A 98,328-nucleotide genomic window follows, 5' to 3' on the forward strand; every position below is an offset into this window, starting at 1 on the left:
CGTTCTCATGGCGGACTGAGTACCAAGGTCCACGCGCTCGTCGATCAAGACGGCCTGCCGATCCGTCTCCTCATCTCGGAGGGAAAGGCATCCGACAAGACATTCGCCCCGCAACTGATCGAAGGGCTGGCGCCAGCAAAGGCGCTTGTTGCCGACAAAGGCTATGACAGCTGGCCGTTCGCCGCCCTTGTTGCCGAGACAGGCGGGTGCGCCCACATCCCGACGCGCCGGCACGTAAAGGCAAAGAGATTTGTCGCACCAGATCTCTATCGCGAGCGAAACCGTATCGAGCGCTTCTTCTGCAAACTCAAGCAGTTCCGCAGGGCCGCCACCCGCTTCGACAAGCTTGGTCGAAACTTCCTGGCAACCCTCACCCTCGCGTCCCTAAGGATTTGGCTGCGACACGTTGAGTCCACGCCCTAGGATCCATTCCGTGACCGCAATCGAAGCGCGCGGCGGGGCAGAATTCTGCACCGTTTCAACGCCTTAACGTCACGGCATGGATCCTATGGTCTGCGCCGCGTCGCTTCGCTCCTTGCTTCGCCATAGGATGACGACGCGACGGGCGTTTCGGCTAACCTTCAGCGATGCGGCTGGTCAACAGAGTTCAGTTCCGCCCATGCCGGGCCGCGTCCGGCCCTCAACCGGGCGTGGCTTCGATCGTAACCCTGTTGGGGTAGAACGCGCCGTGATCGCGAATCTCGGCCATTTCGTCGAAGGGCTGCTCATAGGCCCACATCGCGTCCTTGCCGGTTTCGCCGGCCGGCCGCACGCTCCAGTAGCTGGCGTCACCCTTGTAGGGGCAGTGCGTCGACAGAGCGGTTTTGCCAAGCTGGGTGAAATCGATGTCTTCGAAGGGGATATAGAAATGCTGGGGGTAGGGCGGTTCGGACAGAAGCTTCGCCCGCGTCGATGAGGCGATAACCGTATTGCCGGCACGCACGACCACGGTGCCGCGATAGGGTTCGACAGTGATGACCTTGCCGGGATTGCTCTGGAAGCCGGGGGCGGGGTTGGCGATCTGGTCCATGCGGGGGTTCTCCTTGTCCGATTGGGAGCACGGGGATTGCTTCCCACGTTCTTAAGTGTGTCCGGAGAACCAGTTGCGCAAGGCCATCGTGACTGGCCAGGCGTGCCTGGTCGGTCGTTGAACGATCACGTATGCGAGAACGTCAGGCCGCGGTCTTGAACACATCCATCAGGCCGGCATAGGCGGCAGCAATGCCAGCCACCGGGTTGGTGCTTCTTGACGTGGTCTCGACCTTCAGCGCGCCGCCGCCGGTCGGCAAAGTGAGCAGCAGGAACTGGCGATTGCCGCCATCGCCGATCGATGCGGCAGCGACATGCTGGCCTTCGCCTTCGTTCTGGACGCACATTTTGAACAGCAGCGTGCCGCCGACCGCCTCGAGGGCGCCGCCGACCACCTCGACAAATTCGTCTTCGGAAACCTTTTTGGCCTCCGGCACCAGATCGGCCAGACTTGCGGCCAGCGTATCTTCAAGCTCTTTGTCGTCGAGCTGAATGTCATCCAACTGCACGTCGTCCACCTGCACGTCTTCGGCCTGGCTGTCGTCCAACGGCCTGTCGTCGAGCTGCGCGTCCATGCGAACCTCTTTCAGTCGCCTATCGCACCCCTTGCCCCGTTAACGAACGTTAACACCGACGATGGCCGGATTGTGGCGGTTTTCCCAGGGATTCGATCACTGCTTGCTTCAGCCGTTAACGGTTGGAGACTTGATGACTGGACAATCTGTCCGTTCGTCTCACAATGGAACAAAAAATCGGCGGCAACGACATACCAATGGGAGGAACCGGATGCTCGGACTGATGCAGGAATGGCCGCTGCTCTGCCACAAGCTGATCGACAATGCCGAGCGGCAACACGGGACGCGAGAGATCGTGTCGCGCTCGATCGAAGGTCCGATCGTTCGCACCACCTATGCCGAGATTCATCGCCGCGCGCTGAAGGTTGCCCAAAGGCTCGAACGCGACGGTTTTGTGCTCGGCGACCGCATCGCGACGCTCGCCTGGAACACGGCGCGCCACATCGAGGCCTGGTACGGCATCATGGGCATCGGCGCCATCTACCACACGCTGAACCCGCGTTTGTTTCCCGAGCAGATCGTCTGGATCATGAACAATGCCGAGGACAGAGCGATCTTCGTCGACCTGACCTTCGTGCCGCTGCTGGAAAAGATTGCCGGCGCGGTCAAATCGCTGAAAAAGGTGATCGTGCTGACCGACAAAGCGCATATGCCTGAGACGACGCTGCCGAATGTGGTCCCCTATGAGGACTGGCTGAACGAGGCCGATGGCGACTTCGCCTGGAAGGTTTTCAGTGAAAACACCGCCGCCGGCATGTGCTACACCTCCGGCACGACGGGCGATCCCAAGGGCGTGCTCTACAGCCACCGTTCGAACGTGCTGCATGCCATGATCGCCGCCATGCCCGACGCCATGGGCATCTCCGCGCGGGATACGATCCTCCCCGTCGTGCCGATGTTCCATGCCAATGCCTGGGGCCTTGGCCAGAGCGCGCCGATGATCGGCGCCAAGCTGGTCATGCCCGGCTGCAAGATGGACGGCGCCTCGATCTACGAAGTGCTCGACACCGAGAAGGTGACCTTCAGCGCCGCCGTGCCGACAGTGTGGATGATGCTGCTGCAGCATCTGGAAGAGACCGGCAAGAAGCTTCCGCATCTGAGCAAAGTCGTCATCGGCGGCTCGTCCTGTCCGCGCGCGATCACGAAGAAATTCCAGGACAATTACGATGTCGAGGTCATCCACGCCTGGGGCATGACCGAAATGTCGCCGCTCGGCACGCTGTGCACCATGAAACCGCAATATCAGGAGCTCGAGGGCGAAGCGCGGCTCGATGTCCAGGGCAAGCAGGGCTACCCGCCCTTCGGCGTCGAGATGAAGGTGACGGATGACGACGACAAGGAACTGCCCTGGGACGGCAAGACCTTCGGCCGGCTGAAGGTGCGCGGTCCGGCCATCGCCCGCGCCTATTATGGCGGCGTCGGCTCCGAGCAGTTCGACAAGGACGGCTGGTTCGATACCGGCGATGTCGCCCATATCGATCCGGGCGGCTACATGCAGATCACCGACCGCGCCAAGGATGTCATCAAGTCGGGCGGCGAGTGGATCTCGACCATCGACCTGGAAAACCTCGCCGTCGGCCATCCCGACGTCGCCGAGGCCGCGGCCATCGGCGTCCATCATTCGAAATGGGGCGAGCGGCCCTTGCTGGTCGTGGTCGCCAAGCCGGGCAAGGAGCCGAGCAAGGCCGACATCCTGGCCTTCATGGAGGGCAAGGTGGCGAAGTGGTGGATGCCCGACGACATCGCCTTCATCGGTGAAATCCCGCATACCGCCACCGGCAAGATCCAGAAGACCACCTTGCGCAAGCAGTTCAGCGACTACCGCCTGCCGACGGATTGATTTTTTTGGGCGGCACACCCTCGCCGAAACGTTGGAGCATGTCGCCCAAAAGTGCGAAGCGGTTTTGGGACAACGACATGCGTGGAAACAACGAGCAAGGGATGTTCAATTTGAGCGTGCTTTGCTCTAGAGCAATTCCAGGAAAAGTGCGCAGCGGTTTTCCGTCCGGAATTGCGCGCGAAAAAGAAGAGCTGGAACGGTTCAACGGTTCCATCAACCGTTGAACCGTTCTAAGCCTCTGTGCGGGTTGGGGCGGTGCTGAAGACAATGGAAATTGACGAGCGGCAGACATCGAAGGCGGCCGGCTGGTCGCGGCGCACGGGTGCTTTTGCCCTGGTGCTGCTGCTGACCGTGCTGGCCGGCCATCATTTCGAACTGGTCGAAACGCCGGCCTTCCTGTGGGTGCTGGCGATCGTCGCATTGCTTGCCGCGTTCGCCTTGCTGTTTGCCGGCCTCGCTTTGTCCAGGCTGTGGCATTTCGGCGACCGCGGCGGCCGCGACCTCTCGGTCGGCGCCTTGCTGGCGCTGCTGGTGCTGACGCCCTTCGGCATCGCTGCCTATTGGGCGGCCACCACGCCGCCGCTCAGGGATATTTCGACCGATCTCGACAATCCGCCGGTGCTCGATACCAACGACCGCACCAAGGACATGAACGTGCTCGCGCCGCCAACCGCGGGCGAGGCGCGCTTGCAGGCCGATGCCTATCCGCTGGTCACCGGGCACAGCTACAATCTGCCGTTCGAAACCGTCGTCGACGCCGTCGAAACCGTGCTCGACCGCCGCGACTGGCAGCTTACCGCACCTTATCCGGTGACAGACGGTCAGGACGAGGTGACGATATCGGCCGTGGCCCGGAGCTTCGTCGTCGGCCTGCCCGCCGACGTTGCGATCCGGGTGAGCAATGATGGCGACACGATCGTCGTCGACATGCGCTCGGCCTCCCGCTACGGCCGCTATGACCTCGGCGACAATGCGTCGCGTATCGTTGGGTTCCTTGCCGAACTTGATCAGGAGGTGGCGGGCCAGGTGGGTGCTGCGCCGGCTGAGTGAGGGTTGGCGCCAAGCCACTGCTAGGGGTGGGCGCGGGCGCCGCTTGCGCTAGCGGCGCCCGGTGATCTCGGCATCCAACGCGCGCGTCAATGCCGCCTCGGCCGGCGCGTAACCCGCCGTGACCAGACTGACGAACTACCAGCTGGGGCGTTTGGATGATGCACGCCAACCGTCAACGATAGGCCCTTATCCCATGGCATCGATAAAACTTTAGGCTGTTCATAAATAATCCGTCGATTCAGATTCAACAATAGGGACAGGGTCACCCGATGCGGTTCAGTATCACGTATTATGAATAAAGAGAAAGGTCGTATGAATGAGAAAGAAAGGAATATTAGCGATAGCTATCGGACCTCCAATGCTGATTGTGGCTATTGGTATAGCATCTTGGTATTCGGGTGAGATAAATGGTTACTGTAGAAAAACCAAAGTTCTTGCCTCTGACGCAGAGCTGGTTGAAAGTGCGCTGGTTCTTGAGGCTCGACAGCCAGAGTTTCCCTATGCAATTTCAAGCCCAGCAGTTGCAAGCGAGTACCTAAAAAATAATCCCGACTGCTGCAAGGTAGAGCGATGGGATCATCCGCTGATGACGAATCCATTTTTAGCAGCGCTGAGTGGGCAACGTGGGTTTGCTGTCAGTTTGGTTTATCCAAGAAAACATCCTGATTTGGATGGGGCGCATCAAGAGACTATAAATATATTAAATGGCTGCGGTGCGTCAATCGACAGATACTCAATGTCTAAGAGATGATAGTAAAAGTGCGTAATATAGCCTACAATACAAAACTTGGAGCTTTTCCGGGTTGGTGTCGTTGTGGTTTTACGAGCTATCATCGTTGGGTTCCTCGCCGAATTGGACCAGGAGGTCGCGGGGCAGGCGGGCGCCGCGCCGGCGGAGTGACATCCAGAGCACCGGACAGCCAATCGGAATCGCTTGGCGCCGCAACAATGCGGCTCGAGTCTGCGCACAGACTATTCGCCGGAGTCGAATTCACCCTTTAACAAGAAGGTCTCCACCGGCCCGGCCGGATTGATGATCCGGCGCTCCAGAACCTCGATAAGTTTGCGTCCGACACCGGCCATGTCTACAAAATGAACCTCAATCTTCGCCGGCAGGAAGCGTGCAAGCCGCGTGCTGTCACGAGTGACGATGTGGACGTCACGGCCAGGCTCAAGACCCCGCTTGCCGAGAGCGTGTAACGCTCCCAGAAGGCCCAGTTCGTTGGCACATGCCAGGCCCGTCGGCGGATCTGACGATGCCAGCAGGCGATCGAACCAGGCCGCACTCGATTCCATGGTGAACATGCCGTGACCGATCAGCGATTGGTCGATTGCAATACCGGCCTCGGCCATTGCCCTTCCGTATCCGGAAAGACGCATGGCGCTCGCCTGGTCCTTCGGAACGAGAAGTTGCAGCGCAATGCGTCGACAGCCCTTGTCCATGAGCCGTCGGGTCGCCTCGTAGGCAATCTGTTCATTGTCGATATCGACATAAGGATAGGCGGTATCCAGGTCGGTTCTTCCAAACGCGACGAACGGCATGCGTTCATGCAGTAGCAGCTTGACGCGCGGATCAGCCGACACCATTCGGGTGATGATCAGTCCGTCTGAGCTGCGCGCCTGAAGCTGTCGCTGCACACTCTCGACGGGATCGTCGTCGGGCGTGGTCGAATAGATGGACAGACTATAACCCGCTTGCCGCGCCGCCAGCGTCATGCCTTCGATTAGAGGAAGCTTCAACAGATCGGAAAGGTAGTCGCGCGTCTCCATCGGCAGCACTGCCGTCAACGTCTGGGTTCGTCCGGTTTTCAGCGCGCGACCATGATGGTTTGGGACATAGCCGAGCCGCTTCGCCGCCTCCTTGACCCGGGCTATGGTCGAAGGCAGCACTTCCGGCCCATCTTTCAGAGCGCGGGACACCGTGGTCACCGAGAGGGAAAGTTCCGCCGCGATCTGTTTTAGATTGGCCATATCGCCCGACTTCATTTGCGAGAGCGCCGGCTGATCTTGCTGGGCATCGCAACGTTACCGGATTCGAACCGAGGGTCAAATCCAGGCGCGGCGAACCAAGCGAACCTGCCTGGCGCCAGCTTGACTCGCGGATTGTTTTCGGCAATCGTAACGTTACGATTAACAAAAAAGCCGGTCTTATCGGCATTTTTCTGAATCCGGAGGAGCAGAAACCATGTCCCGTTTACTACGCATTTCCCTGGCAGCGATCGCGGTCTCGGTTGCCTTGCCCGCCTATGCCCAGACAGTCACCATCACCACCGCGGGCGGCGACTATGGCAACGCCATAAAGGAGGCCATGTGGGCCCCCGCTGCAAAAGAGCTAGGCTATGATGTCCGTGAGGAGACGCAAAGCGACGGCCTGGCCGCGCTGAAGATGCAGGTGACTTCGGGTGCGGTTACCACCGACATCATCCATCTCGGCTCGCCGGAAGGCGCGCAGGCGGCCGCACAGTCGCTGCTGGAGCCGCTCGACTACAAGATCATCGATCCCAACTCCGTGCCGGCCGGCGCAAAGTCCGACTACTGCTATCCGTTCGACTCCTATGGCACCGTCATGTCGTGGAACACCAAGACCTATGGCGAGAATTCGCCGAAGACCTGGGCCGAGTTCTGGGATGTTGCCAAATTTCCGGGCCGTCGCGCCCTGCGCGCCAATGCGCAGGACCTGATTGAAATCGCGCTGCTCTCCGATGGCGTGGCGCCGGCGGACGTCTATCCCGTGCTCAGCACGCCGGACGGCCTGGAGCGCGCTATCAAGCGGCTTGAGGCGATCAAACCGAATGTCTCGGTGTGGTGGACCTCGGGAGCTCAGTCGGCGCAGTTGCTGAAAGACGGCGAGGCGGATTTGCTCGTTACCTGGAATGGACGAGCCCAGACCGTGAAGGCGGATGGCGGCGCGGCCGACTACACGTTCAAGGGTTCCGTCATCGGCACGGACTGCCTTGGCGTGCCGAAGGGAGCGCCTAACAAGGAAGCGGCCATGAAGCTCATCGCGGCGATGACACAGCCAGCACGCGTGGCGAAGCTGACCGACTTCATTGCATACGGCCCGGTCAACCCTGCCGCATATGAGGGCGGCCTTATCCCGAAAGACCGCCTGAAGACCCTGGCGACCGCTCCTGAAAACGCTGGCACCTCCGTGTACTCGAATGCCGACTGGTGGCTCAAGAACGGCGAGGCCGCTCAAAAGGCCTTCGATGAGATGATGGCCCGCTGAGTCTCAGCCAGAAGGCTGGAGCACATGATGAAGTCGCTCCCGATCACCATCGACAGCGTGCGCAAGACCTACGGATCTTACGTCGCGCTGGATGATGTCTCGCTCGACATTCAGGCTGGCGAATTCCTCACGCTGCTGGGGCCGTCCGGGTCGGGCAAGACCACGCTGCTTATGGCTCTGGCCGGTTTTGTCCGGCCCGATTCTGGTAAACTCCTGTTGGGTGATCGCGACATTACTCGCCTGGCCCCCAACAAGCGGGACATCGGCATAGTGTTCCAGAACTACGCCCTTTTTCCCCACATGAACGTTCTGGCAAATGTCGAGTATCCGTTGGTGCTGCGCAAGACGCCGAAAGCGGAGGCCCGTCAGCGGGCGCTTGATACCTTGGCCCGCGTGAAGCTGGAGGGTCTGGCGGAGCGCAACATCGCAGCATTGTCCGGCGGCCAGCGCCAGCGGGTGGCGTTGGCGCGGGCGATCGTCTTCGAGCCACGCGTGATGCTGATGGACGAGCCGTTGTCGGCGCTCGACAAGAACCTGCGCGAGACCATGCAGTACGAGATCCGGCGTCTGCACGACGGTCTGGGGATCACCACGATTTATGTGACGCATGACCAGCGCGAAGCACTGATCATGTCAGACCGGGTCGCGGTGATGAATTCCGGCCGCATTCAGCAGATCGATACGCCACAGCGGATCTATGATCGTCCATCCACCCGCTTCGTCGCGGAGTTCATGGGTGAGGCCAACATTGTGGCCCCGGGCGCGGTGCGCAGAATAGACGGCGCCGATCCGTCAAGCGAAGCTCTGATGATCCGCGCGGAAAGCTTCCATCTTGATGCGAAGCCCGCCGGGCGAGACGGGGTGGCGCTCGAGGGAACGCTGCGCGCCAAGGCGTTTCGCGGCGAGAACTGGCTTTTGACGCTGGCGCTTGACGGCGAGCAAGAGATTCTTGTCTGCATTCCAGCGGCGCTGGCCAGTGGCTGCGCAGAGCTTCACACCGGTCAGCGGGTGACCGCATACGCGCCGGCAGCGAAAGTTCACGCGATACCGGGAGCAGGAGCGTGACCGTCATCGCCGATCCTGCGCTGGCGGCAGACGCACGACGCGAGAGGCGGTTCTTCCTCTCGCTTTCGCTGCCCGCGCTTTTCATCGTCGGATTGGCGGCGATCCTGCCCATCGTCTGGATCATCCGGCAATCCTTCCTGACCACCGGGGGCGCATACACCGTCGGCAATTACGAGAAGGTGCTATCGAGCGGACTGACATGGTCGGCGCTCATCACAACGCTTGAACTGTCCCTGGGCACGCTGGCGATCTGCATTCTTCTCGGTACCCCCCTGGCGCTCGCCCTGGCCAGCGCCAGACCGAGGGTGGCCAATTTGCTGATGGCCTTCGTCATGCTGCCGTTGTGGACTTCCATTCTGGTGCGTACCTATGGCTGGCTCGTGCTCTTGCGGCGCGATGGCCTGATCAACGCGGCTTTGACGGGTTCGGGCCTGGCAGCGGAGCCATTGCCGCTGGTCTACAACTTCACGGGAACGCTCATCGGCATGGTTCACTACATGCTGCCGCTCTTCCTGCTGCCCGTTTATGCCGCGATGCGCGATATCGACGCAAACCTCGTCCGCGCGTCGGCGAGCATGGGCGCAACGCTCGGGCAAACGATCCGCACCGTCATTCTGCCGCTTTCGGCCGGCGGCATCTTCTCGGGCTCGATCATCGTCTTCATCTACACCATAGGGTTCTTCATCACGCCGGCGGTGCTTGGCGGCGGCAAGGTAAATCCTCTCTCCATCCGGATAGAGCGCACGCTGTCGACCTTTCAGGATTGGGGGTCGGCAAGTGTCCTGGGTATTCTGCTCCTCGTTCTCATGGCGTTGGTGGGTGTGATGTTCCTGGCTGCACGGCGGCTGATTGCCGGGGTCGGTGCAGCCCATGCTTGAAGCCTATCCAGACAACAGGCTGGCCCGCATCCTCCTGTGGAGCTTCTGCGCGCTCGTAATGGCGTTCCTGATACTGCCGACGCTCGTCGTCGTCCCGCTCTCCTTTTCAGCGTCCAATCTTCTCGAGTTCCCGCCGCGCGCATACTCGTTGCGCTGGTACGAGGCTTTCTTCAGTTCGGCGACATGGATGGCCGCACTCAGGACGAGCCTGATCCTTGGCACATTGACGGCGATGATCGCAGTGCCCCTGGGGCTGCTGACCTGCATCTCGATGAACAGGCTCGGCGGAAAGGCCGCCATGGCCATTCAGGGCGTTCTGCTCACCCCGTCCATCGTGCCGGGCATCCTGCTGGCGATCGGTCTGTTCTTTGTTCTGGCGGCGCAACGTCTGGTCGGAACGCTGTTCGGTGTCCTGGTCGGACATGCGGTGCTGGCCATTCCGGTCACGTGCATTGTGCTGTTGCCCGCTCTGGCCCGCTTTGACTGGAACCAAGTTCAGGCGGCACGTAGCCTCGGCGCAAACTGGGCGAGAGCCATTGGCGGAATAATTGTCCCACAGCTTCGGATCAGCCTGTTGTCGGCCACGCTGATGGCCTTCCTGACTTCGCTCGACGAGTCCGTCATTTCGATCTTCGTAGCCAGCGGTCAAAACAGCACGTTGCCGAAGCTTATGTTCCTGTCGCTGCGCGATCAGATCGATCCGACCATTGCGGCGATCTCGACATTATGGACGGTCATCGTCGTGGCCGTAGTCCTGATCGTGACCCTTCGCCAAAAATCCTGACCGAGACTGGAAACATGCCCACAGATCATAACGCAGCCGGTGCTCCGGCGGATCAATCAACGGACATACCTCAGGTAGGGTTGGCCATCATCACCGGCTCGGCAAACTGGGGGCTTGCCTTCCCGGAAGATGTCGAATTCGAGGGCGTGCGCACCTTGCGGCGGGACATGAGTTTCGAAACGCCTTTCGGTCGCACCGACAACTGGAAGCTGCTCGAGTTCGATGCGTCGATTACCGCTGAAGGCAAAGCGAAACGTGCCTTGTGCATGTATTCGCACGGCAATCCCCGCGACCATATCGACCATTCCTACCATCGCCGCGCGTTCTGGGTATTGATGAAGGCGGGTGTACGGCAAGTGCTGTCCTGCTCGACCATCGGCGCCGTCAACAAGGCGATAAAGCCCGGCGACATGGTGGTGAATGCCGATATCATCGAACTGACGCAGACCCCGTTTTCACTGCTTCCCGGCCGCCAGAGCTTCGATTGCTCGGGCAAGCAGATCGTCTGCCCAAGATGTGCGGCAGTTCTGGTCGAAACCGCCCGCCATTATTGGCCGGCCGAATGCCGCGTTCATGGCATCGAACAGCAGCTGGTCGCTGCCCACTGTTATGGGCCGCGGCTGACCACCCCGGCCGAAGCCCTGGCGTTTCGAAACATGGGGGCGGATGTGCTCAACCATTCGATCGCCCCAGAGGCGACCTTGTCGCGCGAGATCGGTGCATGCTTCGTGCCCTTGGCATTCGTAACCGCCGGATTCAACGACTATATGGACCGCAATCGCCAGAAATTGCTGCAGGATGACGTGTTGCCGAGTCTCTCTATGACAGCCTCGCGGGTCGCGCTGGAGACCGCGGCACGACTTCCGGTCAATCCGGAATGCTCTTGCCACGGTTTGAAATCGCCTCAACCGGAAGAACGTTCCAGCCGTTTCTAGCCAACCGGCACAAAAACGCCGTCGATGGCCGGATCCCCCTCGGTGCTGACCAGGCCGCGTGCCACCAGATCCTCGAGATGGGCAAGCACTGACAGGCCGGCAGCACCGTGCAGGCGCGGGTCGGTGTCCCTGTAGATCGCCTTGACCATGTCCGGGATCGTCCGGTCGCCGCCCCGGATCCGCTCCAGGATCGCGCGTTCGCGCATCTTGCGGTGGGTTTTGAGCCCGCGCATGAAGCTGCGCGGCGCGCTCACCGGGCCGCCATGGCCGGGCAGCAGCAGGCGGTCTCCGCGCGCGATCAATCTGTCGAGCGAGGCCATGTAGTCGGCCATCGCCCCGTCCGGCGGCGCCACGATCGAGGTCGCCCACGCCATCACATGATCGGCTGGAAACAGGATGCCGGTGCCTTCTAGCGCAAATGCCGCGTGATTGGCGGTATGGCCCGGCGTCAGCACGGTTCGGATCGCCCAGCCGTCACCCTCGATCAGCGTATCGTCGGGCAGCGCGATGTCCGGGACGAAAGCCGTGTCGGCGCTGGCGTCGAGCGGGTTGATCTCGCCGATCCGCAACGGCCGTGCCGGGCGATGCGGGCCCTCGGCCAGCACCGGAGCTCCAGTATGCGCTTTCAGCCGGGCGGCCAGCGGAGAATGGTCGCGATGCGTGTGGCTGACGAAAATGTGGCTGACCGGCCGGTTTGCGATCACCTCGAGCAGCGTCTGGAAATGCGCATCGTCGTCCGGACCCGGGTCGATCACCGCCAGCGTGCCGCGGCCAATGACGTAGCTGTTGGTGCCGTGAAAGGTGAACGGACCGGGGTTTTTGGCGGTGACGCGCTGTACGGCCGGCGCAACGGTGACGCCTTGGCCATAGGCAGGATCGAAGCTGGTGTCGAATTTGAGCGCCATGGCGGTGTCGTTGAGCTCAGGTCAAGGGGACGGCAAAAGCGATTGCCGCATAGCACGGAAGCCAATATAGGAAAAAGCGAGGCCGCCATCTGCGGCAATCCGGATTGGGGAAGACCATGGCACTTGCAACGACGATGCGCCCGCTTGTTTCTCTCGCTTTGCCTCAGGAGGGGGCGCTGCGCCTTGCAACCCAGCTTTTGCTGGCGATCGCCGGAACGCTGCTTTTGACCCTGTCGGCCAAGACGAAAGTCGTGCTCGGGCCGGTCGACATTTCGATGCAGACGCTGGCCGTGTTGCTGATCGCCACCGCATTTGGCCTGCGGCTTGGCGTCGCTACCTTGCTTCTCTACATGGCCGAAGGCGCCATGGGCTTCCCGGTCTTCCAGAGCACGCCTGAAAAGGGCATCGGCATCGCCTATATGCTCGGCGGCACCGGTGGTTATCTCGCCGGCTTCGTCGTCATGGCGGCCATTGTCGGCTGGGCCGCCGATCGCGGCTGGGACCGCAACCCGATCAAGCTGTTCAACGCCATGCTGGTCGCCGAAATCGTCATGATGGCCATGGGCTTTGCCTGGCTGGCCACCCTCATCGGCTTGGAAAAGTCGTGGCAGTTCGGCGTCCTGCCGTTCATCGTCGGCGACCTGATCAAGGTTGCGCTCGCCGCCAGCCTGGTGCCGGCGGTATGGTCGCTGCTGCCGAAGCAACCCTGAAACCTGACAACAGAATGAGCCGGCGGGTCCAAGGCCCGCCGGCTTTTTGTTGTCACGCGTCCACCAGCCGGTGGCGGAAATAGGCGACGGTTTCCTTCAACCCGTCTTCGAGGCCGACTTTCGGCTCCCAGCCCAGCGATTTTCTTGCTAGCGAAATGTCCGGGCATCGCTGCCTGGGGTCATCCTGCGGCAACGGCCTGAATTCCAGCCTGGAGCGGCGGCCGACGATGCCGAGCACGAGTTCGGCAAGTTCCAGCATCGTCGATTCGATGGGATTGCCGACATTGACCGGACCGGTGAACTCTGCCGGCGTTCCCATCAACAGCACCATGGCTTCGGTGAGGTCGTCGACATAGCAGAAGCTGCGTGTCTGGCTGCCCGTGCCGTAGATCGTCAGCGGCTCGCCCCTTATGGCCTGGACGATGAAATTGCTGACCACGCGCCCGTCATCGGGGTGCATGCGCGGACCGTAGGTGTTGAAGATGCGCATCACCTTGATCTCGAGCTGGACCTGGCGCCAATAATCGAAGAACAGCGTCTCGGCGCAGCGCTTGCCTTCGTCGTAACAGCTGCGGATGCCGACCGGGTTCACCCGCCCCCAATAATCTTCCGGCTGCGGATGGATGTCGGGGTCGCCATAAACTTCCGAAGTCGACGCCTGCAGGATTTTCGCTCCGCGGCGGGTGGCGAGATCGAGCATGTTGATCGCGCCAATCACGCTGGTCCTTGTCGTCTGGATCGGGTCGCGCTGGTAATGAATGGGCGCTGCCGGGCAAGCGAGATTGTAGATGCCGTCGACGTCGGCATCGAACGGCAGCGTGACGTCGTGACGCATCAGTTCAAACAGCGGATTTTGGGAGAGGTGGCGGACATTGTCCAATGATCCGGTCAGGAAATTGTCGGTGGCGACGACATGGTGCCCGAGGCCGACAAGTCGGTCGCACAAATGCGATCCGAGAAAGCCGGCGCCACCGGTCACGAGCAATCTGGCCATGGTATTCCCTTCCCGGGTGCTGGCAGAATGACGAAATTGCACCGAGACGCCGTCTGTCGCTGTGTAACACTGGACAGCTATTTGCCCAATCGCGATACCCCGGTTGTCTGCGCTTCCAAGAGAAGTCCTGTCGCGACCAGACGGAGCTTTGCGAACGCCCTAAGACGCGTCGCGTTGAAACGGATTCAGGCGACGCGCTTTAAGTCTTTGTTTGTATGCATGTCGTTGCCCTAAAACCGGGGCCACTTTTGGGGCGACATGCGTTAGCGGCGGTGGTCGGCATGTCGAAGTATGCAAGTTGATGCCCCCCTTGCCGGAGGCTCTGGAACACAGGCATCTAATCCGATGATGGCGACCATGCGGGACTGGTTCACCGGCTCCTGCAGAAGCAAGGCTGCCTTTCAGCGTCGGTTGCTGTCGAGACGATGATAGAGCTCGACGTAAGACTTCCCCATTCTGTCGGCGGTAAAAAGACGAGCGTACCGATCACGCGCGGCTTTCCCCCATTTCTCCGCTTCGGCCGGCGAGGCGATCAGCCGGTTGATCGCCTCGGCAAGACGGTCCGGATCCGAAGGCGGAACGATCAGCCCGGTCTTGCCGGCTTCGTTCACATAGCTTGTGCCCGTTCCGAGTTCGCACGAAATCATCGGCTTGCCGCACATCGCTGCCTCTACCAGCGAAAGCCCGTAGGCCTCCGACCGTTGGTTCGAAGGGAAAACGAACCCGAGGCAGTTGTGGAGCAGCGCCATCTTGCGCGGCTCGGTCACCTCGCCAAGAAAGATCACATTGTCACGGCGCAGTGTCTCGGCCTGGAGCTTGAGTTGCCGTTCAATCGGCCCGGATCCGGCGATGACAATCTTACATCGCACCTGGTCGGCAGCCTGGATCAGGATATCCAGTCCCTTGTAGTAGCGCAGGACACCGACGAACAGCACGAACGGTTCCGTGATCATCGCTCGGCACCAGTCGTTGTCGGCTTCGGTTGGCGCAGGATAGGCGTCTTCCTCGATGCCAATGGGAATGACTTTCGACTTTGCCTTGAATGCCCTGAGAACCGGGCTCGATTCCAGATAGTCCGGCGATGTCGCCACGATCGCATCGACATCCCCGAGGAAGCGCGTCATCAGCGGTCGGTAAAAGGGCAGGATGAGCTTCTGCTTGACGATGTCGGAATGATAGGTGACGAGCGTCGGCTTGCCGTGACCGGAATGAAAATGGACTAAGTCCATGAGCGGCCATGGAAAATGACAATGGATCAGGTCGGCTGTCTTCGCTAGCGCGGCGAATTTCCGGAAAACGTCGCGTGAGAATCCGGTCGACGCTATCTCGAAATCCAGTTTGGCTTTTCGGGCCACATGTCCGTCAAAGTCTTGCGTGGCCTCGTCGGGAGTTCGGCTCAGCGACAGCACTTCCGTTTCGATGCCATGGCGGGCCGTGCTCTGGGCGATGGCGTGGATCGTCCGCTCCACGCCGCCGAAGGAATCTGGCCAATAGGTCTTGAAGAAGTGCAGGACTTTCAAGCGGAGGTCTTTCGTCTTTGCCCGATGGCCTGCTCGAAGATGTCGAGCATGCCCTTGGCGTGGTTTTCCCAGGTGAAACGCGCCGCGTTGCCGCGTGCGCCGGCCGCGATCTTCTGGCGCAATTGCGCATCGACGCAAAGCTGATCGAACGCGTCGGCAATCGCCTCGGGGTCGCCCGGGTCGACAAGCATGGCGCTATCGCCCGCGACTTCCGGCATCGACGATGTGTTCGATGTCAGCACTGGCTTGCCGAAAGATTGCGCCTCGACGATCGGAAAGCCGAAACCTTCATAGAGCGACGGCATCGCCAGGAACAGGCAGTTGGAGTAGAGCGTGGCAAGCATCGCGTCGTCGACGAAGCCGGTGAAGACGACATTGTTCTCGAGCCTGCCAAGCCGCACCTCGTCGACCAGGCTGGTCTGCTTCCAGCCGCTGCCGCCGACCATGACCAGATCGCAATGCAGCCGCGTGCTTGCCGGCAACAGGCCATAGGCCTTTATCAGATTGCGCAGGTTCTTTCTGGGCTCGAGCGTGCCGACGAAAAGCGCGTAGGGCCGGGTTATGCCGAGCGGCTCCAGGCTTGAAAAACCGCCCGGAGCGGGCAGGGGGGACGTGCCGGGGGCGATCGTTCTGACCGGCGATCGCAACCACGGAAACTCTGTCTTCACTGCGATTGCCGTGGCACTCGAATCCGCCACCACGATATCGGCTTTTCGCAATGCGGGCTTCATCAACAGGCGCTCGCCCAGCCAGGTCCGGGTGCGCATGGTTTCCGGCGCGTGCAGCCAGACAAGATCGTGGATTGTGACCACCCGCGCGATCCGATCGTCCAGAATGAGGGGCAGGCGATGGGAGGGACCCCACAAAACCTCCACTTCGTCGCGCGCGGCCCAGGAAGGCAGCACGGCTTGTCCCCACAGCGCGCGCGCAGGCAGCGGCTTGAAGCTGCCCGTTCGCAAGGCTACGTCGCGCGGGAGCTCATAGTTGGCGTTGATCTCAGCGGGAGCGTAGACACGCACCTCGGCGCCGAGCGCCGAAAGTGCTTTGATCGACTTGTGGACGAACCTGCCGATCCCGTCGGTGGCTGATCCCAGGTTCCTGCCGTCGATACCGATTTTCAATCTTTTCTCCGGAAATGAACTGAACGAAGGATTCCGGACACTTGCACCGGTAAGGGAAGCGCGCTCCGTCCGCAGCGTGTTGCGAGACTAGCCCTGACATAGACCTCGCCAATTCGATACACGAAACTAGAAAGGCAGTCTCGCGTGGGGAAACCGCTTGCGCCTCAGCCGGATGATGGTAGATGCACGGTTATCCCAACCTTCCATTCGAGAGCGAACTTCTGCCAAAACTGATTATCCAGATTCCTTGCTATAACGAAGCCGAAACACTGGCGATAGCGCTAAGCGATCTGCCGCGGACCGTCACAGGTTTCGACAGCGTGGAATGGCTGGTCATCGACGACGGCAGCAGCGACGAAACCGTCAGGGTCGCCGAGGAAAACGGCGTAGATCATATCGTACGCCATACAAGCAATCGCGGTCTTGCCTACGCCTTCATGACCGGCATCGAAACCTGCCTCGCACGAGGCGCCGATGTCATCGTCAACACCGATGCCGACAACCAGTATCATGCCGGTGACCTTCCGGCCCTCACCAGGCCGGTCCTGGAGGGGCGCGCGGACATGGTTATCGGCGCCCGGCCGATATCGGAGATTGAGCACTTCTCGCTGGTGAAGAAGCTGTTGCAGAAGATTGGCAGTTGGGTGGTTCGCGTCAGCAGCGGCACTGATGTGCAGGACGCACCAAGCGGATTTCGCGCGATCTCGCGCAACGCGGCCCAGCGCCTGATCGTGTTCAACAACTACACCTACACGCTCGAAACCATCATCCAGGCCGGCCGCAAGAACATGCGCGTGGTCTCGGTGCCGATCCGCGTCAACGGTGATTTGCGGCCATCGAGGCTGGTCAAGAGCATTCCTTCCTACCTCAAGCGCTCGATCTTCACCATCGTGCGCATCTTCGTCATCTACCAGCCGGCACGGTTCTTCGGCATGGTGGCGGCGGTCCTGTTCGGCCTCGGCTTTCTGATAGGCCTGCGCTTCCTCTATTTTTATCTCACCGGGACTGGCGGCGGTCACATACAGTCGGTGATCCTGGCCGGCGTGCTGATGACGATGGGCTTTCAGTCGCTCCTCGTTGCCTTCCTGGCCGACGTGATAGCGGCCAACCGCAAGCTGCTCGAAGACATCCGCTATACGCAGCGTACGCAGGGGGAGGCTGGCAGTACCGCTTCCGTCCGGCCAGGCAGGAAAACGGGATAGGTCGATGAAAGTAGCCGGCGGCCAAGCAGAGGACGGTATTGTCATAGGCAACACCTATGACAAATACGGCACGCGAAACCCGATCGCCCGCCGGATGGTCGCAGGCTTCGACGGCGCGTTGTCCGACCTTGTGGCAAAGGTGAGCCCCTCCAGCATCCACGAGGTCGGATGTGGAGAGGGCTATTGGGTCATGCGTTGGCTTGGCGAGGACATCGATGCGCGCGGCACTGATTTTTCCACGCAGATTATCGGCATGGCAAAGGAGAACGCCCGCGGGCGCGGCATGGATCCCGGACGTTTCGAGGTGCGCAGCATTTATGAAGTGACGCCGGAACGCGATAGCGCCGATCTCATTGTCTGTTGCGAGGTGATGGAGCATCTCGAGGAGCCGGAAAAGGCGCTGGAGGGACTGCAGCGCATTGTACGTGCAGATCTCATTTTGAGCGTACCCCGAGAACCGCTTTGGCGTGTGCTCAACCTGGCGCGCGGGAAGTATGTTTCGGCGCTGGGAAACACGCCGGGTCATCTGCAGCACTGGTCCCAGCGCGGCATCGTCTCGCTGGCATCGCAGTTCTTCGATGTGACGGAGATCCGGTCGCCGCTGCCGTGGACCATGCTGCATTGCAAGTCGAAGAAGGGGCGCTGACGATGGCGCTCGGCCCGAGCGCCAGGACCTGGCTCAATCGGAGCGGAGCCCTGCTGGGATTGGCGAGCGTCGTTTTCGTGGGGATCAGGCTCCACAGCTACGCCGGCGAGATCGATTTTCATCAGGTTGGGGCTGGCGGCTTTGCCGCAATAGCCGCCTTGGCCGCCCTGTACGGAGTCTCTAACCTGCTGCTGGTTCTCGGCTGGCAGCGGCTCCTGCATCATCTTGGTGTGCCGGTCTCTCGGTCTTGGGCGATCCACGCCTATGCAGTTTCGCAACTTGCCAAATATGTCCCCGGCAATATTTTCCAGTTCGCGGGGCGGCAAGCCATTGGCGTGGCGGCGGGCATCGGCAATGGGCCGCTAGCCAAATCGACTGCTTATGAACTCGCCATCCTCATCGTTGGTGGAGCTCTCTTTTCACCGCTTCTGTTGTCGCTGATCGTGGCCGGCACTCCGGACTGGCTCGGCTGGATTTCTTTCGCTGCGATAGTGGCGGTCGCGCTTTGGTTGGCCGCCATTAGAGGCGCGGACTTCGCCACGGCCGCTATTTCCTATCTCGCTTTTCTGGCATTTTCCGGTCTGGTTTTTGCGGCTGCTTATGATCTCGCTGGCGGTTCCGGCGATTTTGCACTCTATCCCGCAATCGCCGGCGCTTATGTGCTGGCGTGGCTCGTTGGACTCATAACCCCAGGCGCACCAGCAGGAATTGGCGTCAGGGAAGCGGTTCTGCTCTTTCTGCTCGCAGGGTTCAGTTCCGGCCCCATCATTCTTCTGGCGGTGGTGATCGGGCGGACGATCACCGTCCTGGGCGATCTTCTCTTTTTTGCTGGCGGGCAGATCGCCGGTCGGTGGTTGCGCCGCCGGGATCGATAAGGCCACCATGGCGGGCCAATCGTCTTGATTCTGCAGATGATGTCGTGCTTAGACGTACCATGAATACATCCGAATATCGGCCAGACATTGACGGGCTTCGCACAGTCGCGGTGCTGTCCGTAATTTTGTTTCATATTGACGTTTGGCCGTTCAAAGGCGGTTTTGTTGGTGTCGATGTATTCTTCGTAATCAGTGGTTATCTGATCACGAGAATCGTTGCTGAGAGCGAAAGAATCGGGAGGTTGTCATACCTCGACTTTTACGCCAGACGCGCGAGGAGACTGCTGCCGGCACTTCTGGCAACCATCGTCGTCACGTTTGTCATCGGAACCGCGTTGCTTCTACCCGAGGACTTGTCTCGGCTTTCAGGGTCGACGGTCGCGGCGATGGTGGCGGGCACCAACATCTTTTACTGGAACGAAAGCGGTTATTTCGATGTCGGATCGACGTTGAAGCCGCTCCTGCACACTTGGTCGCTGGCCGTCGAAATTCAATTCTATCTCGTCTGGCCGGCGTTCATTGTCTTTCTGGCTAAGCGAAAGATGATGTCGGTTGGGATATCGGCTGCGGCGGCTGGGAGTTTTGTGGCCTGTATCTATGTGATGACCGTCGCGCCAACCATGGCGTTCTATTTCACCCCGTTCCGCGTATTCGAATTTGCCATCGGTGGCTTGGTCACCGTTGCCCCTCGGATCAAATCCAAATTGCTGACGGAGAGCGCCTACGCTGTCGGGCTTGCGGCGGTTCTTTGGTGCGTCGTCAGCTACACCAACCTGACGCCCTTCCCGGGCTGGACGGCACTTCTACCCTGTGCCGGCACAGCCCTGGCGATCTACGCAGGAAATGCCCATTGGTCTGTTTTGCTGCGCGCCAAGCCTTTCGTCTGGATCGGGCGCATCAGCTATTCGCTATATCTCGTGCATTGGCCGCTGATCGTGTTCGCCCGATATGACGCGCAAAAGCCGATTACAGGATCGGAACAAATCGCCCTTATCGCATGCACTTTCGGCCTCGCCATTCTGTCTTTCTACATAATCGAGGCCCCGTTCCGAAAGAAAACGCGCCGAGCGTCGTATGTGGTCGCAGCCATGGTCGCCGCGATCATCTCCTTGACCGCAGGCCAGAGCTGGGCGACCGGCTGGCCGTGGCGATTTTCAGAAAGCACACTCGCTCTCTATACACCTGATCAAACTGCCCTTGCGAAATATGTATGGGCGAACCACGTGCAGAGATCGATTGCCGAGGACTTCAAATCCTCAAAGGTACGGGTTCTGATCGTCGGAGACTCCCAAGCAGCGGATCTTACAAACATATTTGTTGAGGCCGGCGAAGAGCGCACGGCAGAGATCATCACCAGAACCGTGTACACCGAATGCGGGATCCCGTATCTCCCACCAAAGGCCGCAAAGCAGTTTGTGACGGCAACGAACTTCATGACGATGAAAGACAAATCGTTCGTTGCGCCGTGCTTGTCCCTGCAGGAGCGGCTTATCGCTTCCAAGGCTCTCGCGTCGGCGGATTATGTGGTGATCGGCTACTTCTGGCGTGATTTCGCCCTGCCTTACGTTGACAGCATGATCGCCGCGATCAAGCAGCGCACACACGCAAGAATCGTGATTGTAGGCGCCAAGGCGTTCTCTTCCACCCCTGCACAAATGGCGCGTCAGAATGGCGGCCTTTTCGGTTTGGAGCAGTATGCCTATGCGCATCGTGACCAGAAGGCCATGCAGGCTAACGACTACCTGAAGAGCAGAGGCGAGTCGTTCCTAGACCTCATGCGGGTCGTCTGTCCTCGCAACGGCTTCTGCAACGTCGTATCGAGTGCGGGCAAGCCCCTTTATTTCGAGGTTACCCACTTGACCCAGGAAGGGGCTCGATTCATGTCTAAACCCACGACAAGCGCTTTTTATCAATCGATCGGCAAGAGCACGACCATTGCGCAGCCATAGTGTTGCGCCCGATCGCCCGCCACGTGTTGCCACTTCGTTTGCAGTTAAGAAAAGACCGCTCAATGTCGGCCTGCGATTTTGTTGTGCTAGGCGTTTGCGCCATTTAGGGAGAAGACATGCTCAAAGCCGCTGCGCTCAAAATACCGCAGATCAAGCGGCTGTGGCAGGATCGCGCCGCTCTTTTGGCGCAACGCGATGCCCTGCTCAGCGAAAATCAGCAGTTGCGGGCGTCCGCGGCGCCGGGATCGGGCAGTGTGTTCTTCCATTACAACTGCAGCTTCGATGCGATCGGCACTCTGAACAGCCACGCGCGAATCGACCTGCAGGCGCATCCGTCCTACGTCACGAACTTTCTCGGCGTCAGAGTTTCCCCCAGGTTTTTCCCGGGTATTCTCGACGACAGGGCCGGCACCGTCGAACCGATACCGATCCCCGCCAACTGGCATGCAGACATTGCTGAGTGGGCAGCCGCACTCAGGGCCGTTGACCTGGCCTCGGGACGCTTCCGCGCGGTGGAGCTCGGCTGTGGCTGGGGGTGCTGGTTGAACAACACCGGCGTCGCCGCACGCAATAGGGGCCTCGCGGTTGAATTGATCGGCATCGAGGGCGACAGCGAGCATGTCGCCTATGCCCACGAGGCGATGGTAGCCAACGGCTTTTCTGACGACGAGTTCCGTATCATCCATGGTGTTGCGGCGCCCGAAAAAGGCGTGGCTCTCTTTCCGGTAGTCGACAATGCCGGCGCATCCTGGGGCTCGGAGCCAATCCTGAATGCGACCGCAGCACAGATCAGGGAAGCTTCAGCGTCAGGGCAGTATCAGCAGCTTGGCGCCTTCCCGCTGTCGGAGATCGTCAAGGGCGAGCCAGTTGATCTCCTTCACATTGATATCCAAGGCGGTGAGGCAGACTTCGTCGAAGCCGCTATCGGCGACCTCAATAAATTCGTCCGCTACATTGTGATCGGTACCCATTCACGCCCGATCGAGGGACGGATCATGAGCATCCTGTTGAATGAAGGCTGGAAACTCGAGATGGAGCGGCCGGCAATCATTCGGTTGATCGACGGGCGCCCACAGATCTCGGTTGATGGCGTCCAGGGCTGGCGGAACGCTTCCCGTTCTAGACAGTAGCAAATCCTGCGCAGGCCGGTAAATCGAGATGGGTGGACAAGATGGCGGGAGCGGCAAGGAGCCCGAGTGCCACCGCGAGAAATCGCTAGCTATTGGTGCCCATTTTCAATTGTCCCGCCGAGGTGTTTGTCTCTTGCCAGCCGCGAAATTCCGGTCGTGGTAGAGATGGCGACAATCCGATATCCGCCGGCGCACTGCGGTTTTTTGTAACGGTAGCTGTCAAGATCGACAACTTCGCTGATGAATGTCTCCCCGCCGTTCACGCATTGCGCCTGCAGGTAAGCGAGGCTGTCAAACGGGATGATGATCTCACCGCCGGCAGCGTCTCGATAGGTGACATCAACGGCACACGATTCCCCGACGCAGGTTTCCGCAGCATCCATCGACGCGATATGCGTGCTCTCGATGCGCGGGAACCCAAGAGTCCAAGGCATGACTTGCAGGCCAACAATCGAGATGGCGAAGACACCGCCGACAAGCCAGTTTTTCTCCCATCTGGTGAGATAGTCGCGGCCGGTTAGGATCAGGACGCAGACCATGAGAAAGATGGTTGAGGTGAATATTTCTCGCGAAAACCCGTACTTCAGTTGGTCCGCACCACCCATGATGTAGCTGGCATAGCCGACCGGAACGGCGATCGCAGACCCTAGACCGATCAATATGACCCTGTCGGTAAATACGTTCCCTATGAGGGCCGGACGCCTGACAAGCAGGAGAAGCCCGACGACAACCGTCGCGACATAGAATGGTACCTGCAAGGCGAATGGCATGCGCCAATTGCTCAGGGTGGGGTCATCCTGAACAACGAGCATCGTGGCCTTTTGATAGTCGACCTCTCTGCAGACGGAATAAAAGCACGGATCGGCGAACATCTGAACGAGCTTGATGGGTAGATCGTCAAGCCGGATGTTTGACCCTCCGGCGCTTTCGTGATCCATCCCCCCGGCGTATTGATGATAGAAATTGAACTGGCCAAGCACGAAGAAATGCGCGGCGTATCCAGCAACGAACGCGCCGGCGAAAGCAGCAACCAAATCCCACTTGATGCGGCGGCTGATCGCGACATCGATCAGAAAGGCAACGATGAGAAACGCGGCAATCACGTAGGTATCGAACAGTCTGGTTGTCGCCATGATACCGAGGCAGATACCCGCAAGCGCCGCCGTTCGCCATGATTGCTCTAGAGACATCGCGATCAGGAATACCACCGCCGGCAGGCCGTAGACGAAATGCGACCACGGGATTGATGACATGAAGATATACGGCGTCGAAAGCACAAAGGCGGCGAACGTGAGCCCGACGAGGACATTCCTCCTGTAGTCATGCGAGAGAGCCATTGCCGCAGGGACGGCAATCGCCAATGCGACGCACAGCCGGTTGAGCAGAACAAAGGCTCCGATTGAATCGAGGCCAAACAGTCTTTTCAGCACCGCGACAGCGGCAATATAGCTCGGACCCATGTATTCGAAATCGAGGGCCGTTCGTGCGTCTCCGCTACCGACCGTGTCCATGATGCGCATATAGAACGACTGATCAGCCCAACCGTTCATGGCCTCATAGGTCTGTTTGAAGTGCGGGAAAAGAAGGATGACCAAAGCCAGTGCCAACGCGATGATTACCCTGTGACCAAATCCAATTGGGCTGTCATCTTGCATCGCCACCGGCCCCGTTACTTCCCGAGCCTCCCATTGTCATGAAAGACCAGCTAGCGCAACGGCAGGCGCGATGTCTAATCGCCGACCTCGGTGAGCATATCAGTGCCAACTTCAAAGAACTTTTGATTGCCGTTTCACAGGATGGTGTCGGCGTCAGGACCATTGCTGCCAAGACGTTCTGCGCAACGACCAACGAGGTCAATGTCAACGAATGCGCCGCTGTACTCTCGCACAAGGTGGGACACTGGCCTTCGCCGCCTAGCTAATCCGAAGAGCACGTTCTATTGTTCAGCCCGGTTTGCGGGCGATCATTATCCAGCCGATCGAGCTCGGCTCTTCCGCGAAATGCTCAACCTCGAAACCGCATCGCTTCACGCATTTTGAGATGAAATCGGCGCTCCATCCGCTTTCGAACCAGCCGAACTTGCGGATGCAATAGATCGAAAGCGGGTCGGTGCGAATGCCCCAGTGGTTCCAGATATCGTTGACCGGTTCGCCCGCCAGCATGAGCTTGCCGCCGGCCTTCAGCCTGCTGTGGACGAGCGACAGCGTCTCCCACGGTTTTATGGCGTGATGGAGGCTCTCGTAGTAAAGAACGGCGTCATACAACCCGTCACCGGGGATCTTCTCGAATGTGCCTTGAATCGCGTCGACCTTGTGGCCGATCCGCTTCGCCCTGGCATTCACCAGTTCGACAAAGCGCGGATTGATGTCGAGACCGGTGACTTCAAGACCACAGAAGGCCATCAGTTCGCAACTCGTGCCCCAGCCGCAACCCATGTCCAGAACATGATCGCCGATCTGTAGCCCTGAGTATTGGATGGCGCGCGCCACTCGCCCGGTGTGCAACGCTACCGCCGTTGGCAGTTGATGAGTGTACGGATTCGCGCCGGCAATGTGGTCCGCCATTGCGAAGTCAGTTAGCTCGTTTATATCCTGGTCGACATCGCGCCGCGCGATCTCCCGATAGACAGCAATCTGCTGCGCGGTGTATCCCTCCCCAAACGGATCCAGCTTCTCGTTCACCTTGGTGTCGGGGATGTATTGCAGGCCACGCCAGAACTGCTCGACCTGCGGAGAGCTTGGCGGTCCGAGGCTGTCCGAGAAAGCGATGAAGGAATCGAGATTGTCCGGTGTAATTGCCTTCCCGTGCCCCCACTTCGACGGCAGCGCGGGCGAGGCTAGGTTTCGGGCCAAGCCGCCGTTTTTCGTTTGATATTCAGGCGATTGCCTGATGCTCGCGCGAAACGATTCGACGTTCTCGTGCGTCGCTTGGTGCGCAGAAATCACCTCATCCGATTCAGGCAGGCGGTCGAGGAGTTCCTTGTAGCCCGCAATGACATCGCTACGTGAGATCATGCGTTTCTGCTCCCTATTCAGCCAGCCCATGAAACCAACCGGCTATAAGGCCACGCGAAGGGGGCTTCCGAACCAACGGACACCCTCTTGGACAAGTTCGATGTCGACGAACGCGCCGCCGCGCTCTTTCAATGACACGGGTACGTTAAGGGCCATATAGTGCGTATCACCTGGCACCAGCACGAACGGAATGCGAGCGCGCGCGTTGTCGTACTGGAAGCGCTCGCCCGCAGCGTCGACCGCATAGTAGCCCAATGTAACTCCCAAATGTCCGTCAGTCGGGCCGAGACTCGACCAAACTGTCCCGGAGAGGTTGGTCACGCTGACAACGATCTGCCAAGCGGCGCCGTCATCTGTTCTGTGAGGGCCTTCCACAAGTTCGAGGCGATGGGTGCACTGCTCCTCCTCGAGGACGGCCGTCATCCGCGTGTCGCCAAGGTCGGTCTGCGGTGTGAAAGGCCTGGGGGATTGCGGTTCGTAGACCTTGTACCAGTTCTGCCCGGCGACGACGTTTTCAAGCTGTGCCGCGCTTTCGGACCAGGTCGGCCACGACGTATTGCGGATCTCGGCAGGAATGCGCTTCAGGAAAGTCTTGACCGCCGTGGCCAGCGCGACAGGGGAACCGACCTCGAAGAAATGCGCCTCGGCCGCACCCTTGCCCACCTCGCGGAACACCGGAATGTCGCTGGCAAGCACTGGCTTGCCGAAATGGCCTGCCTCGACGATGGGCAAGCCGAAACCTTCGGCAAAGGAGGCCGCAATCAAGGCGTCGCACTCCTTGTACAGGGCGCCCAACTCGCTATCGCCAACCTTCTCGTGCAAATGCAGACGCTTGCCAAATTCCCCATGGCGCCGAATGCGGTCGGCAAGATGCGAGATGCCCCATCCAATTTTTCCAACGATAACCAACTCGATATCGACGCCGTCGGCCCACAATGCCTCGAAGGCATCCAGCGCAACGCGGTGGCCCTTGCGGGGTTCTAGCGTTCCGACCATCAGGAAATAAGGACGCGCCGCGCTCTTGCTTCGTCGAACCGGCTTGGAAGCGGACGGCTCGGTCGCGAAATCAGCGCCGAGCTGCCAGTAGCCGACCTTCATGCGGCGCGGAAACCCGATGCCGGCGAGCAGATCCAGCAATTCGTCGGCAACTGCGCGCGAGATGCAGACGATGCCGGTGGAATAGACAAGCGCGGTTTGAAACCACGCACTGAAAATGGGCGGCATGCCCTCATGGCAAAAGGCGGCCGAACGCAGGGGAACCGTGTCGTAAAGGCAGGATATGACGTCGCCGCCTTTGAGCAAGACCGGGCGAAGAAATGCCGGATGGAGGGTGTGAAAAGGCCAGGAACTGTCGAGCATCAAAACCGTATCGCCGGCCTGCGGCCGGAGTCGGTTCGACGACTGCTTCGAAGGCGGCCGTCCCGTCCACTCCCTTGCAAAGTACCAGCCGGATGCGTCGTCGCAAAACGAGATGTACTTGCCCTCGTCGCTTGAGCGCTGCGGGAACATGTTTTCGCAGATACGTCGGACCACGCGTTGAATGCCGGTCCTGTGGTCGTCTATTAATGTTGCGCTTGCGTCCACCAGCAGGCGCGGCCTCGTGGCTTCAGGCTCGGCGAGGGCCATCAAGGTCGACACGTCTTCCTCTTCATTTCTCTTGATGGTGCCAAGCGCATCGACCAGGTCGAGCCGTGGCGCAGTCGTGTGGCGGTCGAGTCCGTGCAGGCCCTGGACCAGACGGTCTGCTACGTTTCGCCAAGTGAACGTGTCAATTCTTTCCCGCGCGAGTTCTTTCAGCCTTTGCGCATCGAGCTTGTCTGCCGCTACCGTTTCGATTTTCTCCGCAAGGTCCGAAGGTGACGTGGGGTCAAAGAGCAGTGCTCCATCTCCGACAACTTCTGGAAGCGCGCCCGCTCTGGCCGCGATTGCAGGTGTTCCGCAGGCAATTGCTTCCAGTGCAGTCAGCCCGAAGCCTTCCATGAAGGATGGTTGGATCAGTGCAAGCGCCCCTTTGTAGAGACGAACCAACGTTTTGTCGTCGACCGCGCCTGCGAATACGATTCGGTCAGCGGGCAAACCATGAGATTGCCAAATGTTGGAGTATTCAACCTTTTCACGGGCGTTAATCTCCCCGGCGATGACGAACTTTAAATTATCTTGCAATGATTTAGGAATTTTTCGAAACGCTTCCGGTATTACTTCAAGGTTCTTTCGCCAGTCCAGGCCACCGACGTATAGAATATATCTACCATCGATTGAATTCTTATCTACACCATCGTCGATAAGTTGAACAAAACTTTCAGATATGCCGGCGCCAATGCATATCCCTGTCTCTGATCCAGAGAACAATCGAAATTCCTGAGAGGAGAAATCTGAAATGGTGAACACCAGATCAAAATTCTTGTAGCTAGAAAGACGCCGATAGTAATACTCCCGTTGACGGGGGTCTATAATGTATTTGTTAGGAAACCTGAACGGGATCGCATCATAGAACATGGCTGCGGTCCTAACCGACGCCAATGAGCCGCCGAGGTATGGAACTGCAGGGTCGACGGCGCCTTCGAACGGACTCGCAGACAGGGCGATGTCTGGACTGAGTTGATTGACGTGATGGACGAGGGCCAATTCGCTGCGGCTGCGCCATGCCGTGTGGCCGTAGTCGGCTTCACCGCCTTCGACTTTACCATGCCAGACGTGAATGCGGTCCGGTGACACGATGCCGGAAAGCAGCGATCGCGCAGCAATTGTGGCCTCAGGCATCGCGGCATTAAGCGAAACCGAGAGCTCGATGCCGCTTTCGTGGGTCGAAAGGGCGCGGAGCAAATCCAGTATGTAACGCCCAATTCCGCGCTTTCGGCTATGCGTCTGCAGGCATTGGCCGTCAACCCAGAGTCTTAATGGCTGCGAGGTCATGCCGACTTTCCAGCCTTGAGGCGTTTGCGCCATGCGCTAAGGACAACGGGGTCCGGATCGAGCTTCCAGCGCGTATCGATAGCGACCAAATCGCTGCTTGCTCGTGCGAAACCTAGAAGACGGCGTTCGAGCGGTGGCGCGAACCGTACTGCGCGTTGGACAAATGCCGCGGCGCGAGGCCTTCGGCGCAACCACAGCAACCCATGCTGCATCACAAGCTTGGCATTTGACCACCGTATGATGGCCAGGGTCACGAACTTTGCGCCCCGAAGGGGGGCTGTGACTCTCCATGAGGTCGAATTCTGAAAAGCGTCTGTCAGCGCCGTAACGCTTTCCAGTTGCCGGGCGAGAGAAGTCACCGTGTCCTGAAGCGCAATATTTCCCGTTCGCATCAACTCTGCCTGGGCGGCTAGTTTGTCGGTCAGTTGTTGGAGCTGATCCGCAGTGGAGGACATATTTGCCTTGACCGCTTCCGATATGCCAACGATCTCGTCATCGGCGGAACGGAGCCACTCTTTTATTTTTCTCGTGTCAGTAGGGATCGGTTGTGACGCTGCTTGGACAAAGGCGGCAAGCGAGCCGGGCTCTTCCGCAGGTTGTTTGTCGTGTTTCTTGGCCAGACAGGCATAATCGCGCGCTACTTCGAACATGAGATGAATGCTACGCTCAATCGGCCCTGCTTCGATCATTGGCGCGCCGTTCAGCCTCAGGATTGCTGTTTCCCCGAAACCGGCCTCTCCCACCAGGAATTCAAGCAAATTTGGTGGCAAAGGGCTTTTGTGTGTCGGATCCAGATGGAAAGTATGCGTGCCGACCGAGATATTCTCCGGATTGGGCGTCTCGAGGATCAGCAGCCCGTCGTCGACTAGCACTCTGTTACATTCTTCCAGTAGTTCGATCAGGTAATCCGTCGGCACATGCTCGACCATGTGGAAGGCCGAAATCACGGCCACACTGCCGGTCGGCTGCCCTCCGAGATATTCGAGCGCGTCGTGCAATACGATGTTGAGGCCACCCTCAATGGCTTCTTGCGCCATGCGCGCATTCGTATCCACGCCCGTCGCAGCCAGACCGGCTTCGCTGAGTATCTCCAGCCATTCGCCTCGCCCGCAGCCGAGATCGACCGCCGGGGTCGGGCCCTCAGCCTGCCGAGGAACTTGCGCTAGCAAGGGTTGGTAGATCTTGAGCCGGTCCTTGACGACCCCCCTCGAGCCGCGAAAGCGGTCCTCGAAGGCCTTATAGAGTTCGTCGAAAGTTTTCTTCATCGGACGATTTCGAATGCATGTTCGAGCCGGCTCGTCCCTATAAAGAATGGGCGGCCAGTATTGATGACGTCGAATACTTCCACGTTTTCAATCCAGTCGAAATTGTTGTCGATATGAACGTCTCCCGTGTGGAGCGACACGGAAAGGCCGTATGAGCCCTGGCCAAGAGCGCAGGAGAGTCGCAGGCGGCATTCGACCTTGTCCCCGGCCGAGAGGTTGGAGAGAACTTGGCCCGTATGCCAGGTGTTGGTTCCCCAGACGATATGGCCGGCGCGGTCCTTTAGCATGAAACCGATGACAAGCTCCGGAATATCCTCCTTCGCGACTATTCGGGCTCGAACCGTCATGCTTTGTCCTGAAACGGCGGTCTTGATCGGATCCCCGCTATCACTGTCGAGCAGCGCCACCGATTCAACCGCCACCGCCTTGGTCCCACTTCTGCTGTAGAGCCAATCATCTTTTTCCCGCCGTTGCTCAATTGTCAGCTTCGCGTTCTCCTTGGTCGCGATCAGGGCGTTGTAATAGTCGGCCACCTCGTCGGGCGGTCCGTCCTTCAACACATGGCCCTTATCCAGCAGGATCACCCTGTCGCACAATGATCTGACGTCGCCCATGCTATGAGTGACCAGAATGATCGACGTGCCTCCGGCCCTGAAACTGCGTATCCGGTCGAAGCTCTTGTGCTGGAAATAGCTGTCGCCAACCGAAAGCACCTCGTCGACAATCAGCACATCCGGCCGCTCGGCGGTGGCGAGCGCGAAGGCCAGCCGCGCCTGCATGCCGCTCGAATAGGTTCGCAGCGGTTGATCGAAGAACTCGCCGATCTCGGCGAAGTCCTCGATATGCGGCATCAGCTCGGCCAGACGCCCCTGTGAAAGGCCCATCAGCCCGCCGGCATGGAAGGCGTTCTGCCTTCCGGTGAACTCGGGGTTGAAGCCGAGCCCGAGCTCAAGGATGGCGCTGATACGGCCGCCGACATGCGCCGCACCTTCGGTCGGCCGCACCGTGCCGGTGATCAGCTTCAAAAGGGTGCTCTTTCCCGCGCCGTTCTGTCCGATGAGACCGAGCGCCTCTCCGGCCGCCAGTGAGAACGAGATATCCTTGACCGGCCAGAATTCCTCGGTTGGCTTGACCGGCGCGCCGAACCAGCCCGCAAATCTCTCGAGGCTGCTCGCATAGTTTGCATAGCGTTTCGACAGGTGACTGACGGAAAGCACGGTCATGGCTACAACACGTCAATGAGTTCGGGGCTTGCGCGACGAAAGAAAATCATCGCGAAGGTCACGCTCAGGAGCCCCAAGACCGCTGGCATGATCAAGCTTTCCGGATTCGGCCAGCGGTTGAACAACAGCGCATCCTGATACAGCGCCACCAACGGCGCAACCGGATTGAGACCGATCACAAAACTGTACTTCTCGGGCAGTACATTGGCCGGGTAGACAATTGGCGTCAGCCAGTACCAGAGCTGCAGCACGATCGTCATCACCTGCGCGATGTCGCGGATGAACACGTTCATCACCCCGAGGATGACGCCGAGACCGAAGCCGATCGCCGCAATCAGGACGATCCCGATCGGCAGCAGGATCAACGCGCGGCCCGGAATATGTCCCAGGAAGATGAAGATGATGAACAGGGCGACGAGCAGCAGCAGATGATTGATCAACGCCGTGCCCCCCACGATCACGGGCAGGCACAGACGCGGAAAGGCGATCTTCTTCATCACCGGTGCCTGCTCGATGAAGACCGTCATGCTGCGAGTGAGAATTTCGCTGAACAAATTCCACGCGGCCATGCCGGACAGAAGATAGATCGGATAGGCAGCTGGGCTGTCCGTATCCGGAAGCCGAGCCTTGAGAACTTCCGAAAGGACAATCGAGAAAATAAGCGCCTGCGCAAGTGGATGAAGGATGAACCAAAGGCCGCCCAAGCGTGAGCGTACGAAACGTCCCTTCAGTTCGCCTCTGATGGAGGAGATGATGAAATGGCGGTATTGCCATAGGCTTCGGAACATGTGCTCGGTCCTTGCGCCCTGCCGCGACAAAGTCAGCGGGCGTTACATAGCCGGTGCCAATATCCGAAAACGTCGGCGATTGTCTGCTCGAATGGCACCAAAGGCGTCCAATTCAGCTTGGCGCGTGCCTTTGACGCATCACCCCAGGCAACAGGGATGTCGTTCGGACGAAGTTTTTTAGGGTCGGCGCGGACTTCGATGTCGATGCCCGACTGCGCAATCAGCGCGTCCAGGATATCCCGGATCTTCCGCGGTTGTCCGGATGCCAAGTTGTAAACATGGTCCGGTTCGGCATCCAGGTCGAGAATCGCGGAACTCGCATACGCGCGCACCACGTCGCGAACATCCAGGAAATCGCGCTCGGCTTCAAGATTTCCTACCTGAATGATCGGTTCGCTTTTGCCGGACACGATCTCGGCGATCTGGCGTGCGAAGTTGGAGACCACGTAGGTATCGGACTGACCAGGGCCGGTGTGATTGAACGGGCGAAAGCGGACAGCGCGCAGACCGTCATATGCCATTTGCCCGATCATCAGGTCTGCGGCCGCCTTGGTGGCGCCGTAGACGTTCATCGGCCGAAGCGGCGCGCTTTCCGTCACCGGGCCGGCTACGTCGAGGAACGAAGCGCCATAGGCCTCCGAACTCCCAACGTAAACGAACCGTGCCTTCGGCGCGTGTCGCAGCACAGATTCGGCAAGATTCATCGTTCCCGTAACATTGACGTTCCAGGCGTGTCGTGGCGCGTTGCGTGCATCGGAAGGTGCGGCGACCGCTGCCAAATGGATAAGCGCAGTTGGCTGTACCTCGCGGACGGCGGTGCCAACCGCTTCCCGGTCCAGCAGGTCGATTGCGTTTTGTTGCTCTTTGCCATGACCAAGCGCGAACACCTTGCAGTCGCCATGGTCCCGTTCCAGCAGCTGCAACAGTGCCGAGCCGACGAACCCGCTTGCCCCGGTTATGAGGATGCGATGCGTGAACCTATCGACCATAACGCAAATGGGGCTTTCTGCTCAACTCAGCCTCTCGACGGGTTAGTATGGCGTTCGAGATCGGCATCCACCATTTCACGGATCATCTCTTCCAGCGAGATCGTCGCTTCCCAGCCCAGCTTTTGCTTTGCCTTCGCAGGATTGCCGAGCAGGATTTCGACTTCGGCCGGTCTGAACAACGCCGGATCGATGACAAGATAGTCATCAATCTCGAGTCCGACATGTTGGAAGGCGATCCGGCACATATCGCGCACCGTCGTCGTCCTGCCTGTCGCGATGACATAGTCATCCGGCTGGTCCTGTTGCAGCATCAGCCACATGGCGCGGACATAGTCCTTCGAGTGGCCCCAGTCGCGCTTCGCGTCGATGTTTCCGAGCCGCAATTCCTTGGACATGCCCTTCTTGATGCGTGCGACCGCGTCCGTGACTTTGCGGGTCACGAACTCGATGCCGCGAAGTGGTGATTCGTGATTGAACAAGATGCCGCTTGAGGCATGCAGGCCGAAGCTTTCGCGATAGTTGATCGTTATCCAGTGGCCATAGAGCTTCGCTACGGCATAGGGGGAGCGAGGATGAAAAGGCGTCGTCTCCGATTGCATTGGTTCCTGGATAAGGCCGTACATTTCGGACGACGAGGCTTGATAGAAGCGCGCCTCGGGGATTTCGAGGCGGAGCGCCTCGAGAACGTTGGTCACGCCTATTCCGGTGACGTTGCCCGTCAGGATCGGCTGCTGCCACGATGATTTGACGAAGGACTGGGCCGCAAGATTGTAGACTTCGTCCGGCCTTATGTCGCGCATGGTTCGAGCCAGGCCTGACAGATCCGTCAGGTTTCCGTCAACGATCCGGACGTCTTTCTCGATGCCAAGCCATTTCAGTCGCGTGGTGTTCACGTCTGCAGTGCTCGATCGCCTGGCCAGCCCGTGAACTTCATAGCCCTTGGAGAGCAGCAGCTCAGCCAGGTAGGCGCCGTCCTGCCCGGTGACGCCTGTTATCAGTGCTGTCTTTGTCATCAATTCTCTCGATTGTGTCTGATGATTGCTCCGCCCCAGCCCAGAATTGATGTTTGCTCGCCCCAGCCCTGCGAGCCAAATGAATTGTCAGGTGCGACCGTATACGTCGTCGAACCGCACGATGTCATCCTCGCCGAGATACTCGCCGCTTTGGACCTCGATCATCACCAAGCCGATATTGCCGGGGTTCTCCAGCCGATGCTTGTGGCCGCACGGGATATAGGTGGATTGATTGGTGGTCAGGAGCAATTCCTGGTCCCCGTTGACTATCTTCGCTGTGCCGCTGACCACGACCCAGTGCTCCGAACGATGATAGTGCATTTGCAGGCTCAAGCGCCCACCCGGCTTCACCTCGATGCGTTTGATCTTGAAGCGTTCGCCTTCCTCCAGGACCGTGTAAGTGCCCCACGGTCGGTGCACGGTGCTGTGAAGCAAATGCGCATCATGTCCGGAAGCCTTGAGGGACTCGAACAGCTTCTTGACGTCCTGGACGCGGTCGCGGGACGCCACGAGCAAGGCATCCGGGGAATCCACGATCACCAGGTCGCTGATGCCGACCGTGCCGATGACGCGCTTGCCCGAACTTATGTAGCTGCCGGTTGTGTCCACCATGCGAACGTCGCCGCGAATCCTGTTCCCGCTCTCATCGGCGGCGACCAGTTCGGCCATCGCGTTCCACGATCCGATGTCGTTCCAGTCCATGTCGCAGGGGACGACGGCCAGGTTTTGTGCCTTTTCCATCACCGCATGGTCGAGTGATATACGCGGAGCCAAAGCAAAATGTTCCGATGAGAGTTCGATGTTGGCAAAGCCTTCGCCATGGCTGACGCGACCGTTCTCGTAGCTGTCGAGAACGGCGTTGATCACTGCGGGGCAATGCGAAGCCATCTCGTCGAGCATTACCTGTGCTTTAAAACAGAAGATGCCGGCGTTCCAGAAGAAGCGCTTGGACGCGACATAGGACTTGGCTGTTTCGATGTCCGGTTTCTCAACGAATCGGACAACTTTTTCGCCGTCTGCCTCGATATAGCCGAATGCCGTGTCCGGCCGGGTCGGGTTTATGCCCAGGGTTGCGATACGTCCTTGCTTCGCATGTTCGATTGCCCTGGCCATGACGCTTAGAAATGCCGGCACGTTCCCGATCATGTGATCGGCGGGAAAGATGCACAGAATGGCGTCGGGACCTTGCGTTGCCTTGACGTGGATCGTGGCCGCTGCCACAGCGGCGGCAGTATCGCGCCCCTCTGGTTCAAGCAGAAAGGTGCGCGGCAGGATGACTGATTCCAGCTCGTCGAAATCGTCTTTCGTGAGGAAAAGGTGTTCCCTGGACGTCACGGTGACAAGCTCGACGACATCCGGGATCGAGGCAGCTCGCAACACAGTATGCTGTATGAGCGAATGTCCGTCCGTCACCTTGAGGAAGGGTTTGGGATGCGACTGCCGGGAGGCCGGCCATAGTCGCGAACCAGCTCCACCGCTGATGATGACCGGAACAACTTTCATCGAACGACCTCAGTGTCTGTGGACGCGGTTGCCCGCACCTTCTCCAGTGTCTGCGCTACGAGCGCTGTCGCCCTGTCGAAGTCCGCAGCCTCCGAATAACAGCGCAATTCCGGCGCATTTCCGGACGGCCGCAAGTGTATGATCTCGCCTGTATGCATCCGCGCCCTGATGCCGTCGGTTTCATCGACGTCGGCAACAGTGCCAAACGGAGCTAGAAACTGCTGGAGCGAATCCGAGCTCGCCAGGTGGCGCAGCAGTTTGCGCGAGCTCTCTAGGGGAAAGTTCTCAAGTCGTTCGCTTGCGCAGGATGGGAGCTTCCACATCTCGCGTAAGCGAGACAAGGGAGTTTTTGTCGATGCCACAGTGCCGAGCACTGCCAGAATCGGGAGGAGCGCGTCCCGTGTCGGCAGTGCCGTAAGCGTCTTGTCATTCAGCTGGCAATCCGATCCCAGGAGCACGCCGCCATTGGCCTCGAAGCCGACGACAATCTTGTCATCGTCGTATGCAGCTTCCATGCCGGCAATAACAAATGGCGATCCGACCTTTGTTCTTCTCACCTCCAAACCCAGGGCATTTGAAATGCCCGAATTGGAGGTCACCGGTGTCACGACAGTATCCGCGGTCACGAAAAGCGCCGTGGCGAGCCCGATCAGGTCCCCCCGAAACAGATCACCGTTCTCGTCAGCGACAAGGGGTCGGTCGGCATCGGCGTCCGTGGACACAATGGCGTCAAGCTTGAATTCGTGGGCCCAACCCTTCAGCTTCGCAAGCGTGGCCGCATCCACGGCTTCGGTATCGACTGGCACGAAGGTTTCAGTTTTTCCGACGGGAACGACGTTGGCCCCGAACGATTGAAGAACCTCTACCAGCAACTCCGCTGCGACCGAACTGTGCTGATAGACACCGACCTTCATGCCCGAAAGAGAGCCCGGCTCCAATATGCCATTGGCGCGGTCTCGATAGGACGCGACCGCTTCGTCATGACAAACCGGCCACGTTCCGCACGCGGGCGGCCATTGGTACACATTTGACCGTTCGGCGACATAGTTCGTGATCGCAGCCTCATCTGCTTTGTCGATCTCACCTTTCAGGCTGTAAAACTTGATGCCGTTGCGATCCGCGGGGATATGCGAGCCAGTCACCATGATGGCCGCGGCACAGTGTTTTTGGGCATATAGAGCGAGAGCCGGCGTAGGGAGGATGCCGCAATCCAAGGGCTGAAACCCGCTTGCGGCCAAGGCTGCCATGCAGTTGTCTGCAATTGTCTGACTGCTATCGCGTCGATCACGGCCAACGAAGACCTGGCCATTGGATTGGAATCCACTGGAAACCAAACGCTTAGCAAAAGCTTCAGTATAAAGGCCGGTTGGCTTTCCAACCAATTCCGAAGCCAAACCCCGAACACCGCTTGACCCGAATTTCATAATTCTGCTTTTGTTATTTTAAGTTCAGGCCGCTACTTATTGAAGTCAGCTCACCTGTCAACAGCAAAAATGGCTTCGAAATCCGCGTCTTTTCTAATATGCCAAGGAAATATCTCGTTGCCAGCAGCATTTTCGACGGCGCCCAGCGTCTCCTCTAGGTCTGCGGAGAAGCACTGGCAACGGCTTAGCGGGCGCTTCCGTATCATCCGCCTGAAGGCCTCCGTCGAGCCCCACAGCAAAGGCCGGCCTCATGATCGGTGAACGGCCATGAGAAGGCGGCTGCGCGGAAGGTCATCAGCCGTCCGGCCTTGCGCCCATCACCCGCGGGCTGCCAGTACTCCTGGATCGTTGATGGCTGCTCCTTTGGCATCGGACGGGATGCCAACAGAGCAGCCACCATTCGTCCGCTGTAAAAATGCGGCCACCGGCTCTATCCTGTGTTACCTTTTGCGGGCGGCGGGAAGCAGGCGCCGGGCAGAGGCTCGGCAACCGGCAGGCCCTGTTCGGTCAGCACCTCGCGATAGGCACGGGCGCGCTCTGATCGGCTTGGGTAACTCAAGGAGATTCGGTTGAAGGGGATTATACTTGCTGGAGGCAGCGGAACCCGCCTTTATCCTATAACATTAGCGATATCTAAACAAATTCTACCGATACATGACAAGCCGATGATCTACTATCCGCTGAGCGTATTGATGCTCGCCGGAATTCGCGAGATTCTTATCATCTCGACGCCACGCGACTTGCCGATCTTTCGCGAGTTGCTGGGTGACGGTTCGGAATTCGGGCTCGAATTGTCCTATGCCGAACAGCCGCAGCCCAACGGGCTTGCCGAGGCCTTCATCATCGGCCGCGACTTCATCGGCAAGGACAATGTGTCGATGATCCTCGGCGACAACATATATTTCGGTGAGGGCCTGTCGCAGCTCTGCCGCGCTGCCACGCAGCGGGAAAGCGGGGCGTCGGTGTTCGCCTACCATGTCGAGGATCCGCAGCGCTATGGCGTGGTGTCGTTCGACAAGCTCAGCGGCACCGCTTTGACGATCGAGGAAAAGCCAGAGAAGCCGAAGTCCAACTGGGCGGTCACCGGCCTCTATTTCTACGACAACGAGGTCGTCGACATCGCTTCGACGATCAAGCCCTCGGCGCGCGGCGAGCTTGAGATCACGGCGGTCAACAACGTCTATCTCGAGCGCGGGCAGCTGCATGCGCCATGCGCCTGGGCAAGAACGAATACGCCGCCTATCTGCGCCGGCGTGTCGCCGAGCTGACGGAGAATTAGAGTGCTGGAAGTCAGGCAGCTCGGTTTGGACGGCGTGCTCGAGATCGTGCCGAAGCGGCACGGCGATGCGCGCGGCTATTTCATCGAGACCTGGAATGCCGAGCGCTTTTTTGAAGCCGGCATCGATTTGCGTTTCGTCCAGGACAATCACTCCTATTCGGCGGCCGCGGGTGTCGTGCGGGGGCTTCACTATCAGCTTCCTCCACGCGCGCAGGACAAGTTGCTGCGTGTGATCAGAGGCAAGATTCTCGACGTCGCGGTCGACATTCGCCGCAGCTCGAAAACCTTCGGCAAATGGGTCGCGCTCGAAATATCGGCCGAGAAAGGCAACCAGATCCTGGTGCCGAAGGGTTTCGCGCACGGCTTCGTCACGCTCGTGCCGGACACCGAGGTCCTGTATAAGGTCACCGACACCTATTCGCCGGCGCACGACCGATCGATCCGTTTCGACGATCCCGACATCGGCATCGATTGGCCGTCGCCAGCCGGCGCCTTCGAGCTCTCGGCCAAGGACCTCAAGGCGCCGACGCTTGCCACGGCCGAGGTGTTCGCATGACGCGCGACGATGTGAGGAGAGCGCCATGAATTTTCTGGTGACAGGCGGTGCCGGCTTCATCGGCTCGGCGGTGTGCCGGCATTTGTGCGCCAATCCGGCCTACCATGTGACCAATCTCGACAAGCTTACCTATGCCGGCAATCTCGCTTCGCTGCGCACGATCGAGAATGCGCACAACTACAAATTTGCGCAGGCCGACATCTGTGACGAGCGGGCGGTCCTCGACATCCTCCACCGCGACGAGATCGACGTCGTCATGAATCTCGCCGCCGAAAGCCATGTCGACCGCTCGATCGACGGACCCGGCGCCTTTATCGAGACCAACATCGTCGGCACCTACCGGGTGCTGAATTCGGCGCTCGAATATTGGCGCGGCCTTGGTGAGGACAGGAAAGCCCGCTTCCGCTTCCACCATGTCTCGACCGATGAAGTGTTCGGCGATCTGCCCTTCGACGGCGGCATGTTCGTCGAGGAAACGCCTTACGCGCCGTCCTCGCCCTATTCCGCCTCAAAGGCGGCGTCCGACCATCTGGTGCGGGCCTGGCACGAGACGTATGGCCTGCCGGTCGTGCTCTCCAACTGCTCGAACAATTACGGGCCATATCACTTTCCCGAAAAGCTGATCCCGCTGGTGATCCTCAACGCGCTCGACGAAAAGCGGCTGCCGGTCTACGGCGCCGGCGCCAATGTGCGCGACTGGCTGTTCGTCGAGGATCATGCCCGCGCCCTGGAGCTGGTCGCCACCAAGGGGCAGCCGGGCGAGAGCTACAATGTCGGCGGCAATTCCGAGCGGACCAACTTGAGCGTCGTCGAGACGATCTGCGATCTGCTCGACGCCAGAAGGCCACGCGCCGGCGGCAAACGCTATCGCGATCTGATCAGCTTCGTCACCGATCGCCCGGGTCACGACCGCCGCTACGCCATCGACGCCTCCAAGATCGGCAGGGATCTCGGCTGGGCGCCAGCGGAGAGTTTCGACAGCGGCCTGGCAAGGACGGTTGACTGGTTCCTCGACAACAAATGGTGGTGGGGGCCGATCCGCGAACAGCGCTATGCCGGCGAGCGGCTCGGGCAAGTGCAGTCCCGGGGCCAGATTGAAGGCAGGAAGGGCGCGGCGTGAGGCTGGTTGTCACCGGACGCGACGGTCAGGTCGCCACCAGCCTGCTGGAGGCCGGGCAGGGGCGTGATGACGTTGAGGTCGTCGCGGTCGGGCGGCCGACGCTCGATCTGGCGCGGCCCGACACGGTGTTCGACGCTCTCGCAGCAGTGCGGCCGGACACCGTGGTGTCGGCTGCCGCCTACTCCGCGGTCGACCAGGCCGAGGATGAGCCCGACCTTGCCTTCGCGGTGAACGCCGTAGGCGCCGGCAAGGTCGCCGAGGCGGCGGCACGGCTCGGCGTGCCCGTCATCCATCTGTCGACCGACTATGTCTTCGACGGTTCGAAGGACGGCGCCTATGTCGAGACCGACGCCACCGCGCCGCTCGGCGTCTACGGCGCCTCCAAGCTCGCCGGCGAACTGGCGGTGGCAGCAGCCAATCCGCGCCACCTGATCCTGCGCACCGCCTGGGTCTACAGCCCGTTCGGCAGGAATTTCGTCAAGACCATGCTGCGGCTGGCCAGCGACCGCGACGAGATCGCTGTCGTCTCCGACCAATGGGGGAACCCGACATCCGCACTTGATATTGCCGATGCGATCCTGCAGGCGGCGGCGATGTTGCGCGATGACGACAGCTTCGATGGCTATGGGATCTACCATCTCGCCGGAGTTGGCGACGTCAACTGGAGCGGCTTTGCCCGTCACATGCTCGACACGAGCGCGCGGCACGGCGGCCCCACAGCGCGGGTGCGGGACATCGCGACCAGCGACTATCCGACCAAGGCACGGCGCCCTCCCAATTCACGGCTGTCGACGGCAAAATTCGCCACGACTTTTGGCTGGAATGCGCTGGATTGGCCGAAATCGACGCAAAAGGTGGTTCTATGTCTCCTTCGGCCTGCTTGATGATGCCGTTGCCAGGATCTGTCCATAAAAGGGGCGCGAATCGGCAAATTCGCGGATTCTTGATCGCGAACAGAGGCGCAGCCTCGCCTCGCCGATGCCCTCCTGCTTTTGTTGCCCCAGTTGCACCTGTCGTCCCAGCGGCTCGACTTTTTGCGAAAATCTCGCGAAAATATTAGCCGATTGATCTCCCAATCCCTTAACCAAGCAGCTTGCGAAAAAAATATCTGGCGACGCCCCCAACTCCACGCTATGCGATACAAAGCGGCGGGGCTGGGGATTGGCACTCCAAACAGGTGATTGGTGACGGGTTTCCGTCGCTCTCGCACTACGTTAGTGTCCAAGTCCTTGCGCCTGGAGTTCAGTACTACCCAATGACATCCTATGTAGAAGCCGTATCGGGACTTCGGCCGAAGATGCGGCGCGCCATTATAATGATCCAGGACCTGGTCATGGTCTTGGTCGCGGTGGCGCTGAGTCTCGGGCTTTCGCAGTCGAGACTTTCATTCGATGCGCTCTCCTGGCCGGGCCTGGCGTGCTGGGTGAGCATTGTTCTGCTCAGCCATCTCTTGTTTCGCTATTGCGGTCTCTACAACACCGTGTGGCGCTTCGCCTCCACCCCCGACTTCTTCAACATCCTGAAGAGCTGCGCGATCCTGACCGTCACGCTCTATGTCGTCTCGCTGGCGGTTCGATCGTTTCAGCCGGTGACCGGCCTAAACGAGCGCCAGTTTATCGTCTTTTTCCTCGTCTCCTTCACCATCATTTCGGCGCCGCGGCTCTACTACCGCTTCCTGCGCGACGGGGCGAGCTGGCGAATCCTGAGCCGCAATGCAAACAATGTGGCGATCAAGCAGGCGCTGTTCGTCGGCAGGCTCGGCGAGGCAGACGTCATCATCCGGTTCACGCGCACGGCACAGCCGCCCGAGTATTCCATCGCCGGCATCATGGCCATCGAGAACGGCGCGCCGCTGGGCACGCAGATCCAGGGCGTCCCGGTGGTGGCCGTGCGGCCCCACCTGGTCGAGGTGCTGGAAGAATATGCAAGAGGCACCAAAAGCCTCGACATGCTGATTTTCGGCAATGGCACCGAACGCGAGATCGAGTATTCGGAGCTGGTCCGTGTCGCCCGCCACAGCGGCATAACCGTCGTCCAGTTCTCCGGCGTCTCGGAGCTCGGGCAGGGCGGCAAGCTGGTCCTCGACGCTGTCGAGATGGAAACGATCCTGCGCCGCTCCACGGTTCCGTCGGACGTTGAGCGCATTGGCGGCTTCGTCAGCGGCAAGCGCGTCCTGGTGACCGGCGGCGCCGGCTCAATCGGTCGCATCCTGGTCAAGCGGTCGCTGGAACTCGGCGCCGAGGCGGTTCTGGTTGCCGATATCTCGGAGTTCGGGATTTTCCAGCTCGACCAGCAGGTCGACGAGAAGGATCATGCCCGGCTCAAGAGCCGTATCGTCGATGTCACCGACCGGCGCCAGATCACCCGCGTCGTCAGCGACTTCAAGCCCGACATCATCTTCCACGCCGCCGCGCTCAAACATGTGCCGCTGCTCGAGGAGAACTGGGAATCGGCGATCCAGACCAACATTTTGGGAACCCTCGTCTGCGCCGAGGTTGCCGCCAAATGCGGGGTGCCGCAGTTCCTGCTGATTTCCAGCGACAAGGCGGTCGATCCGACCTCGGTGCTCGGCATGACAAAGCGCGCCGCCGAGCAGATCGTCTCTTCGCTGCACGAAACGCACGCCACCGAACCCAATGGGCGTCACTCCGGCACCAAGTTCATTGCCGTGCGGTTCGGCAATGTCTTCGGCTCCAACGGTTCGGTCGCCACCATCTTCCAGGCGCAGATCGAGGCCGGCGGTCCGGTCACCATCACCGATCGCCGCATGACCCGCTACTTCATGACGGTGGCCGAAGCCGTCGACCTCGTCATCATGTCGGCGGCCGATGCCGAGCGGCGCCAGGGCAAGGACGATTACGCCATCTACATGCTCGACATGGGCAAGCCGGTGCCGATCCTCGAAGTCGCCGAAACCATGATCCGCATGGCCGGCAAAAGCCCCTACACCGACATTCCGATCCGTTTCACCGGGATCAGGCCGGGCGAGAAGCTTCACGAGGTGCTGCATGGCGGCAATGAGGAGATTGTCGCGCTCGATATCCCCAAGATCTTCGGCCTGCGAACCGATGTCGTGGGGTGGTCCAGGGTCCAGGCAGCGCTGACGTCGCTGCAGGCGGCCATGCGCGACCAGGACAAGGCCGCCGCGCTTGCCGTCATGGCGGGGCTCCATCAGGCGGAAGAGCCTCAAGCCGACGCGCGCCGCGAAACCGTTGCGAAAACAGTCGGGCAAGCGGGTTAAGCCTGTCGCGAGCGGCTGTGATTGGGCCGGCCATGATCCGCGGCCGTTGGTGCGATACAGACGGCATGAGGCAAATCTGATCGGGGCCAACGTGTCGTGCTTTCCTTGTGCGGGGCGGATGGCCGCGTACTACCCGACCGTCATTTTGCCTCCGGCGTTGGCCGGCATTGTTGTGAACCTGGGAGCATGCCGGCATGGCCGTGAAAGGGCCGAAGCGAGTTTTCGACCTCGTCGTGGCGGCGGTTCTCTTGCCGCCGACCTCGCCCGTCATCCTGCTTGCCATGTTGGCAATCAGGCTGTCGTCGCCTGGACCCGCATTGTTTTCTCAAACCCGGGTCGGACAGAATGGCGCGCTGTTTCGTTGCCACAAGTTGCGGACGATGGTTGTGGGAACGCCGTCTCTGCCCTCGCATCAGGCGCCGGCAAACTCCGTCACTGCCGCCGGCGCGGTGCTGCGAAAATTCAAGATCGACGAGCTGCCACAGCTGTGGAATGTGCTGAAGGGCGAGATGAGCCTGGTCGGACCGCGTCCGTGCCTGCCCACGCAAACGGAGCTGATCGAACGCCGTAGGCAATTGGGTGTGCTTGCGGCGCTTCCGGGCATTACCGGGCTGGCGCAGATGAAAGGCATCGACATGTCGGACCCGAAACTTTGCGCCGAGACCGATGCCGAATATCTCACGATGGCCTCGATCGGCCTCGATATCCGCATTCTTGTAGGCACGATCTTCTATCGCTGAGCAGCACCCGATTTGTAGCGGCGCGCGAGTTCGGTCAATTGTTCGAGCGTATCGGTCCGCGACGCCCAGCCTTCGGAGAGCAGCAGGGATGGATCGCAAATCTGTGTCGCTGTGATCGCGTCCCATGCTTTGCGTTTGCCCAGTAAGGTCAACACTGCCCGCATCAGGCCGGCAGGCACTCTAGACAGCCGCAATGAGTAGCCAAAACCGTTCCGGAACGCCCCGATGATTGCCGAGACCGGGAGAGGAGGGTGATCGCAGGTGACATAGACGGGGCGAAGCGGCTGCTGACGGCTCAACAGATACACCGCAGTCCGAGCTGCCGCCTCGCATGACATCAGCGATCGTACGCCGCTGAAGGCCGCCGCCGGCAGCGACAAGGCCATAGGCATGCCGCCCAGGCGCATCAGCGTCGCCAGGTTTCCCTTCATGCCTTCGCCATAGATCGACGGCAGGCGCAGCGCCGTGGCATCGGTAGGTCTGGACGCATAGGCTTCCAGCACCCTGATCTCGCCTTCGCGTTTCGAGCGCCCATAGGCGCATTGCGGGGCTGGCGGTGTCGCCTCGCTGATCGTCCCACTGAAACCGGGACCGACTACTGCCCGGATCGAAGACAGATAGATGAAGCGCCCGCTGGCCTGCGCGGCGGCCGCGCGCGCCAGCTGTTCGGTCAGTGTCGCGTTGGCGGCCAGGAAGTCGGCCTCGCTCGCCTTGCGGTCATTGTTGAGAGCCGCACAGTGGACGACATCGGTGATATCTCGCATCAGCGCCTGGAATGCCTGGGCCGGTGCGCCGAAGTCCGGCAACAGCACGGCATCCCTCGCGGGATCGAGCCGTTCCGGGTGACGCGATGCCATGCGCACCTCGAACCCCGCTTGGCCAAGCTGGTTGACGACCTGCCTGCCGATGAAGCCCGTCGCGCCTGTGACCAGCACTTTCATGGCTGGCTTGCCTGCGGCGTCGAGGCCAGTTCGGGCAACGCCTGTTGGCGGCCCGAAGCAAGATAGGTCCCGGATACCAGGAACACCATCAGTGTCGAATCGAGGATGTCGTGGCCGACCAGGATGCCGGTCAGGCCGCCGATGAGATAGGTGATCACGGTAACGACAATCATCGTGGCGCCGAACCGCTCGATCGTATCGGCGCTGGTGCGCAGCACGACGGCCGCATTTCTTGCGACAACGACGAAAATAGCCGCCAAGGTTATGGCGCCAAGCAGCCCTGCCTGCACCAATGCGGTGAGGAAGCCGTTGTGGAAATGGCTGAAACCCACGGACGGCATGTTGAACTGATTGCGGAATCCATCCTCTATCAGCTCACGGCTTGCAGCAATGCCGTGACCGAAAATCGGCATGTCGCGGAAGGCGCTGAGGCCGATCTGCCAAAGCGCAGCACGGAAGCCGAGTGCCGTGGTGTGGTCACCTTTCGTGGCCAGTGCATTCCAGTCGCTGAAAAGGAAGGCTGCGCGCTCGGAAATGATGGGGAATCCGACGGCGGCGATAACCACGCCGATCGCGCCCGCAATCAGCAGCAGACGAATGACATTTCGGCTGGTGAGCCTGCGACGGTTGATAAGCGGGACGGCGATGCCGGCCACCAGCATCGCCAGCCAGATGATCCGCGACTCCGAATAGAGGATGGCGACCGTCCCGGCCAGCGCCGCGCAGGCCAGCAAGGCTTTTTTCTTTTCGATGCCAGACAAGGCGCCCGCCAGGCACATCATCACACTGAGGCAGGTGACCGTTGCAAACACGATCGCATTGCCGGCGCCGCCTTCGGCCCGCATGCCCAGCCAGTAATATTGGACGATCGCCAGCAGCAGGGCGCCAAAACAGGCGGCAGCACTCGCCAGCACGACGATGCGCGCCAGCGTGGTTTTCTCGGTAATGCTCCAGGTCGCGTATGACACGGGGAAAAACAGGAAGGTGATCAGTCCCGCCAGATGCGGCACATCCCTGGCGATCGAATTGTTGACGATGGAGGCGAGCACGCAGGCTGCGCCATAGGCATAAATGGCGACCGTCATGGCGGTCATCGGCTGGTCGATGTTGAAGTGCCGTCTTTTCAGCGCAAGCAGAAACACCGACCACAGGCCGCCGCCATTGAACACAAAGCTGACCGCCGACCCCAGCACAGGCGGGCAAAAGAAGCAGAGGATGGAGAAGGTGATGTTGATCCGTGACGGCGAGAGGTGCTGCTTGATGGTGGAAATCGGGGTCAATGCTCTGGTTCACAATGCGCTGGGGTCGCTTGGCGACGGACGGTGTTTGGTGGCGACTTTTTTGCAGCATCCCGCCCGGTGCGGGTTCAGGAGCCGGTATAGCGGCTGGGTCCGGTTTTCGATAGTGCGGCGAGGATCTTGCGGCCATCGAAATCGGCGGCGTGGCCGCATCGCATAACGAAAGCATCTATCGGCCCGACCGTTTTCCCGAGGGTTCCGCCAAGATTTTTCACGGCCTTTGAGGGCCATCAATCTGTCGGGCAGAAATTTCCGGATTTCGGGCTTTTCGTGGAAAATTCGTTCCTTATCGGGTTGGCCGCCGACCTTTCCAGCGTTGTTATATCAGGTGGCGATCTGCTAGAACGCCGGCACGAACCGATAGTGTCCAGCGGTGAAGCTTGAACCGGGCGGCTGAAAAAGACGCCCGATCCATCTGATGCAAGGTCTGGATGGCACGAGAGAACGCTCACAGTCCATGAACATCGCGCTTACGCATTTGCAGCGGCTCGAGGCCGAATCCATCCACATCTTCCGTGAGGTTGCTGCCTCCTTCTCCAAGCCGGTGATGCTCTATTCCGTTGGCAAGGATTCCTCCGTGCTGATGCATCTGGCGATGAAGGCCTTTTATCCGGCCAAGCCGCCTTTTCCCTTCTTGCATGTCGACACCACCTGGAAGTTCCGCGAGATGATCGCCTTTCGCGATCAGATGGCGCAGAGGCTCGGCTTCGACCTGCTCGTCCATGTCAATGAAGACGGCGTGCGCGACGGCATCAACCCCTTCGACCACGGCTCCAACACCCACACCCATGTGATGAAGACTGTGGCGTTGCGGCAGGCGCTCGACAAATACGGTTTCGACGCCGCCTTCGGCGGAGCGCGGCGCGACGAGGAGAAGTCGCGCGCCAAGGAGCGCATCTTTTCCTTCCGCAACGCCCAGCATGTCTGGGACCCGAAGAACCAGCGGCCGGAAATGTGGAAGATCTTCAACACCCGCATCGCGCCGGGCGAATCGATCCGCGTCTTTCCGCTGTCGAACTGGACCGAACTCGACATCTGGCAGTACATTCTGCAGGAGAACATTCCGATCGTGCCGCTCTATTTCGCCAAGGAGCGGCCGGTGGTCGAACGCGACGGCATGCTGATCCTCAAGGACGATGACCGCATGGCGCTGCGCCCCGGCGAGACGGTGGAGAACCGCCTGGTGCGCTTCCGCACGCTCGGCTGCTATCCGCTGACCGGCGCTATCGAATCCGACGCCGACACGCTGGAAGCCATTGTCGGCGAGATGCTGACGGCACGCACCTCCGAGCGCCAGGGCCGCCTCATCGATCGCGATGAAGCCGGCTCGATGGAAAAGAAGAAGCGCGAGGGGTATTTCTGAGCATGCGCCACATCCTGGCCAAGAGCCTCGCCCCAACCGACGGCATCCGCGAATACATGGCGGCACAGGAGAAGAAGTCGCTGCTGCGCTTCCTCACCTGCGGCTCGGTCGACGACGGCAAGTCGACGCTGATCGGCCGCCTTCTGTCCGACACCAAGCAGATCTTCGAGGATCAGCTCGCCGCGCTCGAACGCGATTCGCGCAAGCACGGCACCACCGGCGACGACATCGACTTCGCGCTTTTGGTCGACGGCCTCGAGGCCGAGCGCGAGCAAGGCATCACCATCGACGTCGCCTACCGCTTCTTCGCCACGCCCAAGCGCAAGTTCATCGTCGCCGACACGCCCGGCCATGAACAATACACCCGCAACATGGCGACCGGCGCCTCGACCGCCGATCTCGCCATAGTGCTCATCGATGCGCGCCAGGGCGTGCTGCGCCAGACCCGGCGCCACTCGATCATCGCCTCGCTGCTCGGCATCCGCCACATCGTGCTTGCCGTCAACAAGATCGATCTCGTCGGTTTCGACCAGGCGGTGTTCGATCGCATCGTCGAGGATTACCGCCAGTTCTCGCACGAGCTCGGCTTCCAGACGATCGTGCCGATCCCGATGTCGGCCCGCTACGGCGACAATGTCACCAGCCGCTCGGACAAGACGGCGTGGTATTCCGGCCCGTCGCTGATCGAACATCTCGAAACCGTGTCGGTCGACGAGGCTGCGGTCGAATTGCCGTTCCGGTTTCCGGTGCAGTATGTCAACCGGCCCAATCTCGATTTCCGCGGCTTTGCCGGCACCATCGCGTCCGGCCAGGTCGCGCCGGGCGACGAGGTGGTCGTCGCAAAATCCGGCAAGGCCTCGCGGGTCAAGCGCATCGTCGCGCACGGCGGCGATCTCGCCCAGGCCGTCGCCGGCCAGGCCATCACCCTTGTGCTCGACGACGAGGTCGAGGTCTCCAGAGGCAACTTGCTGGTGTCACCCGCGGCACGGCCGCAGGTCGCCGATCAATTCGCCGCCAACATCGTCTGGTTCGACGAGGCAGCGCTGCTGCCGGGCCGCTCCTACATCCTGCGCACCGAGACCGACCAGACCAGCGCCACCGTCACCGACCTGAAATACCGCGTCAACGTCAACGACTTTGCCCGTGAGGCGGCAAAGTCGCTCGACATGAACGAAGTCGGCATCTGCAACATCTCGACCCGCGCGCCGATCGCCTTCGACACCTTCGCCGACAACCGCACCACCGGCGCTTTCATCCTGATCGACCGCATCACCAACGCCACCGTCGGCGCCGGCATGATCCTGCATACGTTGCGCCGCGCCGAAAACATCCACTGGCAGTCGCTCGATGTCGGCAAGCGCGGCCGCTCCGACCTGAAAGGCCAGCGCCCTGCCGTGTTCTGGTTCACCGGGCTTTCCGGCTCGGGCAAGTCGACCATCGCCAATTTGCTCGAGAAGAAGCTGTTCGCCTCGGGACGCCACACCTACATTCTCGACGGCGACAATGTCCGCCACGGCCTCAACCGCGATCTCGGCTTCACCGATGCCGACCGCGTCGAAAACATCCGCCGCGTCGCCGAAGTGGCCAAGCTGATGGCCGATGCCGGGCTGATCGTCATCGTCTCCTTCATTTCGCCGTTCAGCGCCGAGCGCCGCATGGCGCGCGAACTGATGGCCGATGGCGAATTCGTCGAGGTGTTCGTCGACACGCCGTTCGAGGAATGCGCCAGGCGCGACCCGAAGGGCCTTTACGCGCGGGCGCTGAATGGCGAGATCAAGAACTTCACCGGCGTCGATTCACCGTATGAAGCCCCGGAAAAACCGGAAATCCATCTTAAGACACTCGGCAAGACGGCCGAGGAGATGGTAGAGGCTCTGGAACACTGGCTGAACGAGCGCGACATTGCTGAAGACCAATACGAAGCCGGCGGCGGCATCTGACGACGAGGTGATGCTGGCCGTATTCGAGCGCCTGGCGCTCGAAGCAGGACGCGAGGTGATGCGGGTCTTCAAGGCCGGCTGCGCGGTCGACAGCAAGTCCGATGCCTCGCCGGTGACGGAAGCTGACCGCGAGAGCGAGACGATCATCCTTGCCGGCCTGCGTGCGGCTTATCCCGACATTCCCTGCGTGGCCGAGGAAGAGGTCGCCGCCGGCATTGTGCCGCCTGATCTCGATGGCGCCTTCTTCCTGATCGATCCGCTCGACGGCACCAAGGAATTCGTCAACCGCAGGACCGATTTCACCGTCAACATCGCGCTCATCCGCGACGGGGTGCCGGAAGTCGGCGTCGTCTTCGCGCCGTGCAGCGGCCGCTTCTTTTCGGGACGGCCGGGCAGGGCGGAAGCAATCGAAGTCGACGACGATTACCGGATCGTCGGCCGGCGGCGTATTTCGGTCAGGACGGCGGTGACGCCGCTCGCTGTCGTGGCCAGCCGCTCGCACAACACGCCGGAGACCGAAGCCTTCATCAGGGACCTCGGCGCCGCCGAGATCGTCTCGGTCGGCTCATCGCTGAAATTCTGCCTGCTCGCCGCCGCCGAAGCCGACATCTATCCGCGCTTCGGCCGCACCATGGAATGGGATACCGCGGCCGGCGACGCCGTGCTGCGCGCCGCTGGCGGCATGACACGCACGCTGGACGGCGAGCCGCTCACCTATGGCAAGCGTAAGCAGAGCGACGATGCGGATTTCGCCAACCCGCATTTTATCGCCAGCGGGAAGGCGACGGAGGCGGCGTAAGAATTACGCTGCCGCGACATGCGCCGAGTTCGAGCCGATGTAATTGCGGATCGTCTCGATGATGCGGTCCTGATCGGCTTCGCTGAGATAGGGATGCATCGGCAGGCACAGGATCCGCTTCGGCAGTTCCTCCGAAACGGCAAGCCCGGTCGGCGTGCGCGGATAGTCGCGATAGGCGACCTGCTCATGCAGCGGCTTCACATAATAGATCACTGACGGGATGCCCTTTTCGCCGAGATGCGCCCGCAAGCCGTCGCGGTTCGGCGTCTCGATGGCGTATTGCGCCCAGGCCGAGCGGCCGCCACCCAGATTGCGCGACGCCTTGACGATGTCGCCGAGACCTTCGGCATAGCGCTTGGCCACCGCCTGGCGGGCGACCATCTCGTCTTCGAGGATGGCAAGCTTCTCGATCAGGATCGCCGCCTGGATCGTGTCGAGGCGTGAATTGATGCCGACGCGGACATTGTCGTACTGCGTTTCGCCCTTGCCGTGGAAGGCAAACGAACGAAGCTGGTCGGCCAGCGCATCGTCATTGGTGAACATCGCGCCGCCATCGCCGTAGCAGCCGAGCGGCTTTGCCGGATAGAAGCTGGTCGAGCCGACATGGCCGAAGGCGCCGCACATGGTGCCGTCGGCTGAGCCGCCGATCGACTGCGCCGCATCCTCGATCACCAGCAGCCCTTCGCGCTTGGCAATCGCCATGATCGCATCGTAGTCGGCGGCAAGTCCGAACAAATCGACCGGAATGATCGCCTTCGGCTTCAGCCGGCCTTCCTTCTTGATCATCGCGATCGCCGCCTCGAGGCTGGCGATGTCGATGTTGTAGGTCTCGGCGTCGACATCGACGAACACCGGTTCGGCCTTGGCCAACGCCACCACTTCCGCCGTCGCGGCGAAGGTGAAGCTCGGCACGAACACCGCGTCGCCCGGGCCGATGCCGGCGGCAAACAGCGGCAGCAGCAGCGCGTCGGTGCCGTTGGCGCAGGCCACGACATGCTTGGTGCCGACATAGGCGGCGAGCTTGTTTTCGAATTCGGTGACCTGCGGCCCGAGGATATAGCGGCCTTCCTCGACGACATTGTCGATCGCGGCCTTCAGCCGGTCGCGGATACGTTCGCGCTGCGCGCCAAGATCGATGAACTGCATGTCGGCCTCAAAACGGTAATGCGCGCGGTCCAGGGAACAACGATACGCGCAGAAACAACAACTTAACCGGCCCGCTGGTACCAGAGTTGGGCCGGTCGAGAAAGCCGGACCGGCCAGGCGGCCGGCAGCCGAGGTGTCGCAGCCCGTTACCTCAGGTTCTTGCCGCACTGCAGCAAGATGCCGGAAATCCGGGCTTTCCAGGACGTGACGTGGCTGATTTATCGCGTCTTTCCGGCTCGCGGAAACATAAAGTGATCGGCTCTCATGGGCGGCTAGCGGCCGGATAAAGCGTAGATCAGGCGATTTCATGCCGCCAGGGCGGATTGGCGCCGGCTCGTGACACCGTCACCGCCGCCGCCTTGGAACCGAGCGCAAGCGCCTGGCGGATGGCGTCCTCGGAAAGGCCGCCCATCTCAGCCTTGGTGAGCAGGCCTTGCTCGTGCAACGAGGCCAGAATACCGGCATTGAAAGTGTCGCCGGCGCCGACCGTGTCAACCACCTCCACCTTTTGCGGCATTACGGTGACCTTGTGCTCGCGGCTGTAGCCGACAGCACCCTCGCTGCCATGGGTGACGACGATCAGCTTCGGCCCGCGGTCCAGCCAGTTGCGGATGACATCCTCATGCGACCCGGCCTCGCCGAACCAGTGCAGATCCTCATCCGACAATTTCACGATGTCGGCCATCGCCATCATCGAGCGGATGCGACGCAGATGCCTGGCTTTGTCGGGGATGAAATTCGGCCGGATGTTGGGATCGAGCATCATGACGCGGCGCTGGTGCTCGCGCTTCATGAATTCCTCGTAGGCAGCACCCGCCGGGTCCGAGATCAGGCTGATGGCGCCAAACAGCATGGCTTCGATCTCGGCGCCGAGTTCCGGTAGGTCTTCGATGGTCAGCATCCGCCCGGCGGTGTTCTCGTCGTAGAAAGTGTAGGTCGCCTGGCCGTTGGTGAGCCGCACGAAGGCCAGCGTGGTGGGGCGAGGGGAGGTGTGCGCATAGGTGGAGCTGACCTTGCTTGCCCCCAGCGCCTCGCGGAACTGGCCGCCGAACAGATCCGACGACAGGCCGGAAAAGAAGCCGGCGGGCGCGCCGAGGCGGCCAAGCGCGATCGCCGTGTTGAACACCGCGCCGCCGACATAGGGGGCAAAGGCCGGCTCGCCCAGCGTGGTGGTGCGCGGCAGCATATCGATCAGGGCTTCGCCGCAGCAGAGGATCATGTCTTAGGACTTTCCGGCGGATAGATCACGCCTTTGCGGATGATGATGTTGGCGTAGAGCCTGGGTTCACCGGTCGCGACGATCGCATACGCCGACCGGACGCGTGCATAGAAGTCAGCGCCGGCCAGCGCAACCACCTTGCGGCCCGGAGCTCGCTTGGTGCAGATCGCCTCGATCTCGCGGTGGACCGGATCGGCAACCGAGGGATCGCCTTTGACCGAGGCGCGAAACAGCGCTTCCGGCACGAAGTCGTCCACCGGCAGCACGCTCAATATGGCGTCGAGCACCGGTATCAGGTGATGACCGTCGGCTCGCACCAGCCGGTTTGCCTGTTCTTCCGCCGGGTAGTTGCCGTCGACGAGCGCAATTTCGTCGCCATGGCCCATGGCGCGCAAGGTCGCCAGAAGCTCCGGACCGAGCAGCGACGGAATACCGATCAGCATTCAGGTGCTCCTGGAAATCGTGGTCGAACCGATGAGGAAGCGTTCGGACAGCGGCAGGCTGGCGCCACCCAGCGCGCGGGCATGGATGCCGACGGTGCCTTCGCGCACGTCCGGCAGCTTCAGACCTTCACCGTCGATCGTGTCGATCGTCTGCCTGACGGCGTCGACGAGGCGACGCCGTACCGCGAGCGGCATCCAGCCGTCGATCACCGCGGCCTCGAAATCAATCACCGAGGACGCCGCGACAATGGCGTAGGCAAGCGCCCGCGAGGCGCTGGCGATCCAGTCGTCCAGATCGGCGCCGATGTCGCCCCATTCCTGCGGTGAGGTCCAGAGATAGGAGCCGTCGATGCCGCGCGCGCTGAGCGCCTTTTCCAACATGGCGATCGAGGCGACGTCGATGAGCTGCGTCGGCTTGCCGTCCGGCCCCGGAACCGGCATCGAACCCAGCGCCCCGGCATTGCCGGTCGGTCCGCCAAAAAGCCGGCCGTTGAGCACGATGCCGCCGCCGGCAAAGGCGCCGATATAGAAATAGACGAAGTCGCGCGCGCCGCCGGTCTGACCGAACACCAGTTCGGCGCCACAGGCTGACGTCGCGTCGTTCTGCAGATAGACCGGGAATTCGCATTGCGACTGGATGTCGGCGCGGATGTCGCGATGGCGCCATTCGTCCATGATGTCGCGCGGCGCACCCGCCGTATCGGCCCAGTTCCACAGTTCGAACGGCATGGCGATGCCGAGCCCGGCAATGCGCTTGTCCTGCGCCGGTGTCAGTTCGGCGCGCATCGTCTTCATGCCCGACGTAACGAACTCCACCGTCTCGCGTGGCGCCGGATAGCGGTAGGAGTGCTGCAGCATCGAGCGCACATGCCCAAGGAAATCGATCAGCACCAGTTCGGCGCTGCGGCGGCCGATTTTGAGGCCGATGAAGAATGCGCCTTCGGGGTTCAGCGCCATCGGGATGGAAGGCTGGCCGATCTTGCCGCGCAACGGCGCCTGGCGCACCAGCAGGCTGTCTTCCTCCAGTTCGCGCATGATCACCGAGACAGTCTGCGCCGACAGGCCGGTCATGCGCGCAATGTCTGATTTGGCCAGGCTGCCATGCTGGCGCACCAACGACAGCACCAGCCGCTCATTGTGGTCGCGCATGCCGCTCTGGTTGGTGCCACGGTGGAGACGGCTGGCGGCCGCCTCGGGCGAACCGTGCCTCGCAATGCCGGTCTCCACCCTTGTTCCTTCCCTTGGTTTATTCTTACTGCTTTTGCGGCAGAATGGGTGAACCATGCAATGCTGTCAATAATAAATAAGAGTGATTTAATTATTGACAGCCCCGGCTGACTGGTGTCTTTTGAGGGCGCGTCCACACTGGGAGAACTTCAGTGGATGCGCTCGAGATGCCGGTTGGCGGCATCCGCATGGTTCCATGGGAGGAAGATCGTGACCAAAGCATTATTGAAGTCCACCGTGTTCGCCGCGGCTGGCCTCGGCCTGATGGCGTTTGCCTCTACGGCATTCGCCGCCGGCGTCGGCGCCTGCCTGATCACCAAGACCGACACCAACCCCTTCTTCGTCAAGATGAAGGAAGGCGCGACCGCTAAAGCCAAGGAGATCGGCGTCGACCTCAAGTCCTATGCCGGCAAAGCGGAAGGCGACAACGAAGGCCAGGTTGCGGCAATCGAATCCTGCATCGCCGATGGCGCCAAGGGCATTCTGATCACCGCGACCGATACGGCGGCTATCGTGCCGGCGGTGAAGAAGGCACGTGACGCAGGAGTGCTTGTGATTGCTCTGGATACGCAGCTTGAGCCTGCCGACGCCGCCGATGCGACCTTTGCCACCGACAATTTCAGGGCCGGCGAGCTTATCGGCTCTTGGGCCAAGGCGACGCTGGGCGACAAGGCCAAGGATGCCCATATCGCCTATATGGATCTGATCGCCAGCCAGCCCTCAGTCGACGTGCAACGCGATCAGGGCTTCATGAAGGGCTTCGGCATCGACCTTGGCGACCCCAAGAAAATCGGCGACGAAACGGATGCACGCAATGTCTGCCACGATCTGTCGAGCGGCAACGAGGATGGCGGCCACACCGCCATGGAGAACTGCCTGCAGAAGGATCCGGATATCAACGTGGTCTATACCATCAATGAACCGGCGGCCGCCGGTGCCTATCAGGCGCTGAAGGCAGTCGGCAAGGAGAAGGACGTACTGATCGTCTCGGTCGACGGCGGCTGCCCCGGCGTCAAGAACGTTGCCGAGGGTGTGATCGGCGCCACTTCGCAGCAATATCCGCTGCTGATGGCCTCGCTTGGGATCGAGGCGATCAAGGCCTTCGCCGACAGCGGCAAGAAGCCCGAGCCGTCGCCGGGCCTGAACTTCTACAACACCGGCGTGACACTGATCACCGACAAGCCCGCCGCTGGCGTAGAATCCATCGACACCAAGGCAGGCCTCGCCAAGTGCTGGGGTTGATTTGAGTTCCTAATAGGCTCAATCTCAAAACAACGAATAAGAAAAATTGCGCGGGGCGGTTTCAACCGCCTCGTGCATCAGGCGGGGAGGCCGTGTTGAGCGTTGAAACGACCAAAGTCAGCGGACCGCAGGAATTTGAGAAGACTTTAGCTGCCAGCGACACCAGCGTCGCTTCTTTCGACACCCATTCTCGCACTGCGCTGGAGAGCATCCAGCACCGGCTGCACAAAAGTCCGGCCATGGTGCCGTTGATCATCCTGCTCCTGTCAGTGATGCTGTTCGCCATCGTCGTCGGCGGGCGTTTCTTTTCTCCGTTCACGCTGACGCTGATCCTGCAACAAGTGGCGATCACCGGCATGGTGGGCATCGCCCAGACGCTCGTGGTGCTCACAGCCGGCATCGACCTGTCCGTCGGCGCCATCATGGTGCTGAGTTCGGTCGTGATGGGTCAGTTCGCCATGCACTACGGCGTCCCGGCCCCGGTCGCCGTCGCAGTCGGGCTTCTCGTCGGCGCGCTGTGCGGCTTCATCAACGGCGTCCTCATCGCCAGGGTGAAGTTGCCGCCCTTCATCGTGACGCTCGGCACATGGTCGATCTATGCGGCCATCAATTTTATCTACTCCGGAAACGAGACCATCCGCAGCCAGGATCTCGAAACGACTGCGCCGCTCCTGCAGTTCTTCGGCAGCTCGTTCAAGGTTGGCGGCGCGGTGTTCACCTATGGCGTGCTTTTGATGCTGATCATGGCGGCGATCGCCTGGTACGTGCTCAACCATACCGCCTGGGGACGGCATGTCTATGCAGTAGGCGACGATCCGGAGGCGGCCGAACTGTCGGGTGTTCGGGTCGACCGGATGCTGCTCGCGGTCTATACGCTCACGGGCATCATCTGCGCCATTGCCGGCTGGGCCCTGATCGGGCGCATCGGATCGGTGTCGCCACAGGCCGGCCAGTTCGAGAACATCAACTCGATCACCGCCGTGGTGATCGGTGGCACCTCGCTGTTCGGCGGGCGCGGCTCCATCCTCGGCACCATCTTCGGTGCCCTCATCGTCGGCGTGTTTGCGCTTGGCCTGAGGCTCTGGGGCACGGACCCGCAATGGACGCAATTGTCCGTCGGCGCGCTCATCATCGTTGCGGTCGGCATCGACCAATGGATCAGAAAGATCTCGGGATGACCCAGGAACCAATCCTCACCGCGCGCGGTCTGGTCAAGCGCTATGGCCGCGTCACCGCCCTCGACAATGCCGACTTCGACCTTTATCCGGGCGAAATCCTTGCTGTCATCGGCGACAATGGCGCCGGCAAGTCATCGCTCATCAAGGCGATTTCTGGCGCGGCCGTGCCCGACGAAGGCGAGATCCGGCTCGAAGGCAAACCGATCGCCTTCAAATCGCCGATGGAGGCGCGCGAAGCCGGCATCGAGACGGTCTACCAGAACCTGGCTTTGTCGCCGGCGCTGTCCATCGCCGACAACATGTTCCTCGGCCGCGAGATCCGTAAGCCGGGCTTTCTCGGCGACTGGCTGCGCATGCTCGACCGGCCGGCGATGGAAAAGCGCGCCCGCGACAAGCTCACCGAGCTTGGCCTGATGACCATCCAGAACATCAGCCAGGCGGTGGAAACGCTGTCCGGCGGGCAGCGTCAGGGTGTGGCGGTGGCGCGCGCCGCCGCTTTCGGCAGCCGCGTGGTGATCATGGACGAGCCAACCGCAGCACTTGGCGTCAAGGAGAGCCGCCGCGTGCTCGAACTGATCCTCGACGTCAAGAAACGCGGGCTGCCGATCGTGCTGATCTCGCACAACATGCCGCATGTCTTCGAAGTCGCCGACCGTATCCACATCCATCGGCTGGGACGTCGCCTCTGCGTCATCGATCCCAAGCAATATACGATGTCGGATGCCGTGGCTTTCATGACCGGAGCCAAGGTTCCGCCGGAGGCGGCGCTCGCGGCCTGATCCGCTCGACGGATAAATTGCCGCAGGGGCAACCGGCGGCATATCGATCTAAATCGATTGAAAGTATGTTGCGATGCACTAGGATGGGCTGGGACTGACAGCGAAAGCCGGTATGATCGCAGCACGATCACGAGAGGCAGTATGACGCGAACAATGACAGCCAAAGCCCCTGTTCTCGAAATCCCCGATCCCAAGACGCTCGCCGACGAAGTGTTGTTGGCCCTCAAATACCGCGTCGGCAAGGGCACCTCCGTCGCCACCCAATATGATTGGCTGACAGCCTCGATCAAGGTCGTGCGCGACCGCATCGTCGATCACTGGATGCAGGCGACGCAGGAAGCCTACGCCCAGCAGGAAAAGCGCGTCTACTATCTGTCGCTGGAATTCCTCATCGGCCGGCTGATGCGCGATGCCTTCTCCAATCTCGGCCTGATGGACAATATGCGCGAAGCGCTGAAGTCGCTCGGCGTCGACCTCGACCTCATCGCCGGGCTCGAGCCGGACGCAGCGCTTGGCAATGGCGGTCTCGGCCGGCTCGCCGCCTGCTTCATGGAAAGCATGGCCACCGTCGACATTCCCGCCCATGGCTACGGCATCCGCTACGCCAACGGCATGTTCCGCCAGGAAATCCATGACGGCTGGCAGGTCGAACTGCCCGAGACCTGGCTCGACCACGGCAACCCCTGGGAATTCGAACGCCGCGAGCGCGCCTTCGAGGTCGGCTTCGGCGGCTCGGTGGAATCGATCACCTCCAAGGACGGAAGGCTCGAACGCCACGTCTGGAAGCCGACCGAGCATGTCCAGGCCGTCGCCTACGACACGCCGGTGGTCGGCTGGCGGGCCAACCGTGTCAACACGCTGCGGCTGTGGTCCGGCATGCCGATCGATCCGATCCTGCTCGACAAGTTCAACGCCGGCGACCACATCGGCGCGCTTGCCGAAAGCAACAAGGCCGATGCCTTGTCGCGCGTGCTCTATCCCGCCGATTCCCACAAGGCCGGCCAGGAACTCAGGCTCCGCCAGGAGTATTTCTTCTCCACCGCCTCGCTGCAAGACATCGTCCAGCGCCATCTCAGCCAGTATGGTGATCTTGTCTCGCTGCCCGACAAGGCGGCGATCCATCTCAACGACACCCATCCGGCGATTGCCGTGGCGGAGCTGATGCGCCTGCTGATGGACGTCCACGGCATGGATTTCGACCAGGCCTGGGACATCACCAAGCGCACCTTCGGCTACACCAACCACACGCTGCTGCCCGAGGCCCTGGAAAGCTGGCCGGTGCCGCTGTTCGAGCGGCTTTTGCCGCGCCACATGCAGATCGTCTACGCCATCAATGCACAGGTGCTGCTCGAAGCCCGCGCCACCAACCAGTTCTCGGGCGAGCAGATCAGCCGCATCTCGCTGATCCAGGAAGCCGGCGACCGCCGCGTGCGCATGGGCAACCTCGCCTTTGTCGGCTCGCACTCGATCAATGGCGTGTCGGCGCTGCACACCGAGCTGATGAAGGAGACGGTGTTTGCCGATCTCCACAAGCTCTATCCCGACCGCATCAACAACAAGACCAACGGCATTACGCCGCGGCGCTGGCTGATCCAGTGCAATCCGGGGCTGACCGCGCTTACCCGCGAGGTGATCGGCGACCGCTTCCTCGACAATATCGACGCCATCAAGGGGCTCGATGCCTTTGCCGACGACGCCGCCTTCCGCGACAAGTTCGCCGCCGTCAAGCGCTCCAACAAGGTCAAGCTCGCCAATCTCGTCGCCGACCGGCTCGGCATCAAGGTCGATCCATCGGCGCTGTTCGACATCCAGGTCAAGCGCATCCACGAATACAAGCGCCAGCTGCTCAACATCCTGGAGGCCATCGCGCTTTACGACCAGATCCGCTCGCATCCCGAACGCGACTGGATGCCACGCGTGAAGTTCTTTGGCGGCAAGGCCGCACCGAGCTACCACAACGCCAAGCTTATCATCAAACTGGCCAATGACGTCGCCAAGGTCATCAACAGCGACCCGTCGGTACGCGGCCTGCTGAAAGTGGTGTTCGTGCCGAACTACAATGTCAGCCTGGCCGAGGTGATGATGCCGGCCGCCGACCTGTCCGAACAGATCTCGACCGCCGGCATGGAAGCGTCGGGCACCGGCAACATGAAGTTCGCGCTGAACGGCGCCTTGACCATCGGCACGCTTGACGGCGCCAATGTCGAGATCAAGGAGTGCGTCGGCGACGACAACATCTTTATCTTCGGCCTGACCACGGCCGAGGTCGCCGAGCGGCGCAGCAATGGCTACAACCCGCGCGCCGTGATCGAAGGATCGCCGGAACTGGCGCAGGCTGTCGCCGCCGTCTCGTCGGGCGTGTTCTCGCCCGACGAGCCGGATCGCTACCGCGAGCTGATCGATGGTCTCTACAACACCGACTGGTTCATGGTTGCGGCCGATTTCGACGCCTATGCCGCCACCCAGCGCGATGTCGACGCCGTCTGGCGCAACAGTCCCGACTGGTACGCACGCGCAATCCGCAACGTTGCCCGCGTCGGCTGGTTCTCTTCCGATCGCACCATCCGCCAATATGCGAAAGAAATCTGGAACGTACCCGCCTGATATGATTGCATGAGGCCACGAACAATGGGTCTTATGCACAAGAACAAGAACTGGCTCCCCGGGAGGGAAATCGGCTGATGAGGAAACCGCGCGTGACCGCTGCGACAAGCGGGCCGGACGGGCTGGCACCAGCCGGCGATGTCGCGGCGATTGTTGCCGGTACGCATGGCGATCCCTTCGCGGTTCTGGGTGTGCATGAAGCCGGCAAGGGCTTCGTCGCCCGCTGCTTCGTGCCCAATGCCGAGTTCGTCACCGCCTATACGCTGACCGGCAAGGAGGTTGGCGAACTCTCACGCCGCGACGACGCCGGTTTCTTCGAGGGCAAGGTTTCGATCCGCAAACGCCAGCCGCTGCGCTATCACGCCAAAAATGCCGGCGGCGACTGGTGGCTGACCGATCCCTATTCCTTCGGCCCGGTGCTCGGCCCGATGGATGACTATTATATCGCCCAAGGATCTCATCTCAGGCTGTTCGACAAGCTCGGCGCCCATCTCATCGACCATGAAGGCGCGTCGGGCGTGCATTTCGCCGTCTGGGCGCCCAATGCGCGGCGTGTATCGGTCGTAGGCGATTTCAACGAATGGGACGGCCGCCGGCACACGATGCGCGACCGCCGCGACACCGGCATCTGGGAATTGTTCATTCCCGACATCGGCGCCGGACGGCCCTACAAATACGAGATCATCGCTCCCGATGGCGTACGCCTGCCGCTCAAAGCCGATCCGTTCGCCTTCAAATCCGAACTGCGCCCGGCCACCGCTTCGGTGACGGCGGTGCCGCCGGCGCATGAATGGGGCGACGATGCGCACCGCAGCTACTGGCGCAAGGCCGATCCCCGGCGCGAAGCCATATCGATCTATGAGGTCCATGCCGGTTCGTGGCAGCAGCACGACGACGGCAGCTTCCTGTCATGGGACGAACTCGCCGACCAGCTGATCCCCTATGCCGTCGAAACCGGCTTCACCCACATCGAATTCCTGCCGATCTCCGAACATCCCTATGACCCGTCCTGGGGTTATCAGACAACCGGACTTTATGCCCCATCGGCGCGCTTTGGCGACCCGGACGGCTTCGCCCGTTTCGTCGACGGTGCGCACCGCGCCGGCGTCGGCGTCATCCTCGACTGGGTGCCGGCGCATTTCCCGGTCGACGCGCATGGCCTGGCCAATTTCGACGGCACCGCGCTCTATGAGCATGCCGATCCGCGCAAGGGTTTCCATCCCGACTGGAACACCGCAATCTACAATTTCGGCCGCCGCGAGGTGGTGTCGTTCCTGGTCAACAATGCGCTGTTCTGGGCCGAGAAATACCATGTCGACGGTTTGCGCGTCGATGCGGTCGCGTCGATGCTCTACCTCGATTATTCGCGCAAGGCCGGCGAATGGATCCCCAACGAGAAGGGCGGCCGCGAAAACCTCGAGGCGGTCTCCTTCCTGCAGAAGATGAACAAGGAGCTTTACGGCCATCATCCCGGCGTGATGACCATCGCCGAGGAATCGACCTCATGGCCAAAGGTCTCGGCACCGGTGCATGAAGGCGGACTGGGCTTCGGCTTCAAGTGGAACATGGGCTTCATGCACGACACGCTGGAGTATTTCGCCAAGGAGCCGATTTTCCGCAAGCACCATCACAACGACCTGACCTTCGGCCTGACCTACGCCTTTTCAGAGAACTTCGTGCTTCCGCTCTCCCATGACGAGGTCGTGCACGGCAAAGGCACGCTGCTCGGCAAGATGGCCGGCGACGACTGGCAGAAGTTCGCGACTTTGCGTGCCTTTTACGCCTTCATGTGGGGCTATCCCGGCAAGAAGCTGTTGTTCATGGGCCAGGAATTCGCCCAGCGCCGCGAATGGAGCGAGGCGCGCGCGCTCGACTGGAACCTGCTCGACTTCCGCCCGCATCGCGGCGTCTGGCAGACGGTGCGCGACCTCAACTATCTCTACCGCTCGCGCCCGGCGCTGCATGCGCGCGACTGCGAGCCGGACGGTTTTTCCTGGCTGATCGTCGACGACAAGGAAAACTCGGTCTTCGCCTGGCTGCGCAGCGCGCCCGACGGCAACCCGATCGCCGTCATTTCCAACTTCACGCCGGTGCCGCGCGACAATTATCGCGTGCCGTTGCCGGAGGTCGGCAAATGGCGCGAAATCATCAACACCGACGCTTCGGACTATGGTGGTTCGGGCAAGGGCAATGGCGGTGTGGTCGAGGCCAGGGCGGAGGGAGGAGGCATTTCGGCGACGATGCTTTTGCCGCCGCTGTCGACGATCATGTTGGAACTCGTTGCGGACTAAGGCCGTCGACTGAGCGATGCTCCAGACTGGTAATTTGGGAGGGTAACAAATGGCAGACTTGAAGAGAACCCAGCCGCTGGCGCGCGATGCCATGGCCTATGTGCTGGCCGGCGGCCGCGGCAGCCGGCTCAAGGAATTGACCGACCGGCGCGCCAAGCCCGCTGTCTATTTCGGCGGCAAGACGCGCATCATCGATTTCGCGCTGTCCAATGCGCTCAATTCCGGCATTCGCCGCCTCGGCGTCGCCACCCAGTACAAGGCGCATTCGCTGATCCGCCACCTGCAGCGCGGCTGGAACTTCCTGCGCCCGGAGCGAAACGAAAGCTTCGACATCCTGCCGGCCAGCCAGCGTGTCTCGGAAACGCAATGGTATGAGGGCACCGCCGACGCCGTCTACCAGAACATCGACATCATCGAGGCCTATGGCCCCGAATACATGGTCATCCTCGCCGGCGACCACATCTACAAGATGGACTACGAGCTGATGCTGCGCCAGCACGTCGACGCCAATGCCGACGTCACCGTCGGCTGCCTCGAAGTGCCGCGCATGGAGGCGACCGGTTTTGGCGTCATGCATGTCGACGGCAAGGACAACATCATCGCCTTCGTCGAAAAGCCCGCCGATCCGCCCGGCATTCCCGACAAGCCGGAATTCGCCCTGGCCTCGATGGGCATCTATGTTTTCAAGACCAAGTTCCTGATGGAACAGCTGCGCCGCGATGCGGCCGAGCCGGGCTCCAGCCGCGACTTCGGCAAGGACATCATCCCCTACATCGTCCAGCACGGTAAGGCGATCGCGCATCGCTTCGCCAAATCCTGCGTGCGCTCGACCGCCGAGAACGAGGCCTACTGGCGCGATGTCGGCACCGTCGACGCCTATTGGGAAGCCAATATCGACCTGACCGACGTGACGCCGGAACTCGACCTTTACGACCGCGACTGGCCGATCTGGACCTATGCCGAATTGAAGCCGCCGGCAAAGTTCGTTCATGATGAGGAAGGCCGCCGCGGTTCGGCTGTCTCCTCGCTGGTGTCGGGCGACTGCATTGTCTCAGGCGCTTCGCTGAAGAAGAGCCTGATCTTCACCGGCGCACGCATCAACTCCTATTCGACGCTGGAAGAAGTTGTCATGCTGCCCGACGTTCATGTTGGCCGGAACGCAAAGTTGAAGCGCGTCGTCATCGACCACGGTGTAAGGATACCGGAAGGGTTGGTGGTTGGCGAAGACCCCGCTCTCGACGCCAAGCGTTTCCGCGTTTCGGAAAAAGGTATCTGCCTGGTCACGCAGGACATGATCGACAAGCTGAAGCTATGAAGCAATTCCAGGAAAAGTGTGAAACGGTTTTCCGTCCGGAATTGCGCAAAACAAAGAGTTAGACAGGATCAGAAACGCATGCAGGTTCTGTCGGTCACGCCCGAAATCTTCCCGCTGATCAAGACCGGCGGACTTGCCGACGTGACCGGCGCACTGCCGATCGCCCTTGCCGCCAAGGGCATGACGATGCGCACGCTCATTCCCGGCTTTCCGCAGGTGATGGACGCCTTCAAGAAAAAGAAGGCCGTCTACCAGTACCCGTTGCTGCAGGGCGGCAAGGCTTCGGTCCATGCCGTGCAGATCGCCGGGCTCGACCTGTTCGTGCTCGACGCGCCGCATCTCTACGACCGTCCCGGCGGCCCCTACGGCAATGCCGCAGGCGCCGACTGGCCCGACAACTGGCGGCGCTTCGCCGCGTTGAGCCAGGTCGGCGGCGACATCGCCGGCGGCGCCATCTCCGGTTACCAGCCGGATCTCGTCCACGCCCATGACTGGCAGTCGGCGATGACGCTGGCCTATATGCGCTACGGCAAGGCGGTCGGCGTGCCGTCGCTGATCACCGTGCACAACCTTGCCTTCCAGGGCCAGTTTGGCGCCGGCATTTTTGGCGAACTCGGCCTGCCGGCGGTGGCGATGGCGCTCGATGGCGTCGAGTATTATGGCGGCGTCGGCTTCCTCAAGGCCGGCCTGCAGGCCGCCTGGGCGATCACCACGGTCAGTCCCACCTATGCCCAGGAGATCCGCTCGCCCGAATTCGGCATGGGCCTCGACGGCCTGATCAACATGCGCGCGACCGATCTCTACGGCATCGTCAACGGCATCGATGTCGACATCTGGAACCCTCAGACCGACAAGCATCTGGTGTCGGCCTTTTCCGCGCAGACGCTGAACGCTCGTCTTCCCAACCGGGCGGTTGTCGAGGAGCGTTTCAGCCTCGAGCATGACGACAGCCCGATCGTCTGCGTCATCAGCCGGCTGACCTGGCAAAAGGGCATGGACATATTGGCTGCGGTGGTCGACGGCGTCGCCGCCACCGGCGCCCGGCTGGCGATCCTCGGCTCGGGTGACGCCGGCCTCGAAGGCGCGCTGCTTGCCGCCGCCGCCCGCCATCGCGGCCGCGTCGGCGTCGTCGTCGGTTACGACGAGGGCTTGTCCCACATCATGCAGGGCGGCTGCGACGCCATCGTCATCCCGTCGCGCTTCGAGCCTTGCGGGCTGACTCAACTTTACGGCCTGCGCTATGGCTGCGTGCCCGTCGTCGCCCGCACGGGCGGCCTTGCCGACACCATCATCGACGCCAACGAAGCCGCGATCTCGGCAGGTGTAGCCACCGGTTTCCAGTTCGCGCCCAACAATGGCGGCGCCATGCTGCACGCCATCCGCCGGCTGGTCGACGCGCATGCGAGCCCGGCCGTCTGGGAACAGATCCAGCGCCAGGGCATGAAAGCCGATGTCTCCTGGGACAAGAGCGCCGACAAATACGTTGAACTCTACCGCCTGTTGCTTTCGAAAAGGGTTGCCTGAAGCATGATCCGAACCGTTCCAACCAAACCCTATCTTGACCAGAAACCCGGCACGTCCGGCCTGCGCAAGAAGGTGCCTGTCTTCCAGCAGGAGCACTATGCCGAGAATTTCATCCAGTCGATCTTCGACGCGCTCGATGGCTTCAAGGGCAAGACGCTGGTGATCGGCGGCGACGGCCGCTTCTACAACCGCGAGGTTATCCAGAAAGCGATCGCCATGGCTGCGGCCAACGGCTTCGGCAAGGTGATGGTCGGGCAGGGCGGCATATTGTCGACGCCGGCCGCCTCGCATGTCATCCGCAAATACAAGACCTTCGGCGGCATCATTCTGTCGGCCAGCCACAATCCGGGCGGCCCGCATGAGGATTTCGGCATCAAGTACAATGCCGGCAATGGCGGTCCGGCGCCGGAAAAGCTCACCGACGCGATCTTCGAAAAGACCAAGACGATTTCGAGTTTCAAGATCGCCGATATCGCTGAGATCGACATAGACAAGATCGGCACCGTCGAGGCCGGCGGCATGACGGTGGAGGTGATCGACCCGGTCACCGACTATGCCGAGCTGATGGAAAGCCTGTTCGATTTCGACGCCATCCGCGCCAATTTCAAATACGGATTTCGCATGCGCTTCGACGCCATGCATGCGGTCACCGGTCCCTATGCCAAGGAGATCCTCGAGCGCCGGCTTGGCGCTGAGAACGGGACCTGCCGCAACTACAAGCCGCTGCCGGATTTCGGTGGCCATCACCCTGACCCCAACCTGGTCCACGCCAAGCATCTCTATGACGAGATGATGGGTCCGGACGCGCCGGATTTCGGCGCCGCCTCCGATGGTGACGGCGACCGAAATTTGATCATCGGCAAGGGCATCTTCGTCACCCCGTCGGATTCGGTGGCGATGCTTGCCGCCAATGCGCAACTGGCGCCGGGCTACAAGGACGGTCTCAAAGGCATCGCCCGCTCGATGCCGACCAGCGGCGCTGCCGACCGCGTCGCCGAAAAGCTCGGTATCGGCATTTACGAAACGCCGACCGGCTGGAAGTTCTTCGGCAATCTGCTCGACGCCGGCATGGCAACGATCTGCGGCGAGGAAAGTGCCGGCACCGGCTCCAACCATGTCCGCGAGAAGGACGGGCTGTGGGCAGTGCTGTTGTGGCTCAACATCCTGGCGGTGCGCGGCGAGAGCGCCAAGCAGGTGGTCACCGAGCACTGGGCGACCTATGGCCGCAACTACTATTCGCGCCACGACTATGAAGAGGTCGAGACCGAACGCGCCAATGCCCTGGTCGACGAGTTGCGCGCCAAGCTCGCCTCGCTGCCAGGCACCAGCGTGCGCGGCATGAAGATCGCCAGTGCCGACGACTTCGCCTATCACGATCCGGTCGACGGTTCGGTGAGCAAGAACCAGGGCATTCGTATCCTGTTCGAAGGCGGCTCGCGCGTCGTCTTCCGCCTCTCCGGCACCGGCACTTCGGGCGCTACACTGCGCGTCTACATCGAGCGCTATGAGCCCGACAGGGCGAGGCACGATCTCGACACGCAAGAGGCGCTTGCCGACCTGATTGCCGCGGCGGATGACATTGCCGGCATCAAGAGCCACACCGGCCGCAACAAGCCGAGCGTGATTACTTGAGAGTGGTGCTTGCCTTACCCTCCCCCTTGTGGGGAGGGTCGATCCGCGCAGCGGATCGGGGTGGGGGTGCTCGTAGAGTTTTTTCCCTGCGCCGACCCCCACCCCGCTCTCTTCGTTCGCGACCCTCCCCACAAGGGGGAGGGTGGAGGACGCGCCCATGACCACACTCGGCGCAACCATCACCCGCGATGGTATCCGCTTCGTCGCCTGGTCGTCGTCGGCACGACGTCTTTGGGTGTCGATCTTCGACGACACCGGCACCTGCGAGATCGACCGGCTTGAGCTTCAGCCGGAAGGCGAGGGCGTTTTTGCCTTGTCAGTCGCCGGCCCTGCCGGCGGCACCCGCTACGGCTTTCGCGCCGATGGCGACTACGCGCCGGAACGCGGCCTGTGGTTCGATCCGGAAAAACTGCTGACCGATCCCTACGCGATCGAAATCGACCGGCCCTATCAGCATCACTGGCGGCTCGCCGCCCGGCGCAACGAAGGCGCCGATACCGCGTCGCTGATGCCCAAGACCGTCGCCCGCGCGCTGCCAAAGCCCCAGCCGGCCAAGCCGCCGCTGTTCCAACCCGGCGGCCTGATCTACGAGCTCAATGTCCGTTCCTTCACCAGGCTGCACCCGGACGTGGCGGAAGCCCAGCGCGGCACCATTGCGGCGCTTGCCCACCCGGCCATCATTGAACACCTCAAAAAGATCGGCGTCTCCGCCGTCGAGCTGATGCCCATCACCGCCTCGATCGACGAACGCCATCTGCCGCCGCTCGGCTTGAGCAATGCCTGGGGCTACAACCCCGTCACCTTCATGGCCCTCGATCCGCGCCTGGCGCCGGGCGGGTTGGCCGAATTGCGCGACACGGTAGCGGCCCTGCGCAAGGCCGGGATCGGCACCATCCTCGATCTCGTCTTCAACCACACCGGCGAGAGCGACCGGCTCGGGCCGACGCTTTCGCTGCGTGGCCTCGACGCGCAGGCCTATTACCGGCACGAACCGGATGGCAGGCTGGTCAACGACACCGGCACCGGAAACACTGTCGCCTGCGACCATCCGGTCGTTCGCGACATGGTGCTCGATACGCTCCGTCATTTCGTCCGCTACGCCGGCGTCGACGGTTTCCGCTTCGATTTGGCGCCGGTCCTCGGCCGCGTCGATGGCGTTTTCGATCCGGAAGCGCCCTTGCTTCAAGCCATTGCTGGCGACCCGATCCTTACCGATAGGGTGCTGATCGCCGAGCCCTGGGATATTGGCCCGAACGGCTATCAGCTGGGCAATTTCCGCCCGCCATATCTGGAATGGAACGACCGCTACCGCGACGACATCAGGCGCTTCTGGCGCGGCGATGCCGGCGCCGTCGGTGCGCTGGCAACAAGGCTCGCCGGCTCGTCCGATGTCTTCGCCAAAGAAGGGCTCAGCACCAGCCGCACGGTCAATTTCATCGCCGCGCATGACGGCATGGCTTTGGCCGACATCGTCGCCTATGAGGCCAAGCACAACCAGGCCAATGGCGAGAAGAACCGCGACGGCCACAATGAGAACCTGTCCTGGAACAATGGCGTCGAGGGCGAGACCTCCGACAAGGCGATTGCCGAGGCCCGTTCCGGTGACCGTCGCGCGCTGCTCGCCACCCTGTTTGCCTCTCGCGGTACGATCATGCTGACGGCGGGCGACGAATTCGGCCGCACGCAAAAGGGCAACAACAACGCCTACGCACAGGACAACGCCATCACCTGGCTCGACTGGGCCGGGCGCGACCTCGTGCTGGAAGCCCATGTGTCGGCGCTCGCGGCACTCCGCCGCGCGGTTTCAGCGCTTGCCGCCCCTCGCTTCCTGACCGGGGAGCCGCCGGCCGGGTCGGATGTACCCGATGTCGCCTGGCTGACCGAGACCGGCGCGCCGCTCGGCGAGGCCGACTGGAACGATGCCGCGCGCCATCGCCTCGTCATGCTGCTCGCCGATAGCGGGGACGGGCGCCTCGCCGTCATCGTCAATGGCGACCGCCGCCAATGCGTCTTCACGCTGCCTGTGCGGGAAGGGTTCCAATGGCAGCCGGCTATCGAAACGCAGGCGATCGACCTTGCGCGCCCGCTGCCCGGCCGCAGTGTGAATTTCATGATAGAGCGCCGGACCGCAAAGACGCGCACCAGGAAGGGTTCGTGATGGCCGATGGCAATACAGAGCAGGGGGCCGACTGGTGGCGCGGCTGCGTCATCTACCAGATCTACCCGCGCTCGTTCCAGGATACGACAGGCGACGGTAGCGGCGACCTCTCAGGCGTCACATCGCGGCTGGCGCACGTCGCCTCGCTCGGCGTCGACGCCGTCTGGCTGGCGCCCTTCTTCAAGTCGCCAATGGCCGACATGGGCTACGACGTATCGGACTATCAGGCGGTCGATCCGATGTTCGGCTCCCTGGAGGATTTCGACGCGTTGGTGGCCGAGGCGCACCGGCTCGGCCTGAAGGTGATCATCGACCAGGTGCTGTCGCATTCCTCCGACAAGCACGAATGGTTCGTCGAAAGCCGATCGAGCCGCGACAACCCCAAGGCCGATTGGTACGTCTGGGCCGACACCAGACCCGACGGCAACGCGCCCAACAACTGGTTGTCGGTTTTCGGTGGCCCGGCCTGGGAATGGGACGCGACCCGCCGGCAATACTACATGCACAATTTCCTGGCCTCGCAGCCGGACCTCAACTTCCACAATCCAGAGGTTCAGGACGCGCTGCTGGAGACGGTGCGGTTCTGGCTCGACCGGGGCGTCGACGGCTTCCGTCTGGATACGGTAAACTACTATGTCCATGACCGCTGGCTGCGCAGCAATCCGCCTTTGGCGTCGAGTGTCGCCGGCACCAATGGCGAAACCAACACCTATCTCTTCCAGGAACATCTGTTCGACAAGACGCAAGCCGAGAACCTCGATTTCCTCCGGCGCTTTCGCTCTCTGCTCGACGAGTATGACGGCCGCGCCAGTGTCGGCGAGGTCGGCGACGAAAGCCGTTCGCTGCAGACGCTGGCCGCCTACACCTCCGGCGGCGACAAGCTCAACATGTGCTACACATTCGACCTGCTCGGCGCGCAATTCTCGTCTGCCCATGTGCGCGGCTGCGTCGAGGCGTTTGAAACAGCGGTTGCCGATGGCTGGGTCTGCTGGGCGTTTTCCAACCACGATGTCGTGCGCCATGTCAGCCGCTGGACGCGGCCAGGCGGCGATCCGGATGCGGTGGCGAAATTCTCGATCGCTCTGCTCGCCTGCCTGCGCGGATCGATCTGCCTCTATCAAGGCGAGGAGCTTGGGCTGCAGGAGGCGGAACTGACCTTCGAGGATCTGCGTGATCCCTTTGGCATCCGCTTCTGGCCGACGGTCAAGGGCAGGGACGGCTGCCGCACGCCGATGGTCTGGGAAGCGGGCGCCGACAATGCCGGTTTTTCCTCGGCCAGGCCCTGGCTGCCGGTGCCTGCAAGCCAGCGCGCCCGGGCGGTCGACGTCCAGAATGGCGACGAAAATTCCGTGCTCGCCCGCTACCGGACGATGCTGGCCTTGCGCAAGGCGTATCCGGCTCTGGTCAAGGGTCCGATCCGTTTTCTCGATACCGAGGGCGATGTCCTTGCCTTCATCAGGCAGGGCGAGGGCGAGACATTGCTCTGCGTCTTCAATTTCGCCGACGAGCCGGCCGACTGGCCACTGCCGCCGGACTTCGGGTCCGTCGTGGCGATAGCTCCGGGTGGCGGTGCGGTCCTACAGGAGGAGGGGCTGTCGCTACCGGCGCTGGGCTGGTTTGTCGGACGAACCGGCTAGAGCGTTTCACCGTTTCACGGAAACGGCGAACCGCTCTATCTCTTTGTTTTTACGCAATTCCCAAGGGAAAGCGCTACGCGCTTTTCCCGGGAAAACCGCTCACACTTTTCCTGGAATTGCTCTAACCGATAGATCGGGCCTATTGCACCAGAACGGAGCGGCCGCAGGTCGCGCCGGTGACCCGGACATCGGCCTGGCCGACGCTCACCCCGAGCGCTGCGAGCACATTGTAGACCAGCGTGTCGACAGGCGCCGTCACGCTGTTCAGCAGCGCCACCACCGGCGGCTTCACGGTTCCCAGCAGAGTGCTGAGGTTGATCGGCAGGCCCAGCGGATTGGCCGTCAATGTCAGATCGCTGACCAACGACGTTGTCAGCGACTGCGTCAGGTTCTGCGTCGAGGCAGTCTTGATCGTCTTGGCGGTGATATTGGCATAGTCGAAGACAAGGTTGGTCGGATTGATGTTTTTCATCGCAAATGCCGCCGAGCCCTTCACCGACACGGGCGGGACGAGCAAAAGCTTCACTGCCGCGATTTCGGTAATGGAGAAAAGCTCATCTTTGGTGAAGTCGGCGAAGGCTCCGGGATTGCCGTCGGCGCTGCTGGCGGCAAGATGCGCCTCTACGACACCCGGAGTTGTGGCTACCGTGACCTTGATGCTCTCGGGACGGCCCGTCGGACAGCTTATGTCCGTCAGCTTGGCCTCCGCATAGGCGATTTCGATATGCAGCGGCAGGGTGACGGTGAGCAGGCTGGTGCCGCCGCCGATATTGCTGTTGCCGACAGTGACCGACGCCAGAAGCTTGATGCGTGTCTGCGCGGTGCGCACCACGGTGCCGGCCTCGCCGACAGCCAGCCATGGCGAGGATTGCATCGGCTCGCCAATGGCGACGTTGAGCGTCGTGGCGGTGAGGCCAGGCACGGTGACGCCAAGGTCGAGCTGGGCCTGGTTGGTGCCGTTGGCAAGGGAGGCTGCGGCCGTCAGCATCCCCATGGCGCTGGTATCGACACCCAGGCCCGAGGGCTTTTGCCCGATACCCAGGCGGCCGACCGAGCCGAGGTCGACAAGGTGGCTGAGCGGAATCTGGACCGTGCTGGTGGCCTTCGAGGCCACCGACTGCAAGGCCAGCTTGGCCGTGTTGCCAAGCCCCGGGACATTGGCCATGGCGGTTGCGATCTGGCCGATGCTGGCCTTTGAAGCCAGCACATCCGAATAGGTTACACCGGTCATGTTCAACTGAACCGCGAGCGCGTCGACGAAGGAAAGCACGTTGATGTCGGCCGCGATCAGGGAATTATAGTCCATCACGCTGAGCGAGATGTTGCCGCCCACCAGTCCCTTGAGGAGCGCATTGAGCAGGCCGTCATTGACGCTGAGCAGCCTCGAGCCGACCGAAAATGTCGCCTGCGCCTGGGCGTTTGCGGTGGCCGTCGTGCCGATGACCGGTGGGGCCATGAACGAGGCGCCGAAATAGAGCGTGCCCCGCTTCTTCAGCAACACGCGCACGGCATTGTAGGGCAGCTTGCCCGCTTCGAACCGGCTGCCGGCGGCGATCGAACTCAAGCCGGTGTAGCGCCCCGGCACAATCTGGACCACCGCCTTGGTGGCTGTTGGCGCGTCGGTTGTCCCGTCTTTCTGCACGGCAACCGAGCTGATGCCATTGTCCTTCAGCGTCGTCAGCACCGCCGTTTCGACGTGGGCGAGGTTGGCCGCGGCAGTGATCGCCGCCAGGTCGACGATCGACTGCGCTGCGCGGCGCTCGTTGAATAGCGCACCCTGGTCGACGGCGAACGCCGTCAGGGCCAGCGCGACAGGCGCGCAGAGCGCCGTCATGACAGCGAAATTGGCCCGCGTCTCGCGCAGCAGCCGCCGGCATATCTGCCACATTCCGGCAACGGCACTACGCATCAGATGCCCCCGACCCGGATCGTCGATTGACGTTGAATGGTCATGCCCGGCATCGCCAGATTGGGGAACAGATTCCAGATCGGCAAATTCCGTGCGTCGTAGCTGACCGAGACCACGAACTGACTGCCATCGGCGACGCTGTCCTTGGCGTCGACCGTCAGTTTCGTGGCATCGACGAAGGGATAACCATTGACATCGTTGTTGATAAAGTTGGTCACCAGCGTCTTGCGTTCAGTGGCGTTCAGCCCCGCAATCGCCGTTCGCGCCGCATCCGCCGCGATTTGCTGGACCGAATGGCTGGCGCCGAAATAGATGCCATATGCAACCATTCCGAGTAGGAGCAGGATGAACAACGGCGCCAGCATGGCAAATTCGATCGCCGAGGTTCCCGAGGCGTTCGCCCGGAAACGACACCACAAGGCAGGGAGTTTTGGGTTCTGCAGCATACTGCCAAGCATGCCAAACTTCGCTTGCAAAAACAGAAAACCGATAAGGCAACCGCAAGGTGCAGCCAGTTGAAAGGCATCTGAATTTTAGCTGGTACTATTTTAGCGCTGGACTACTCACTCTACGTCAAGCAGCGGGCGGTTGAAATAATATTTCCGTCTGTCTAGTGTCCTGCCACCAGCTGCCGGAAAGGGAACCGGCGGCGCGCTCAAAGGGGCCAGAAATCGGTTCCGGGGCGTTAACACTCGAAAGGCGCGAGCCGTTGGGCCGCGCCAAAGGGAGAGACTTCATGCTGAAAAATATGCTGAAGGCGACGCTGGTCGCCACAACCATGACCTTTGCTGCAGGCACGTTCCTGACGCCGGCCCTTGCCGAGACCGTCTACAACAGAGGCAGCGCCGCCGAAGCGGAGACGGTCGATCCGCACAAGACCTCGACCGTCTACGAAGCCGATATCATACGTGACCTGTTCCAGGGTCTGGTCATGCACGATCAGAAGACGAACCTCATTCCGGGCGCCGCCGAAAGCTGGACGGTATCGGATGACGGCACCGTCTACACCTTCAAGCTGCGCAAGGACGGCTTGTGGTCGGATGGCAGCCCGGTGACGGCGGACGACTTCGTCTACTCCTTCCGTCGGCTGGAGGATCCGGCGACCGCCGCCGAATACGCTTCTATGCTCTATCCCGTGAAGAACGCCGAGGAAGTCAACACCAAGAAAGGCAAGCCTGAGGATTTGGGCGTCAAGGCGATCGACGCCAACACCCTGGAAGTGACGCTGAAGGCGCCGACTCCCTACTTCCTCGAGATGCTGACCCACCAGGCCACCTATCCGGTCAACAAGGCCTCAATCGACAAGCTCGGCGCCGACTGGATCAAGGCGGGCAATCTCGTTTCGAACGGCGCCTATACACTGGCCGAGTGGATTCCCAACGACCACATGAAGCTGGTCAAGAATCCGAAATTCTGGGACGCCGCGACCGTCAAGATGGACGTGGTCAACTACATCCCGACCGAAGACCGCTCGTCGGCGATGAAGCGCTTCGAGGCCGGCGAACTCGACAGCTACGGCGACCTGCCGACCGAACAGCTTGCTGACCTCAAGACCAAATTCGGCGATCAGGTCCGCGTCGGACCGTATCTCGGAACCTACTACTATGCGATCAAGACCGACAAGGCGCCGTGGGACAATGTCGAGCTGCGCAACGCCATCTCGATGGCGATCGACCGGGACTTCCTCGCGGAGAAGGTCTGGCAGAACTCCATGCTGCCTGGCTACTCGATGGTGCCTCCGGGCATCGCGGGCTACACCCCGGCAATGGCCAAATACGCCGACATGTCGCAGATCGACCGCGAGGACGCCGCCAAGAAGATCCTCGAGAAACTCGGCTATACGCCTGAGCATCCTCTGAAGATGGAGATCCGCTACAACACCTCGGAAAACCACAAGAACACCGCGGTTGCCATCCAGGAACAGCTGAAGCCGCTTGGCGTCGAGATCACGCTGCTCAACACCGATACCAAGACCCACTATTCCTTCCTTGAGCAGAAGGGTAACTACGACGTGGCGCGTGCCGCCTGGATCGCCGACTACAAGGATCCGGAAACCTTCCTCGGCATCACACGCAAGGCGAGCGGCAACAACTATTCGAACTACAACAGCCCGGCATACGAGGCGGCCATGGACAAGGCTGCTGCTGCTGGCGGCAAGCCGGAAGAGCGCATGAAGGACCTCACTGAGGCCGAGCGCATCCTTGTCGATGACGTCGGTAACATTCCGCTTCTCTACTATAGCTTCCACGACATCGTTTCCTCGAAGCTGCATGGCTTCGACGACAATGTGATGGACATCCATCCGTCCCGCTTCATCTCCAAGGACTGAATCATCCTTGACTGGACCGCCGCGCCCTCGTCCGGGAGCGGCGGGCTGGTCGGTCATCGCATCGGTCCGAAAGTCGTGGTCGATTTTCGGCAAGCCCGGTGCGAAGATTTGGAGCGCCGGAGCGTGGCCATGCGTCCGCATGGACGTGTGTCGCTCTGGCCGAAGCGGGGCGCCGATGCTGCGATATATTCTCCGGCGGCTTCTGACCGCTATACCGACGCTATTCGTCATCGTGACCATGGCGTTCTTCCTGATACGCGTCGCACCAGGCGGTCCGTTCAATCAGGAGCGGGGCTTGAGCCCCGAGATCAGGGCCAATCTGGAAGCTCAGTTCGGCCTCGACGATCCGCTCTGGCTGCAATATGCCCACTATCTTGGCAATCTTTTGCGCGGCAATTTCGGGCCGAGCTACAATTTGCCTGACTTCACCGTCACCGAACTCTTCGCCAAGGGCTTGCCGATTTCAGTCCAGCTCGGCACCTCCGCGCTGATCCTGGCGCTTCTGCTCGGCTCGGTGCTCGGCACCACTGCCGCGCTCAACCAGAACAAGCTTGGCGACTATACGGTGATCGCGCTGGCGACCGCCGGCAGCACCATCCCAACCTTCGTCATCGCTCCTGTGATTCAGCTGGTGTTCGGATTGACCTGGAAGCTGTTGCCGATCGGCGGCTGGGGTGATGGCGCACTGATCAACAAGGTCGGGCCGGTGCTGACGCTCGCTTTGCCGCAGATCGCCATCGTTGCCCGCTTGATGCGCGGTTCGATGATCGAGAGCTTGCGCTCGCATCATATCCGAACGGCGCGTGCGCTCGGCCTCTCCGACTGGTCGGTGGTGGTCAAGCACGCGCTGCGCGGAGCCATCCTGCCGATCGTGTCCTTCACCGGGCCGGCGGCCGCGGCGCTGCTTACCGGTTCGGTTATCGTCGAGACGATCTTCTCCATTCCCGGCGTCGGCCGCTATTTCGTCGATGCCGCGCTCAACCGCGACTACACGCTGGTGATGGGAACCGTGGTGGTGATCGCGCTCTTCACCATCGTCTTCAACCTGATCGTCGACGTCATGTACGCCGTCGTCGATCCGAGGGTGCGCTATGACTGATATCGCAGCCACCGCCGCCCCGCCGGCCGTCGTCGGCCGCTCGCTCTGGGGCGATGCCTGGGCGCGGCTCAAGGCCAACCGCGCCGCCATGTTCAGCCTCTATTATCTGGCCTTCATCGGCGTCATCAGCGTGTTCGGGCCCTGGTTTGTGCCGCATCAATACACCACCATCTATGCCGACTATGTGCGCACGCCGCCAAGCTTCTCAGCCTATCCGAAGCCCGACATGATCGAGACGGCGCTTGACGATGCGATCAAGCGCATGCGCGTCAACATCAAGGAGTGGAAACTGGACGGCAGTCGCGTCACCGTCACCGTCACCTCGACCAAGCCGATCGACGAGCGCAATATCCGCTACCTCGACCGCTCCGATGCCTTCGACGATACCAAGATCGAGAGCAAATCGGCCGACGGGCTCGAATTGACGATGACTGCGTCGGTCAAACAGCAATATTTCCTGTTCGGCACCGATAATACCGGCCGCGATCTGTTGTCGCGCACGCTGATGGCAGGGCGCATTTCGCTGGCCATCGGCCTGCTTGCCGGCGTTGTCGCCGTGGTCATCGGCGTCCTCTATGGCGCAGCGGCCGGCTTTTCCGGCGGCAAGATCGACGAGGTGATGATGCGCATCGTCGACGTGCTCTATTCGCTGCCGTTCATCTTCTTCGTCATCATGCTGGTGGTGTTCTTCGGCCGCAACTTCGTGCTGATGTTCCTGGCGGTGGGTGCGGTGCTGTGGCTCGACATGGCGCGCATCGTGCGCGGCCAGGCGTTGTCGATCCGCCGCCAGGAATATGTCCAGGCCGCCGAGGCCATGGGCGTCGGCCAGCGCGGCATCCTGCTCCGCCATGTCATCCCCAACCTGCTCGGACCAGTGGTGATCTACATGACGCTGCTGGTGCCGCAGGTCATCATCCTGGAAAGCTTCCTGTCCTTCCTCGGCCTTGGCGTGCAGGAGCCGATGACCAGCTGGGGCGTGCTGATCTCGGTTGGCGCCAAGAACATCGGCACCGCCAACTGGCTGCTTTTGTTCCCGGCCTTCTTCCTCGTCTCGACGCTTTTTGCACTGAATTTCGTCGGCGACGGCCTGCGCGACGCGCTCGACCCGAGAGATCGATAAAGATGGGAACCGTTGATATGGCAACTCCCGAAACGATCCTCAGCGTCAAGGACCTTCGTGTCCGCTTCCGCACGCTCGACGGCGCCGTCGAAGCGGTCAAGGGCATCAACATCCACGTCAACGCCGGCGAAACCGTTGCCGTGGTCGGCGAATCCGGCTCCGGCAAGAGCCAGACGATGATGGCGGCGATGAGCCTGCTGGCGTCCAACGGCGAGGCGACTGGTCACGTCGACTATCGCGGCCGCAACCTGCTGACCATGACCAAGTCCGACCTCAACAAGGTGCGCGGCGCCAAGATCAGCATGATCTTCCAGGAGCCGATGACCTCGCTCGATCCGCTCTATTCGATCGGCAACCAGCTGATGGAGCCGATCCGTAAGCATCGCGGGCTAAACGCGGCCGAGGCGCGCGAGGAGGCGCTCAAGCTGCTCAGGCTGGTGCATATTCCCGATCCCGAACGGCGGATGAAATCCTATCCGCACGAAATGTCGGGCGGCCAGCGCCAGCGCGTCATGATCGCCATGGCGCTCGCCAATGACCCCGACATCCTGATCGCCGATGAACCGACGACGGCGCTCGACGTCACCATCCAGGCGCAGATCCTGGTGCTGCTCGCCGAACTGCAGCGCAAACTCGGCATGGCCATCGTCTTCATCACCCACGATCTCGGCATCGTCAGGCGCTTTGCCGACCGCGTCTATGTCATGCGCTATGGCGAGGTGGTCGAAGAGGGCGAGGCCGAAGCACTGTTCGCCAACCCGCAGCATGCCTATACGAAAATGCTTCTGGCCGCCGAACCGACCGGCACCAAGGCGCCGCCGCCGGCCAACGCGCCGGTGCTGCTCGAGGGCAGGAATGTCGAGGTGACCTTCAAGATCGGCGGCGGCTTCCTCGCCGGCGAGCCGCTGCTGCTACGCGCCGTCGACCACATTTCGATCCGGCTGAAGCGCAATCAGACCATCGGCATCGTCGGCGAATCCGGTTCCGGAAAATCGACGCTCGGCCGCGCCCTGCTCAGGCTGCTGCCGAGCGATGGCGTCATCCGCTTCGGCGACCGGGATATCTCCACCGCCGACCGCCAGGCGATGCGGCCGCTGCGACGTGAGATGCAGCTGGTCTTCCAGGATCCGTTCGGCTCGCTGTCGCCGCGCATGACCGTCGGCCAGGTCATCACCGAAGGGCTTCTGGTGCATGAGCCGAACCTGTCAGGCAAGCAGCGCGACCAACGCGCCGTCGAGGCCTTGCTCGAGGTCGGCCTCGATCCCAACGCGCGCAACCGCTACCCGCACGAATTCTCCGGCGGCCAGCGCCAGCGCATCGCGATTGCGCGGGCCATGATCCTGAAACCCAAACTGGTGGTGCTGGACGAGCCGACCTCGGCGCTCGACCGCTCGGTGCAGAAACAGATCGTCGAATTGCTGCGCAAGCTGCAGGCCGACCACGAACTGTCCTATCTCTTCATCAGCCACGACCTCGCCGTGGTGCGCGCCATGGCCGACTACATCATCGTCATGAAACAGGGAAAGATCGTCGAGGAAGGCCCGACGGAAGAGATATTCAGCAACCCGCAGGCAGCCTACACACAGACGCTGATGAACGCGGCGATCGATGTGACGCGGTTCCGGTTGAGTGCTTGAGGCGTGAGGTGAAGCAGATCGTCAGGGCAGGGCCAGTGCGCTTAGCCCGCTGACTTGGGGCATCTGCTGGCTCTTGTCGTGACAATCACGTCTTCCCGCTGCTTCAGCTTTTCGATCCTGGCCGTCTCACGGTTGGCGACAGCGGTCTTGACGCGTGCGCCGCCGAGCAGCCAGTTCGGCACGCTGGTGTTGGCGACCTTGCCGCGGGTGATGGCGGTTTGCGAGATGTCGCGCGCGATATCGCCCACGGCATTGTTGAGCTCGGCGCATGTCATGCTGTCGTATTTCGCCGGGTTGACCGTATTGCCCAGCGACGAGCAGCCTGCCGCCAGCGACAGAGCAAGCAGCGCTGACAGACGGCCTGCGATCGAAATCAACAACTTCATCTTCCGTACACCTCGTTTCGGGCCGCTGTTTCGGCGGTTGCCCCATTATCGAGGTAGCGCGGATGGTTGTCTCGTCAAAACACCAGCCCACGCCAGACGCCGATGCGGCCGGTTTGCCTTTAAGTGGATGGGCGCAATGTCTGGTCCCGGCTCCGTCGTCAGCATTGTGAATGTGGGTGGCTTATTGCCTTCGCCGTCGCGCCACTATTTGTGACAAGGGTGCCGTCGAGACTAAACCTCTGAGTGACATGCGATTGTTCGGGTGATGAGGTGCACGTTGGGCTTAAGCGAGTATCCGCTTTGCGCCTCATTTCGGCCTAACAGGCAAAGTTCGTCGTTGCCCTAAAGCGGACACCATCTAGCTGAGGGTCGTGATTGCGACTCCCCGATCCGGGAAACATTCCTTTATCCAACCCCGTGGAAGGCACGAGACGCGACCATGAGTGGGAACGGCTCAACCCATACCAAGACGCGACAATTTAGGTTACCTTTCTGGGACTGAGCTGTCGCGACCTATGGTCGGGTCGCATCACGTGGGAGACCTTCCTCCAATCTCAAAGCCGCATGCATGCGTCGATCGCTATTTCAGAAGTATTTCTTAGTCTTATTCGCGGCGGCCATTTTTCCGATGGCCGCCGGTGGCATCAGCAACACTTGGTTCAGCTATGTCGACCAGCATGCGATCCTTAGTGCCCTGCTGCAGTCCGAGGCAACATCGGCGGCCGACAAAACTGAGAACTTTCTTGACAGCATCCAGCTTGCGCTCGGCTCGACGATCCCCCCGGAAGGGTCGAATATGGCCAGCGTGAAACAGCTCCGGCTTCTTGCCGTACGAGCGATGCACCAGGCCCCGGCAATCCTCAGCATCAGTATTGTCGACGGTACTGGCGCGGAGCGGCTGCACATCTCTCGCACTGGCAAAAACAGGACAGAAAGCGGGGCGGATCGCTCAGGCGATCCCGCTGTCGTGGGCGTCAGGACGGCGAAGGTCTGGTACGGCCCAGTCATTTATCGCCCGGGTTCCGAACCCTCCATAACCATGGCCATGGCCAGTTACGACAATTTGGTCGTCGCCAACTCGGTCATCGCCGAAATCAGTCTGAAGCCCATCTGGCTCATCGTTTCCGAAATCCACGTGGGCCGCAGCGGCCAGGGATTTGTCATCGACCAGGCCGGCCGCCTGATCGCTCACCCCGCGATCAGCAAAGTGATGCAGGGCGCGGACGAGAAAGCAGCGTTGGCCCTGCGCAAATTGCAGGATGCGATCGCTGCCGCAGGCGGCACTGCGATTGCAAGCCTCAACGCCGAGAATGAACGCTTTGTGACTGCTGGCGCGCCGGTTGCCGCGGCCGGCTGGACGGTAGTTGTCGAGCAGTCGCAGGCTGAGGCTTTTGCACCTCTATACGCTTCATTGTGGCGGACCGGCGGGTTGTTGTTCCTCGCCACAGTCCTTGCGGCGGTGCTCGCATATTGGCTTGCCAGACGAATGAGCGGGCCTATCCTCCAGTTGGAGGAGGGCGCTCTCAAGATCGGTGCTGGACAGTTCGATCACCGGATCAACATCTCCACTGGAGACGAACTTGAGCGGTTGGCTGCTCGATTCAACCAAATGGCGCAAGAACTTGCCACATCGCGGGACCGCGCGGAGCGACTGACGCGGTTGAAGCGCTTCCTTGCACCACAGGTTGCGGAACTCGTAGAGAAGGCCGGTGACGAGCGAATGCTCGCTGGACAGCGCGCAGAAATAGTCGCTGTCTTTAGCGACTTGCGTGGCTTTACTGCATTTTCAGCGCACGCTGAGCCTGAGAACCTCATGCAGGTCCTGCGTGAGTACTATGAGGCGCTCGGCGCGATCATCACCAAGTATGAAGCAACGTTGACCAGTTTTTCGGCGGATGGATTGATGATTCTCGTCAACGCCCCGGTTCCACGTGAAGGGCCGGCGCTTCATGCCGTAAAAATGGCTGTCGACATGCAGGATTCCACACAAGAGCTAATATCTGGGTGGCGGCAACGTGGTTATGAGATTGGCTTCGGCATGGGGCTAGCTATGGGGTGGGCAACGGTGGGTCGAATTGGCTATGAGGCCCGCGCTGACTACACCGCAATTGGCAATGTCGTGAACTTGGCATCGAGGCTGTGTTCGTCCGCTGAAGATGGACAAATCCTTGTAGATTATTCCGTGGCACGCCATTTGCCTGGCAACACGCCGATCGTTGACCTCGGTACTCGCCAGTTCAAAGGCCTCGAAGGGCACGTTCGCGTCTACAATGTTGAGACGCAAAAGATTGAGCGGCCGAATTTAGGTTCTGCTGAGAATGACGCAGGGGAAAAGGGCTAGGCTAATCGACGTCCGCAATCGTTCTTCCCTGCACCACAAGCGGACCTACTGCTTCCGGCCCAATTGCAGTCATCCGACGACTGCCGGCAACCGACAGCTGCTTAGGAGAGCTATACACCCTGCCAGCCGCGAAGAGCCGCCAACTACTTTTCCATTTCTGTGAGGATATCTGTGGGGTGTCGGGAGAAACAAACACCTAAGTGTCTGTTTTTTCTGGTCGGAGTGGCAGGATTTGAACCTGCGACCCCCTCGTCCCGAACGACGGGGTCGGCCAGCAAAAGCCCGGATTTCCGGCATTCCTCATCACGACTGGCCACCTTTGTTCATGTTTGTTTCTGACATATCTGTGGGGTTTCTGTGGGGTTTCTGTGGGGAGCTGTGGGGGAGTTCATCTTCCGTGCCGTCGGCATGCGGACAACATTTGTCGGCAGGCTCCTGGTCCGCGACTTGGACACGATAGCCTCGGCGGCATCCGCCTGGAAATCTGGATGATGATGGCCGTAGGTCTGGATCAGCATCTCAACCGTCATGCCTAGGAAGCCGGCAGCGGCCCACGGGTCAGATCCTTGTTGCATCAGCCAGGTTGCAGCAGTGTGGCGAAAGATGTGCGGTGTAACGTCGGTGCGGAACACGGACCTGATGGTGCCGTCCGGCGCTGCCACCTTCTCGTACCAGCCGAGGCCCGCTGCCTCGACCACAGAACGGAAGGCCTTCTTGATCGACTGTACCGGTTTGCCATTCCACTCAACGACATAATCTTGGGCGATCATTCGGCCAATGTTCTCACTCTTGCCTCGACGCCTGGTCTTAAGTTCAAGTGGGGTGATCGCCCACCGCCGAACATGAGCAAGAAGGCGATTGGGCAAGCGCACCGGCGGCTGCCGTTTTTTCGTCTCAAGACGACCAGCTGCGCGACGATAGAACACGCCGCGCTCAAGGTCGACATGGCCCGCGCCCTCCGTGGGACGGACAGCAGCGCCGCAGATCGCAGCCGAACGTGTTCCGGTGTAGAGAGCCACTAGGATAAAACGGGCAACGTGTCTTCCAGTCCGACGGTCACTGGGCTTCCCCTTCCAAGACTGGCGCATGCGCCACGCAGAACGGACTAACGCGGCAGCCTCATCGCGGGTCAGCCAACGATCTCGTGGCGCAGACTTCGCCGGCAACACGATCGCCGGTGTCGAGGTTACATAGCCTTCTTTGTGATAGTGGTTTAATGCCGCTCGCAAGTCTTCGAGCTGCCGGCGAGCGGCCGCACCACCGCCATGCGTCTTGGCATAGTCACGGCAGATTTTGCCGTCGATGTCGCCAATCATCATGTTGCCAAACCAGTTTAGGATGGCCACCAGTCGGCCCGCAGTTTCCTTCGGTTTGGCGTGATTGGGCGCGACGTCAGTCAGGTAGATGGTAACGGCGTCGGCTATCGCAACGGTAGCGGGATCACGACCGCGCTCTCGGACCGGCTCATACTTTTCGGTGATGTAACTGGCGAGCCGTTTTTCAGCGCGTTTGCGGTCGCCAGTGCCGCCGCAAGCGCTGATGAAGGTCGCGCCGTCGCGGATGAACCAGCCTGCGCGGCTGCGGAGTGATCCGTCCTGTTTCCTGCTTTCGTCGCGCCAGACAAGGCGTGTCCCTTTCGAAGTCCTCGACATCTATTCCTCATCTCACCGATCGCGGCTAGGGTGACATATTCTTTGCCAGCGATCATTTCGGTGACAAGTCGTCCTGCGTCCCGTTCCTTTCGGAGCCCGGCGGCACCCATTGTTCCATCTGGGAAGGCGATGCGGGCTGCTATATCCAACCGGAGCGGCGCAGTTTCGTCCGGCTGATTGCCCTTCTCAAGAATGGAGGTGTTCATAGATCAGCAGACGTCCTGGCTTTCGATACACGGAGCGTGCTTGATCTAGTTTGGTCGATGCCGGAGTTCTACGGCTCCAATTGGCGGTACTATAGGAAGAGTGGTTTTTCGGCGTAGAGACCCCTGAGGCCGGTGAGTGCTATTACTCGAAAAAGCGATTTTTTTGCGGGGCATGAGTAGGACTATTCCCGCCGCCAGACCGCCGGGCTCCTGAAATTATCGTGTACACCTTCCGCCGCCGGCCCCAGGTGCGCGGGCGATCGATAAATCCGGCCGCCGAGCCAATTCGAAAACGCTCAAGCCAACGGCCACGTTGCACGATAGAAATGCCGCCCGAAAATCGGGCTCCCCGCGTCGCTCCGGCTCGGTCTGCAGCTGGGTGGCCTGACGGTGAAGACGGCGCCCACGAGACGCAGTTGTCGGCGTACTCAGGGCGCCGATGTCGATCTGCAGAAGAGATGGGCGTCCGTGGGAGCTGAAGAACATCATTGAACAATCATAAGCGGCTTCAGGAAGGAGGGAGAACTGGGTGCCCATCGCGGAGAGATCACTCAGGATCAAACTTCGACAGCATCCGCTCGACAGCCTCCCGAAGTGTTGCAGCTGTTCGTCGACCGCGCTCCTGGATTATCGCCTGCAGTCGGTCAGGCCCAATGGTCGGCACGAAGTCCGCCGAGGCTATTTCGCCATCCTGATAGGTGAAGTCGAGCGCCATCGCGCCGACAAGGTTCAGGTGCTGGGCAAGGATTGCCGTGAGCTCGTTGAGGCTAGCGGCAAGGGCGTACAGGAGCGGTATGGCGACGGGCGATTTGTGGATGGTTACACTGCTGACCAGCCGTTCGAAGCCCTTCCACCACATCAGCTCTCCAATTCCTCGCCAAGGACCCGAGCTGGCGGAATGAGCCGCGGCCGCGTAGCTGGCCAGAAAGTCCTCGCTATAGAGCACATCGTAGTCGCCGCGGCCGAAGTTTATCTCCGCGTTGCCCTTCTGGTTAACTCTGGCTTGAAGGAACACGCGCGGCTTCCTCTTCTCATCGCGGACGGTGGAGTTCCAATTGGCTGGATTGATCAGTACGTCGACGTGCTCCCTATTGAGGCCGCAAGCGTAGTCGTCATCATCCAGCATCCAGGCGAGCTCGTCGTCCAGCCTGGAAGTTCCGGTCCGATGGCGTGCACGCGCCTGAGTCAGGTATTCGGAGCTCGAGATGGAGGGGTCGAACAATTCGGTCATTTTGAAAGTCCTGTGGAGGAGGAGGGCTAGACGCCGTGAAATTTGACTGTCGGATCGCTATGTTAGGAGCGAGTCGAGCGTTCGAAGCGGCGCATGACATGGTGGTAGACTTCAGGCGTCTTGTGGCCCGCGTCCGTCATCAGTGTCGCAGCGCTTCGCAGCGTTTCAATTGTTTCCTTCAGCGAACGGAACTCGTCATCTTCGTGATGAAGGTCCAGTTCCGAGGAAAGTTCGCGCAGAAGGTTGATCAGCACTTTTGCCGTTGCGTGGTCGATGGTCATGTAGTGGGTCCTAATCGAGTGGTGTGAAAGCAGAAAGATATCGTTTTCAGTAGAAATCTACTGTTTGAGATAGATAGCTATGAAGATGAGGAACACAATGGGTCGCGCAAGATTTTTTTGGCGGAGAATGTTCGGATGACCGAAACAGAGTGGGAGCGGCTGGTGAGCGGACTCCTGAAGGCCGAGCTCAAGCTTCAGGGCCTGAGCTATGCCGATCTGGTCGAGAAACTGGCCGCCATCGGGGTCGAGGAAAAAGAGGCCAACATCAGCAACAAGCTGTCGCGCGGACGCTTCACTGCAGTTTTCCTGGCCCAGTGCTTGAAGGCGATTGGATCGCAGAGGCTAAAGCTCGATTGACATGTCTGGGGGCGCCTGCGCCTCGCTCACGCAGGGCTCCAGCTGCAGTGATCCCAGCTGGAATATGCAGACCGGGTTTGGCCTTAGACCTGGCTCAGGTTTTTGCGCAGGCGGGATTGGCGCACTAGGAGACGACCGCGAAGGGGCAATTCTCTTACCCTAGAGTATTGCGGATTTCATACCTAGCGGATCGAGCGCGGCGGGACCAAATGGGTCGGACCAATCCATTGAAAGGAAATCAATGTCCGACAAATATTTGACAGTCTCAGAAGTTGCCGACTTGCTTGGTGTGCTCAAAGAAAACGTCTTGCGAATGGCGCAGCACGGGGCGCTACCACATCCGGTCACGATAAGCGGTGAACCACACTTTCCTGAGGCGCCGATCTTGCGTCGACGCGAGGAGGAGGATGACGCTGTCCCTTCTGCCGGCATGTACCTGTCAACGGGCGAAGATTTTTTCTATTATAGGGTGGTGAAGGCCAGCCACATGCTTGTCTACAAAAACTGGCCATTCGCAGTTTTCAGTCTCTGGGACAAAAGCCTTCACATTCGCCCTTGGCTTACACACTTGGTCGATGATCTTCCCGATCACGAGACCATCTTGCTTTCCTGTGAGGACGCAAATGTCCCAGAGGTCAGTTTGGAGGATCTTCCAAAGCCCACTTCAATCGCCTGGGGATATAGCTGGGCCGGGCAGTACGATTTGGATGTGACGGTCGCGGCTCCATATGTGAGCCACTAATCCCAGCAGAAACTAGTACCGCGTCATGGACGCCGAGTTTCAAATGCTCGGCGTCCAAAAGGCTGCACTTGTGTGGTTCGCGGCCTGCGCACATCACGCTAGATCTGACTGCAGCACGACGCAGCACACTTCGGTTGTTCCCCTCATCGGTAGTCAACATCTGTTCGCCACTGGCAGCGGCCAGGTGAACCGAAAGGCGGAATACATGAAAGAACAAAATCCCATCATAGACCTCTTCCCATATTTGGCTAAGTGCGAAAGACATCTAATGGTCGACCACGCGGTAGCTCTAAAACTTCACATCCCCAGGGAAGCACTCATCGAACTGGTACGGGCAGGATTGGGCCCGAAGCCGCATCCCGCCTTTGCGTCAGGCCGCTACTGGTTTCTGAAGGAACTCGTTCCCAGCTGGAAATTTTGGGCGGCTCGCGAGGCAAGTGACGACGATATCAAGCATGCGGCCGATATCATCCTGAAGGACGATCGCACTCGACGCATTCGCGAGTTCCAGGCCCACGACAATGACGACCCGCGGAGGTTTCTGACTGCGCTGTTTTCTCGGAAGGCGTGGTAAGTGCCCATGCAGACTGACAGGAAGCAGATCAAGGAGTATGTCGAACGGATGTTCGGGCTGGAGAGCCAGGGCAACCTTGTTGTGTTCGAACGAGATCAATCGAACACACGGCGGAGGCATGCGGTTTTCCCGTACAGCAGTCGGGAAGTTGCCTTCGACTTTCTGGCAACACAGCCCGAAGGCATTCATCGGTACCTTGCGGTAGCGCTTCACGATCACAACGCCGTTGAGGACCAGACGCGACGACAGGACACTGCCTGTGCCGTTGCCTTCCTGGCGCTCGACATCGATCTCGCCACTGGGGTGCACTCTGCCAAAAACCTCCCGGACGACCAGGAGCAGGCGTTCAGGTTGCTGGAGGAGGCGGGCTTGCCCGAGCCCACCCTGACCATCCATTCAGGTGGAGGGCTCTACCCGATATGGCAGTTCGAGCAACCCTTCCTCCTGAAGGCGCAGGAAGATCGGAGCCGCGTTGAGCGGCTCTGGTCGGCCTGGAACGAACAGGCGCGCGTGGTCTGGAAAAGTCACGGGCTTGAGCTGGACAAGATTGCAGAACTCGCACGCGTCCTCAGGGTGCCTGGAACGTTCAACCCGAAGACCGAGCCGGCCAGGCCCGTCCACATCTTGGACGGAGCAAGTGGTCGGACCTGGACTCTCGAACAACTGGAAGACGTCGTCGCGGCCCGAATGGTCGCAAGTTCCAACAGTTCGTCTCGCTCTGGCCAGCATGCCTTGGCGGACGCGCTTCGAGAGGAAATGATGTCGGGCGACGAGGATGCAGGCAGGGATGCCGCTGGCGCCCTTGCTATGATCACGGCCTGCAGTTTCCTTCGTTCATGCGATGAGAGCAGCGAGGGTCTGACGGAGCCGCAGTGGAAGGACGCTGCTGACATTTTGGCGCACGTCCCACAAGAGGTACTTTCATCTGATGTCCGCCCGCGACGCGCGATACAATTATCGTGAAGCCCAGACCAAGTTGGATCACGCCAGGAAATACCGCCCTAAGCTGTGCCAGACGATCGCCGCGACAAACTCCGAGTGCGGTGGCTGCCTGTTCCGTGAAGGAATGGTCATTCGGACCCCGGTGGAACTGGCCAACACGGATCCGGGGCTCGCACCGCTCCAGGCGAAGTACGTGCTGGACTCAAAAACGGGTTTGTTCTTTGACATCTCGACAGGGCGAGACAAAACGAAGGAGGATTTCGATCGCTCCTTCACGCGGAACATGCACAAGAAGCGGCTGGCGAGCACCGCCTTCCGCAATTCAAAAGTGTCGTGCCTGGCTGATGAGCACGACTTCCTGGTGGGCAACGAAAAGCTCATTGTCGAGGAAAATGGCGTCCGGACCTTTAACACGTGGAAGGACGGAGGAATCCTTTCTGCGGAAGGCGACGCATCTCTTTGGCTCGACCACCTTCGCTACCTTCTGCCTGGCGACGGTGAGAGGCGATGGGTCCTTCAATACCTTGCCCATCTCGTCCAGCGGCCGGCCGTCAAGATCAAGTCGGCGATCGTGCTGCAGTCAAAACAGGGTGTCGGCAAGAACCTTTTGGTGCGCGCCGTCAAGCGCATGTTTCATAATAACGATGTGCGGGAGGTCTACGGCGGCATCCTAGGAGAGCGTTGGCAGGCAGAGCTTGGAAACGCTCGCCTGCTGGCCCTGGACGAACTGCAGATCGACGAGTTGAAAACCGCGTACAACCGCCTGAAGCGATGGGCCACTGAGGAGATCCAGTCTGTCGAGCGGAAGGGGGTTGATGCGTTCAACGTGAGGACGCCTCGCGGCATCATCATCATGACGAACAGCGATAAGCCCATGGCCATCGAGCATGACGACCGGCGGCTCTTCGTGTGCAAAGTGGAAGCCGCCAAGCGGGAAGACGCATATTATCGTCAGCTCGTAGAGGTCGGCCTGTCGGACGAAAGCGTCGCCGCCTTCAAGCACTATCTGATCCACCTCGAACTCACCGATTTCGACGCGAACGCCGAACCACCACGAACGGGCGCGAAGGACGAGTTGATCCGGGCCAGCGCATCCGTGCCGGAGCAGATCATCGCTGAGCTTCGGGAGAGCGGCACTTCACCGTTCAATCGTCCGGTATATCTGGCCGAGGATGTGGCGGAGGCGGTTGAAGAGCGAATGAGGAAGACGGTCACAGTGCAGCAGATTACGCCGATCCTGAAGAAGCTCGGTGACCGCAGGCGGGACACAAAGACGTCGGTTCTGCGTCCTGTAGGGAAACGAGCATACGTCTGGGCGTGGCAGGATGTGGATACATGGATGGACGCTTCGAACGAGGACGTCAGGGCTGCCCTGCTGTGGAAGGACACTGGTGTCATGACGTCGGGGTTGACGCCCGTCCTCGCAGCTGCCGTCCAGGCGGCCAACTAGCCAACCGGCGGAGCAACGGCGTATGCACACTAACATCTCTTCTCACTATGATTTTGAAGAAAAAGAGGTTGGACAGTTTGACGGTTTGACAAGCTGGGCACCGAGCGGGATCGCCAAGCACGTCGAAATAAAGCGTTTCTACTCGATCGCCATGACGACAAGCCTTCCTCCATGGCGCCCGATACCGTCGCGCCTTGCAGCACGGTTTCTGGGCACGTCCCTCCAGTCCCTTGCGAACTGGCGGATGCGGGATCTGGGCCCCGCAACCGAACCGATGCGCCGGGGCCAAGGCAACCGCATATATTATCGCCCGGACAAGATCGCCGAGTGGCTCTCGGGTGGCAAATGTTGCGATTGGGAGTTCTCGGCGCTCTGGCTCCAGCAGATGGGCATGCCGCTCGATGCAATTAGCGAGGATGCCGTCCGCGACCGTATCGCCCAGCTAGAGGGCGTGAGCAACCTATTCCCGGCGGTCAACGGGCTTTGGCGGAATTTCCGCGAGGTCGAAGCGGCCTAGCCAGTGAAATAATTGTGCGGAACGAGCCGGGACCAAATGTCGGTTGCTCTTCGGCCCACACGTTTCGCCTCGGTGCGCACGACAGACCGCTATGCGCGACCAGCTTGCGGTCGGTGATAGCCTAGAGGCTGGCTCGTCGGCGGTGGGCCGTCAGCGTGCGACACGCGCCAGTCCCACGGCGCGTGGAATTGCCGTCGCAGCAAAGCCGAACCAAAACTCCCTCACCGCGTTGAGTCCCGGCATTGCGTCATTAGCCGGGGCACTTCCATGAAAACGGGCGAGCTTTCCACCTATCGGGCCAAGCGGGATTTCACGAAGACAAAGGAGCCCAGCGGCGAGACGTCGATCGCGAGTTCGGACCGGCTTCGGTTTGTGATCCAGAAACACGATGCAACGCGTCTGCATTACGATTTGCGGCTGGAACTCGGAGGCGTCTTCAAGTCGTGGGCCGTCACCAAAGGTCCCTCGCTGGATCCTCAGGACAAGCGCCTGGCAGTCGAGGTCGAAGACCATCCGCTGGACTATGGCGACTTCGAAGGCACGATCCCCAAGGGCCAGTATGGCGGCGGCACGGTACAGTTGTGGGATCGCGGCTATTGGGTGCCGGAAGGCGCACTGTCGCCCGAACAGGCTCTGGAAAAAGGCGATCTGAAGTTCACGCTCGACGGCAAGCGCCTGCGCGGCAGCTTCGTCCTGGTGCGGATGAAGCTTGACCGCAATGGCGGCAAGCGGACCAATTGGTTGCTGATCAAGCACCGCGACAAATACGCGACAGATGGCAATGGCGACGCGGTGTTGGCGCAGGACCGATCTGTCGCCTCCGGACGCAGCATGGATAAGATTGCTGCGGGCAAGGGCGCCGGACCCAAGCCCTTCATGCTGCAAGGCACCTCGGTGGCCGATGCGGATGCCGTGTGGGACAGCAATCGCAGTCATGCTGCCGACGAGCGCGCCGCCAAAGCGTCAAAGTCGTCTCAACCTCCAAAGCGAGCAGTTCGAGCATCGGCAGTGACGATGCCCGAATTCATCGCGCCACAACTTTGCGCGACGCTCTCCCGGCCACCGGCCAGTTCGAACTGGGTTCACGAAATCAAGTTCGATGGCTATCGCGTCCAGATGCGTGTCGAAGATGGCGCTGCCACGCTGAGGACGCGGAAGGGCTTGAACTGGACGGAGAAATTCGGCGCTATCGCGAAAGAGGCCGCAAGCTTTCCCAACGTCATCGTCGACGGCGAGATCGTGGCGCTTGGCGAAAACGGGGCGCCCGATTTTGCCGCCATGCAAGCTGCGCTCTCGGAGCGCCGGACAAAGGATTTGATCTTCTTTGCCTTTGATCTGCTCTTCGCAAATGGCGTCGATCTGCGAAAACTGCCTCTCACTGAGCGTAAGGAGCGGCTGAGGGAGATGCTCGGCGAGGTCGACCGCGGTGAGGAAAATCTCATCCGCTATGTCGAACACTTCACCAACGGCGGCGACGCGGTGCTGCAGTCCGCCTGCCGGCTTGCGCTCGAAGGCATTATCTCGAAAAAGGCTGATGCAACCTATGTCTCGGGAAGAACCGACACCTGGGCAAAATCGAAATGCCGCGCTGGGCATGAGGTGGTCATAGGTGGGTGGTCGACCACCAATGGCAAGTTCCGGTCCTTGCTGGTCGGCGTCAATCGCGGCGAGCATTTCGCCTATGTCGGCCGTGTCGGGACCGGCTACAGCGAGGCGAAGGTCAAGCAGCTGCTGCCAAGGCTAAAGGAGAAGAAGGCTGCGAAGTCACCATTCACCGGCGATGGCGCACCGAAAAAAGATGCGGCCGTCTTCTGGACCCGGCCGGAATTGGTTGCGGAAATCGAGTTCGCCGGCTGGACTGGCGGCGGCAATATCCGGCAGGCAGCCTTCAAGGGCTTGCGCGAAGACAAGCCGGCGAAAGAGGTTGAGGCCGAGCGCCCAGCCGATCCCCAGGAGACTCAGATTGCCGACCCCGCCAAGGTCACTGGCAAAACGGGAAAAAGCCCAGTTGTCATGGGCGTCATCATTTCCAAGCCGGACAAGCCGCTCTGGCCGAACGCCGGCGATAGCACCGCTGTCACCAAGCTCGATCTTGCAGAATATTTTGCGGCCGTGGGGCCCTGGATGATCAAACATCTCAAAGGGCGCCCCTGTTCGCTTGTGCGAGCCCCGGACGGCTACGCAGGCGAGCAGTTTTTCCAGCGCCACGCGATGCCAGGCACGTCCAATCTGCTGGAACTGGTGAAAGTCTTCGGCGACCACAAGCCATATCTGCAGATCGACCGCGTTGAGGGTCTGGCAGCGATCGCCCAGATAGGCGGCCTTGAGTTGCATCCCTGGAATTGCCAGCCCGGTCATCCGGAAGTGCCCGGCCGGCTCGTCTTCGATCTAGATCCTGGTCCGGAAGTCTCCTTTGCGCAGGTGGTCGCGGCCGCCAAGGAAATGCGCGATCGCCTCGAAGATCTGGGCCTGGTGAGTTTTTGCAAGACGACGGGTGGCAAAGGGTTGCATGTCGTCACGCCACTGGCCAGCCATCGCAGCAAGACGACATGGCCCGAGGCCAAGGCCTTCGCGAAAGCTGTCTGTATGCAGATGGCGGCTGAGCGCCCGGAGCTCTACCTCGTCAACATGGCCAAGAAGCTGCGGACGTCTCGCATATTTCTCGACTACCTCCGAAACGACCGCATGGCGACTGCCGTTGCTCCGCTGTCACCGCGGGCAAGGGAAGGCGCGACCGTCTCCATGCCGCTGACATGGGGGCAGGTGAAGGCGGATCTCGATCCGAAGAAATACACGGTCCGAACCGTGCCGGGCCTCCTGAAAAAGACCGTCGCCTGGGCCGACTATGACGATGGCGAACGGTCGATCGCCACCGCCATCAAGCGGCTGGGTTCAGCAAAGCTGGCCGCATGACATCGAAGCTTGTGAAACCGTCCTTTGGCCTTCCGTTGGACACTGAACCCATGGAGGCAAAGTCGGCGGACGCGCTGCCTGACAGCAGCCAATGGCAGTACGAACCCAAATGGGACGGGTTTCGCTGCCTGGCGTTCAAAGCCGGCGACGAGGTGGAATTAAGGGCGAAATCCGGCAAGTCACTTGGCCGATACTTTCCTGAGGTAGTTGCGATGTTGCGCGACCTGAATGCGCAGGAGTTTGTGGTCGATGGTGAGATCGTCATTGACGTTGAAGGCTCCCTCTCGTTTGACGCGCTGCAGATGCGGCTGCACCCAGCGGAAAGCAGGATTCGGAAACTGTCGGCCGAGACCCCGGCCAAATTGATCCTCTTCGACATGCTGGCCAGTGCCGATGCCAGCTTGATGGATCAACCGCTGTCGGCACGACGCGCGGCGCTGGAAGACTTAATCAGGGCAGAACCGGAAAGCGGGCTTGAGCTGTCGCGCTGTACTAAGAGTTTGGCGACTGCAATGAAGTGGCTCAGCGAATCCGGTCAGGGTTCAACGGACGGCGTTGTCGCCAAGCTTCTCAACGACGAATATCGGCCCGGCGAGCGCGCCATGGTCAAGGTCAAGCGGCTGCGCACCGCCGATTGTGTGGTCGGGGGGTTCCGCTATCTGGCGAACTCGCGCGAGGCCGGCTCCTTGCTGCTTGGCCTCTACAACGACCAAGGCAAACTCGACCACGTGGGATTTACATCGACGATCGCCCGGGAAGATCGTTCAAAGCTGACACGGGAACTCGAAGCGCTGCGATCGCCTCCGGGATTTACTGGCAAAGCCCCTGGCGGCCCGAGCCGGTGGAGCACGGAAAGGAGCGGACAGTGGGAGCCCGTTCGTCCGGAACTCGTAGTGGAAGTCCGCTTCGATCACATCACCGGCGATCGATTTCGGCACGGTACAAAACTTATGCGATGGCGCCCTGACAAGAGCCCAAAGCAGTGCACGTTCGACCAGATATTGAAAACATGACGGGTCGCCCCTCGAAAGCGGGTCCCGGCTCAGGCGACCGCCGCAACTGCCTAGACACGGCGCTAAGTCTCAGGCACTTGCGCCGGCGCTGGAATGTCGGGGTCGATCGGCGGAGCATCGATGGTGTGCGGCTCGCGACCGAAGCTCAGTTGTTTGACTTCTTCTTTGCCGCCGCCGGGTTCTGTCCCGTGGCCGCCGAGCTCCTGGCGTCCTTTGAATGCGCGGCGATAGCCGGGCCTGCACCTGTAGCCTTGCGCATGTCGCCGCTCCGTTGCTTGTCGTCGGACTTTTTGCGGCCGAAGCCGAAAAAGTATTTGCCAAAGAATCCCATTTTTTCCTCCCTTGCCGTATCCGCGATGCCGGTTAACTGCTGCCTTCGGATCTCGTTCCCCGGCAAAGCTGATTCCTCTCGCGAACGCCGACAGCCCTTTTTTCCATTTGACCGGAACGTCCCACCTGATTTCCGTCGAGGCACAAGCGGGAGGCCTTCATCGGCCCCCGCCACTGATCAGGATTTCCCTATAATCTTGGCCGGCCCGCGCCCATCCCAACGTGCGTTTATGACGAATGACACTCCAGAAAACAAAGCGCGCTGGGGCACATTGGGCGGCCTGTTCTGGGCGTCTTGTTGGGTGCGCTCGGATAGCCATCGCTTGGGGGGTCGCCGAGATGTATGGCTAACCTTCCGACGGCAGCCACACCTTCAGAAGACAGGACACAGTTGTGAGAACGGAACTAAGGGTTGGAGCGAGCGTTTCTAGCTGTTACGGGAGCAGTAACTTTGCAAAAATTGTCAATCGAGCAGCCAACCTCATCGCTTCCTGTTGAGGACCGCTATCGCGTGCTCATCGATTCTATTACCGATTATGCTGTGTATCTTCTGGATGCAAACGGGATCGTAAGCAGCTGGAGCCCGGGCGCGCAAAAATCCATGGGGTACAGCGCAGTCGAGATCATCGGCCAACATTTCTCAGTCTTCTATAGGCAGGGGGACAGGGCCGCAGGGTTGCCCGAGCGTGCGCTGAAAACGGCCGCGGTTGAGGGACGGTTCGAGGCCGAAGGGTGGCGCGTTCGCAAGGACGGCACGGAGTACTGGACGCACGTGGTGATCGATCCCGTGCGTGGCGCCGACGGCTCAGTGGTCGGATTTGCCAAAATCACCCGGGACCTGACTGAAAGACAAAGCGCTCAACAGGCACTGAAAAGCAGCGAAGAACAGTTTCGAATCTTGGTACAGAGCGTAGCCGATTACGCCATTTACATGTTGGATCCGAAGGGATTTGTAACCAGCTGGAACCTGGGCGCGGAGCGGATCAAAGGCTACAAGGCCGACGAGATTTTAGGCGAACATTTTTCGCGCTTCTATCTCGAGGCTGACCGAAAAGCTGGGCTTCCGGAAGAGAGCCTTGCGATCGCCGGAAAGGAAGGACGTTTCGAGCGGGAAGCTTGGCGTTTGCGCAAGGACGGAACGACGTTTCTCGCCCATGTGATCATCGATGCAATCCGAAATGACAGCGGGGAACTGATCGGCTTTGCCAAAATCACCCGCGATGTGACCGAACGCAGCAAGGCTCAGAAAGAGCTCGAGCAAACCCGCGAACAACTCTTCCAAATCCAAAAACTGGAAGCCATAGGTCAGCTCACCGGTGGGGTCGCGCACGACTTCAACAATCTTTTGATGGTGATCCAGAGCAGCCTGTCGATGATACGGCGGCGCCTATCCAATGATCCGAAACTGGTGTCTCTCCTGGACAACGCTTTGCAGGCTGCGGAGAGGGGCTCTTCGCTAACCCAGCGAATGTTGGCGTTTGCACGCCGCCAAGACCTTGATCAACAAACGGTCTCTGTTCCTGAACTCGTGCGTGGCATGACGGATATGCTTGAACGGGCCATCGGTCCGTCTATCCCTGTTTTGACCCAATTTCCCCTGTCGCTGCCCAGCGTTGTGACTGACCCCAACCAGCTGGAGTCGGTGCTTTTGAATCTTGCGGTCAATGCACGAGATGCGATGCCCTCTGGTGGGCCACTGGTCATTAGCGCTGAGGCGGAGGAGCTGGACGCTTTCAATCATCACAGGCTCAAAGCAGGCCGATATGTCCGATTCTCGGTGAAAGACGTTGGCCATGGAATGGACGCCGAAACGCTGGCACGGGCGACTGAGCCCTTCTTTACGACTAAAGGCGTTGGCAAAGGGACGGGTTTGGGCCTCGCGATGGCGCAGGGGTTTGCCGAGCAGTCAGGAGGCCGCCTTGTCGTTCACAGTCAACTTGGTGCTGGGACGACGGTTGAGATTTGGCTTCCCGCAGCTATTGCACCTCAGCCTCAGGTCGAAAAGGCCCAGACGCCACCACAAAACACGTCAAACCGGAATGCGATATCAATCTTGGCTGTTGACGATGACCCGCTTGTCCTGATGAACACGGTCGCAATGCTGGAGGATCTGGGCCATGCGGTATTGGAGGCAAGCTCTGGCGCGCGGGCGCTTGAGATCTTGAAGGGTGAAGCGAAGCTGGATTTGCTGATCACTGATCACGCGATGCCAGGTATGACAGGGGCCGAGCTCATAGAACTGGCTAGGGCCGAGCGCCCCCATCTTCCTGCGATTCTAGCCACGGGCTATGCCGAACTTCCATCCGACACACAGACAAGTGCCACCCGCTTGGCCAAGCCCTTTTTTGATGATGACTTGGAAAAGGCGATGGATATCGCCCTTCGGCGGTGAAGCCTTCCGCTTCAATGGTGAAGGTGGACGCGCCTGATGAATATCCCGCATGGCCAGCCCAGCCGCTTCTGCGATCTTGTCAGCAGACAATGCGCTCGCTCCGCGGATCACCTCCGCGAGCTGTTACGCTGGTGCTATAATGTGCCGGAAACTGTCAGACAGAAAGGGGATATCGCATGCCCGGAGTCACTCGCCGCACGCTTCTTGCGTTCGCCGCCGTCGCGTCTGTCGTTGAACCATCTTTAGCGCGGAGTGAGGCTACCGCACCGAAGTTGCAGGCGCTCATTGACGCCCATCAGGTCGCCTATGATGCGCTCCATCAGGTTGTTCATAGCGCGGGCAGCACCTGGAACGATCGCGAGATTGCAGACCGAATAGAACAGCAAGCGCTGCTGGCCATATGTGCCCATCCCGCGACCGGCACGGGCGAGCGTCGAGTAAAGGCAGAGTACCTATTGAAAATTGAAGCGCGTGGCGAGCTCGACCTTGAAGAGCACATGCAGGCTCTCTTGCACTCCATGCAGAGTTGATTGGGGACACAGTCCGATGCGGGCCTTCATGCGAGGCGAAGGCTATTTTCGGCACGCCTTTGCTGCGGAAAGTACAGGCAATGGCTTGTGTGGCTCCGTGCCTGCGACAGCACTATGCTGCCTTGGTCCCAGCCGCGGGCTGGCCGGCAAGCGCTGCCATATCGCCGTCTTCGACAAACTCTAACAGCAGACCATCGTTAACCGCCGACACCGGCCTTCGCTTGCGCCAGGCACACCCCGTGCTGTCAAACTCAATGGGTGCGCAATACAGGGCTGCGAAACCTAACACTAAGCGCTCTGCATCAAGGGCGGTGAAACCTTCATCCGGTTGCTGGGCTCGAATGCGCTCCGCCATTACCGGTACGTTCACGATCCCGTACTTTCGAATCTCGTCCACAACCATCTGGTTGAGATCATCTCGCAGGCTTGTGGAATATTGCATGGTCAACTCCTGTCCCAAGGACTGGGTTTTCCCTCGGGTGTGAGCATGCAGCCGAAATAATCTGAAAGCAAGTACATTCGAAAATAATATATAGCTAAATCAATAAGTTAGTAGGTTGCGCCTTTGGATGAATTTGATGATGGTGAGTAGGGCATGCATCAAATGTATTTGACGCCTTTGGAACCTACGCGCCCTTTTAGGTCTTATGAGGCACACGGGTAAGTTACTCATTTCACTCAACGACCAATTGGAGGCAGCTGTGGCGGATAATCTTGAGCGACCAGAACGTCTTCAGGTCATGCTCAACGCTAAGGAATTCACGGCGCTCGATACCTGGCGCTTTCAGAAACGCATGCCTAGCAGGGCTGCTGCGGTCCGGGAATTGCTCAGGCGTGGCTTGGCTGCGGATGGATTTCTGGAAGCTGAAAGCGGGTCCCGTTCCGCAGATTTCGGAATATTGGACAGACGTTCCACCAACCCAGACGATTGACCGAGAGACCTGAATGGCCGTGGCGAAAAAGGACCAGGAGCGCGCCGGCTATGCGTGGATGTATGGCGCGCAAGCACGCAAGGACGGCAATGACAGAGCCGTGCCTGACTATTGGCATGATTACGCCGATGCATGGTTGCAGGGCTTTGATGGAGAGTTTGGCGCGGGTGCGGTGAAGCCCAAGCCTGTAAGTGATGAGCTTGAGTCGGAATTCGATGAGGCTGCGCTCAGCGAGCAGCCGAGCGACCCGTGACCGTATCGCAACGCTTGCAATTCCAATCAGACTTCCCGAGCGTAGCGTGACAACTCGGCCGGCCGGCAGAGGCATCGCCGCATCGACCAGAGCGCCGTCCTCCATAGCTTGTTCCGTTTGGTAAGGCCGCTTCGCTGGTTGGGGATGTGCCCTCCGGCGACGGTGGCAAGATCGGGCTATTCGTGTGCTTTTGGAACCAAACCCCAGTTTGAACCGTAGTGGTGCGCAATGGGGGACATTCACAAATGAGTATCGGTGCGGTTTTGGTCGTTGAGGATGAGCCGCTCATCCTGCTTGACGTCGAGACGGCGCTGCAGGAAGCGGGTTTCGAAGTTATAGCCGTTAATGACGCCGAAAAGGCTTTAGCGGCGTTCGACGCGGATCCAACCAAGTTCAAGGGCCTCGTTACGGACATCCGCCTGGGAATTGGTAAATCCGGCTGGGAAATAGCGAGGCATTTGCGCCAGGCCAACTCGAGCATCCCCGTCGTCTACGTGAGCGGCGACAGTGCTATCCATTGGGGCGCCGAGGGCGTCCCTGAAAGCGTTATGATCACCAAGCCATTCTTCCTGCCCCAGATCATCACCGCCCTATCTACGCTGATGAATGCGCAGCCTGGCCCTAGCACCAACGATCCTGATGACTAGGTTTGCCAGTTCAAATGGCCGCATTGCACGACCAGCGGATCGCTCCTTCGCTTGGATCTGAGGGTTTCAACTTGTTCGGGCTGGCGCTCGCGTCGCAAGGCCGAGTGCTGCCCACTGCCGGCCTTTCGAAAAGCGGGGACATCCGGTTTCGACCCAACTTCACGAAAGGCATCCAATAACGCGTTGAAACGTTGAGACTGACGTCAGCGGGCAATCAACCGGATTCGCCACCGGCTGGCGCAATCTCGGAGATCAATAAAAATGGATATCCCCAAGGGAGCGACCGTAGCCGTAGCTGATGGCG

At 60.7% G+C, this 98,328-nt stretch carries 84 protein-coding genes and 1 pseudogene; 54 read left to right on the forward strand and 31 right to left on the reverse strand.

The window, feature by feature from the left end:
* A partial coding sequence (locus AC04SH_RS28755; protein ID WP_488577524.1) for an IS5 family transposase occupies nucleotides 1-423 on the forward strand: 423 nt, incomplete at its 5' end.
* A gap of 217 nt (nucleotides 424-640) precedes the next feature.
* On the opposite strand, the gene AC04SH_RS28760 is transcribed toward AC04SH_RS28755, so the two are convergent.
* On the reverse strand, nucleotides 641-1,030 hold the full coding sequence (locus AC04SH_RS28760; RefSeq protein ID WP_477234007.1) for a DUF427 domain-containing protein: 390 nt from the start codon (nucleotides 1,028-1,030) through the stop codon (nucleotides 641-643).
* A 142-nt stretch (nucleotides 1,031-1,172) separates the two neighbouring features.
* Complete coding sequence (locus tag AC04SH_RS28765; RefSeq protein WP_488577525.1) at nucleotides 1,173-1,604, reverse strand: hypothetical protein; 432 nt, start codon at nucleotides 1,602-1,604, stop codon at nucleotides 1,173-1,175.
* 211 nt (nucleotides 1,605-1,815) lie between these two features.
* Here AC04SH_RS28765 and AC04SH_RS28770 point away from each other — a divergent pair, with 211 nt between their 5' ends.
* From AC04SH_RS28770 to AC04SH_RS28785, 4 genes are all read left to right on the forward strand, one after another.
* Nucleotides 1,816-3,444, forward strand: coding sequence for a fatty-acid--CoA ligase (locus AC04SH_RS28770; protein WP_488577526.1), 1,629 nt, complete (start codon nucleotides 1,816-1,818; stop codon nucleotides 3,442-3,444).
* Nucleotides 3,445-3,521: 77 nt separating this feature from the next.
* On the forward strand, nucleotides 3,522-3,668 hold the full coding sequence (locus AC04SH_RS28775; RefSeq protein WP_488577527.1) for a hypothetical protein: 147 nt from the start codon (nucleotides 3,522-3,524) through the stop codon (nucleotides 3,666-3,668).
* Between the two features lie 43 nt (nucleotides 3,669-3,711).
* Entirely contained in the window at nucleotides 3,712-4,494 is a 783-nt protein-coding gene (locus tag AC04SH_RS28780) for a DUF1499 domain-containing protein (protein WP_488577528.1), read from the forward strand.
* Nucleotides 4,495-4,810: 316 nt separating this feature from the next.
* Entirely contained in the window at nucleotides 4,811-5,245 is a 435-nt protein-coding gene (locus AC04SH_RS28785) for a hypothetical protein (RefSeq protein WP_488577529.1), read from the forward strand.
* A gap of 221 nt (nucleotides 5,246-5,466) precedes the next feature.
* Here the strand turns inward: AC04SH_RS28785 and AC04SH_RS28790 are convergent, their stop codons facing one another.
* Nucleotides 5,467-6,480, reverse strand: coding sequence for a LacI family DNA-binding transcriptional regulator (locus tag AC04SH_RS28790; protein ID WP_488577530.1), 1,014 nt, complete (start codon nucleotides 6,478-6,480; stop codon nucleotides 5,467-5,469).
* A gap of 199 nt (nucleotides 6,481-6,679) precedes the next feature.
* Between AC04SH_RS28790 and AC04SH_RS28795 the strand changes: the two genes are divergently transcribed.
* Genes AC04SH_RS28795 through AC04SH_RS28815 form a run of 5 tightly spaced genes read left to right on the forward strand, consistent with a single transcriptional unit; the run spans nucleotide 6,680 to nucleotide 11,385 of the window.
* Complete coding sequence (locus tag AC04SH_RS28795; RefSeq protein WP_488577531.1) at nucleotides 6,680-7,723, forward strand: ABC transporter substrate-binding protein; 1,044 nt, start codon at nucleotides 6,680-6,682, stop codon at nucleotides 7,721-7,723.
* A 27-nt stretch (nucleotides 7,724-7,750) separates the two neighbouring features.
* Nucleotides 7,751-8,788 (forward strand): ABC transporter ATP-binding protein, encoded by a 1,038-nt coding sequence (locus tag AC04SH_RS28800; RefSeq protein WP_488577532.1) that lies wholly within the window; start codon nucleotides 7,751-7,753, stop codon nucleotides 8,786-8,788.
* Nucleotides 8,785-9,666: an ABC transporter permease gene (locus AC04SH_RS28805; protein ID WP_488577533.1), complete on the forward strand. Its 882-nt coding sequence runs from the start codon at nucleotides 8,785-8,787 to the stop codon at nucleotides 9,664-9,666. The genes AC04SH_RS28800 and AC04SH_RS28805 overlap by 4 nt, the downstream gene beginning before the upstream one ends.
* Nucleotides 9,659-10,450: an ABC transporter permease gene (locus tag AC04SH_RS28810; RefSeq protein WP_488577534.1), complete on the forward strand. Its 792-nt coding sequence runs from the start codon at nucleotides 9,659-9,661 to the stop codon at nucleotides 10,448-10,450. Before AC04SH_RS28805 ends, AC04SH_RS28810 begins: the two co-directional genes overlap by 8 nt.
* Entirely contained in the window at nucleotides 10,393-11,385 is a 993-nt protein-coding gene (locus tag AC04SH_RS28815) for a phosphorylase family protein (RefSeq protein WP_488577535.1), read from the forward strand. Before AC04SH_RS28810 ends, AC04SH_RS28815 begins: the two co-directional genes overlap by 58 nt.
* Here AC04SH_RS28815 and AC04SH_RS28820 read toward each other — a convergent pair.
* Nucleotides 11,382-12,290: an MBL fold metallo-hydrolase gene (locus tag AC04SH_RS28820; protein WP_488577536.1), complete on the reverse strand. Its 909-nt coding sequence runs from the start codon at nucleotides 12,288-12,290 to the stop codon at nucleotides 11,382-11,384. The two genes, AC04SH_RS28815 and AC04SH_RS28820, sit on opposite strands and share 4 nt — an antisense overlap.
* Before the next feature lie 116 nt (nucleotides 12,291-12,406).
* Here AC04SH_RS28820 and AC04SH_RS28825 point away from each other — a divergent pair, with 116 nt between their 5' ends.
* Nucleotides 12,407-13,000 (forward strand): biotin transporter BioY, encoded by a 594-nt coding sequence (locus AC04SH_RS28825; RefSeq protein ID WP_488577537.1) that lies wholly within the window; start codon nucleotides 12,407-12,409, stop codon nucleotides 12,998-13,000.
* 52 nt (nucleotides 13,001-13,052) lie between these two features.
* Here the strand turns inward: AC04SH_RS28825 and AC04SH_RS28830 are convergent, their stop codons facing one another.
* From AC04SH_RS28830 to AC04SH_RS28840, 3 genes are all read right to left on the reverse strand, one after another.
* Nucleotides 13,053-13,994, reverse strand: coding sequence for a UDP-glucuronic acid decarboxylase family protein (locus AC04SH_RS28830; protein ID WP_488577538.1), 942 nt, complete (start codon nucleotides 13,992-13,994; stop codon nucleotides 13,053-13,055).
* A gap of 401 nt (nucleotides 13,995-14,395) precedes the next feature.
* The gene (locus AC04SH_RS28835; RefSeq protein WP_488577596.1) at nucleotides 14,396-15,514 is read right to left on the reverse strand and encodes a glycosyltransferase; all 1,119 of its coding nucleotides are present in this window, start codon (nucleotides 15,512-15,514) and stop codon (nucleotides 14,396-14,398) included.
* The gene (locus AC04SH_RS28840; RefSeq protein ID WP_488577539.1) at nucleotides 15,511-16,635 is read right to left on the reverse strand and encodes a glycosyltransferase family 4 protein; all 1,125 of its coding nucleotides are present in this window, start codon (nucleotides 16,633-16,635) and stop codon (nucleotides 15,511-15,513) included. The genes AC04SH_RS28835 and AC04SH_RS28840 overlap by 4 nt, the downstream gene beginning before the upstream one ends.
* Nucleotides 16,636-16,817: 182 nt before the next feature.
* On the opposite strand from AC04SH_RS28840, the gene AC04SH_RS28845 reads away from it, so the two are divergent.
* From AC04SH_RS28845 to AC04SH_RS28865, 5 genes are all read left to right on the forward strand, one after another.
* Complete coding sequence (locus AC04SH_RS28845) at nucleotides 16,818-17,837, forward strand: glycosyltransferase family 2 protein (RefSeq protein WP_488577540.1); 1,020 nt, start codon at nucleotides 16,818-16,820, stop codon at nucleotides 17,835-17,837.
* A gap of 4 nt (nucleotides 17,838-17,841) precedes the next feature.
* Nucleotides 17,842-18,483, forward strand: coding sequence for a class I SAM-dependent methyltransferase (locus tag AC04SH_RS28850; RefSeq protein WP_488577541.1), 642 nt, complete (start codon nucleotides 17,842-17,844; stop codon nucleotides 18,481-18,483).
* A complete protein-coding gene (locus tag AC04SH_RS28855; protein WP_488577542.1) occupies nucleotides 18,459-19,358 on the forward strand; it encodes a hypothetical protein in 900 nt (299 codons plus the stop codon). The genes AC04SH_RS28850 and AC04SH_RS28855 overlap by 25 nt, the downstream gene beginning before the upstream one ends.
* 59 nt (nucleotides 19,359-19,417) lie before the next feature.
* Nucleotides 19,418-21,307 carry an acyltransferase family protein gene (locus AC04SH_RS28860; protein ID WP_488577543.1) on the forward strand — a complete coding sequence of 630 codons (1,890 nt, stop codon included), beginning with the start codon at nucleotides 19,418-19,420 and terminating at the stop codon, nucleotides 21,305-21,307.
* A 116-nt stretch (nucleotides 21,308-21,423) separates the two neighbouring features.
* The gene (locus AC04SH_RS28865) at nucleotides 21,424-22,437 is read left to right on the forward strand and encodes a class I SAM-dependent methyltransferase (protein WP_488577544.1); all 1,014 of its coding nucleotides are present in this window, start codon (nucleotides 21,424-21,426) and stop codon (nucleotides 22,435-22,437) included.
* Nucleotides 22,438-22,526: 89 nt separating this feature from the next.
* On the opposite strand, the gene AC04SH_RS28870 is transcribed toward AC04SH_RS28865, so the two are convergent.
* Nucleotides 22,527-24,092: a hypothetical protein gene (locus tag AC04SH_RS28870; protein WP_488577545.1), complete on the reverse strand. Its 1,566-nt coding sequence runs from the start codon at nucleotides 24,090-24,092 to the stop codon at nucleotides 22,527-22,529.
* Between the two features lie 38 nt (nucleotides 24,093-24,130).
* On the opposite strand from AC04SH_RS28870, the gene AC04SH_RS28875 reads away from it, so the two are divergent.
* Complete coding sequence (locus tag AC04SH_RS28875; RefSeq protein WP_488577546.1) at nucleotides 24,131-24,358, forward strand: hypothetical protein; 228 nt, start codon at nucleotides 24,131-24,133, stop codon at nucleotides 24,356-24,358.
* 22 nt (nucleotides 24,359-24,380) lie between these two features.
* On the opposite strand, the gene AC04SH_RS28880 is transcribed toward AC04SH_RS28875, so the two are convergent.
* From AC04SH_RS28880 to AC04SH_RS28920, 9 genes are all read right to left on the reverse strand, one after another.
* On the reverse strand, nucleotides 24,381-25,451 hold the full coding sequence (locus tag AC04SH_RS28880) for an SAM-dependent methyltransferase (protein WP_488577547.1): 1,071 nt from the start codon (nucleotides 25,449-25,451) through the stop codon (nucleotides 24,381-24,383).
* Nucleotides 25,452-25,493: 42 nt separating this feature from the next.
* Nucleotides 25,494-28,364, reverse strand: coding sequence for a glycosyltransferase family 4 protein (locus tag AC04SH_RS28885; RefSeq protein WP_488577548.1), 2,871 nt, complete (start codon nucleotides 28,362-28,364; stop codon nucleotides 25,494-25,496).
* Nucleotides 28,361-29,629: a class I SAM-dependent methyltransferase gene (locus AC04SH_RS28890; protein ID WP_488577549.1), complete on the reverse strand. Its 1,269-nt coding sequence runs from the start codon at nucleotides 29,627-29,629 to the stop codon at nucleotides 28,361-28,363. Before AC04SH_RS28890 ends, AC04SH_RS28885 begins: the two co-directional genes overlap by 4 nt.
* Nucleotides 29,626-30,852, reverse strand: a complete 1,227-nt coding sequence (locus tag AC04SH_RS28895; protein ID WP_488577550.1) for an ABC transporter ATP-binding protein — start codon at nucleotides 30,850-30,852, stop codon at nucleotides 29,626-29,628. Before AC04SH_RS28895 ends, AC04SH_RS28890 begins: the two co-directional genes overlap by 4 nt.
* A gap of 2 nt (nucleotides 30,853-30,854) precedes the next feature.
* A complete protein-coding gene (locus AC04SH_RS28900; protein ID WP_488553121.1) occupies nucleotides 30,855-31,640 on the reverse strand; it encodes an ABC transporter permease in 786 nt (261 codons plus the stop codon).
* A gap of 32 nt (nucleotides 31,641-31,672) precedes the next feature.
* On the reverse strand, nucleotides 31,673-32,629 hold the full coding sequence (locus AC04SH_RS28905; RefSeq protein WP_488577551.1) for a GDP-mannose 4,6-dehydratase: 957 nt from the start codon (nucleotides 32,627-32,629) through the stop codon (nucleotides 31,673-31,675).
* 26 nt (nucleotides 32,630-32,655) lie between these two features.
* Entirely contained in the window at nucleotides 32,656-33,642 is a 987-nt protein-coding gene (gmd, locus tag AC04SH_RS28910; protein ID WP_488577552.1) for a GDP-mannose 4,6-dehydratase, read from the reverse strand.
* A gap of 87 nt (nucleotides 33,643-33,729) precedes the next feature.
* Nucleotides 33,730-35,145, reverse strand: coding sequence for a mannose-1-phosphate guanylyltransferase/mannose-6-phosphate isomerase (locus tag AC04SH_RS28915; protein WP_488577553.1), 1,416 nt, complete (start codon nucleotides 35,143-35,145; stop codon nucleotides 33,730-33,732).
* Nucleotides 35,142-36,569, reverse strand: coding sequence for a phosphomannomutase (locus AC04SH_RS28920; RefSeq protein ID WP_488577554.1), 1,428 nt, complete (start codon nucleotides 36,567-36,569; stop codon nucleotides 35,142-35,144). Before AC04SH_RS28920 ends, AC04SH_RS28915 begins: the two co-directional genes overlap by 4 nt.
* 569 nt (nucleotides 36,570-37,138) lie before the next feature.
* On the opposite strand from AC04SH_RS28920, the pseudogene rfbA reads away from it, so the two are divergent.
* The 6 genes and pseudogenes from rfbA to AC04SH_RS28950 all read left to right on the forward strand — a co-directional run.
* Nucleotides 37,139-37,804: pseudogene (gene rfbA, locus AC04SH_RS28925) on the forward strand (glucose-1-phosphate thymidylyltransferase RfbA); the annotation flags it as partial.
* A gap of 45 nt (nucleotides 37,805-37,849) precedes the next feature.
* On the forward strand, nucleotides 37,850-38,404 hold the full coding sequence (rfbC, locus tag AC04SH_RS28930; RefSeq protein WP_488577555.1) for a dTDP-4-dehydrorhamnose 3,5-epimerase: 555 nt from the start codon (nucleotides 37,850-37,852) through the stop codon (nucleotides 38,402-38,404).
* 25 nt (nucleotides 38,405-38,429) lie between these two features.
* Nucleotides 38,430-39,524: a dTDP-glucose 4,6-dehydratase gene (gene rfbB, locus AC04SH_RS28935; protein ID WP_488577556.1), complete on the forward strand. Its 1,095-nt coding sequence runs from the start codon at nucleotides 38,430-38,432 to the stop codon at nucleotides 39,522-39,524.
* On the forward strand, nucleotides 39,521-40,408 hold the full coding sequence (gene rfbD / locus AC04SH_RS28940; RefSeq protein WP_488577557.1) for a dTDP-4-dehydrorhamnose reductase: 888 nt from the start codon (nucleotides 39,521-39,523) through the stop codon (nucleotides 40,406-40,408). Before rfbB ends, rfbD begins: the two co-directional genes overlap by 4 nt.
* Nucleotides 40,409-40,779: 371 nt before the next feature.
* Entirely contained in the window at nucleotides 40,780-42,765 is a 1,986-nt protein-coding gene (locus AC04SH_RS28945; protein WP_488577558.1) for an SDR family NAD(P)-dependent oxidoreductase, read from the forward strand.
* 194 nt (nucleotides 42,766-42,959) lie between these two features.
* A complete protein-coding gene (locus AC04SH_RS28950) occupies nucleotides 42,960-43,505 on the forward strand; it encodes a sugar transferase (protein WP_488577559.1) in 546 nt (181 codons plus the stop codon).
* Here the strand turns inward: AC04SH_RS28950 and AC04SH_RS28955 are convergent.
* Nucleotides 43,496-44,446: an NAD-dependent epimerase/dehydratase family protein gene (locus AC04SH_RS28955; protein WP_488577560.1), complete on the reverse strand. Its 951-nt coding sequence runs from the start codon at nucleotides 44,444-44,446 to the stop codon at nucleotides 43,496-43,498. The two genes, AC04SH_RS28950 and AC04SH_RS28955, sit on opposite strands and share 10 nt — an antisense overlap.
* Entirely contained in the window at nucleotides 44,443-45,726 is a 1,284-nt protein-coding gene (locus AC04SH_RS28960) for an O-antigen ligase family protein (RefSeq protein WP_488577561.1), read from the reverse strand. The genes AC04SH_RS28955 and AC04SH_RS28960 overlap by 4 nt, the downstream gene beginning before the upstream one ends.
* Before the next feature lie 475 nt (nucleotides 45,727-46,201).
* Between AC04SH_RS28960 and cysD the strand changes: the two genes are divergently transcribed.
* Genes cysD through cysQ form a run of 3 tightly spaced genes read left to right on the forward strand, consistent with a single transcriptional unit; the run spans nucleotide 46,202 to nucleotide 49,846 of the window.
* On the forward strand, nucleotides 46,202-47,107 hold the full coding sequence (gene cysD, locus AC04SH_RS28965; RefSeq protein ID WP_192256445.1) for a sulfate adenylyltransferase subunit CysD: 906 nt from the start codon (nucleotides 46,202-46,204) through the stop codon (nucleotides 47,105-47,107).
* A 2-nt stretch (nucleotides 47,108-47,109) separates the two neighbouring features.
* Nucleotides 47,110-49,047, forward strand: coding sequence for a sulfate adenylyltransferase subunit CysN (gene cysN / locus AC04SH_RS28970; RefSeq protein WP_488577562.1), 1,938 nt, complete (start codon nucleotides 47,110-47,112; stop codon nucleotides 49,045-49,047).
* Nucleotides 49,048-49,057: 10 nt separating this feature from the next.
* Nucleotides 49,058-49,846: a 3'(2'),5'-bisphosphate nucleotidase CysQ gene (cysQ, locus tag AC04SH_RS28975; protein WP_488577597.1), complete on the forward strand. Its 789-nt coding sequence runs from the start codon at nucleotides 49,058-49,060 to the stop codon at nucleotides 49,844-49,846.
* A 3-nt stretch (nucleotides 49,847-49,849) separates the two neighbouring features.
* Here the strand turns inward: cysQ and AC04SH_RS28980 are convergent, their stop codons facing one another.
* The 4 genes from AC04SH_RS28980 to AC04SH_RS28995 all read right to left on the reverse strand — a co-directional run bounded on the left by AC04SH_RS28980 (nucleotide 49,850) and on the right by AC04SH_RS28995 (nucleotide 53,881).
* Nucleotides 49,850-50,992, reverse strand: coding sequence for a DegT/DnrJ/EryC1/StrS family aminotransferase (locus AC04SH_RS28980; RefSeq protein ID WP_488577563.1), 1,143 nt, complete (start codon nucleotides 50,990-50,992; stop codon nucleotides 49,850-49,852).
* 295 nt (nucleotides 50,993-51,287) lie between these two features.
* Nucleotides 51,288-52,211 (reverse strand): carbohydrate kinase family protein, encoded by a 924-nt coding sequence (locus tag AC04SH_RS28985; RefSeq protein ID WP_477234072.1) that lies wholly within the window; start codon nucleotides 52,209-52,211, stop codon nucleotides 51,288-51,290.
* Entirely contained in the window at nucleotides 52,208-52,654 is a 447-nt protein-coding gene (locus AC04SH_RS28990) for an RbsD/FucU family protein (protein WP_488577564.1), read from the reverse strand. Before AC04SH_RS28990 ends, AC04SH_RS28985 begins: the two co-directional genes overlap by 4 nt.
* The gene (locus AC04SH_RS28995; RefSeq protein ID WP_488577565.1) at nucleotides 52,655-53,881 is read right to left on the reverse strand and encodes an ROK family transcriptional regulator; all 1,227 of its coding nucleotides are present in this window, start codon (nucleotides 53,879-53,881) and stop codon (nucleotides 52,655-52,657) included. It lies immediately after the preceding gene.
* Between the two features lie 264 nt (nucleotides 53,882-54,145).
* On the opposite strand from AC04SH_RS28995, the gene AC04SH_RS29000 reads away from it, so the two are divergent.
* From AC04SH_RS29000 to bglA, 10 genes are all read left to right on the forward strand, one after another.
* Complete coding sequence (locus tag AC04SH_RS29000) at nucleotides 54,146-55,123, forward strand: substrate-binding domain-containing protein (protein WP_488577598.1); 978 nt, start codon at nucleotides 54,146-54,148, stop codon at nucleotides 55,121-55,123.
* 95 nt (nucleotides 55,124-55,218) lie between these two features.
* Nucleotides 55,219-56,301, forward strand: coding sequence for an ABC transporter permease (locus tag AC04SH_RS29005; RefSeq protein WP_488577566.1), 1,083 nt, complete (start codon nucleotides 55,219-55,221; stop codon nucleotides 56,299-56,301).
* Nucleotides 56,298-57,080, forward strand: a complete 783-nt coding sequence (locus AC04SH_RS29010) for an ATP-binding cassette domain-containing protein (protein WP_488577567.1) — start codon at nucleotides 56,298-56,300, stop codon at nucleotides 57,078-57,080. The genes AC04SH_RS29005 and AC04SH_RS29010 overlap by 4 nt, the downstream gene beginning before the upstream one ends.
* A 141-nt stretch (nucleotides 57,081-57,221) precedes the next feature.
* The gene (locus tag AC04SH_RS29015; protein ID WP_488577568.1) at nucleotides 57,222-59,684 is read left to right on the forward strand and encodes a glycogen/starch/alpha-glucan phosphorylase; all 2,463 of its coding nucleotides are present in this window, start codon (nucleotides 57,222-57,224) and stop codon (nucleotides 59,682-59,684) included.
* Nucleotides 59,685-59,761: 77 nt separating this feature from the next.
* Nucleotides 59,762-61,975 carry a 1,4-alpha-glucan branching protein GlgB gene (gene glgB, locus AC04SH_RS29020; RefSeq protein WP_488577569.1) on the forward strand — a complete coding sequence of 738 codons (2,214 nt, stop codon included), beginning with the start codon at nucleotides 59,762-59,764 and terminating at the stop codon, nucleotides 61,973-61,975.
* A 49-nt stretch (nucleotides 61,976-62,024) separates the two neighbouring features.
* Nucleotides 62,025-63,290, forward strand: a complete 1,266-nt coding sequence (glgC, locus tag AC04SH_RS29025) for a glucose-1-phosphate adenylyltransferase (protein WP_192256465.1) — start codon at nucleotides 62,025-62,027, stop codon at nucleotides 63,288-63,290.
* A 78-nt stretch (nucleotides 63,291-63,368) separates the two neighbouring features.
* Nucleotides 63,369-64,814, forward strand: a complete 1,446-nt coding sequence (glgA, locus tag AC04SH_RS29030) for a glycogen synthase GlgA (protein WP_488577570.1) — start codon at nucleotides 63,369-63,371, stop codon at nucleotides 64,812-64,814.
* Nucleotides 64,815-64,817: 3 nt separating this feature from the next.
* A complete protein-coding gene (locus AC04SH_RS29035; RefSeq protein WP_488577571.1) occupies nucleotides 64,818-66,446 on the forward strand; it encodes an alpha-D-glucose phosphate-specific phosphoglucomutase in 1,629 nt (542 codons plus the stop codon).
* A 157-nt stretch (nucleotides 66,447-66,603) separates the two neighbouring features.
* Nucleotides 66,604-68,604, forward strand: coding sequence for a glycogen debranching protein GlgX (glgX, locus tag AC04SH_RS29040; protein ID WP_488577572.1), 2,001 nt, complete (start codon nucleotides 66,604-66,606; stop codon nucleotides 68,602-68,604).
* Entirely contained in the window at nucleotides 68,604-70,241 is a 1,638-nt protein-coding gene (bglA, locus tag AC04SH_RS29045; RefSeq protein ID WP_488577573.1) for a beta-galactosidase BglA, read from the forward strand. The genes glgX and bglA overlap by 1 nt, the downstream gene beginning before the upstream one ends.
* Nucleotides 70,242-70,380: 139 nt before the next feature.
* Here bglA and AC04SH_RS29050 read toward each other — a convergent pair whose 3' ends face one another.
* Both AC04SH_RS29050 and AC04SH_RS29055 read right to left on the reverse strand, forming a co-directional pair.
* Nucleotides 70,381-72,150, reverse strand: coding sequence for a pilus assembly protein TadG-related protein (locus AC04SH_RS29050; RefSeq protein WP_488577574.1), 1,770 nt, complete (start codon nucleotides 72,148-72,150; stop codon nucleotides 70,381-70,383).
* The gene (locus AC04SH_RS29055) at nucleotides 72,150-72,596 is read right to left on the reverse strand and encodes a TadE/TadG family type IV pilus assembly protein (RefSeq protein WP_192256477.1); all 447 of its coding nucleotides are present in this window, start codon (nucleotides 72,594-72,596) and stop codon (nucleotides 72,150-72,152) included. The genes AC04SH_RS29050 and AC04SH_RS29055 overlap by 1 nt, the downstream gene beginning before the upstream one ends.
* Before the next feature lie 290 nt (nucleotides 72,597-72,886).
* Here AC04SH_RS29055 and AC04SH_RS29060 point away from each other — a divergent pair, with 290 nt between their 5' ends.
* The 4 genes from AC04SH_RS29060 to AC04SH_RS29075 all read left to right on the forward strand — a co-directional run bounded on the left by AC04SH_RS29060 (nucleotide 72,887) and on the right by AC04SH_RS29075 (nucleotide 78,335).
* Complete coding sequence (locus AC04SH_RS29060) at nucleotides 72,887-74,479, forward strand: peptide ABC transporter substrate-binding protein (RefSeq protein WP_488577575.1); 1,593 nt, start codon at nucleotides 72,887-72,889, stop codon at nucleotides 74,477-74,479.
* Between the two features lie 175 nt (nucleotides 74,480-74,654).
* Nucleotides 74,655-75,578, forward strand: a complete 924-nt coding sequence (locus AC04SH_RS29065; protein WP_477234095.1) for an ABC transporter permease subunit — start codon at nucleotides 74,655-74,657, stop codon at nucleotides 75,576-75,578.
* A complete protein-coding gene (locus tag AC04SH_RS29070) occupies nucleotides 75,571-76,698 on the forward strand; it encodes an ABC transporter permease (protein ID WP_477234097.1) in 1,128 nt (375 codons plus the stop codon). The genes AC04SH_RS29065 and AC04SH_RS29070 overlap by 8 nt, the downstream gene beginning before the upstream one ends.
* Nucleotides 76,699-76,715: 17 nt before the next feature.
* A complete protein-coding gene (locus AC04SH_RS29075) occupies nucleotides 76,716-78,335 on the forward strand; it encodes an ABC transporter ATP-binding protein (RefSeq protein ID WP_488577576.1) in 1,620 nt (539 codons plus the stop codon).
* Nucleotides 78,336-78,376: 41 nt separating this feature from the next.
* Here AC04SH_RS29075 and AC04SH_RS29080 read toward each other — a convergent pair whose 3' ends face one another.
* Entirely contained in the window at nucleotides 78,377-78,721 is a 345-nt protein-coding gene (locus AC04SH_RS29080) for a hypothetical protein (protein ID WP_488577577.1), read from the reverse strand.
* Nucleotides 78,722-79,289: 568 nt separating this feature from the next.
* On the opposite strand from AC04SH_RS29080, the gene AC04SH_RS29085 reads away from it, so the two are divergent.
* Nucleotides 79,290-81,062 carry an adenylate/guanylate cyclase domain-containing protein gene (locus AC04SH_RS29085; RefSeq protein WP_488577578.1) on the forward strand — a complete coding sequence of 591 codons (1,773 nt, stop codon included), beginning with the start codon at nucleotides 79,290-79,292 and terminating at the stop codon, nucleotides 81,060-81,062.
* A 323-nt stretch (nucleotides 81,063-81,385) separates the two neighbouring features.
* Here the strand turns inward: AC04SH_RS29085 and AC04SH_RS29090 are convergent, their stop codons facing one another.
* From AC04SH_RS29090 to AC04SH_RS29100, 3 genes are all read right to left on the reverse strand, one after another.
* A complete protein-coding gene (locus tag AC04SH_RS29090; protein WP_488577579.1) occupies nucleotides 81,386-82,714 on the reverse strand; it encodes a tyrosine-type recombinase/integrase in 1,329 nt (442 codons plus the stop codon).
* Nucleotides 82,715-83,467: 753 nt separating this feature from the next.
* Nucleotides 83,468-84,151: a hypothetical protein gene (locus AC04SH_RS29095; RefSeq protein WP_488577580.1), complete on the reverse strand. Its 684-nt coding sequence runs from the start codon at nucleotides 84,149-84,151 to the stop codon at nucleotides 83,468-83,470.
* A 62-nt stretch (nucleotides 84,152-84,213) separates the two neighbouring features.
* Nucleotides 84,214-84,432 (reverse strand): hypothetical protein, encoded by a 219-nt coding sequence (locus tag AC04SH_RS29100; protein WP_488577581.1) that lies wholly within the window; start codon nucleotides 84,430-84,432, stop codon nucleotides 84,214-84,216.
* A gap of 135 nt (nucleotides 84,433-84,567) precedes the next feature.
* Between AC04SH_RS29100 and AC04SH_RS29105 the strand changes: the two genes are divergently transcribed.
* The 8 genes from AC04SH_RS29105 (at nucleotide 84,568) to AC04SH_RS29140 (ending at nucleotide 92,940) form a co-directional block, all read left to right on the forward strand.
* On the forward strand, nucleotides 84,568-84,789 hold the full coding sequence (locus AC04SH_RS29105; RefSeq protein ID WP_488577582.1) for a DUF6471 domain-containing protein: 222 nt from the start codon (nucleotides 84,568-84,570) through the stop codon (nucleotides 84,787-84,789).
* 241 nt (nucleotides 84,790-85,030) lie between these two features.
* Nucleotides 85,031-85,531, forward strand: a complete 501-nt coding sequence (locus AC04SH_RS29110) for a helix-turn-helix transcriptional regulator (RefSeq protein WP_488577583.1) — start codon at nucleotides 85,031-85,033, stop codon at nucleotides 85,529-85,531.
* Between the two features lie 25 nt (nucleotides 85,532-85,556).
* Nucleotides 85,557-86,105, forward strand: coding sequence for a hypothetical protein (locus AC04SH_RS29115; protein WP_488577584.1), 549 nt, complete (start codon nucleotides 85,557-85,559; stop codon nucleotides 86,103-86,105).
* A gap of 6 nt (nucleotides 86,106-86,111) precedes the next feature.
* Complete coding sequence (locus tag AC04SH_RS29120) at nucleotides 86,112-87,068, forward strand: hypothetical protein (RefSeq protein ID WP_488577585.1); 957 nt, start codon at nucleotides 86,112-86,114, stop codon at nucleotides 87,066-87,068.
* Complete coding sequence (locus AC04SH_RS29125; protein ID WP_488577586.1) at nucleotides 87,034-88,497, forward strand: primase-helicase family protein; 1,464 nt, start codon at nucleotides 87,034-87,036, stop codon at nucleotides 88,495-88,497. The genes AC04SH_RS29120 and AC04SH_RS29125 overlap by 35 nt, the downstream gene beginning before the upstream one ends.
* Before the next feature lie 22 nt (nucleotides 88,498-88,519).
* The gene (locus AC04SH_RS29130) at nucleotides 88,520-89,014 is read left to right on the forward strand and encodes a hypothetical protein (RefSeq protein ID WP_488577587.1); all 495 of its coding nucleotides are present in this window, start codon (nucleotides 88,520-88,522) and stop codon (nucleotides 89,012-89,014) included.
* Nucleotides 89,015-89,281: 267 nt separating this feature from the next.
* Nucleotides 89,282-91,927 carry a DNA ligase D gene (ligD, locus tag AC04SH_RS29135; protein ID WP_488577588.1) on the forward strand — a complete coding sequence of 882 codons (2,646 nt, stop codon included), beginning with the start codon at nucleotides 89,282-89,284 and terminating at the stop codon, nucleotides 91,925-91,927.
* Entirely contained in the window at nucleotides 91,924-92,940 is a 1,017-nt protein-coding gene (locus tag AC04SH_RS29140) for an ATP-dependent DNA ligase (protein WP_488577589.1), read from the forward strand. The genes ligD and AC04SH_RS29140 overlap by 4 nt, the downstream gene beginning before the upstream one ends.
* 145 nt (nucleotides 92,941-93,085) lie before the next feature.
* Here AC04SH_RS29140 and AC04SH_RS29145 read toward each other — a convergent pair whose 3' ends face one another.
* Complete coding sequence (locus AC04SH_RS29145) at nucleotides 93,086-93,337, reverse strand: hypothetical protein (protein WP_488577590.1); 252 nt, start codon at nucleotides 93,335-93,337, stop codon at nucleotides 93,086-93,088.
* Nucleotides 93,338-93,721: 384 nt separating this feature from the next.
* Between AC04SH_RS29145 and AC04SH_RS29150 the strand changes: the two genes are divergently transcribed.
* Both AC04SH_RS29150 and AC04SH_RS29155 read left to right on the forward strand, forming a co-directional pair.
* A complete protein-coding gene (locus tag AC04SH_RS29150) occupies nucleotides 93,722-95,662 on the forward strand; it encodes a hybrid sensor histidine kinase/response regulator (protein ID WP_488577591.1) in 1,941 nt (646 codons plus the stop codon).
* 176 nt (nucleotides 95,663-95,838) lie between these two features.
* Nucleotides 95,839-96,192, forward strand: coding sequence for a hypothetical protein (locus AC04SH_RS29155; protein WP_488577592.1), 354 nt, complete (start codon nucleotides 95,839-95,841; stop codon nucleotides 96,190-96,192).
* Nucleotides 96,193-96,304: 112 nt separating this feature from the next.
* Here AC04SH_RS29155 and AC04SH_RS29160 read toward each other — a convergent pair whose 3' ends face one another.
* Nucleotides 96,305-96,634 carry a hypothetical protein gene (locus tag AC04SH_RS29160; RefSeq protein ID WP_488577593.1) on the reverse strand — a complete coding sequence of 110 codons (330 nt, stop codon included), beginning with the start codon at nucleotides 96,632-96,634 and terminating at the stop codon, nucleotides 96,305-96,307.
* A 298-nt stretch (nucleotides 96,635-96,932) separates the two neighbouring features.
* Here AC04SH_RS29160 and AC04SH_RS29165 point away from each other — a divergent pair, with 298 nt between their 5' ends.
* The 3 genes from AC04SH_RS29165 (at nucleotide 96,933) to AC04SH_RS29175 (ending at nucleotide 98,024) form a co-directional block, all read left to right on the forward strand.
* Nucleotides 96,933-97,124 carry a hypothetical protein gene (locus tag AC04SH_RS29165; protein WP_488577599.1) on the forward strand — a complete coding sequence of 64 codons (192 nt, stop codon included), beginning with the start codon at nucleotides 96,933-96,935 and terminating at the stop codon, nucleotides 97,122-97,124.
* 13 nt (nucleotides 97,125-97,137) lie between these two features.
* Nucleotides 97,138-97,377 (forward strand): hypothetical protein, encoded by a 240-nt coding sequence (locus AC04SH_RS29170; protein WP_488577594.1) that lies wholly within the window; start codon nucleotides 97,138-97,140, stop codon nucleotides 97,375-97,377.
* A 245-nt stretch (nucleotides 97,378-97,622) separates the two neighbouring features.
* Nucleotides 97,623-98,024 (forward strand): response regulator, encoded by a 402-nt coding sequence (locus tag AC04SH_RS29175; RefSeq protein ID WP_488577595.1) that lies wholly within the window; start codon nucleotides 97,623-97,625, stop codon nucleotides 98,022-98,024.
* Nucleotides 98,025-98,328 lie beyond the last annotated feature (304 nt).

Source organism: Mesorhizobium sp. CNPSo 4688, assembly GCF_057784295.1.

Bases quoted from the DNA above. Each gene is read 5' to 3' on its own strand.
- AC04SH_RS28760 (WP_477234007.1), bottom strand. From the start codon at position 1,030: ATGGACCAGATCGCCAACCCCGCCCCCGGCTTCCAGAGCAATCCCGGC.
- AC04SH_RS28765 (WP_488577525.1), bottom strand. From the start codon at position 1,604: ATGGACGCGCAGCTCGACGACAGGCCGTTGGACGACAGCCAGGCCGAA.
- AC04SH_RS28770 (WP_488577526.1), top strand. From the start codon at position 1,816: ATGCTCGGACTGATGCAGGAATGGCCGCTGCTCTGCCACAAGCTGATC.
- AC04SH_RS28775 (WP_488577527.1), top strand. From the start codon at position 3,522: ATGCGTGGAAACAACGAGCAAGGGATGTTCAATTTGAGCGTGCTTTGC.
- AC04SH_RS28780 (WP_488577528.1), top strand. From the start codon at position 3,712: ATGGAAATTGACGAGCGGCAGACATCGAAGGCGGCCGGCTGGTCGCGG.
- AC04SH_RS28785 (WP_488577529.1), top strand. From the start codon at position 4,811: ATGAGAAAGAAAGGAATATTAGCGATAGCTATCGGACCTCCAATGCTG.
- AC04SH_RS28790 (WP_488577530.1), bottom strand. From the start codon at position 6,480: ATGAAGTCGGGCGATATGGCCAATCTAAAACAGATCGCGGCGGAACTT.
- AC04SH_RS28795 (WP_488577531.1), top strand. From the start codon at position 6,680: ATGTCCCGTTTACTACGCATTTCCCTGGCAGCGATCGCGGTCTCGGTT.
- AC04SH_RS28800 (WP_488577532.1), top strand. From the start codon at position 7,751: ATGAAGTCGCTCCCGATCACCATCGACAGCGTGCGCAAGACCTACGGA.
- AC04SH_RS28810 (WP_488577534.1), top strand. From the start codon at position 9,659: ATGCTTGAAGCCTATCCAGACAACAGGCTGGCCCGCATCCTCCTGTGG.
- AC04SH_RS28815 (WP_488577535.1), top strand. From the start codon at position 10,393: ATGGACGGTCATCGTCGTGGCCGTAGTCCTGATCGTGACCCTTCGCCA.
- AC04SH_RS28820 (WP_488577536.1), bottom strand. From the start codon at position 12,290: ATGGCGCTCAAATTCGACACCAGCTTCGATCCTGCCTATGGCCAAGGC.
- AC04SH_RS28825 (WP_488577537.1), top strand. From the start codon at position 12,407: ATGGCACTTGCAACGACGATGCGCCCGCTTGTTTCTCTCGCTTTGCCT.
- AC04SH_RS28830 (WP_488577538.1), bottom strand. From the start codon at position 13,994: ATGGCCAGATTGCTCGTGACCGGTGGCGCCGGCTTTCTCGGATCGCAT.
- AC04SH_RS28845 (WP_488577540.1), top strand. From the start codon at position 16,818: ATGCACGGTTATCCCAACCTTCCATTCGAGAGCGAACTTCTGCCAAAA.
- AC04SH_RS28850 (WP_488577541.1), top strand. From the start codon at position 17,842: ATGAAAGTAGCCGGCGGCCAAGCAGAGGACGGTATTGTCATAGGCAAC.
- AC04SH_RS28860 (WP_488577543.1), top strand. From the start codon at position 19,418: ATGAATACATCCGAATATCGGCCAGACATTGACGGGCTTCGCACAGTC.
- AC04SH_RS28865 (WP_488577544.1), top strand. From the start codon at position 21,424: ATGCTCAAAGCCGCTGCGCTCAAAATACCGCAGATCAAGCGGCTGTGG.
- AC04SH_RS28870 (WP_488577545.1), bottom strand. From the start codon at position 24,092: ATGCAAGATGACAGCCCAATTGGATTTGGTCACAGGGTAATCATCGCG.
- AC04SH_RS28875 (WP_488577546.1), top strand. From the start codon at position 24,131: ATGAAAGACCAGCTAGCGCAACGGCAGGCGCGATGTCTAATCGCCGAC.
- AC04SH_RS28880 (WP_488577547.1), bottom strand. From the start codon at position 25,451: ATGATCTCACGTAGCGATGTCATTGCGGGCTACAAGGAACTCCTCGAC.
- AC04SH_RS28885 (WP_488577548.1), bottom strand. From the start codon at position 28,364: ATGACCTCGCAGCCATTAAGACTCTGGGTTGACGGCCAATGCCTGCAG.
- AC04SH_RS28890 (WP_488577549.1), bottom strand. From the start codon at position 29,629: ATGAAGAAAACTTTCGACGAACTCTATAAGGCCTTCGAGGACCGCTTT.
- AC04SH_RS28895 (WP_488577550.1), bottom strand. From the start codon at position 30,852: ATGACCGTGCTTTCCGTCAGTCACCTGTCGAAACGCTATGCAAACTAT.
- AC04SH_RS28900 (WP_488553121.1), bottom strand. From the start codon at position 31,640: ATGTTCCGAAGCCTATGGCAATACCGCCATTTCATCATCTCCTCCATC.
- AC04SH_RS28905 (WP_488577551.1), bottom strand. From the start codon at position 32,629: ATGGTCGATAGGTTCACGCATCGCATCCTCATAACCGGGGCAAGCGGG.
- gmd (WP_488577552.1), bottom strand. From the start codon at position 33,642: ATGACAAAGACAGCACTGATAACAGGCGTCACCGGGCAGGACGGCGCC.
- AC04SH_RS28915 (WP_488577553.1), bottom strand. From the start codon at position 35,145: ATGAAAGTTGTTCCGGTCATCATCAGCGGTGGAGCTGGTTCGCGACTA.
- AC04SH_RS28920 (WP_488577554.1), bottom strand. From the start codon at position 36,569: ATGAAATTCGGGTCAAGCGGTGTTCGGGGTTTGGCTTCGGAATTGGTT.
- rfbB (WP_488577556.1), top strand. From the start codon at position 38,430: ATGAATTTTCTGGTGACAGGCGGTGCCGGCTTCATCGGCTCGGCGGTG.
- AC04SH_RS28945 (WP_488577558.1), top strand. From the start codon at position 40,780: ATGACATCCTATGTAGAAGCCGTATCGGGACTTCGGCCGAAGATGCGG.
- AC04SH_RS28950 (WP_488577559.1), top strand. From the start codon at position 42,960: ATGGCCGTGAAAGGGCCGAAGCGAGTTTTCGACCTCGTCGTGGCGGCG.
- AC04SH_RS28955 (WP_488577560.1), bottom strand. From the start codon at position 44,446: ATGAAAGTGCTGGTCACAGGCGCGACGGGCTTCATCGGCAGGCAGGTC.
- cysD (WP_192256445.1), top strand. From the start codon at position 46,202: ATGAACATCGCGCTTACGCATTTGCAGCGGCTCGAGGCCGAATCCATC.
- cysN (WP_488577562.1), top strand. From the start codon at position 47,110: ATGCGCCACATCCTGGCCAAGAGCCTCGCCCCAACCGACGGCATCCGC.
- cysQ (WP_488577597.1), top strand. From the start codon at position 49,058: ATGCTGGCCGTATTCGAGCGCCTGGCGCTCGAAGCAGGACGCGAGGTG.
- AC04SH_RS28980 (WP_488577563.1), bottom strand. From the start codon at position 50,992: ATGCAGTTCATCGATCTTGGCGCGCAGCGCGAACGTATCCGCGACCGG.
- AC04SH_RS28985 (WP_477234072.1), bottom strand. From the start codon at position 52,211: ATGATCCTCTGCTGCGGCGAAGCCCTGATCGATATGCTGCCGCGCACC.
- AC04SH_RS28990 (WP_488577564.1), bottom strand. From the start codon at position 52,654: ATGCTGATCGGTATTCCGTCGCTGCTCGGTCCGGAGCTTCTGGCGACC.
- AC04SH_RS29000 (WP_488577598.1), top strand. From the start codon at position 54,146: ATGGCGTTTGCCTCTACGGCATTCGCCGCCGGCGTCGGCGCCTGCCTG.
- AC04SH_RS29010 (WP_488577567.1), top strand. From the start codon at position 56,298: ATGACCCAGGAACCAATCCTCACCGCGCGCGGTCTGGTCAAGCGCTAT.
- AC04SH_RS29015 (WP_488577568.1), top strand. From the start codon at position 57,222: ATGACGCGAACAATGACAGCCAAAGCCCCTGTTCTCGAAATCCCCGAT.
- glgB (WP_488577569.1), top strand. From the start codon at position 59,762: ATGAGGAAACCGCGCGTGACCGCTGCGACAAGCGGGCCGGACGGGCTG.
- glgC (WP_192256465.1), top strand. From the start codon at position 62,025: ATGGCAGACTTGAAGAGAACCCAGCCGCTGGCGCGCGATGCCATGGCC.
- glgA (WP_488577570.1), top strand. From the start codon at position 63,369: ATGCAGGTTCTGTCGGTCACGCCCGAAATCTTCCCGCTGATCAAGACC.
- AC04SH_RS29035 (WP_488577571.1), top strand. From the start codon at position 64,818: ATGATCCGAACCGTTCCAACCAAACCCTATCTTGACCAGAAACCCGGC.
- glgX (WP_488577572.1), top strand. From the start codon at position 66,604: ATGACCACACTCGGCGCAACCATCACCCGCGATGGTATCCGCTTCGTC.
- bglA (WP_488577573.1), top strand. From the start codon at position 68,604: ATGGCCGATGGCAATACAGAGCAGGGGGCCGACTGGTGGCGCGGCTGC.
- AC04SH_RS29050 (WP_488577574.1), bottom strand. From the start codon at position 72,150: ATGCGTAGTGCCGTTGCCGGAATGTGGCAGATATGCCGGCGGCTGCTG.
- AC04SH_RS29055 (WP_192256477.1), bottom strand. From the start codon at position 72,596: ATGCTGCAGAACCCAAAACTCCCTGCCTTGTGGTGTCGTTTCCGGGCG.
- AC04SH_RS29060 (WP_488577575.1), top strand. From the start codon at position 72,887: ATGCTGAAAAATATGCTGAAGGCGACGCTGGTCGCCACAACCATGACC.
- AC04SH_RS29065 (WP_477234095.1), top strand. From the start codon at position 74,655: ATGCTGCGATATATTCTCCGGCGGCTTCTGACCGCTATACCGACGCTA.
- AC04SH_RS29070 (WP_477234097.1), top strand. From the start codon at position 75,571: ATGACTGATATCGCAGCCACCGCCGCCCCGCCGGCCGTCGTCGGCCGC.
- AC04SH_RS29075 (WP_488577576.1), top strand. From the start codon at position 76,716: ATGGCAACTCCCGAAACGATCCTCAGCGTCAAGGACCTTCGTGTCCGC.
- AC04SH_RS29080 (WP_488577577.1), bottom strand. From the start codon at position 78,721: ATGAAGTTGTTGATTTCGATCGCAGGCCGTCTGTCAGCGCTGCTTGCT.
- AC04SH_RS29085 (WP_488577578.1), top strand. From the start codon at position 79,290: ATGCGTCGATCGCTATTTCAGAAGTATTTCTTAGTCTTATTCGCGGCG.
- AC04SH_RS29090 (WP_488577579.1), bottom strand. From the start codon at position 82,714: ATGTCGAGGACTTCGAAAGGGACACGCCTTGTCTGGCGCGACGAAAGC.
- AC04SH_RS29095 (WP_488577580.1), bottom strand. From the start codon at position 84,151: ATGACCGAATTGTTCGACCCCTCCATCTCGAGCTCCGAATACCTGACT.
- AC04SH_RS29100 (WP_488577581.1), bottom strand. From the start codon at position 84,432: ATGACCATCGACCACGCAACGGCAAAAGTGCTGATCAACCTTCTGCGC.
- AC04SH_RS29105 (WP_488577582.1), top strand. From the start codon at position 84,568: ATGACCGAAACAGAGTGGGAGCGGCTGGTGAGCGGACTCCTGAAGGCC.
- AC04SH_RS29110 (WP_488577583.1), top strand. From the start codon at position 85,031: ATGTCCGACAAATATTTGACAGTCTCAGAAGTTGCCGACTTGCTTGGT.
- AC04SH_RS29115 (WP_488577584.1), top strand. From the start codon at position 85,557: ATGGACGCCGAGTTTCAAATGCTCGGCGTCCAAAAGGCTGCACTTGTG.
- AC04SH_RS29120 (WP_488577585.1), top strand. From the start codon at position 86,112: ATGCAGACTGACAGGAAGCAGATCAAGGAGTATGTCGAACGGATGTTC.
- AC04SH_RS29125 (WP_488577586.1), top strand. From the start codon at position 87,034: ATGTCCGCCCGCGACGCGCGATACAATTATCGTGAAGCCCAGACCAAG.
- AC04SH_RS29130 (WP_488577587.1), top strand. From the start codon at position 88,520: ATGCACACTAACATCTCTTCTCACTATGATTTTGAAGAAAAAGAGGTT.
- ligD (WP_488577588.1), top strand. From the start codon at position 89,282: ATGAAAACGGGCGAGCTTTCCACCTATCGGGCCAAGCGGGATTTCACG.
- AC04SH_RS29140 (WP_488577589.1), top strand. From the start codon at position 91,924: ATGACATCGAAGCTTGTGAAACCGTCCTTTGGCCTTCCGTTGGACACT.
- AC04SH_RS29155 (WP_488577592.1), top strand. From the start codon at position 95,839: ATGCCCGGAGTCACTCGCCGCACGCTTCTTGCGTTCGCCGCCGTCGCG.
- AC04SH_RS29160 (WP_488577593.1), bottom strand. From the start codon at position 96,634: ATGCAATATTCCACAAGCCTGCGAGATGATCTCAACCAGATGGTTGTG.
- AC04SH_RS29165 (WP_488577599.1), top strand. From the start codon at position 96,933: ATGCTCAACGCTAAGGAATTCACGGCGCTCGATACCTGGCGCTTTCAG.
- AC04SH_RS29170 (WP_488577594.1), top strand. From the start codon at position 97,138: ATGGCCGTGGCGAAAAAGGACCAGGAGCGCGCCGGCTATGCGTGGATG.
- AC04SH_RS29175 (WP_488577595.1), top strand. From the start codon at position 97,623: ATGAGTATCGGTGCGGTTTTGGTCGTTGAGGATGAGCCGCTCATCCTG.